The sequence below is a fragment of the Desulfobacter sp. genome (assembly GCA_028768525.1).
Taxonomy (GTDB): domain Bacteria; phylum Desulfobacterota; class Desulfobacteria; order Desulfobacterales; family Desulfobacteraceae; genus Desulfobacter.
This window is the reverse complement of sequence record CP054837.1, coordinates 2,265,001-2,380,343: the sequence shown is the minus strand read 5'-3', so window position 1 is coordinate 2,380,343 and position 115,343 is coordinate 2,265,001. Positions and strand designations below refer to the sequence as shown.

100 protein-coding genes, 1 rRNA gene and 3 pseudogenes (1 of these 104 running past the window's edge) are annotated in these 115,343 nt (G+C 54.8%); 63 read left to right on the top strand and 41 right to left on the bottom strand.

The genetic code is table 11. From position 1 onward, the window contains the following. The first annotated feature begins 13 nt into the window (after positions 1–13). From sbcD to HUN04_10880, 3 genes are read left to right on the top strand one after another with little or no spacing between them, the layout of a single operon-like run. Complete coding sequence (gene sbcD, locus HUN04_10890) at positions 14–1,252, top strand: exonuclease subunit SbcD (GenBank protein WDP90180.1); 1,239 nt, start codon at positions 14–16, stop codon at positions 1,250–1,252. Further along, the gene (locus tag HUN04_10885; GenBank protein WDP90179.1) at positions 1,249–4,917 is read left to right on the top strand and encodes an AAA family ATPase; all 3,669 of its coding nucleotides are present in this window, start codon (positions 1,249–1,251) and stop codon (positions 4,915–4,917) included. The genes sbcD and HUN04_10885 overlap by 4 nt, the downstream gene beginning before the upstream one ends. Positions 4,918–4,931: 14 nt before the next feature. Continuing rightward, positions 4,932–6,431 (top strand): MFS transporter, encoded by a 1,500-nt coding sequence (locus tag HUN04_10880; protein ID WDP93250.1) that lies wholly within the window; start codon positions 4,932–4,934, stop codon positions 6,429–6,431. 4 nt (positions 6,432–6,435) lie between these two features. Here the strand turns inward: HUN04_10880 and HUN04_10875 are convergent, their stop codons facing one another. Both HUN04_10875 and HUN04_10870 read right to left on the bottom strand, forming a co-directional pair. Then, positions 6,436–7,023: a hypothetical protein gene (locus tag HUN04_10875; GenBank protein ID WDP90178.1), complete on the bottom strand. Its 588-nt coding sequence runs from the start codon at positions 7,021–7,023 to the stop codon at positions 6,436–6,438. Positions 7,024–7,158: 135 nt separating this feature from the next. Then, positions 7,159–8,655 carry a methylenetetrahydrofolate reductase C-terminal domain-containing protein gene (locus tag HUN04_10870; GenBank protein WDP90177.1) on the bottom strand — a complete coding sequence of 499 codons (1,497 nt, stop codon included), beginning with the start codon at positions 8,653–8,655 and terminating at the stop codon, positions 7,159–7,161. A gap of 381 nt (positions 8,656–9,036) precedes the next feature. Here HUN04_10870 and HUN04_10865 point away from each other — a divergent pair, with 381 nt between their 5' ends. The 4 genes from HUN04_10865 to HUN04_10850 all read left to right on the top strand — a co-directional run bounded on the left by HUN04_10865 (position 9,037) and on the right by HUN04_10850 (position 13,478). Beyond that, positions 9,037–9,660: an arylesterase gene (locus tag HUN04_10865; protein WDP90176.1), complete on the top strand. Its 624-nt coding sequence runs from the start codon at positions 9,037–9,039 to the stop codon at positions 9,658–9,660. Continuing rightward, entirely contained in the window at positions 9,657–10,322 is a 666-nt protein-coding gene (locus HUN04_10860; GenBank protein ID WDP90175.1) for an ABC transporter ATP-binding protein, read from the top strand. The genes HUN04_10865 and HUN04_10860 overlap by 4 nt, the downstream gene beginning before the upstream one ends. Further along, entirely contained in the window at positions 10,319–12,913 is a 2,595-nt protein-coding gene (locus HUN04_10855) for an ABC transporter permease (GenBank protein WDP90174.1), read from the top strand. Before HUN04_10860 ends, HUN04_10855 begins: the two co-directional genes overlap by 4 nt. Before the next feature lie 82 nt (positions 12,914–12,995). After that, the gene (locus tag HUN04_10850) at positions 12,996–13,478 is read left to right on the top strand and encodes an adenosine-specific kinase (GenBank protein ID WDP90173.1); all 483 of its coding nucleotides are present in this window, start codon (positions 12,996–12,998) and stop codon (positions 13,476–13,478) included. 9 nt (positions 13,479–13,487) lie between these two features. Here HUN04_10850 and HUN04_10845 read toward each other — a convergent pair whose 3' ends face one another. Then, on the bottom strand, positions 13,488–14,846 hold the full coding sequence (locus tag HUN04_10845; protein ID WDP90172.1) for an MATE family efflux transporter: 1,359 nt from the start codon (positions 14,844–14,846) through the stop codon (positions 13,488–13,490). Between HUN04_10845 and HUN04_10840 the strand changes: the two genes are divergently transcribed. Further along, on the top strand, positions 14,845–15,024 hold the full coding sequence (locus HUN04_10840) for a hypothetical protein (GenBank protein ID WDP90171.1): 180 nt from the start codon (positions 14,845–14,847) through the stop codon (positions 15,022–15,024). The two genes, HUN04_10845 and HUN04_10840, sit on opposite strands and share 2 nt — an antisense overlap. 38 nt (positions 15,025–15,062) lie before the next feature. On the opposite strand, the gene HUN04_10835 is transcribed toward HUN04_10840, so the two are convergent. Continuing rightward, a complete protein-coding gene (locus tag HUN04_10835; GenBank protein WDP90170.1) occupies positions 15,063–15,899 on the bottom strand; it encodes a PEP-CTERM sorting domain-containing protein in 837 nt (278 codons plus the stop codon). A 204-nt stretch (positions 15,900–16,103) separates the two neighbouring features. Then, a complete protein-coding gene (locus HUN04_10830; GenBank protein ID WDP90169.1) occupies positions 16,104–18,446 on the bottom strand; it encodes a tetratricopeptide repeat protein in 2,343 nt (780 codons plus the stop codon). Positions 18,447–18,592: 146 nt separating this feature from the next. Here HUN04_10830 and HUN04_10825 point away from each other — a divergent pair, with 146 nt between their 5' ends. After that, positions 18,593–19,003 (top strand): hypothetical protein, encoded by a 411-nt coding sequence (locus tag HUN04_10825; protein ID WDP90168.1) that lies wholly within the window; start codon positions 18,593–18,595, stop codon positions 19,001–19,003. Between the two features lie 9 nt (positions 19,004–19,012). On the opposite strand, the gene HUN04_10820 is transcribed toward HUN04_10825, so the two are convergent. Both HUN04_10820 and HUN04_10815 read right to left on the bottom strand, forming a co-directional pair. After that, positions 19,013–21,301 carry a tetratricopeptide repeat protein gene (locus HUN04_10820; GenBank protein WDP90167.1) on the bottom strand — a complete coding sequence of 763 codons (2,289 nt, stop codon included), beginning with the start codon at positions 21,299–21,301 and terminating at the stop codon, positions 19,013–19,015. 140 nt (positions 21,302–21,441) lie between these two features. Then, positions 21,442–22,524, bottom strand: a complete 1,083-nt coding sequence (locus tag HUN04_10815) for a hypothetical protein (GenBank protein WDP90166.1) — start codon at positions 22,522–22,524, stop codon at positions 21,442–21,444. Between the two features lie 404 nt (positions 22,525–22,928). On the opposite strand from HUN04_10815, the gene HUN04_10810 reads away from it, so the two are divergent. The 6 genes from HUN04_10810 (at position 22,929) to HUN04_10785 (ending at position 28,948) form a co-directional block, all read left to right on the top strand. Then, positions 22,929–24,614 carry an AMP-binding protein gene (locus HUN04_10810; protein WDP90165.1) on the top strand — a complete coding sequence of 562 codons (1,686 nt, stop codon included), beginning with the start codon at positions 22,929–22,931 and terminating at the stop codon, positions 24,612–24,614. Between the two features lie 178 nt (positions 24,615–24,792). Next, positions 24,793–25,293: a rubrerythrin family protein gene (locus tag HUN04_10805; protein ID WDP90164.1), complete on the top strand. Its 501-nt coding sequence runs from the start codon at positions 24,793–24,795 to the stop codon at positions 25,291–25,293. Between the two features lie 96 nt (positions 25,294–25,389). Then, entirely contained in the window at positions 25,390–26,385 is a 996-nt protein-coding gene (locus HUN04_10800) for a radical SAM protein (protein WDP90163.1), read from the top strand. 48 nt (positions 26,386–26,433) lie between these two features. After that, positions 26,434–27,381, top strand: coding sequence for an ABC transporter substrate-binding protein (locus HUN04_10795; GenBank protein ID WDP90162.1), 948 nt, complete (start codon positions 26,434–26,436; stop codon positions 27,379–27,381). Positions 27,382–27,389: 8 nt separating this feature from the next. Next, positions 27,390–28,163, top strand: a complete 774-nt coding sequence (locus tag HUN04_10790; GenBank protein ID WDP90161.1) for an ABC transporter permease — start codon at positions 27,390–27,392, stop codon at positions 28,161–28,163. 11 nt (positions 28,164–28,174) lie between these two features. Then, positions 28,175–28,948 (top strand): ABC transporter ATP-binding protein, encoded by a 774-nt coding sequence (locus tag HUN04_10785; protein ID WDP90160.1) that lies wholly within the window; start codon positions 28,175–28,177, stop codon positions 28,946–28,948. Positions 28,949–28,961: 13 nt separating this feature from the next. On the opposite strand, the gene HUN04_10780 is transcribed toward HUN04_10785, so the two are convergent. Then, complete coding sequence (locus HUN04_10780) at positions 28,962–29,735, bottom strand: transporter substrate-binding domain-containing protein (protein WDP90159.1); 774 nt, start codon at positions 29,733–29,735, stop codon at positions 28,962–28,964. A 224-nt stretch (positions 29,736–29,959) separates the two neighbouring features. Here HUN04_10780 and HUN04_10775 point away from each other — a divergent pair, with 224 nt between their 5' ends. Continuing rightward, positions 29,960–31,168 (top strand): ornithine--oxo-acid transaminase, encoded by a 1,209-nt coding sequence (locus HUN04_10775; GenBank protein ID WDP90158.1) that lies wholly within the window; start codon positions 29,960–29,962, stop codon positions 31,166–31,168. Between the two features lie 52 nt (positions 31,169–31,220). Here HUN04_10775 and HUN04_10770 read toward each other — a convergent pair whose 3' ends face one another. The 4 genes and pseudogenes from HUN04_10770 to HUN04_10755 form a co-directional block, all read right to left on the bottom strand. Beyond that, a complete protein-coding gene (locus HUN04_10770; GenBank protein WDP90157.1) occupies positions 31,221–32,258 on the bottom strand; it encodes a GGDEF domain-containing protein in 1,038 nt (345 codons plus the stop codon). A gap of 776 nt (positions 32,259–33,034) precedes the next feature. Further along, positions 33,035–33,520: pseudogene (locus HUN04_10765) on the bottom strand (hypothetical protein). Between the two features lie 93 nt (positions 33,521–33,613). Further along, positions 33,614–33,865: pseudogene (locus HUN04_10760) on the bottom strand (hypothetical protein). Between the two features lie 27 nt (positions 33,866–33,892). Continuing rightward, positions 33,893–34,138, bottom strand: a pseudogene (locus HUN04_10755) (hypothetical protein). 312 nt (positions 34,139–34,450) lie between these two features. Here HUN04_10755 and HUN04_10750 point away from each other — a divergent pair. From HUN04_10750 to HUN04_10720, 7 genes are all read left to right on the top strand, one after another. Then, positions 34,451–35,443 (top strand): iron ABC transporter permease, encoded by a 993-nt coding sequence (locus tag HUN04_10750; GenBank protein ID WDP93249.1) that lies wholly within the window; start codon positions 34,451–34,453, stop codon positions 35,441–35,443. 11 nt (positions 35,444–35,454) lie between these two features. Beyond that, on the top strand, positions 35,455–36,246 hold the full coding sequence (locus HUN04_10745) for an ABC transporter ATP-binding protein (GenBank protein WDP90156.1): 792 nt from the start codon (positions 35,455–35,457) through the stop codon (positions 36,244–36,246). A gap of 11 nt (positions 36,247–36,257) precedes the next feature. Next, complete coding sequence (locus HUN04_10740; protein WDP90155.1) at positions 36,258–37,130, top strand: class I SAM-dependent methyltransferase; 873 nt, start codon at positions 36,258–36,260, stop codon at positions 37,128–37,130. Positions 37,131–37,143: 13 nt separating this feature from the next. Next, positions 37,144–38,316 carry an ABC transporter substrate-binding protein gene (locus HUN04_10735; GenBank protein ID WDP93248.1) on the top strand — a complete coding sequence of 391 codons (1,173 nt, stop codon included), beginning with the start codon at positions 37,144–37,146 and terminating at the stop codon, positions 38,314–38,316. Next, positions 38,317–39,015, top strand: coding sequence for a methyltransferase domain-containing protein (locus tag HUN04_10730; GenBank protein ID WDP90154.1), 699 nt, complete (start codon positions 38,317–38,319; stop codon positions 39,013–39,015). It begins immediately after the preceding gene. Positions 39,016–39,188: 173 nt separating this feature from the next. Beyond that, positions 39,189–40,640, top strand: coding sequence for a TonB-dependent receptor (locus HUN04_10725; protein ID WDP90153.1), 1,452 nt, complete (start codon positions 39,189–39,191; stop codon positions 40,638–40,640). Between the two features lie 63 nt (positions 40,641–40,703). After that, positions 40,704–41,282: a TonB-dependent receptor gene (locus HUN04_10720; GenBank protein WDP90152.1), complete on the top strand. Its 579-nt coding sequence runs from the start codon at positions 40,704–40,706 to the stop codon at positions 41,280–41,282. 79 nt (positions 41,283–41,361) lie between these two features. On the opposite strand, the gene HUN04_10715 is transcribed toward HUN04_10720, so the two are convergent. Both HUN04_10715 and HUN04_10710 read right to left on the bottom strand, forming a co-directional pair. Continuing rightward, on the bottom strand, positions 41,362–41,931 hold the full coding sequence (locus HUN04_10715; protein ID WDP90151.1) for a hypothetical protein: 570 nt from the start codon (positions 41,929–41,931) through the stop codon (positions 41,362–41,364). Between the two features lie 198 nt (positions 41,932–42,129). After that, entirely contained in the window at positions 42,130–42,519 is a 390-nt protein-coding gene (locus HUN04_10710) for a hypothetical protein (GenBank protein ID WDP90150.1), read from the bottom strand. Between the two features lie 449 nt (positions 42,520–42,968). Between HUN04_10710 and HUN04_10705 the strand changes: the two genes are divergently transcribed. Then, positions 42,969–45,713 (top strand): hypothetical protein, encoded by a 2,745-nt coding sequence (locus HUN04_10705; protein ID WDP90149.1) that lies wholly within the window; start codon positions 42,969–42,971, stop codon positions 45,711–45,713. A gap of 208 nt (positions 45,714–45,921) precedes the next feature. Here the strand turns inward: HUN04_10705 and HUN04_10700 are convergent, their stop codons facing one another. The 6 genes from HUN04_10700 to HUN04_10675 form a co-directional block, all read right to left on the bottom strand. Further along, entirely contained in the window at positions 45,922–46,635 is a 714-nt protein-coding gene (locus HUN04_10700) for an ABC transporter ATP-binding protein (protein WDP90148.1), read from the bottom strand. Between the two features lies 1 nt (position 46,636). Further along, complete coding sequence (locus HUN04_10695; protein ID WDP90147.1) at positions 46,637–48,280, bottom strand: iron ABC transporter permease; 1,644 nt, start codon at positions 48,278–48,280, stop codon at positions 46,637–46,639. 12 nt (positions 48,281–48,292) lie between these two features. Continuing rightward, on the bottom strand, positions 48,293–49,327 hold the full coding sequence (locus HUN04_10690; protein WDP90146.1) for a thiamine ABC transporter substrate-binding protein: 1,035 nt from the start codon (positions 49,325–49,327) through the stop codon (positions 48,293–48,295). Between the two features lie 17 nt (positions 49,328–49,344). Beyond that, on the bottom strand, positions 49,345–50,652 hold the full coding sequence (locus HUN04_10685) for an aminotransferase class I/II-fold pyridoxal phosphate-dependent enzyme (GenBank protein WDP90145.1): 1,308 nt from the start codon (positions 50,650–50,652) through the stop codon (positions 49,345–49,347). A 65-nt stretch (positions 50,653–50,717) separates the two neighbouring features. Further along, positions 50,718–52,385, bottom strand: coding sequence for an AMP-binding protein (locus HUN04_10680; protein ID WDP90144.1), 1,668 nt, complete (start codon positions 52,383–52,385; stop codon positions 50,718–50,720). Between the two features lie 19 nt (positions 52,386–52,404). After that, entirely contained in the window at positions 52,405–52,974 is a 570-nt protein-coding gene (locus HUN04_10675) for a cupin domain-containing protein (protein ID WDP90143.1), read from the bottom strand. Positions 52,975–53,111: 137 nt separating this feature from the next. Here HUN04_10675 and HUN04_10670 point away from each other — a divergent pair, with 137 nt between their 5' ends. The 4 genes from HUN04_10670 to HUN04_10655 all read left to right on the top strand — a co-directional run bounded on the left by HUN04_10670 (position 53,112) and on the right by HUN04_10655 (position 57,368). Further along, the gene (locus HUN04_10670) at positions 53,112–53,375 is read left to right on the top strand and encodes a hypothetical protein (GenBank protein ID WDP90142.1); all 264 of its coding nucleotides are present in this window, start codon (positions 53,112–53,114) and stop codon (positions 53,373–53,375) included. Positions 53,376–53,579: 204 nt separating this feature from the next. Continuing rightward, positions 53,580–53,762, top strand: coding sequence for a hypothetical protein (locus HUN04_10665; protein ID WDP90141.1), 183 nt, complete (start codon positions 53,580–53,582; stop codon positions 53,760–53,762). Positions 53,763–53,923: 161 nt separating this feature from the next. Then, positions 53,924–56,476: an AAA family ATPase gene (locus tag HUN04_10660; protein WDP90140.1), complete on the top strand. Its 2,553-nt coding sequence runs from the start codon at positions 53,924–53,926 to the stop codon at positions 56,474–56,476. Between the two features lie 181 nt (positions 56,477–56,657). Further along, on the top strand, positions 56,658–57,368 hold the full coding sequence (locus HUN04_10655) for a transporter substrate-binding domain-containing protein (GenBank protein WDP90139.1): 711 nt from the start codon (positions 56,658–56,660) through the stop codon (positions 57,366–57,368). A gap of 47 nt (positions 57,369–57,415) precedes the next feature. Here HUN04_10655 and HUN04_10650 read toward each other — a convergent pair whose 3' ends face one another. After that, positions 57,416–59,044 (bottom strand): diguanylate cyclase, encoded by a 1,629-nt coding sequence (locus HUN04_10650; GenBank protein WDP90138.1) that lies wholly within the window; start codon positions 59,042–59,044, stop codon positions 57,416–57,418. A 233-nt stretch (positions 59,045–59,277) separates the two neighbouring features. Between HUN04_10650 and HUN04_10645 the strand changes: the two genes are divergently transcribed. Further along, complete coding sequence (locus HUN04_10645) at positions 59,278–60,234, top strand: amidinotransferase (GenBank protein ID WDP93247.1); 957 nt, start codon at positions 59,278–59,280, stop codon at positions 60,232–60,234. Here the strand turns inward: HUN04_10645 and HUN04_10640 are convergent. Genes HUN04_10640 through HUN04_10630 form a run of 3 tightly spaced genes read right to left on the bottom strand, consistent with a single transcriptional unit; the run spans position 60,229 to position 62,425 of the window. Next, complete coding sequence (locus HUN04_10640; protein WDP90137.1) at positions 60,229–60,717, bottom strand: prolyl-tRNA synthetase associated domain-containing protein; 489 nt, start codon at positions 60,715–60,717, stop codon at positions 60,229–60,231. The two genes, HUN04_10645 and HUN04_10640, sit on opposite strands and share 6 nt — an antisense overlap. Positions 60,718–60,738: 21 nt before the next feature. Beyond that, positions 60,739–61,497 carry a TSUP family transporter gene (locus tag HUN04_10635; GenBank protein ID WDP90136.1) on the bottom strand — a complete coding sequence of 253 codons (759 nt, stop codon included), beginning with the start codon at positions 61,495–61,497 and terminating at the stop codon, positions 60,739–60,741. Positions 61,498–61,549: 52 nt separating this feature from the next. Then, positions 61,550–62,425 carry a MurR/RpiR family transcriptional regulator gene (locus HUN04_10630; protein ID WDP90135.1) on the bottom strand — a complete coding sequence of 292 codons (876 nt, stop codon included), beginning with the start codon at positions 62,423–62,425 and terminating at the stop codon, positions 61,550–61,552. A gap of 280 nt (positions 62,426–62,705) precedes the next feature. On the opposite strand from HUN04_10630, the gene HUN04_10625 reads away from it, so the two are divergent. The 10 genes from HUN04_10625 to disA all read left to right on the top strand — a co-directional run bounded on the left by HUN04_10625 (position 62,706) and on the right by disA (position 75,557). Beyond that, entirely contained in the window at positions 62,706–64,748 is a 2,043-nt protein-coding gene (locus tag HUN04_10625) for a methyl-accepting chemotaxis protein (protein ID WDP90134.1), read from the top strand. A gap of 304 nt (positions 64,749–65,052) precedes the next feature. Next, positions 65,053–66,276, top strand: coding sequence for an FAD-dependent oxidoreductase (locus HUN04_10620; protein ID WDP90133.1), 1,224 nt, complete (start codon positions 65,053–65,055; stop codon positions 66,274–66,276). 26 nt (positions 66,277–66,302) lie between these two features. Next, on the top strand, positions 66,303–66,563 hold the full coding sequence (locus tag HUN04_10615) for a sarcosine oxidase subunit delta (GenBank protein WDP90132.1): 261 nt from the start codon (positions 66,303–66,305) through the stop codon (positions 66,561–66,563). Between the two features lie 3 nt (positions 66,564–66,566). Then, a complete protein-coding gene (locus tag HUN04_10610) occupies positions 66,567–69,473 on the top strand; it encodes a (2Fe-2S)-binding protein (protein WDP90131.1) in 2,907 nt (968 codons plus the stop codon). 10 nt (positions 69,474–69,483) lie between these two features. Beyond that, the gene (locus HUN04_10605; protein ID WDP90130.1) at positions 69,484–70,119 is read left to right on the top strand and encodes a sarcosine oxidase subunit gamma SoxG; all 636 of its coding nucleotides are present in this window, start codon (positions 69,484–69,486) and stop codon (positions 70,117–70,119) included. A gap of 88 nt (positions 70,120–70,207) precedes the next feature. Then, complete coding sequence (locus tag HUN04_10600; GenBank protein ID WDP90129.1) at positions 70,208–71,545, top strand: FAD-binding oxidoreductase; 1,338 nt, start codon at positions 70,208–70,210, stop codon at positions 71,543–71,545. Positions 71,546–71,711: 166 nt separating this feature from the next. After that, positions 71,712–72,479, top strand: a complete 768-nt coding sequence (locus tag HUN04_10595) for an electron transfer flavoprotein subunit beta/FixA family protein (protein ID WDP90128.1) — start codon at positions 71,712–71,714, stop codon at positions 72,477–72,479. Further along, positions 72,476–73,435 (top strand): electron transfer flavoprotein subunit alpha/FixB family protein, encoded by a 960-nt coding sequence (locus HUN04_10590; GenBank protein ID WDP90127.1) that lies wholly within the window; start codon positions 72,476–72,478, stop codon positions 73,433–73,435. Before HUN04_10595 ends, HUN04_10590 begins: the two co-directional genes overlap by 4 nt. A 68-nt stretch (positions 73,436–73,503) precedes the next feature. After that, a complete protein-coding gene (locus HUN04_10585) occupies positions 73,504–74,319 on the top strand; it encodes a peptidylprolyl isomerase (GenBank protein WDP90126.1) in 816 nt (271 codons plus the stop codon). 179 nt (positions 74,320–74,498) lie between these two features. After that, entirely contained in the window at positions 74,499–75,557 is a 1,059-nt protein-coding gene (gene disA / locus HUN04_10580; protein ID WDP90125.1) for a DNA integrity scanning protein DisA, read from the top strand. 73 nt (positions 75,558–75,630) lie between these two features. Here disA and HUN04_10575 read toward each other — a convergent pair whose 3' ends face one another. Beyond that, on the bottom strand, positions 75,631–76,746 hold the full coding sequence (locus HUN04_10575) for a DUF1624 domain-containing protein (protein WDP90124.1): 1,116 nt from the start codon (positions 76,744–76,746) through the stop codon (positions 75,631–75,633). Beyond that, positions 76,718–77,086, bottom strand: coding sequence for a hypothetical protein (locus HUN04_10570; protein WDP90123.1), 369 nt, complete (start codon positions 77,084–77,086; stop codon positions 76,718–76,720). The genes HUN04_10575 and HUN04_10570 overlap by 29 nt, the downstream gene beginning before the upstream one ends. Between HUN04_10570 and HUN04_10565 the strand changes: the two genes are divergently transcribed. Together HUN04_10565 and HUN04_10560 are read left to right on the top strand one after the other, a co-directional pair. Then, complete coding sequence (locus HUN04_10565; GenBank protein ID WDP90122.1) at positions 77,071–77,409, top strand: YkgJ family cysteine cluster protein; 339 nt, start codon at positions 77,071–77,073, stop codon at positions 77,407–77,409. The genes HUN04_10570 and HUN04_10565 overlap by 16 nt on opposite strands. Positions 77,410–77,592: 183 nt before the next feature. After that, positions 77,593–78,378, top strand: coding sequence for an ATP-grasp domain-containing protein (locus tag HUN04_10560; protein WDP93246.1), 786 nt, complete (start codon positions 77,593–77,595; stop codon positions 78,376–78,378). 32 nt (positions 78,379–78,410) lie between these two features. Here HUN04_10560 and HUN04_10555 read toward each other — a convergent pair whose 3' ends face one another. From HUN04_10555 to HUN04_10545, 3 genes are all read right to left on the bottom strand, one after another. Next, a complete protein-coding gene (locus HUN04_10555; GenBank protein WDP90121.1) occupies positions 78,411–78,899 on the bottom strand; it encodes an acyl-CoA thioesterase in 489 nt (162 codons plus the stop codon). A gap of 99 nt (positions 78,900–78,998) precedes the next feature. Further along, positions 78,999–80,405: a sigma-54-dependent Fis family transcriptional regulator gene (locus HUN04_10550; protein WDP90120.1), complete on the bottom strand. Its 1,407-nt coding sequence runs from the start codon at positions 80,403–80,405 to the stop codon at positions 78,999–79,001. A gap of 118 nt (positions 80,406–80,523) precedes the next feature. Then, a complete protein-coding gene (locus HUN04_10545) occupies positions 80,524–80,880 on the bottom strand; it encodes a TraR/DksA C4-type zinc finger protein (GenBank protein ID WDP90119.1) in 357 nt (118 codons plus the stop codon). A 222-nt stretch (positions 80,881–81,102) separates the two neighbouring features. Between HUN04_10545 and HUN04_10540 the strand changes: the two genes are divergently transcribed. The 3 genes from HUN04_10540 to HUN04_10530 all read left to right on the top strand — a co-directional run bounded on the left by HUN04_10540 (position 81,103) and on the right by HUN04_10530 (position 84,129). Beyond that, positions 81,103–81,291 (top strand): hypothetical protein, encoded by a 189-nt coding sequence (locus tag HUN04_10540; protein ID WDP90118.1) that lies wholly within the window; start codon positions 81,103–81,105, stop codon positions 81,289–81,291. A 198-nt stretch (positions 81,292–81,489) separates the two neighbouring features. Continuing rightward, positions 81,490–82,518: a hypothetical protein gene (locus HUN04_10535; GenBank protein ID WDP90117.1), complete on the top strand. Its 1,029-nt coding sequence runs from the start codon at positions 81,490–81,492 to the stop codon at positions 82,516–82,518. A gap of 207 nt (positions 82,519–82,725) precedes the next feature. Next, the gene (locus tag HUN04_10530) at positions 82,726–84,129 is read left to right on the top strand and encodes a radical SAM protein (GenBank protein WDP93245.1); all 1,404 of its coding nucleotides are present in this window, start codon (positions 82,726–82,728) and stop codon (positions 84,127–84,129) included. 6 nt (positions 84,130–84,135) lie between these two features. Here the strand turns inward: HUN04_10530 and nadE are convergent, their stop codons facing one another. Together nadE and HUN04_10520 are read right to left on the bottom strand one after the other, a co-directional pair. Then, positions 84,136–84,915: an NAD(+) synthase gene (gene nadE / locus HUN04_10525; GenBank protein WDP90116.1), complete on the bottom strand. Its 780-nt coding sequence runs from the start codon at positions 84,913–84,915 to the stop codon at positions 84,136–84,138. 65 nt (positions 84,916–84,980) lie between these two features. Next, complete coding sequence (locus HUN04_10520; GenBank protein ID WDP90115.1) at positions 84,981–85,538, bottom strand: TrmH family RNA methyltransferase; 558 nt, start codon at positions 85,536–85,538, stop codon at positions 84,981–84,983. A gap of 148 nt (positions 85,539–85,686) precedes the next feature. Here HUN04_10520 and HUN04_10515 point away from each other — a divergent pair, with 148 nt between their 5' ends. After that, positions 85,687–86,955, top strand: coding sequence for a DUF2088 domain-containing protein (locus tag HUN04_10515; protein WDP90114.1), 1,269 nt, complete (start codon positions 85,687–85,689; stop codon positions 86,953–86,955). A gap of 6 nt (positions 86,956–86,961) precedes the next feature. Here HUN04_10515 and HUN04_10510 read toward each other — a convergent pair whose 3' ends face one another. The 4 genes from HUN04_10510 to HUN04_10495 all read right to left on the bottom strand — a co-directional run bounded on the left by HUN04_10510 (position 86,962) and on the right by HUN04_10495 (position 89,742). Further along, a complete protein-coding gene (locus HUN04_10510; GenBank protein ID WDP90113.1) occupies positions 86,962–87,381 on the bottom strand; it encodes a hotdog fold thioesterase in 420 nt (139 codons plus the stop codon). A gap of 3 nt (positions 87,382–87,384) precedes the next feature. After that, the gene (locus HUN04_10505; protein ID WDP90112.1) at positions 87,385–87,690 is read right to left on the bottom strand and encodes an MTH1187 family thiamine-binding protein; all 306 of its coding nucleotides are present in this window, start codon (positions 87,688–87,690) and stop codon (positions 87,385–87,387) included. Positions 87,691–87,721: 31 nt separating this feature from the next. Next, entirely contained in the window at positions 87,722–88,609 is an 888-nt protein-coding gene (locus HUN04_10500) for an exopolyphosphatase (protein WDP90111.1), read from the bottom strand. Between the two features lie 83 nt (positions 88,610–88,692). Continuing rightward, positions 88,693–89,742, bottom strand: a complete 1,050-nt coding sequence (locus HUN04_10495; protein ID WDP90110.1) for a hypothetical protein — start codon at positions 89,740–89,742, stop codon at positions 88,693–88,695. 156 nt (positions 89,743–89,898) lie between these two features. Between HUN04_10495 and HUN04_10490 the strand changes: the two genes are divergently transcribed. The 3 genes from HUN04_10490 to HUN04_10480 all read left to right on the top strand — a co-directional run bounded on the left by HUN04_10490 (position 89,899) and on the right by HUN04_10480 (position 91,840). Then, a complete protein-coding gene (locus HUN04_10490) occupies positions 89,899–90,591 on the top strand; it encodes a Crp/Fnr family transcriptional regulator (protein WDP90109.1) in 693 nt (230 codons plus the stop codon). A 100-nt stretch (positions 90,592–90,691) separates the two neighbouring features. Continuing rightward, on the top strand, positions 90,692–91,009 hold the full coding sequence (locus HUN04_10485; GenBank protein ID WDP90108.1) for a DUF190 domain-containing protein: 318 nt from the start codon (positions 90,692–90,694) through the stop codon (positions 91,007–91,009). A 117-nt stretch (positions 91,010–91,126) separates the two neighbouring features. Continuing rightward, positions 91,127–91,840 carry a DUF554 domain-containing protein gene (locus HUN04_10480; GenBank protein WDP90107.1) on the top strand — a complete coding sequence of 238 codons (714 nt, stop codon included), beginning with the start codon at positions 91,127–91,129 and terminating at the stop codon, positions 91,838–91,840. A gap of 55 nt (positions 91,841–91,895) precedes the next feature. Here HUN04_10480 and HUN04_10475 read toward each other — a convergent pair whose 3' ends face one another. Then, a complete protein-coding gene (locus HUN04_10475) occupies positions 91,896–92,738 on the bottom strand; it encodes a purine-nucleoside phosphorylase (GenBank protein ID WDP90106.1) in 843 nt (280 codons plus the stop codon). A 233-nt stretch (positions 92,739–92,971) separates the two neighbouring features. Between HUN04_10475 and HUN04_10470 the strand changes: the two genes are divergently transcribed. From HUN04_10470 to HUN04_10445, 6 genes are all read left to right on the top strand, one after another. Then, a complete protein-coding gene (locus HUN04_10470) occupies positions 92,972–95,011 on the top strand; it encodes a transporter substrate-binding domain-containing protein (GenBank protein WDP90105.1) in 2,040 nt (679 codons plus the stop codon). 41 nt (positions 95,012–95,052) lie between these two features. Continuing rightward, complete coding sequence (locus HUN04_10465; protein WDP90104.1) at positions 95,053–95,685, top strand: YigZ family protein; 633 nt, start codon at positions 95,053–95,055, stop codon at positions 95,683–95,685. Between the two features lie 64 nt (positions 95,686–95,749). Next, positions 95,750–96,343 (top strand): helix-turn-helix transcriptional regulator, encoded by a 594-nt coding sequence (locus HUN04_10460; protein ID WDP90103.1) that lies wholly within the window; start codon positions 95,750–95,752, stop codon positions 96,341–96,343. 24 nt (positions 96,344–96,367) lie between these two features. Continuing rightward, positions 96,368–97,654 (top strand): 3-isopropylmalate dehydratase large subunit, encoded by a 1,287-nt coding sequence (locus HUN04_10455; protein WDP90102.1) that lies wholly within the window; start codon positions 96,368–96,370, stop codon positions 97,652–97,654. A 21-nt stretch (positions 97,655–97,675) separates the two neighbouring features. Continuing rightward, entirely contained in the window at positions 97,676–98,200 is a 525-nt protein-coding gene (leuD, locus tag HUN04_10450) for a 3-isopropylmalate dehydratase small subunit (protein WDP90101.1), read from the top strand. A gap of 175 nt (positions 98,201–98,375) precedes the next feature. Further along, positions 98,376–99,899 carry a hypothetical protein gene (locus tag HUN04_10445; protein WDP90100.1) on the top strand — a complete coding sequence of 508 codons (1,524 nt, stop codon included), beginning with the start codon at positions 98,376–98,378 and terminating at the stop codon, positions 99,897–99,899. On the opposite strand, the gene HUN04_10440 is transcribed toward HUN04_10445, so the two are convergent. Together HUN04_10440 and polA are read right to left on the bottom strand one after the other, a co-directional pair. Next, positions 99,896–100,723, bottom strand: coding sequence for an NAD(+)/NADH kinase (locus tag HUN04_10440; GenBank protein ID WDP90099.1), 828 nt, complete (start codon positions 100,721–100,723; stop codon positions 99,896–99,898). The genes HUN04_10445 and HUN04_10440 overlap by 4 nt on opposite strands. A 50-nt stretch (positions 100,724–100,773) precedes the next feature. Beyond that, positions 100,774–103,458, bottom strand: coding sequence for a DNA polymerase I (gene polA / locus HUN04_10435; GenBank protein WDP90098.1), 2,685 nt, complete (start codon positions 103,456–103,458; stop codon positions 100,774–100,776). Between the two features lie 104 nt (positions 103,459–103,562). On the opposite strand from polA, the gene HUN04_10430 reads away from it, so the two are divergent. Next, on the top strand, positions 103,563–103,808 hold the full coding sequence (locus tag HUN04_10430; GenBank protein WDP93244.1) for a hypothetical protein: 246 nt from the start codon (positions 103,563–103,565) through the stop codon (positions 103,806–103,808). Between the two features lie 31 nt (positions 103,809–103,839). Next, on the top strand, positions 103,840–104,559 hold the full coding sequence (purN, locus tag HUN04_10425; GenBank protein ID WDP90097.1) for a phosphoribosylglycinamide formyltransferase: 720 nt from the start codon (positions 103,840–103,842) through the stop codon (positions 104,557–104,559). A 142-nt stretch (positions 104,560–104,701) separates the two neighbouring features. Here the strand turns inward: purN and HUN04_10420 are convergent, their stop codons facing one another. Further along, positions 104,702–105,919 carry an HDOD domain-containing protein gene (locus HUN04_10420; GenBank protein WDP90096.1) on the bottom strand — a complete coding sequence of 406 codons (1,218 nt, stop codon included), beginning with the start codon at positions 105,917–105,919 and terminating at the stop codon, positions 104,702–104,704. A 186-nt stretch (positions 105,920–106,105) separates the two neighbouring features. After that, positions 106,106–107,287, bottom strand: a complete 1,182-nt coding sequence (locus HUN04_10415; protein ID WDP90095.1) for a TraB/GumN family protein — start codon at positions 107,285–107,287, stop codon at positions 106,106–106,108. Positions 107,288–107,406: 119 nt separating this feature from the next. Here HUN04_10415 and HUN04_10410 point away from each other — a divergent pair, with 119 nt between their 5' ends. From HUN04_10410 to HUN04_10385, 6 genes are all read left to right on the top strand, one after another. Continuing rightward, on the top strand, positions 107,407–107,601 hold the full coding sequence (locus HUN04_10410) for a conjugal transfer protein TraB (GenBank protein ID WDP90094.1): 195 nt from the start codon (positions 107,407–107,409) through the stop codon (positions 107,599–107,601). After that, entirely contained in the window at positions 107,567–108,571 is a 1,005-nt protein-coding gene (locus HUN04_10405; GenBank protein ID WDP90093.1) for an iron transporter, read from the top strand. The genes HUN04_10410 and HUN04_10405 overlap by 35 nt, the downstream gene beginning before the upstream one ends. Then, a complete protein-coding gene (recN, locus tag HUN04_10400; GenBank protein WDP90092.1) occupies positions 108,531–110,237 on the top strand; it encodes a DNA repair protein RecN in 1,707 nt (568 codons plus the stop codon). Before HUN04_10405 ends, recN begins: the two co-directional genes overlap by 41 nt. Before the next feature lie 97 nt (positions 110,238–110,334). Beyond that, the gene (locus HUN04_10395) at positions 110,335–110,586 is read left to right on the top strand and encodes a zinc ribbon domain-containing protein (protein ID WDP90091.1); all 252 of its coding nucleotides are present in this window, start codon (positions 110,335–110,337) and stop codon (positions 110,584–110,586) included. Between the two features lie 108 nt (positions 110,587–110,694). After that, positions 110,695–112,008 carry a citrate synthase gene (locus HUN04_10390; GenBank protein WDP90090.1) on the top strand — a complete coding sequence of 438 codons (1,314 nt, stop codon included), beginning with the start codon at positions 110,695–110,697 and terminating at the stop codon, positions 112,006–112,008. Between the two features lie 27 nt (positions 112,009–112,035). Next, positions 112,036–112,875 (top strand): hypothetical protein, encoded by an 840-nt coding sequence (locus HUN04_10385; GenBank protein WDP90089.1) that lies wholly within the window; start codon positions 112,036–112,038, stop codon positions 112,873–112,875. On the opposite strand, the gene ltaE is transcribed toward HUN04_10385, so the two are convergent. Beyond that, the gene (gene ltaE, locus HUN04_10380; GenBank protein WDP90088.1) at positions 112,865–113,875 is read right to left on the bottom strand and encodes a low-specificity L-threonine aldolase; all 1,011 of its coding nucleotides are present in this window, start codon (positions 113,873–113,875) and stop codon (positions 112,865–112,867) included. The two genes, HUN04_10385 and ltaE, sit on opposite strands and share 11 nt — an antisense overlap. A 598-nt stretch (positions 113,876–114,473) precedes the next feature. Between ltaE and HUN04_10375 the strand changes: the two genes are divergently transcribed. Then, positions 114,474–115,343 (top strand): 16S ribosomal RNA (locus tag HUN04_10375) (it continues 690 nt past the right edge of the window).

The window sequence follows — 115,343 nt, the reverse complement described above, 5'->3', positions numbered from 1 at the left end:
GGAAAGATATTGAATGCGGATTCTTCATACCTCTGACTGGCATCTGGGCCAGCATTTCATGGGCAGAACCCGGGAAACCGAGCACCGGGCGTTCCTGAACTGGCTCATTGAGCAGATCAGGGAGCGCCGGGCCGACGGCCTGGTGGTGGCCGGTGATATTTTCGATACCGGAGCACCCCCTTCCTATGCGCGAACCCTTTACAATGAATTTATTGTTTCCCTTCAGAATACGGGATGCCGGCAGGCCCTGATCCTGGGAGGGAACCACGATGCCGCCGCCACCCTGAACGAGGGCCGCTCCATCCTGTCCTGCCTGAATACCCGGGTGGTGGCAGGGATTTCTGATGATCCGCAGGACCATGCGATGCTGTTCACAGACCGCAACGGGGAGCCCGGACTTGTGGTCTGTGCCCTGCCCTTTATGCGGCCCCGTGACCTGGTCAAAAGCCTGGGGGGGCAGTCGGGGCAGGACAAGCAGCAGGCTGTGGGCCGGGCCATCCGGGAGGTGTACGGACAGGTGGCTGCGGCGGCTGAAAGATTGTGTCCGGAAAAGGGCCTGCCAATGATGGCAACGGGACATCTCACCGTTGTGGGGGGCAAGTCGTCGGAATCGGTGCGGGATATTTATATCGGATCCCTGGATGCCTTTCCGGCGGACGGATTCCCTGAAGCCGATTATATTGCCCTTGGCCATCTCCACCGGGGACAGCGGATCAAGGGGAGGGCGCATATCCGGTACTCCGGCTCTCCCATTCCGTTGAGTTTCGATGAGGGGGCCGGGGAAAAGCAGATTCTCCAGGTGGATTTTGAAAGTACCGGGCTTAAATCGGTGGAACCGGTTGCCGTGCCCTGCTTCCGGACGCTGGCCACCCTGAAGGGGAGCCTAGAGGATATAGAGGCCGGCATCCGGGCACTGAAGGCCGGAGGGGGGAAGGGAACCCTCTCCCCTGCCTGGCTGGAAGCCGAGGTTTCCGCCGACCATTATCTGACGGATCTCCAGGACCGGATCCAGGCGGTGATTGGAGAGGTTTTCGGGGAAGAAGGGGGGCTGGAACTGCTGCGGATACGGCGAAAACGAAAAAACGGCGGGCCGGGCCGGGTAACCGAGGTGAAGGAGCGGCTGGAGGAGCTGAATCCCAAGGAGGTCTTTGACAGGCGCCTGGAAGACGAGGACTTAACCCATGAGCAGAGGGCAGCCATGAAGACCTTGTTTGACGAGATCCTGGAAACGGTCAGGGGGGCGGAGAAATGAAAATTCTGAAACTCAGGTTTAAGAATATCAACTCCCTGAAGGGGGAATGGTCCATTGATTTCCGGGACCCGGCATTCGCCGGCCACGGCCTCTTTGCCATCACCGGGCCGACGGGGGCGGGAAAGACCTCCATTCTGGACGCCCTCTGCCTGGGCCTTTACCACCAGACGCCCCGGCTCCAGGTTTCTTCCGGCGCCAATGAGCTGATGACCCGGCACACCGGGGACTGCCTGGCCGAGGTGGAGTTTGAGGTGCAGGGCCAGACTTACCGGGCTTTCTGGGCCCAGCGCCGGGCAAATCTCAAGCCCGACGGCAGGCTCCAGCCCCCCCAGGTGGAACTGGCAAAGGGGGACGGCACCATTATCGCTTCACAGACCAAGGAAAAAATGCGTCAGGTAAAGGCGATCACCGGGCTGGATTTCGGCCGGTTTACCAAATCCATTCTTCTGGCCCAGGGGGGATTCGCCGCTTTTTTAAATGCCAATGCCAATGAACGGGCTGAGTTGCTGGAGGAACTCACAGGCACGGAAATTTACGGCGAGCTTTCCCGGGCAGTGTTTGAACGGACCAAGTCGGAAAAGATCCCGTTGGATATGCTCCAGGCCAAGGCCGGGGTGGTGGAACTGCTCACGGGGGATGACCTGGAGCGACTGGCTGAGGAGGTTGAGGCATTCAGGGTGCGGGAGGAGGACCTGAAAAAGGAACAGGACCTGGTTCTTAGCCATCGGGCCTGGCTGGACCGGAAGGCGGAGCTGGAAAAAGAGGTGCTGGATGTCGCCCGGCGGGTCGAGGCGGCGGAGCATGCCCTTGAAGCGGGCCAGACCGAACTGCAGCGCCTGGACAATGCCCTGCCTGCCCTTGAAATCAAACCCTTGTTCGACCGGTTGGCGGATGCCCTGGGGGACCGGCAGGAAAATGCTAAGGATCTGGCTGACGCCGCCCAGACCCTGGAAACCCTGCAGAGCCGGTTGATACGGCTGGACAGGGAATGGGAAGCCGCCGGGAAAGCCCTGGATGCGGCAAGGGAGGAAAGGGAAAAAAACGAAACCCTGATCACGGAAGAGGTGCTTCCCCTGGACCAGCAGATTGAAGGCGCACGGCAGGAGGCCGGCAGGCTGGAAGATCTGTATAACGAGTTGAAGAACCAGGCGACCGGCCTGGAAAAAACCTGCAAGGAGATTGAGGGAAGGGGCCATGCCGCAAGGGCGGCATTGGACCGGTATGGCACTTACCTGGCGGCCAACAGCACCCATAAACATCTGGGGGAAATTCTGCCCCTGGCGAAAACGCTTTTTGAAAGGCGGGCCCGGCTGGCCGTGGTTTTAAAAAAGGCCGATGAAGCCCAAGCCGCGAATGCCGAGTCCCAACAGGCGGTTGAAAATACCCTGGAGAAAAACGGGAAAGACCGGGCGGCCTGTGACGCAGGGCTGCAGAAATTGGCCGATGCTGCCGCCGGCCTGGCCCGGGAGACGGAGGCGCTTCTGGACGGCCGCGACCCCGGGGAACTGGACCGGGCATACAGGGCGCTTGCCGGCGCCGCTCCCCTGCGGGCGGATCTCAAATCCCTGGCCCGGCAGTACGAAAAGGAGAGGGCAACGCTGGACCGGGTGAGAAATGAAGAGGCCCTTTTAAAGGTCCGCCTGGAAAAAGAAATGGCTGAGGTGGAAAAACTGACAGGCATACGTAAAGAGATCCGGACCCACCTGGAAGAATTGGACCGGACCCTGGTGCTTGAAGAGCGCATCGCAAGCCTTTCCCAGCACAGGGAGCGGCTGCAAAAAGGTGCGGCCTGTCCCCTTTGCGGAGCCACGGAGCATCCGGCCATTGAGGCCTACGGACGGATTGACCCCTCCGGAACCCAGGCGCGGAAGAAGAAACGGGCAGAAGAACTGGAACAGACCCAAAGAGACCTGGACAAGGCCTCCCGGGTACTGGCCGACACCCGGGCCGGCCTGGAAAGCAGGGGACGGGACACGGCGGATATGGAAAAAAGCCTGGCCGCTGTTGTCAGCGACTGGAACCGCCTAGGTGAAAAACTGGGGACCGGCCTGAACATAGGCCACGGGGAAGCGGTAAGGGAATGGATCAATGGCCGGGAAGAGGCCTTTATCAACCTGGAAAAAGCCCTGAAGGAACTCAACCGCCTGGAGCGGGAGCGGCAGGCCGGCCAGGAGCGGATGGACAGGGGCAGGGAGATGCGGCAAGTGCTGATCCATGACCGGGCCATGGCGGAAAAGGAGAAAGAGCAGCTGGGCCTGGCGGCAGATGAGATCCGCCGGCAGAAAGAGGCGGCAGCCGGGGAAATCCAAGATGCCGAGGCGCAGCTGGCCCAGAGCCTTCGGGGAATGGCCTTGCCGGAGATCGGCGGCCAGGACGAGTGGCTCCGGGCCCACGGGGAATTATGGGACGCCTATCAAAGGGCAGTGGCGGACCGGGACAAGGCAAAGGAAACCCTGGCGGCTGTCCGGGAGGAAGAGGGGCCGGCTGCAAAGGAATTGGATCTGGTCCGGGGGCAGGCTGAGGCGGTAAAAGAAAAAAAAGCGGCCGGCCGGGCTGTTCTGGACAGGCTGACCCGGGAGCGTTTGGCACGTTTCGGTGATCGGGTGGTGGCCCGGGAGCGGGAAAAATTCGCCAATGCGGTGAAGGCGGCTGAAAAGGCTCTCAACCATGCCATTGGGGCCCGGAACCGGGCAGGGGATGAGGTGAACCGTCTGGCTGGGAAAAAAGACTCACTGGAAAAGGCCGGCAAGGCCCTTGGGGAACGGGAAAAAGAGGCGGCCCGGGCCTGGCGCGACGGACTGGCCGGATCCAGCTTTGACACTGAGACGGATTTCAAGGCTGCACTTTTGGATAAAACCGAGCGGGAGCGGCTTGAGGGCCTGAAGCAGGGGCTGACCAAGGAGATGGATGCCGCCCTGGCCACCCAGGCCCGTGCGGCATCGGATCTTGAAAAACACAGGGCCCTGGCCCTGACACTAAAATCCAGGGAAGAACTGGCGGCCGAGGCAAAGGCATTGGATGCCGCCATCAAGGAACTGGTGCGCAGCCAGGGTGAAATCGGGGAAAAGATCCGCCAGGATAAGGCCAGGCGGAAAGCCCAGGCCGAATTGTTCGAACAGGTCGACCGGCAGAAGGACATTTACGATAACTGGATGCGGCTTTCCGGCCTCATCGGGTCCAGGGACGGGGACAAATTCAGGAAATTCGCCCAGGGGCTGACCCTGGATCATCTGTTATATCTTGCCAATAAACGGCTGGAACGCCTGCAGGGGCGGTATCTGCTGTGCCAGAAAAAGGACGAGGTTCTGGGCCTGGAGGTGGTGGACACCTGGCAGGCCGATACGGTGCGGGATACCAAAACCCTTTCCGGCGGAGAGAGCTTCCTGGTGAGTCTTTCCCTGGCTTTGGCATTGTCAGACCTGGTCTCCAGCCGGACCTCCATTGATTCCCTGTTTCTGGATGAGGGCTTCGGAACCCTGGATCCTGAAACCCTGGATGTGGCATTGGATGCCCTGGACAGCCTCAATGCCGGGGGCAAGATGATCGGGGTGATCTCCCATGTGGAAGCCATGAAGGAGCGGATTGCCGTGCGCATTGAAGTCAGCCCCCGGACCGGTATGGGGGTGAGCCGGCTGGATGAACGATTTGAAAGGAAGGCCTCGTGACCGGACCTGAGAATATGAGTCCAAGGGAACGCGGGCTGATTATCGGGTCGGCCCTCCTGGCTCTCTTTCTCGGAGCGCTGGATGCCCTGGTCATGTCTGCGGCCATGCCCACCATCATTGCAGAATTAGGGGGGCTCTCCCTCTATGCCTGGGTCTATTCTGCGTATTTTCTGGCCCGGGCGGTCTCCCTGCCGGTATTCGGCAAACTCTCCGACCTTTTTTCGGCCAAATCCCTGATGATGACGGCCATTGTAATCTTTTCCGGTGCCTCATTTGCCGCCGGGCTGTCGCCTTCCATGGGATTCCTGGTGGGGGCCCGGGTATTCCAGGGCATCGGAGCCGGGGGGATTTTCGCCCTGGTTTATGTGGTGCTTTCCGATGTGGCCCTGCCCGGACAGCGGGGCAAGACCCTCTCTCTGGCAAGTTCCGTCTGGGGCATATCCTCGGTGATCGGCCCCACCCTGGGGGGATTCATCGTGACCTATTTTTCCTGGCCCTGGATATTTTATATCAATCTGCCCATGGGGGTGCTTTCCATGGCCGGCATCGGTTTTTTCTTCAGGGAATTCCGGGAAAAACCGGGTCGGGCCGACCTGGACTGGGCTGGAATTACCTGTTTTTCCGGGGCGGTGCTGGCCGGGCTTACCCTGATCATGACAGGGGGGAGGGAAGTGCCCTGGGGATCGCCCCTGGGTATCTTTCTGGCGGCGGCTGCCGTGACGCTTGGGGGCGGATTCATCCTGGCCGAAGGCCGGGCAAAGGATCCTTTCCTGGATTTCCGTTTCTTCAGGTATCCGGGATTTGCCCTGGGCAACGCCGTGACGCTTGGGGCCAGTTTTTCCATGTTTTCCCTGTTTGCCTATGCCCCGTTATTTCTCCAGGGCGCCATGGCCCGCACCCCCATGGTGGTGGGCTATGCCATGCTTTCCTTGAGCCTGGGATGGTCCCTGGGCGGCCTGATCCTGGGGCGGATGGTGGAATCCGTGGGCCTGAAAAAGGCCAATATCACCGGCTGTCTTCTCATGGCCGCGGGCACGGGGCTCTGTCTGACCTTCCACCGTGACACCCACCTGCTTTACTGCTTTTTCGTGTTTATGGTTGTCGGCCTGGGCATGGGCTATATCACCCTTTCCTCCCTGCTTATCTCCCAGAACAGCGTGCCGCCAAAGGATCTGGGCGTGGCCACTTCCCTGCACCAGTTCGCCCGGACCCTGGGGGGGACCATCGGTGTCGGGATTTGCGGAGGGGTTGTTACCTTCCGGTTGTTCCGCGGCATTGAGAATGGCGGCGCCGGCCTTTCCGCTGAAATGGCCGGCCGGCTAAAGGAGAGCATGACCCATCTTTTCCAGCCGGAATTTCGGGCCCTGTTGCCGGAATCCACCCTTGAACTGCTTCAGAATGCAGTGCTGGACGGGGTATGGGCCGCCTTTGCCGTGACCGCGGCCGTCTCTGTCCTGGGGCTTTGCCTGAGTCTGTTGCTGCCCTCTGAAAAGGCTGGTTCCGGGGGGCGGTGATGCGTCAGAATGGCCATGCAAGGCAAATTCTGATTCCCCCGGCATTCCACCCTTCATCCCCGTCTTCTCCCCCCTTGGTGGGGGCGGACATGTGTTCCACCCCGTAGCCCAGGCGCAATTCAACGGGCGGGTTTCCCCGGCGGCGAAATTGAAACCTGAACCCGGCCGACCCGGAGATGATGGTGTGGAGGGTTGACGGGGCCAGGCCGGGCAGATTCTGGTCTTCAAAAAGGTGGGCTGCGCCCCATCCCAGCTTCAGGAAAAGGCATCCGTAGTGCGCATCGGCCATGATCCTGGCTTCAATCGTGGGGGTGTTGCCGTGGTGGTCTGAATTCAGGAATCCCGCTCCCAGCCAGGTTTCCAGGGCCAGCCAGCCGGTCAGATCCTTGCCCAGGAGATAATTGACCGAGGTCCATTCATAATTCTCGGCGGGCTCCGGACCCACATTGGTCCATTGGCTCTGGCCGTAGAACATCGAGGTGCCGTGGTAGTCAAAGAAACTGCCTCGGGCGGTTGCGGCAGGTGCCGTGGCCCCCAGGGCTGCAAGCAGAAAACCGAAAATGACCATTTGCTTTGACACATTGAACAGCATCGTCAACCCTCCCTGTGATCTTATGGATACGGGGCGATACACCAGCCGTTACGAATTGTTTACCGTAAATTTAAAATACCACCTCCTTTCCCGGTATTCAAGCCGTCGGCCGGAAAAGGAGGTGAAAGAGGGGGGTCAGGATTTCTGGTGGTCCCGGTTGAGGTGGAAATTCACCCAGGAAGAGGTCTTGTTTAATTCCCAGTTACGGGGCGGCACCCGGTCTTCCAGAAAGGTTTCCAGTTTGCCGGCATGGTTCAGGCGGGCGTAGGCCCTCACCCAGATACATTTCTTTTTATCGGGGTATACCTCGCAGAATCCGTCCTTGGAGCCGCCGCAGGGCCCGTTCCTGGTGTGTTTGGGACAGCCGGATTCCGGACAGATAAAGGCGGCGTGCTGGATACCGCAGTCCCCGCAGCTCTGGCAGGAGAGCATGCTCATTTTCATGGGGTCTTCCAGGCAGCGTTTCAATACCCAGGTTTTGTCTGTGTTGTCCAGGAACTGGGCAAATTTTCTGTACACCGGTGCCAGAATGTTTTCTTTTTCAAAAAAGAGGCCGTGGGCGGCACTGAGCATACGGTATGGTATATGTTCCGTCACCTGTTTTTTGATCCCGGGAGAGGTGCCGCCGCCATTGGGGGTCTCCTTTATCTGGTCGTACCAGTAATAGGCGTTTTTATCCTTGTCGGAAAAATCGGAGACATACCGATGCCATTCCCCTTCGATTTCCTCCATCCGGTTAAGGATGGCGCCCACGGCATCAAAGCTTTTATGGATACCGCCGATGTGGATGCCCCGGTAGCCGAAACCCTTGAGGACGACTCCCAAACGGGCGGCCCGTTCGATGGCGGCCTTCATCCCCTCTTTTTTGTCCTTCCATTCCTCCTGGATCTGGGCCAGGAGCGTGTCGGAAACATAGGCGCCGGGGACCTTGCCCATGTTCATGGCCTTGGCCGCACCCGGGCTGAGCAGGTAAACCGAAGCCATCACCGGCACATGGCTGTTTTTTTCCTTGTGGTATCGGATCAGTTCACTGAATTTGTTGATGTCGTAACCCAGCTGGGTGATGACGAAACCGGCGCCGGCCGCGATTTTTTTGTCCAGTTTTTTATACTGGGCCATGCATTCGGACCGGCGGGTTTTAAAGGGCGAAACCCCGCAGCCCTGGAAAAAGGGTTCCGGGTCTCCCGAGGCCAGAAGCCGGTGGGTCAGCCCCTTGATCATACGGCTGAGCAGCACGGAGTCCAGGTCGAATACAGGTGCCCCCCGGCCTTCAAAGCCCTTGCCGCTGTAGTCGCCGGTAAGACAAAGCAGGTTTTTCATGCCCATGCGGGCCAGCTGCAGGGCCCGGCTCTCCATGCCCACCCGGTTCATGTCCCGGCAGGTAAAGTGGACAATGACGTCCAGTCCGTATTTGAATATTTCATATCCCAGCACGTCCGGGGAGAGGGAGGGGTTCCCGCCGGGGTTGTCTGTGATGGAAACGGCTGATATCCTGCCGTCTGCAAAGGCATCTCTTGCAATGCCCACAAGGCTGTCCGTGCTGCGGCCGAAGGATTCTCGGCCCGGCACAAGTTCAAGGGTGACCACAAAGTTTTTGGGGTCCATTAACTCTTCACTGAATATTCGGAGCACGCTATTTCTCCTGGCAAGGGGTTAGGGTATTGTTAAATTAACAATAGAACGCTTATTTAAAGAAATCATTGATCCAAGTCAAGTATAATTTCAGGTATTTTTAAGATCTCATTGATATCCGGTTTACTCCATATCCCGTATTTTTTTCCCCTGGCTCCGGCGCTGGGCGTTAATTTTTCTTCCGGGTTTTCCACCGCCCTCGCCAGGGCGTCGCGGATGGAACGCGGATGGAAATGGACTGGCGCATTTTTCAGGGTGTTGTTTTGATCCGGTTCATTTTTTTGGGATACGGTATTTTTCCGGTGCTGGGCTGACCCCTTGAAAAATGTATTTAAAACCCCCATATTTAAAAATGCTTATTCACCCTTAAGGATATTGCAAATGACCCGGGTAAAGTTTCTCATTATTGGCTGTATTTTTGCCGGCCTGTCCCTGATTACCGGTTTTTCAACGGCCGGCCAGGTTCAGGTCTTGTTCATTGGCGATTCATTGACTGCCGGGCTGGGCGTGATGCCGGAACAGGCGTATCCCGCCCTGATTCAGGAACGGTTTAATCGGTGGATGCCGGGGAGGGTCAAGGTGGTCAACGGAGGGGCCAGCGGCGCCACCAGCGCCGGGGCACATGCCCGGCTCAAATGGTATCTGAGGGCGGATCCGGATATTCTGGTGCTGGCCCTGGGGGCCAACGACGGGTTGCGGGGGCTGCCGGTGGGGGAGATGAAAAAGAACCTGGCAAAGGCCATTGATCTGGCAAAGGAAAATCATATCAGGGTGGTGCTTTGCGGTATGGAGGTGCCCCCCAATTACGGGCCCGGCTACGCGGCGGATTTCCGGCGGGTTTTTCCGGAACTGGCCCGGGAATATGATGTGGCCCTGGTTCCCTTTCTTCTGGAAGGCGTGGGCGGGCAGCGCCGGCTGAACCAGGCGGACGGCATCCACCCCACGCCAAAGGGCCATAGAATAATTGCGGAAACGGTATTTCCCTATATTAAGGCGCTATTATGACGCTTGAACTGAAGGGCGTAGACAAAAGTTTTGAGCAGCCGGGAGGCGGGCGGCTGAGGGTCCTGGACAGGATTGATCTCCGGGTGGACCGTGGGGAAACCCTGGCCATTGTGGGGCAGTCGGGATCAGGCAAAAGCACCCTGCTGTCACTCATTGCGGGACTGGACCGGCCTGATACGGGGAAAATTCTGCTGGACGGAGAGAATCTGGCAGAGATGGGCCAGGACCGGCTGGCCCGGTTCAGGGCAGAGAAGATCGGCATGGTTTTCCAGCAGTTTCATCTCATGCCCCATCTCACGGCCCGGGAAAACATCAGCCTGCCTCTGGAAATTTCAAAGGAGAGTAAAATTGCCGAAAAAACGGACCGCCTCCTGGCGGCTGTGGGGCTGGAAGCCCGACAGCACCACCTGCCCGGGCAGCTTTCCGGGGGAGAATGCCAGCGGGTGGCCATTGCCCGGGCCCTGGTGGGCCGGCCGTCCCTGCTTCTGGCAGACGAACCCACCGGCAATCTGGATACCCAGACCGGGGAGGTGGTGGCGGCTCTCTTGTTTGACTTGGTGAAACAGGAAGGGAAAAGTTTGGTTATGGTGACCCACAACCCGGAACTGGCAGCACGGTGCACACGGATCTGTCCCATTATAAAGGGACGGCTGGCCCCATGACGCTCTGGCTGCGCATGGCCCTGGATGCGGTCCGGGTTAATCGTGGATTTTCCTTCTTTTTTGTGTTCAACCTCGCCATCGGTCTGGCCGGGTTTGTGGCCGTGCTTTCATTTGGCCGGTCCCTGGACCGGCACATGGACAATAATCTTAAGGAGATCCTTACGGCCGACATGGTGCTTTCCGCCTCATCCCCCATGACCGGTCAGGAATTGGCCCTGGCGGACAGGGTGCTGGGGAGGGACAAGGCTGTTGCCCGGCTGGTGGCTTTCTATTCCATGGTACAGGCAGGGACACTCCCCCAGGCCCGGCTGGTGAGGATCATGGCCGTGGGAAAGGCCTATCCCCTGTACGGGAAATTCGTTCTTGAAAAGGGCGGGGACGTCAGTGCGCTTCAGCAGGGGCCCGGTCTGCTGATGACCCGGGACACGGCACATACCCTGGGAATTGAAGCGGAGTCTGCCCTGCCCCTGCGCATCGGAGACAAGGATTTTTGCATCCAGGATTTTTTTCTGAATGATCCGGACAAATCCCTTACGGCCGTGGACCTTGCACCCAAGGTTTATATGGGGCTGGACCAGTTGGCTGATACCGGTCTGGTAAGGTTTGGCAGCCGTATCCGGTATTTTTATTTTTACAGGTTTCCCCCTGGGACCGATGTGGCGGCCCTGGCCAGGGCCCTGGATGCACGGTTTTTTGAAACCAGCGGGGGGCAGCCCAGGATCAATGTTTTCGATACCCGGGATGTAAACCGGCAGCTGGGGCGGCTGACCCGCTATTTTACGGGCTATATGGGTCTGGTGGCCATTGTGGCGCTTTTCCTGGCCGGTATTTCCGGGGCCTACCTTTTCAGGGGGATGGTGGCTGCCCGGCAGAAGGAAATGGCCATTCTCATGAGCCTGGGCGGCCAGCGGCGGGAAATATACGGGTTTGTCAGTTTCCAGCTGGTGCTGCTGGGGACGGCGGCCGCCGTACTGGCCGTTGGCGCATCCTTTTTGCTATTGCCCGTCTTTCCCGTGATTTTCAAGGGGATGGTGCCCCAGGGGCTTGTCATCCGCATGGATGGGACCGCTGCAGCTGTGGCGCTGGGCATGGGCATCGGCGGCAGCCTGGTTTTCTGCCTGCCCGCCTTTGTGCGGCTCTTCGGAATCCGACCCCTGGATCTTTTGCGGGGCGCGGGGACGGCTGAAAAAAACAGATTCCGGATATGGGGGGGGCTTTCTTTTGTTCCGGTGCTGGCCGCCTTTTTGGGGGTGTCCATGGCTGTGGCCGGAGCCGCCCGGGACGGAATGGTGTTCAGTGCCGGATGCCTTTTGGCCATGGTGTTGCTGTCCCTGGCCGGCACCCTGGTGTTCCGGTTCTGCGGCCGGCTCTCCCTGGGCCGGGCCATGGCCGGGTTCTTGCCCGGGAAAATCGCTTTGAGGAATCTGTTCCGAAACCGGTGGTCATCCCTGTCATGTTTTGTGACCATTGCCATGGGGGTGTTTTTAATCACCCTGATTCCCCAGATCCGTAAAGGGCTTGAAGGGGAGATCATGCGCCCCGAGGGGCTGAAGCTGCCCGTGTTTTTCCTGGTGGATATCCAGGACGAGCAAAAGGCGGATCTGGAAGCATTCATGGGAGGGTCGCAAGGGGATCTCTCCCATATCTCGCCTGTGGTTAACGGCCGGATTCTAACCGTGAACGGGCAGCCATTTTTCGGCCGTCCCCAAAGCACCAGCAGGCAGGGCGCCCCGGGGCCGGGGAACCGGAGGGGGCGGCGGGGGATCCGGCGCCTGGAATTTATCTTTTCCTACAGGGATACCCTGGCCGATTCCGAGACCCTGGTCCGGGGACATCCCATGACCACCAGCCCATGGGATTTTACAGGAAAAGCCCCCTTTGAAATTTCCATGGCCGTGAGCTTTGCCAACCGTTTCGGATTCAAGATCGGGGACCTCATCGGATTCGATGTCCAGGGCATCTCAATGGAAGGGCGGGTGGTGAACCTGAGAAAGGTGAGGTGGAATTCCTTCCAGCCCAATTTCTTCCTTCTTTTCCAGAACGGGGTGCTCAACGATGCGCCTAAAACCCATCTTGGGGCCATTTCCAATGTTCCTCCGGAACTGCGGAAGGCGTTGAAAAACAGGCTGGTTTCACGGTTTCCCAATATTTCGGTGATCGACGTGACCCAGACGGCTGCCACCATTTTAGGGGTAACGGACCGCCTCCTGCTTTCGGTCCGGTTCATGGCCTGGCTGGCCATGGGAGCCGGCCTGGTTTCCATTTTTTCCATTGCCCGGCACGAGGCGCGGAGAAACCGGAATCAGATCAATCTGCTGAAGGTGCTTGGGTGTGATTTCAAAATGCTCCGCCAGGTGATTCTCCTGGAGTTCGGCGTCATGGGATTTACGGCGAGCCTTTTTGCCGTCGTCCTGAGCATGGGATTCTCCTGGGCCGTGTCCTGGTATTTTTTTGACCGGCTTTGGGCCTTTGATCCCCTCTGGCTTGGGGGGATACTTGCCGGTGCCACAGGTGTCTGCATGGCAACAGGGCTCTGGGCCGCCCTCAAGGTGATGAGGGGCACCCCCCTTTCTCTGCTTTCCGGCAAATAGGACATCTTGTTTTTCAGACCCGGATATGGTTAATTATGCCCATTCCGGCTTTTTAAATCACCCTTAATCTTTGGAGGTCTGTATGGAATTGATCACATATAAAATCGAAAATCCAGATGAACTGAACTTTATTCTGGGCCACGCCCATTTTATCAAAACGGTTGAGGACATCCATGAAGCCATTGTCTGCACCGTGCCCAACGCCAAGTTCGGCGTGGCCTTCTGCGAGGCGTCCATGGAATGCCTGGTCCGGTACAGCGGCACCGATGAAAAGCTCATCGAACTGGCCAAAAAGAATGCCTATGCCCTGTCCGCCGGCCATTCATTTATCATTTTTATGGAGGATATGTTCCCCATCAATATTTTGAACACCATTAAGAATGTGCCTGAAGTGGCCCGGATCCACTGCGCCACGGCCAACCCGGTTGAGGTGATCCTTGCCCAGACAGACCAGGGGCGGGGCATTCTGGGGGTTGTGGACGGCTTTTCCTCCAAGGGAATTGAAACCGAGGAGGACATTGAAAAGCGAAAAGGCTTTCTCCGGATGATCGGTTACAAAGGATAGAATATTTTTTCAGGCGCCCACCAGGTTTCTGATCCATTTTTTTGACAGAAACCTGGGGATGCCGATGCCAAGCTTGAACACTTCTTCCACGGCAATCAATGCCATGACCCCGTATACGGGAAGCTCCAGGTAAAAGGCAGCCAAAAAAGCCATGGGCACACCGATGCACCAGACCCCGGCAAGGTCCAGCAGGAAACCGAAGCGGGTGTCCCCTCCACCCCTGAGTACGGCCACGATGGTGGTAAAATTGGTGGTTTTGCCCCAGAATACCAATCCTGCCACCAGCATGAGATAATATGCGTTTTCGTAGGTGGCCGGAGAGATATTGTAGAAGGAGAGGACAAGGTCCCTGGAAAGGATCATCATGGCCCCGGCAGCCAGGGCCATAATGAGCTGGGCAACCATCAGGAAGCGGCCGTAGGCATAGGCCCTCTTCTCCCTGCCGGCGCCGATGCTGTTGCCGATCATAATGGATCCCCCGTGAAAGATGCCGAAAAAGGGAATGAACATGAATTCCTCCAGGGTGGCCACAATATTGACGGCGGCAATGGCCTGGGTGCCGATCCTGGCATAGACCACCTTGTACATACTCACCCCTGTCACCCAGAATAATTCATTGAGAAATACCGGCCAGCAGGTGGCCAGTACCCGCATAAAAAAGGGCCTGTCAAAGCCCAGCATTTCCTTTATGGAGGCGGCCAGGGGATAGCGTTTCCCGTAAATAATTCCGGCCATGACCAGACATTCCACAATTTTTGAGGTACAGGTGGCGATGGCGGCCCCTGTGACGCCCAGGGCCGGACAGCCGAGATGACCGAAAATAAGCACATAGTTGAGAAAAATGTTCAAAGAGACCGCCACCATGGAGCAGACCATGGGGACCCGAACGAATCCCAGGGCCCTGAGATTGGACATAAATGAAAAGATTACGGCGGAAAAGGCAAAGGTAATCCCCACAATTTTGAGATAGCCCGATCCCAGGACCACCACGGCCGGATCTTTGGAAAACAGGGACATGAGCTGGTCCGGCAGGATAAGGGCAATGAAGCTGAACAGAGCCGCCACGGCCAGACCGGCCAGGATCCCCAGTCCCGATAGCTGCTTAATCCGGCTTAAATCTTTTTTTCCCCAGTACTGAGCGGTGAAAATGGATATTCCGGAGTGGATCCCGTACTGGATAACGATAAAAATAAAGACAAACTGGGTGGCAATGCCCACGGCGGCGATGGCTGTTTCATTGAGTTGCCCCACCATGAGAATATCAATGACCGTCATGGAGCAGGTCAGAAGATTCTGCAGGGAAATGGGCAGGGCCAGGGTCAGCAGATGGCCCAGAAAGCTTTGTTGTGCAGTGTCGGATTGGGACATGAAATCGGCTCCGGATAACAAAGCCCCGCATGTTGAGTCTGCAGGGCTGCATTTGTTAATAAAAATAACGGGTGACGTTATTTTTTTGCATTATCGGAGCTATATCAAACCTGAAAAATTTTTGCCATCGGATAAAAAGACGGTTGATGAAAAAAGAAAAGGCAGGAAACCCGGATAGGGGAAACCTGCCTTGAATCTGATTGTATCCTTAGGCTGCTAAACGTATCTTTTCCGTCCTATACCTGCAAGACCGATCAGTCCAAATCCCAATAAAGCCATGGTCGTGGGTTCAGGTATGATCCAGGATTCTGCATCGTGGGAGAAAGGGGCGACTTTGTCGACAACCGGTTTGGGAATGCCGTCTTTGGTTAAACTTGTTGTGAGGGTATATAAATCAAAATGAATGCCGTACCCGTTTGTCATCCCTGATACATCAATATCAAAATCGGCAAAAAGCATGGCCGTGTCTGAGTTCGTGTCATCCGCAACATTATACCCGTTTGCCAACACCCCAGCATTAAAGCTGTTAGAAGGGAGAAAGCTGTTATTAATGACCGATGAAGTGCCGGGTTCGAATTGTATACCTGTATTGTTTAATTCATCAGTGAATTGAAATGAAAATTCATAATAATAGGTGTCAAATATACCGTGGGCCTGCAGATCGTCAGGGGTGTTTTTATCGGTGGACTCTATGGCAATAGGCGGTGTGCCATAGGTTGAATCACCGACAAAATCAAATGAATTCCCGCCAAAAGTAAATGAGCCATAGTCAATACTGTCATTTTTTTCTACCCCTACAGTTGCTCCGCTTTCATTCTTTTGGACAAGGGCGATTGAGACATAATATGTTTCTCCGGGGGAATAGTTTTGATTTTGGTCCATGTTTACCAGAACCCTTAAGTCAAAATCATTAGACGTTGATACGGTGCTTTCAATATAAGAAGTGGCGTCATACTGCCCGTCCGGCGTTATGTCCAGCTGCAGATACGGTACGGCCAATGCCGTTCCGGTTAGCAGCAATATACTTAAAAAGGCTAAAAATAATTTTTTCATCTGCCTAGTCCTTCACTACTTAACGTAAATTGAAAATAGGTTTAACAATACCGCTGCATAAACTGTGCCGGTTTCGGTGTGCTTTCGCTGGGAGGATTAACCCTTTAGGCTCCCGGCGCTGAAAAAAATTTATAGGCCATGGAAAAAGGAAAGTTTGTACATGGAATATTACAAAAAGTTCATAATATGTAGAAAACTTTGAAACTATTGGTTGAGTATTCTTTTTGCAGTTTCTGCGCCTGGAAATGCCGTATCGATTTTAAGTGCCTGCTTGAGATGTTTTCTGGCGGCTTCGTATTCCTTTAGTTTGTAATGGGACATGCCTAAATGATACTGTGTAGAAGCGCTTTTGGGATCAAGTCTGAGGCTCTCTTTAAATTCTGATACAGCGGTTTTATAGTTTCCTTTTTTGTAATAGATCCAACCCATTGTATCCAGAATATTCGGGTCCCCTGGGTGGACTTTTCTTGCCTTTTTTGCAAGCTCGAAGGCTTCGTCCAGGCGCTGTTCATTCTGGGCCAGGAGGAATGCCAGGTTATTTGCCGCATTGGCATGGTCGGGCGCGGCAGAGAGTACCATTTTATACTTTGCTTCTGCTTTGCCCTTTTCTCCCATGGTATCGTGGAGGTAGCCCATGCCCATTAACGCGGGGATATGATCTGGCTTCTCCGATAAGATTTCCTGGTAATGACGGGCGGCTTTTTGATGCTGCCCCTCTTTCATGAGCATATTCGCCATGGAAAGGTGGGCCGGCAGGAATACCGGGTCGATGTTGACAGCGGTTTTAAACGCATTGAAAGCTTGTTCTAGTTTTTGGCCGGCAAGAAACGCTTTGCCTTTCAGGTAATGGAGCATGGCCTGCTGGGTCGGGGGGACCGAGGTGTTCTGCTGTTCGATGAGAACTAAAGCATCTTCCGGCTTATTTTCCTTAAGGTAGAGGGTGACCAGGGTGCTGAGCATACCGATGTTGCCAGGGGACAGGGCAAGCCTTTTTTTCAGGGTGCTGATGGCGGCATCCACCCTTCCCCATTCCAGGTAGACCTTCACCAAAAGGTGATGTGCAAGGCTGCTGCCAGGTGTTTGTTTCAGCATCATTTTACAGATATTTTCGGCTTCCTGGAATTTTTTTTCCTGAAGCTTGAATTGCGTCACAAGGGGCATGATCCGCGGGCTTCTGGGGTTGGATTTCAGAATCCATTCAATTTCCTTTTCTGCTGCTTCCATATTCTTTTCGGCCAGATGAATTTCGGCGAGCATGTACCGGGCGTTGATGAGGTGTGGATTCAGTGCCAGGGCGATATTCAGGTGGTCTTTTACCTGCTGGGCTTCAAAAAGTTCAGGGGTGTTCAGAAATCCGGCTGCTGCCCGGTAGACATCCTGACCGGGAATGTTCCGGCTGCCTTTGCTGCGAATGCATACGGCCTTATAGTAGTAGGCGTCTGCATTGTACCGGTCCTGATCAAGGATTTTATCGAAATCTGAGAAGGCCTCTTGGGTTTTTCCCCTGATAATGAGGAGCCGCCCTTTTATCATCAGGGCGTCAATATCATCCGGTGATGCGGCAAGGGCCTTGTCTGCATAGGTTTCTGCCCTGTCAATATCATTGAAGTGAAAATACATCTGTGAAAATCCTGTGAGCACTTTTACAGGGGCCTTGTTTAATCCAAGTGCCTTTTCCAAGATGCCGGTTGCATTTTGCCGGCGGTTTGTCCTGACATAAAATTCAGCCAGTTTCAGGTAGGGATAGACCTCTTCCGGTGCAAGGGATAGTGCCTTTTTGTATTCCTGCTCGGCTTGTTCGAGATCCATTCTGCTTTCGCAGAATGCCGCAAAATCAATTTGTTTTAAGGCGTTTTCCCCGGGAGTTTCAAGCATTTTCCTCAGGGTCTTTTCTGCGTCTTGGGCATTTCCCGTTTTAAGGTAAAGCTTGGCCAGCTCGATATAGGGCGGCCGTTTGGACGGGGCGATGGAGAGGGTTTTAAGGTATGCCGCCTCTGCATTTTCCCATTGCCCGGCATTATCGTAAATGCTGGCAAGGAACATGTTGGGCGCATAGGCCTGGGGGGCCAGGGACACCGCTGTTTCCATTGTTTTGACCGCCGCTTTAAGATTGCGTTCCCTGATCTGTACCCCGGCCAGCAAATGGTATGCCTCAATGCTGTCCGGACGCTGTGCCAGCACCCTCTCCGCAATGTTTCTGGCCTCAATCAATTTATTTTCCCGGATATGTATCTGCCCGAGTTTTAACTGGGCATCAAGATTGGCCGGATTCAGCCGGGCAGCCCGGCGGAAAAAGTATATGCCCCTTTCTTGATCGTTCTGCTTAATATGGGCCTCGCCCAGGAGATAGTTGGCATGGTCGCTTTCAGGATCGATGGCCAATGCGTTGCGAAGTTCAATTGTTGCGCTGGCATAGTCCTTTTCCCCAATGAATTTTTCAGCTTTTTGCACATGGCTGTCGAATTTTTTCCGGTCTGAATCGGCGCATGAACTGATGACGGCTGAGAATAAGACCACACAGATTATAAAGATCCGATACGCTTTCATTTCGCCCCTGAAGTGTTGGAAGGTTACGATCTCATTATCATTGTCTACTATATCTTTGGGATTGAGTAAACCTCGGCCGGAAAATATTGGTAATTTGGTTCAAAATGACGTAAGGAAAAGGAAACCGTAAAAAATGGGGGGAAATTGTGAAAAGACTGATCTGGATCCTTTTATTTTTGATGCTGGCCGTCTGGCCCGGCTGCAGAACCTTTCCCGAGGCAGGACACGGACCTGTGGCCGGCTCTCCGGTGGTCAAACACAAGGGCCACGGGCCGCCGCCCCATGCCCCGGCCCATGGGTACCGCCATAAACACCAGGGACATACCCTGGAATATCATCAGAGGGAAGGCGCCTATGTGGTGGTGAATATCCCTGGCACCTATTTTCTGGACGGCCTTTACATGCGCCTCGCCGAAAGCGGAAGATGGTATGTATCGGCAACTCTCCAGGGGGGATGGCGGCTGGCTGCCGGCAATGAGGTGCCCCAAAAGCTCAAAGCCTATAAGAAAAAGTCCAAAAAGCAGAAAAAGCCGAAAAAGAAAAAGTATAAATATTGATGCCCCGGCTCAGAGCTGCTCCAGGATTTTTCTGGCTTCGCCGCTGCCCTTGAAATCCGGTTTCAGTGCCAGGGCCTTTTCCAGTGCGGCCCTGGCCTGTTCGTATTTCCACATTTTGTTGTAAGTCATCCCGAGATGGTAGTGGAAGACCGGGTTCTGCGGTTCCTTGTCCACGCAGGCTTTAAATTCCTGTGCGGCGCTGGGATAGAGTTGCTTTTTATAATAGACCCATCCAAGGGTGTCGATGACCGCTGGGATGCCGCCTGTTTTTACCCTGGCCTGCCGGGCCAGGGCCAGTGCTTCGTCCAGATTCCTGTTCTGCTGGGCATATAAAAAGGCCAGGTTGTTCAGGGCGGGAATGAAATTCGGATTGACGGACAGGGATTTTTTATAATGGGTTTCTGCCAGATCCCATTTATTCTTTTTTTCGTAAAGGGTGCCAAGGAGCGTATGCGGGGCGGCCTGGTCCGGCCGGTGCCGGATCAGTTCCGTATACAATGCCATTGCCTGGTCCGTATTCCCCCCGGCCTTATGGAGTCCGGCCAGGGTCAGATAGGGGGGAATATAAGCGGGGTTTTTACGGATGGACAGTTCAAGGGACTGTTTGGCCGGCTCGGTCTGGCCCAGGGCGATGAGTAGCCCTGCCTTGAGGTTCAGGATAACGGAGGCTGCGATTGGGGTGCCCGCCACCTTTTCCAGATGGCTGTCGCAGACGGTTATCGCCTGTTGGTGGGCGTTGTTTCCGGCATGGACATCAATGAGCTGGGTAAAGACATCCATGAGCATGGGGTTGCGCGCCAGGGCCTTATTGAAATTTTCCAATGCCGCCTCGGTCTTTTTTTCCGCCCGGCAGACCAGGCCCAGCCTGAAATAGGCCGCCGGGTTGTCCGGTGCAATGACAATCATTCTTTCATAGACGGCCCTGGCTTGATCCAGTTCGTTCCGGGCCAGATGGATATTGCCGAGAAGAATGTTGGCGCTGTAGTTGTCCGGGGTGCTGGCCAGCACATGATTCACTTCGGTCTCGGCCAGAAAATAATCCTTATTTTTAAGATGGCTGCCGGCCATGACCATCCGGGCCGGAAGGTGGTTCGGGGCCAGTTCCAGGGTTTTGGAAATATAGGGCAGTCCTTCTTTGGAACGGCCGCGTTTGATCAGGGTGCTTCCCAGCATAAAATTGGTGGGCGCAGAGTTGGGCTCTTCTTGTACCAGTTCCCGGAAGATGGCAATGGCCTTATCCAACTGTTTTTTTTGCGCCAGGATTTTGCCCTTTATCGCCCTTGACGGTGCATGGGCGGGGCGCGCTTTGAGAATTTCGTCCACCAGTGCTTCGGCCTGTTCAAGGTTTTTATGGCTGAGGAGGAACTCGGCATGAAGCAGTTTGAGTTCATGGTTGTCCGGGGCGATGGCCACGGCCTTCTGGATATAGTTTTCGGCTTTTTCGGGGGCGCCGGCGGCGTTGAAGTGGCGGGCCAGGACCAGATGGGGTTTGATGTTTTGGGGATCCGAGACAATTGCCTTTTCCAGTACCGCCACAGCCTCATCCTGTTTTCCCACGGACAGGTAATGGCTGCCCAGCATGACCTGGGCATCACCCTTGCCGGGCATGCTTGCGGCCAGTTGTTTGAGCAGGTCTTCCGCCTTGTCTCTTTCCTGTTGTGAAAGATAAAGGCCGTACAGGGCACGGTATATGCCCAGGTTTTCAGGGTCCAGGTCCCGGGCGGCCTTCAGGTGGGTCTCCGCTCGCTGTGTCTCTTTTCCGGCGGTGTAGATGCCGGCCAGGGCAATATGGGCCCTGACCTGTTTGGGATCCAACTCAAGAATGCGGCGGTAAATTCCGGCCATGGATTCCGGTAACGCCTTTTCCCGTGCAATGAGGCCGGCGTTCAGGTAAAGGGCCTTTATATGGTCCGGATTTTTTTCCAGGATAAAATCCACCCTTTTCCGGGCCTGGGTGAGATCCTTGGCTAAAATGGCAAATCCTGCCAGTTCAAGTTTGGTGTCCAGGTCCTCCGGGGCAAGCTGTTCCAGCCGGAGAAGGGTTTTGTAGGCATTGGGGGCGTCTTTAAGCTTGAGGTGGGTTTTGGCCATCAGGGTATGGGCCTTGATGGATTCCGGTGCCAGCTTGATGGCGTTTTTAAGCTGTATCAGGGCCTTTTCATATTCCCCGGTCTGGAAGTAGGCCTCTGCCTCGCTGATATAGGAGTCGGTTTTTTTCTGTTCGGATGCGCAACCCCAGATCAGGGTGGATAAGATTAAAAATACCGGAATGATTCTTTTGAGATTGTTGGGGAACATAGAACTCTCCTGAACGTAACGTTGAATGAATAATACCCCTTTTATCCCAATTTCCCTGCAATTGGCAACGGCAAAAAACAGGTTTTAGTATTATCGATGGAAAAACCCGGGCCGTGTTGGCGGATCTGTTGCCGGCCGGGTCAGGCGGCGCAGATGCCGTACCGGGGGAGAATCTCGTGGACAAGGGTGAACCTGTGGTCCAGCAGGGCATCGTGAAAGTATTTCCAGTTGCTTTCCAGAAAGTCCGGATGCCAGGGGTAGGCTTCGGCCGCCTTAGCCGTTCCCAGTGCCCGGTGCTTCCACGAGTGTTTCCCACAAGGATCATAGGACAGGGACCTGGCCCCGAATGGGAAATAGCCCTCTTCTATGGCCCTTAACCAGGCGCTGTGGCGGTCTTTGCCTTCTTCATAGGTAAATGTCGTGAACAGGGAATGGATTTTGGTTTTGTAGAATTCATCCAGGCCCGGCACCTGGGCGTCTGCATCACCTGCCCTGAACCGCTGCATGGCCCGGCAGAGACCGTTGGCTGCAGCCATGAAATCATCGGTGTTGGACCGGTACTGCCGTTCCCCCCTGTGATTTTTATAACTCCAGTTCAGGTAGGGCAGGTCCGGAAAGCTCAGGGCGGCACTATGGCCCAGGGGCAGGATATCCCCCGTAAGTTTACCGGCGGTTTTGTCAAAAAGCCTGCCAAAGAACCGGTGGAGCATGTTTTCCGGATCAAGGCCGGTGCCGGATTCGTCTTTCAGCCGGCTGATGTCGTTGATGTCATGGTTGATGCCGGCAAAACCGCGGTGGGCCCAGGTATCGGCGTAGACATGCATGGTGATGCCCAGACGGTGGAGGCCGAAGGGCTTGTCCCTGTCCCGGATGCAGGCGGCAATCATATCCCGGGCCACGGGGCTCTCTTTTCTGCAGACGACTTTTTCGGTAAAGTGCTGATGGGGCTTTTCCCCGGCCCCATGTCCGTCGTTTCCCGGGAGAAAGTGGAAGGGCAGCCAGACCCGGTGGTTGGCCAATGCCTTAAAATTTCTGTAATCCGCCATTTTATGTGCGGAGCAGGTCCGGGCGTAAAGGGCCCGGTTCTGGAACCGGATGGTGCCTGTCTGTACAGCGTCGTCTACATATTGGGCGCAATAGGCGATTTTTTCAGCCCCGGGGTGATCAAACCCCGCTGCCCGGGCCGTCACGTAGGTTACAGTGTGGTGAAAATCGATCTGCATGGCATCCTCCCTTATGGTTACAGGTGTTTGGGTGGCATGGGGAAGGCGGCATCCGGCCTGAAAACGTGCTCAATAGAGGACAGAAAGGAAAAGGCACTTGGAAATCTATAGTAAAATTAATAAAAAAAATCAATATTCTTCATAGGGTTTAAACCTATGGGGGATAGGGAAATTGCCCTACATCCAATTTGCGCTTCTCTCCTATTGTTATCGTGGATTTCATTTACTACATCCTAATTGGTGACCGGACGAAAATCATAAATTTTCGTCCGGTCACCAATTAACTATCAACCCACGAAAAAGCGGGTAGTCGCTTTTTTGATCTGATCTGGCGTTATTCGGTACGGTGCGGTTTACAGCTATGGTTTCTTTCCCGCTTTTCCACATCCAGAACGGAGGTATGTATGGCAGTTCCCCAGTTCCGTGTCGGCGAAACAACACTTGGGCAATTGGTGGATCTTGTGGCGGACCAATTCGGAGAGAATGAAGCGGTTAATTATTATGAATACGGGATCCGCCATACCTGGTCAGGATTCAGGGATGAGTGCAATGAAACGGCCAAGGGATTCATGGCTCTGGGAATTCAACCGGGAGACAAGGTGGCGATCTGGGCAAATAATGTCCCCCAGTGGCTCTATTCCCAGTACGGCACCGGGAAGATGGGCGGCGTGCTGGTTACGGTGAACACCAATTATAAAAGTTTTGAACTGGAATACCTTATGTCCCAATCCGATGCCTCAACCCTGATTCTCATCGGCGGTGTCAGAAGTGCGGATGAATATATCAATGTGGTCAGGGAGGTCGCCCCCGAGATCATGGACTGTGAGCCGGGGCAGTTGAAAAGTGCGAAGCTGCCTGAACTGAAAAATGTGGTCTATGTGGGGGATCCCAGGGAGTGCCTTCCCGGAATGCTGGCCTGGGATGATATGATTGAGATGGGGAAATCCGTCTCAGATGAGGCACTTGCGGCCCGCCAGGCATCCCTGGACCCCGATGAGGTGATCAATATGCAGTATACTTCGGGCACCACCGGTTTTCCCAAGGGCGTGATGCTTTCCCATACCAATATTATCGGGAATGCCAAGAGTTTGGGGGCCTGCATGAACCTGTCCCCGGAAGACAACCTCTGTATTCCGGTGCCTTTTTTCCACTGCTTCGGTTGTGTGCTGGGCACCCTGACCTGCGTGGTTTCCGGGGCCGCCATGTCTCCGGTGACCCAGTTTAAGCCCGGGACGGTGCTTGAGGCGGTGGAGGCCAATAAATGCACCGCCCTCCACGGGGTCCCCACCATGTTCATTGCCGAACTGGAAGAGATGGAGAATAAATCCTATGACACCAGTTCCCTGCGGACCGGAATCATGGCCGGTTCCCCCTGCCCCATTGAAGTGATGAAAAAGGTGGTGAATCTCATGGGGGCCGACGAAATGACCATAGTCTACGGCCAGACCGAGGCCTCCCCCGGGATTACCCAGACCCGGCCAGAGGATTCCCTGGACCTGAGGGTCTCCACGGTGGGCCGTTCCCTGCCCGGGGTGGAGGTGAAAATTGTGGACACGGTCACGGGTGACCCGGTGGATATCTGCGTCCAGGGGGAACTCTGCACCCGGGGCTACCATGTAATGAAGGGGTATTATAAAAATCCTGAGGCCACGGCTAATGCCGTCACCAAAGACGGCTGGCTCCATACCGGCGATTTGGCCGTGATGGATGAACAGGGATATTGTAAGATCACCGGCCGGATCAAGGATATGATCATACGGGGCGGGGAAAATATTTACCCCAGGGAGATCGAGGAATTCCTCTATACCCACCCCAAGGTTCTGGATGTCCAGGTGGTGGGGGTGCCCAGCGAAAGGTACGGGGAGGAAGTGGCCGCCTATATCCAGTTGAGAAACGGCGAAGATGCCGAATCCGATGAGTTCCGAATGTTCTGTGCCGACAGAATCGCCTTTCATAAGATTCCGGCTTTTTTCTTTTTCGTGGACGAGTATCCCACCACAGCCTCGGGCAAAATCCAGAAGTATAAACTGCGGGAGCTTGCCGTTGATCTCCTTGACCGCCAGGCCGCCGCAGCCGTGAAAACCGCCTGATCCTTACCCTTTTTCCTGTTTTTACCGGGCCGGGGCTCTCTCCCCGGCCCTGAACATCCCACCGCCATCTTTATTCAGCCCGAACTTGCAAATCCCGGGGGCCTGATATACTCTTCTACATTGTGAATAAAATCTCAGGATCCATTATCATTAATAGAAATATAAGGAGAGTATACTCATGGGAACCATGGAAAATTTAGCAGCAGCATTTGCAGGAGAGAGCCAGGCCAACCGCAGATACCTTGCCTTTGCCGCCAAAGCGGATAAAGATGGCTTTCCCCAGGTGGCCAAGTTGTTCAGGGCTGCGGCGGAAGCCGAAACCATCCACGCCCATGCCCACCTTAGGGCAATGGGGGGGATCAACGCCACCCTGGAAAACCTTGAAGCTGCCATTGCCGGCGAAGCCCATGAATTCAAGGAAATGTACCCTCAATTCATTGAAGAAGCCCAAAAAGAGGGCAATAAAAAGGCGCTGACCACATTTAAAAACGCCATGCCCGTGGAGGAAGTCCACCACGACCTCTACACCAAGGCCCTTGAGGCGGTGAAAGGGGGCGGTGACCTGCCTGAAGCCAGCATCCACATCTGTCCGGTATGCGGCCATACCATTGAGGGCGGTGTCCCGGAAAAATGCCCGGTATGCAATGTGCCCGGTAAAAAGTATATTGAAATTTCCTAGCAGATCATCCGGCCGGGGGAAGTCCTTTTCCCGGCCCTTTTTATTATGTACGGCGATAGAGCGCCTGGCGATAAAACGCCTAGAAAAAGGAAGACCATGGGCTGGCGAATCCAACCGAAAATTGAGTACATTCTTGATAAATCCCTTGATGACGGCATCAGCCGGGAAGAGGCCGATGCCCTGATCCGGCTGGACCTGCGGTCCAAAGAAACCTATGCTCTGATGGAAACGGCTGACCGGCTGTCCCGTCAGACCTTCGGCCTGAAGGGGGAGAACCATCTCCACATCGGGGTGAACCTTGAACCCTGTCCCCTGAACTGCCGCTTCTGCTCCCTGACCAAGGAAGCGGGGATATTTACCGAAAAAATCGAATTTGAATATGAACAGATTCTGGCATGGGCCCGGGAGGCCGAGTCCAACGGGGGCGATGCCCTGAACATCATGACCACGGGCACCTATTCTTTTAACCGGCTTCTCGAGTTGGGGGAGCGGCTGAAAAAAGCCGTTGCCGTGCCCCTGGTGGCCAATACCCGGGATATCTCCCACGCCGAGGGGGAACAACTCCTTGAGGCCGGATTTGTGGGGGCCTACCATGCAGTGCGCCTGGGTGAGGGCCGGGATACCCCCCTGAAAAAGGAAAAACGGATCCATACCATCCAGGTATTCAGGGATGTGGGGCTGAAATGGATGAACTGCGTGGAACCGGTGGGGCCGGAGCACAGGCCGGAAGAACTGGTGGAGCTCATGTTTCTGGCCCGGGAGTACGGGGCCGCCTATTCCGGGGTGATGCGCCGGGTGAACTTCCCGGGCAGCCCCATGGAAAAATACGGAATGATTACGGAATTTGAGATGGCCCGCCTGGTGGCGGTTTCCCGTCTGGTCATGGGCCGGGTGCCCCGTGCCCACTGCACCCACGAGCCCCATACCGCCTCCATGACCGCCGGTGCCAACCTCTTTTTCCCGGAAAAGGGCTCCAGTCCCAGGGATGACCAGGCAGATACCGGAAAGGGCAGGGCAATGGATATTGCCGCATGCCGCAGGATGCACTGGGAGACCGGATGGAATCCTGATCTGCCGTCTAATTGCTTTTAGAAGAATGTTGATATGAAGTTGTATGCTGATATGATGGAGAATATTGATATGAAAAAGATGAAATGGATCTCATTGGCCCTCCTCTTTTTCTGGGCGGTCTGCTGCCCGGGAACGGCCCTGGCATTTAACGCGGGTACCTGGAAAACGGCCCAGACCATCCAGCCTTTTTTCTATGAAAAGTTCACCGGGACGGGGAATTCCGTCAAGGTTTTTTCATTTACCAATCCCGCCGACCAGAAAACCGCATTGCTGGCCGGCAATCTGGATATCTGCGGCACCACCATTGCCCACGCCCTGCACTCGGCCTCCCTGGGTCAGCCCGTGGTCGTGGTGGCGGCACTATGCAATAAATGTTCGGCCTTTGTGGTGGGGGCGGACAGCACGGTTCAGTCCCCGGCTGACCTCAAGGGGAAAAAAATCGGATATGTGCCCGGCACCATGCACGAGATCCTGCTCAGGGAATCCCTGGTCCGGTCAGGCCTTTCCCCGGACCGGGACGTGCAGCTGACCCGGGTGGATTTTTTCGACATGGGCCTGGCCCTGGCCCGGGGCGGCATTGACGCCTTTGTCTCGGGGGAGCCTTTCCCCACCATGGCCAAGCTCAAGGGCTACGGCAGGATTCTTTCCTATCCCTATTACGGGGAATCCATCGGCACCATCAATGCGGGCATGCTGGTGACCCGGAAAACCATTGAGAAAAATCCCGGCCTGGTTCTGGATATGGTCAGGGCCCATGCCCGGGCCACCCGCCACCTGCAGAAGGATAAAGAAAAGTGGCTGAAAAAGGCCTCAGAGTTCGGCACCCCCATGGAGGTGCTGGAAGGGGCTGCCCCCAACATGGAACTGGCCTGGGATATGGACGCGTCCTTTGTAAAACGGGCCCGGGCCCTGGGGGAGCGGATGCAGGATCTGGGAGTGATCAAACGCCAGCCCGATTATGACCGGCTGTTTGATTTAAGCTTTGTGAACCAGGTCAGGGCAGAGGCCGGGGAGTAGGACGCCGGATGCACCGTATCCTGCCATGGATTCTGCCGGCTGCGGCGCTCATGGGATGGGGTATGGCCTCACGCCTGGGCTGGGTGCCGGCGTATCTGCTGCCTTCGCCCGGAGACACCCTGGACATGGCCCGGTTGTATATACTGGGGACCCCGGGGCAGGGGCCCTATGCCGGCCGTTTTGCCGGAGATGCCCTGGCCAGCCTGGGCCGGGTGGGCCTGGGGTTCGGCCTGGCAACGGTCCTGGGCCTGACCCTGGGCATCTGGTCCGGCCGGGTGCCGGCGGCGGCCCGCCTGCTGAACACCCCGGTGAACGGATTGCGGGCGGTGCCCGGCATCACCTGGCTGCCCCTGGCCATGGTCTGGTTCGGCATCGGCCTGAAAACAACGGTATTCCTGGTGGCCCTGGCCGCCTTTTTTCCCATTTATCTCAATGCCGCTTCCGGCGCCGCCCAGGTCAACCCTCTGCTGCTCCAGGCCGGGGCCATGATGGGGGTGGACCGGGTCCGGGGCACCTTTGCCATTCTTCTGCCTGCGGCCATGCCCGCCATTACCACTGGGCTGCGCCTGGGCTTGGGCATCTCATGGGCCTATTTGGTGCTGGGGGAACTCTCCGGGGTGCCCGACGGGCTGGGAGCGGTGATCATGGATGCCCGGATGCTGGGCCGTATCGACATGATCGTTGTGGGCATTATTATTATCGCCTTAATGGGCCAGGCCAGCGACTGGCTGTTGAAAAACGGGTTGAAATTCTGTTTTAAAAGTGCGGCCCGCCAGATATGATATGAATCCATATGAAGGATGAAGTGAAAGAATCAGAACAGATCACGATGCTGGATGTTCAGGGCCTGGCAATGGAATTTCCGGTGAACGGCAGCCGGATCCGGGTGATTTCCGGCCTGAGCTTTGCAGCGGCGGCCGGGGAGTTTATCTGCGTCCTGGGGCAGAGCGGCTGCGGCAAGTCCACCCTGCTTAAGCTGCTGGCCGGCTTCATCCAGCCCACGGCAGGGCGGATATTATTCAAGGGGACACCCGTGTCCGCCCCCGGCCCGGACCGCTGTGTGGTCTTCCAGGAAGATGCCCTCTTTCCCTGGCTCACCGTGGAGGAGAATATCGGGTTCGGGCTTAAGGGGAAGGGGCTGGCAGCAGGAGAAAAGGCGGACCGGGTGAACCGGTTCCTGGAACTCACCGGCCTTGGGCGGTTTCGCCATTACCTGCCAAAGGAGATTTCAGGGGGGATGAAGCAGCGGGTGGCCCTGGCCCGGGTCCTGGTGCTCAGCCCCGAGGTCCTGCTCATGGACGAGCCCTTTGCCGCCCTGGACGCCCAGACCCGGGAGCGGATGCAGGACCTGCTCTTGGAACTCTGGGCGGAACTGAAGCAGACCATTGTCTTCGTCACCCACGATGTACGTGAGGCCGTGACCCTTTCGGACCGGACCATGGTGATGGGTGAAGGGGGGGCTGCCGATGCCTATGTCCCCATCGGCCTTCCCCGTCCCCGGATTCAGGAAGATGAAACCTTCACCGCCCTGGCGGCACGGCTGAAGTCCCTTGTTGCCCCGGTATGATTGTCAAGATTGATTATTCATCATAATCCGGAAAGGGGTGGCCCCATTTTTTGAAAATTTTCTCCAGAGCCCCGGTGGTGATGAGCCTTTCCATGCCTGCGTCATAGAGTGCCATTATGGTCCTTCCCCTTTTGGAATCCTGGAAAACCGGATAATAGCTTCTTGCGCCTACCGGTTCAATGCGCAGGTCAGATGAGGGGACCTTAAAGGGGCTGGCAGCAATGGTCTCCTGTATAAGATTTAAATCATCAATGTAAACGTCGCAACGGCCGATGAGGATCTGTCCCAGGGCCGCGTTCCCCGAGTCGGTTTCAATGGGGATGATGCCGGCCGGGAATTCCGAATTCTTGTAATATCCCCGCCGCCAGACTATTTTCCGGCCGATCAGGGAAGAAGGCCCCTGCCAGGAATTGATATTATTTTTTTTGAATACAGCGTAAAATCTGCCTTCATACATTTTGTGCCTGCCCAGCAAAAGACCGGGGAGAATGCCGTCCTTGTTTTTGCAGGTATACATATCTGCCTGCCCGTTCCTGACCAGGTACAGGCCCCGCTTGGCATTGGTGTATTTATGGCTTACCTGGACGCCCAGGTCTGAGAATATCCGGTTCAAAATTTCGTGGTAAAGTCCTGTGCCGTCTTTGTTGGTGAACCGCTCCCAGGAGGGGCTGGCGGAAAGGACTTTTTTTATGGGCAGTGAAGACGCCGCCTCTTTTGGCAATGGGCCGGCGGCTGCCGGTGCAAGGAATAGGTAGAACAAAGCTGTTAAGAGGCAGATCCTTTTCATAGGGGGAAGATTATAGGCCTTTTATTTATAAATGTCCACTTTGGGGCGGGAGATATTGGCCCTGTGCAAAAGGGGAGGCCATTTGATTTTGAATGAGCTTTTGTCATGCATTTCATGTATTAAAATCGGTTGACGCCTGAAACCGGTTTCATGTTTAATGATAGATCAGCCATGGAATGTCCAGCACAGGGGTTCCATTAATAGAAATCATAGACTCAGGAAGGATGGATAATATGAAAGCCAAAGAACTCATCGCACTTGAAGACCAGTTCGGGGCAAAAAATTATAAACCCCTGGATGTGGTGCTTTCAAAAGGGGAAGGCATCTGGGTATACGATGTGGACGGTAACAAATATATGGACTGCCTCTCGGCCTATTCAGCCGTCAACCAGGGGCATTGCCACCCCAAGATCCGCCAGGCCATGCTGGACCAGGCCGAGAAACTGACCCTGACCTCCCGGGCCTTCAGGAACGACCAGCTTCCCCTGTTATACGAAGAGTTGTGCAGCCTCACCGATTCCCATCGGATGCTGCCCATGAATTCCGGTGCCGAAGCCGTTGAAACCGTGATCAAATGCGCCAGGAAATGGGGGTATGAATCCAAGGGCGTCATCGAAGGCCAGGCCGAGATCATCGTATGCAAGGATAATTTCCATGGCCGGACCCTCTCCATCATCGGGTTTTCCACCGACGACAACGCCCGCAGGAACTTCGGCCCCTTTACTCCCGGTTTTAAAACCATCCCCTTTGGGGATGCCAAGGCACTGGAAGATGCCGTCACTCCCAACACCGTGGCCTTTATGGTGGAGCCGGTTCAGGGTGAGGCCGGGGTCATCATTCCGCCCAAAGGCTACCTCAAGGACGTCCGCCGTATCTGCACGGAAAAAAATATCCTCATGATTCTGGACGAAATCCAGACCGGCCTGGGCCGGACCGGCAAACTGCTTGCCGAGGAACACGAAGGGGTTCAGGCTGACCTCACCCTCATCGGCAAGGCATTGTCCGGGGGATTCTATCCGGTATCCGCCGTCCTCTCCAACGACGAGGTCCTGGGGCTGCTTCAGCCGGGCCAGCACGGCTCCACCTTCGGCGGCAACCCATTGGCCTGCGCTGTGGCCCGGGCCGCCCTGAAGGTATTGGTGGAAGAGAAGATGGTGGAAAATGCCGCAACCGTCGGCGCCTATTTCCTGGAACAGCTCAAAACCATCCAGAGCCCGGCCATTAAGGAAGTCCGGGGCATCGGCCTGATGATCGCCATAGAGCTTGAGGAGGGCACCGATGGCGGCGCCAGGGCCATATGCGAGAAGCTGATGACCATGGGTATTCTCTGCAAGGAAACCCATACCTATACCATCCGGTTTGCCCCGCCCCTGATCATCACCAAAGCGGAAATTGACTGGGCTGTGGAGAAAATTAAAAAAGCCTTTGCCTAGTATGTGGGACGGGCATGTTCCGGACACAGGGGGCACACCGTCCCGCTGTTGTTCACATCAGGGTTTCTACCCTGTTTTTTCCGGATGTTTTGCCCCTGTACAGGGCCTTGTCTGCATTGGCAACGGCTTCATCCAGGGATTGGCCGTGTAACAGCGGCGCCAGCCCGAAGGTCATGGAAGGCCTGACCGGTTCATCCTTCCAGATAAATTTTTCCCGGGCCAGGTTCCGGCGGATCCGTTCGGCAAGAACGGTTCCGCCCCGGGCATCGGTTTCCGGAAGCAGAAAGATAAACTCCTCGCCCCCCCAGCGCCCCAGAATATCCTGTTCCCTGACCTGGCGGCCCAGAAATTGCGCCAGGGTTTCCAGTACATAATCTCCTGCATCGTGGCCCAGGGTGTCGTTGATTTTTTTAAAATCGTCGATATCCGCCAGGATAACGGTCATGGTCTCCTTATGCCGCCGCTGACGTACGGTTTCATGGGAGAATCGCTTTAAAAATCCCCTCCGGTTGTACAGGCCGGTGAGAGGGTCCCTGCGGGAGAGCGCGTCAAGCTTCCTGGCCTGGTCTTCAAGTTCCCTGGTCCTTTCTTTTACCAATTGTTCCAGCTTTTTATTCCGACGCAGGACATGGCTGGTTTTCAGCCTGACCAGGCCATATAAAATGAGGCCGGCCGTAATGACAGCCAGAATTCTAAAGGCCGTGGTCTGCCACCAGGCCGGGGCGATGTCCAGGGCCAGGGAGACGGGCTGGGCGCCCTTAATCCCCATGGCATTGGTGCCCTCGGCCTGGAAAAAATATCGTCCGGGCCGGAGGCCGGCATAGTGAACGGTTGTTCCCTTGCCGCGGACATGGTGCCAGGTGTTGTCATGGCCCTGGAGCCGGTATCTGTAGGTGTTGTTTTCAGGGTCATGGAAGTCCAGGAGGGCGAAGGATATGGATAAATTGTTTTCCCCATGGGAGAGGGATATCTCCTTTTTACCCGAAAATGGGCGGCCGCTCCCGGGTTGAAGACCAGGGGAAGGCTGAAGTTGAGGGAAAGCCCGGTTGCAGGGTCCAGGCGGGAGATGCCCCGGTCTGTGGACATCCATATGCCGCCGGAGGCGCCGGTTTGAATGGCCTGGATCCTTTCCCCGGCCAGGCCGTTGCCTTTGTTGTATTCCCGGATTTTATTCTGGTTACTATCCAATTGAACCAGGCCCTGGTCTGTGCCGGCCCATATGTCCCCCAGGCGGCCCAGGGCCAGGGCCGTAATGGAATGGTCCGGCAGCAGGGCCTCGGTATTTTTATTGCCCGGGGCGGCTCCCGCCGTTCCATCCACTGAAAACAGCCCCGAGGCGGTCCCCGCCCAGACCCTGTTCCGGTTATCGGCCAGAAGGGCGGTGATGGTCCGGTCCCTGCCCCCCCAGCCCACCCGTGTTTCCTCCCAGGTTCCGGGGGCGTACCAAAAGAGCCCCTTTGCCCTGGACCCGGCCCAGATTTTTCCCTGCCCGTCCCGGGTCAGGGCGGTGATCACCCTGCCAGCGGAGCTGCCCGGTCCGGGGGGGAAGGGGCTGAGCATTCCTGTGTTGTCGTCATGGGCCAGAATTCCATTTCCCCAGGTGCCGGCCAGGAGGGTGGTGCCCATGGGCAGTAGTGTGTGGATATCCATGGCGCCGGTGCCCCGGAGAGGGGGGCTGGTGTATCTGCGGCAGTTGCCGTTCGGGTCTAACCGGCTCAGGCCGTGGTACCAGGCACCCACCCAGAGGCCGCCCCGGGCGTCGCCGGACAGGGCATGTATGGATTGGATGCCCCGGCAGGTATTTTTCTCTGTGCTTTCATAAATTTCAAAGGCGGTATAGGGCAGGCTCAGCCGGTCCACCCCGCCGCCCCGGGTGCCCACCCATAGAACCCCGGACCGGTCTTCCATGAGGCAGCGGATATCGTTATGGGAGATACTGTCCCGACGTCCGGGCCGCCTGATGAATTGTTGCCATCTGCCCCTGTTTTCATCCAGAAGATAGAGTCCCCGGTTCAGTGTCCCTACCCAGAGCCGGCTCCGGGAACCCCGGTGGAGAATATTCACCGGGGTGTGGTTTAATTCCGGCGGGGTCCAGCCGCTGGGGACGGGGCGGCTGAACGCTTCGGTGGCCGGGTCAAAGAGAAGCACTCCCTTTTCGGTCCCCACCCATAAGCGGCCCGAGGGGGCCGCCAGTAGCGCTCTGATCCTTGATGAATTTCCATGATCACCCGGGGCGTCATCCGCCTTTAAACCGGTTGGGAAAAAGGCCTGGATGGTGTCATTCTCCACATCCAGGCGGTTGAGCCCCCGGTCGGTGCCGATCCATAGGATGCCGTCGAAGGTTTCGGCCATGGCCCAGATCCGGTTGTTGGAAAGGCTGTTTTTCCCGCCGGTTAGGTACCGGATGAAATCCCCGCTCTCCGGCCTGAACCGGTTCAGCCCCCGGTTGAAGGTACCGGCCCATAATCTTCCCCTGCTGTCTTCAAACAGGGTCTGCACCCGGTCGCCTGACAGGCTTGAGGGCATGTCTTCATTATGGCGGTACCTGGTAATTGCCCCGGAGTCCGGGTGGATACGGTTCAGGCCGCCCCCCCAGGTACGGACCCATATATTCCCCTGCCGGTCCTCCAGTACACCGCCGGCGTCGTTATGGGATAGGGAGTTGGGATTTTTGGGGTCATGGCGGAAAATTTCCATGGCGGTGCCGTCGTATTTTACCACCCCGTTTCGTGTGCCGATCCAGATAAAACCGGTCCTGTCCTGGATAATTGAAAATACGGTGGTATGGGGCAGGCCGTGTTGCTGGTTGAGGCGGTGAAAATGGTAGTAGGGGTGCGGGGTGATGCCTGCACTGGCACCAGACCAGGCCCCGGTGACCAGGAAAGCAAGGATAAGAAAATGGATAAGGAGCCGGATTGAATGGCCGGGAAAAGCGACTTTTGTTTCCATTTTTATCGCCCTGGTTCGCATGGAGAATTTTATACCATGGTTCGTCCTGCAATGGCAAAAAAATCCCCATTTAATGGCGGGGGTAACATAAAATGCCGGATAGTGAATCTGTGCGGATAAAAGAGTATTTTTTGGGGTTGACACCTTTGTTAGGCTGTATTAAGACTGACCCCGAAATCAGGCCCAGAAGGGTTTGAAATAAAAAAGAGCAAAAAAATATAGATAATGACAAGGCCATGAAGGTCGGCGGAAGCAATTGTCCGCCTGCATTCATGGCCTTTTTTTATTGGAGAAAGCGCCGTTGTGATAGAAAAAGTCAGGCAGAACAGGGGGATGGGACTGGCCGTTCTTGGGGTAATGGTTGCGGCCATGGCCTGTTTATGCATGGGAATGGGGGCCAAGCCCATTGCACCGGCCCTGGTGGGAAAGACCCTGAGCGCACATATTTTCGGGGTGCCGGATATGGGGGCGATCCCCCCGGTCTACCATACCATCATTTGGAATATCCGCATGCCCAGGGCCCTGCTGGCCATCATGACGGGCATCTGTCTTGCGGCATCCGGGGCCGTTTTCCAGGGATGTTTTAAAAATCCCCTGGTGGAACCCTATATCCTGGGCATCTCTTCCGGGGCGGCCTTCGGGGCGGCTCTGGGGATTATTTTTCCTTCTTTTTTCATGTCCGTTCAGGTCCTGGCCTTCGGGTTCGGGTTCCTGGCCGTGGGCATGGCCTATACCATGGCCCGGTCCCGGGGGGAGACCCCCCTGGTGAGTTTGGTGCTGTCGGGGATTATCACCGGATCTGTATTTGCCGCCCTGGTGGGGATCATCAAATACCTGGCCCGGGATGAGGCCCTCAGGGAGATTGTATTCTGGCTCATGGGGGGATTCTACTATGCCGGGTGGCATGATGTCCGTCTGATCTGCCCCATAGCCCTGGGGGGATTTTTCATTCTCTGGGCCGCGGGATGGAAACTGAACATCCTTTCCATGGGGGATAGGGAGGCCAGGGCCCTTGGGGTTGACCCTGAAAAAAACAAATTGCTGCTCATCGGCCTGGCCACCCTGATGACCGCGGCGGCGGTCTCTTCGGTGGGGATCATTGCCTGGGTGGGGCTGATGATTCCCCATGCCGCAAGGATCATTTTCGGCCCGGACCACAGGGTGGTCCTGCCGGCCTCGGCACTGCTGGGGGCCCTTTACCTGTTGATCTGCGATACCATTGCCAGGAACCTGGCCCAGGCCGAGATTCCCATCGGCATCATTACCTCCCTGATCGGGGCCCCCTATCTTTTTTTCCTGGTGCGGACAGGGGGGCGGAATGTGTAGAGGAGAGAACCATGCTCAGTGTTGACCATCTTGAATATTCCTTTGGCAGGCGGCGGGTGCTGGAAGATATCAGTTTTACCGTGGACAAGGGGGAACTATGCGGCCTCTTCGGCCCCAACGGCTCCGGCAAGACCACCCTGTTCCAGTGCTGCCTGGGTTTTTTACGGCCGGACAGGGGACGGGTCCGGCTGGGGGGCAGGGACCTTAAGGAGATGAAGATCCGGGAGACCGCCCGCCAGGCCGCCTATGTGCCCCAGCACCATACCCCGCCCTTTCCCTACCGGGTGGATGAAATGGTGCTCATGGGACGCACCCCCCATATGAGCCGTTTCTACCGCCCCTCGGGCAGGGACAGGGCCGCAGCCCGGGCGGCCATGGAACGGGTGGGAATTTCGGATCTGGCCGGGGAATCCTATGACATTCTTTCCGGCGGGCAGCGGCAATTGGTGCTCATCGCCCGGGCCATTGCCCAGGAAACCGATTTTATCTTTCTGGACGAGCCCACCTCGGCCCTGGATTTCAGGAACCAGACAATGGTCTGGAACTGCCTCCGCCAGATCGCCGACCAGGGGACGGGCATTCTGGCCTGCAGCCATGACCCCAACCATGTGTCGTGGTTCTGTGATACCGCGGTGGTGCTCGGCCCTTCAGGGGTTGCGGCCAGGGGCGTTCCGGAAAAGGTGTTTTCCCAGGACCTTATGGATGAGATTTACGGCGGGGCCTGCGAGGTCTCCCGGGCAATGGATGTGAAAATTATACTTCCCAGCGGATTAACCCGGGGCCGGCGGGTCCCGGCAGGCTGAAAAGGAGAATTATGGAGCAAGTGATTGAACTGAACGCAGATACGGACTGGAACCGGGTCTGGGCCTCCCAGACCGAAATGTGGCGGCAATCCGCCGGAAAAAGCTGCAGGGAATTCTGGGCGGACGAGTCGTCTGCCCGGGTCTATGCGGAAAAGTCCAATACCAGCCATGAAAAACGGATCCTCAAGACGGTGGCGGGGCTGAACCTGAGTCCCCATGACCGGGTGCTGGATATCGGCGCAGGACCCGGAAACCTGGCACTGCCCATGGCGGAGATCTGCCGGTCCGTGACCACGGTGGAGCCCTCCCCGGGCATGAACCGGGTGATGGCCAAGAGCCTGGCCCAAAAGGGGATGGAGAATATCATCCGGGTGGAAAAGACCTGGGAGGAGGTGGATTTGGGCAGGGACCTTGATCCGCCCTATGACCTGGTCCTGGCCTCCATGTCCCTGGGCATGGCCGATATCCGGGGGGCGGTTGAAAAGATGAACCGGGTCTGCCGGGGCAGGGTGGTCCTTTTCTGGCATGCCGGCATCCCCGCCTGGGAGATCATGCCTAAGGCCTTGTGGCCCAAACTGTTCAACACCCAATACCATGGCGGACCCAAGAGTGATGTGCTCTTCCAGGTCCTTTACCAGGCCGGCATCTACCCTGAGGTTCAAACCTTTTCCAGCCGGTTCACGGAAGTCTTCCATGATATGGAGGCGGCCAAAAATTTTTATTTCAAGCGGTTTTCCTGCCTGATGCCCGAGCACGGCCCTGAACTGGAGTCCTTTCTTCAGGCCCATTGCGAGGCGACCACCGAGGGCCTTTCCCACGGGTTTGACCATACGGTGATGCGGTTTGAATGGCGGGTGAAGGAGGGTGAATATGAAGCGGTTTAAAATGGTGGGGCAGATGGGCCGGGCGCTTGCTGTACTGGCCCTGGCGGCGGTGTGTCTTTCAGGAATTGCCTTTGCTGACAGCCGGATCCCGGTGGTTGACTTTAGAGGAAAGACTGTCATGGTGCCCCAACGCATCCAGCGGGTGGTGACCATCAGCGACGGGATGGTGGAAGGGGTGATGACCCGGCTGGGGGTGGCCGACCGGATCGTGGGCCTTGGGTCGGCCTGTGTGCCCCGGACCTGGTCCTACGAGATACCCGGCCGGGACGGGGCCAGTTTTGTCTATAAGGAGGGCATGACCACCGTCACCCATCTCAACCCCCGGTTTAAGGAACTGCCCCTGGTGGCCCGGTCCGGAACCGGGATTAATTTTGAAACCGTGGCCGCGCTGGATCCCGATCTCATCATTGTGCGCACCGGTTCCTGTTCCCTCTGCCAGAGCAGGGATATCCTCGACAAGACCATCGGGCTTCTGGACGCCCTGGGGGTGCCCCTGGTGGTGCTCCACGGCCCCAATACCATGCCCGATCCCGGCATTGCATCCATTACAAGGGAAATCAATATTTTGGGGAAGGTGTTTCAAAAAGAGGATGAGGCCGGGGCGCTGGCTGCTTATCTGGAATCCTGGGTGGCCCTGGTCCGGGAGCGGACCGAGGGGATCCGGCCGGAAGACCGGAAAAAGCTGCTGCTCCTGGGGCTCTCCCCCAAGGCCAGGAGCCAGGGCGGGGCAGGGCATGTCAAGGGGGAGGATACCCTTCAGTCCTATTTTCTGGGCCAGGTGGTCCGGGCGGACAATGCCTACACCGGCCCCGGGGCCTGGAATATCCTGAATACCGAGCAGCTGCTGACCCTGGATCCCGACCTCATCGTCCTGGTGACGGCCTGGGGCTACCACCCCCCTGAAGAACTCTACCAGGCCCCCTATTACCAGGGGCTCCAGGAGATGCGGGCGGTGAAGAACAGGGCTGTGACCGTGCTGCCCTGGACCCCCTGCAATTGCGAAAAACGGCTGGAATACCCCATCGACATCATGGTTATGGCCAAGGCGGCCTACCCGGAACGGTTCCGGGATATCCGCCTGGATCAATGGCTGCTGGATTTTTATCAAAAGGTATACAAGGTCGATGCCGAAACCGCCGGGCAGCTTTTGTCACGGCAGTGGATGGACTGGACCCGGGAGGAATAAATGCAGGTGGAAAAAGAAAGAACAAGAGAAGAATACCAGGACCCGGCCCATACCGATCCGGCTCAGCAGGACCGGGCCAGGCAGGAATTTTTCAACCGGCGGGCCGCGGGCTGGCTGGACAACTTCTATAAAAATCCGGAAACAGGGAACCATGACCTGCACCGGGAAAAGATATGGGCAATTGTGGGCCGGCTGGCCCCTGAACCCGGTCACCGTATTCTGGACCTGGGATGCGGCAGCGGGGTGATGGTGCCCTATCTTCTGGAACGGCTGGGGCCGGAGGGCCGTCTGGCGGAGATGGACTACGCCCGGGAGATGATTGATGCCAACCGGGCCCTCCACCGGGACGGGCGGATTTCCTTTGAATGCACCCATGTGATGGATATGCCCTTTGGGGCGGCTGCCTTTGACCGGGTGATCTGTTTTGCCTGTTTCCCTCATTTCCAGGACCAGGCCGGTGCGGTTGAACGGATTGCAAAGGTACTCAAACCCGGGGGACGACTGGTAATCGCCCACCTCATGTCCTCCCAGGAGATTGCCGGCCACCACCGCGGCCACACCCCGGTTTCCCGGGACCAGTTGCCGCCCCTCCATTGCCTGGCCGGCTGGCTGGCGGACCAGGGGCTGAAGATAAGTGATTTTACGGACAGGCCCGGCTTTTATTGCCTGGCCGCCGTGAAGGGGCCGGACGGCCCCTAGTGGCAAGGGGGAAAACAGGCCAGGATCCTGGCAGATGCGCGGCCTGTTTTCCCCGGCCCTCCAGGGGAGGAAATTGAAGCATACCAGTTAATTTCCTTTCCTGTCAATTCCGCCCGCCGCCAGTGCCGGGGCGGGTTTGCAGTGAACCTATTATAAAAAAGGAAAGGAAATTCATGTTCAAGTCGATTTTCAGGGCGTCACGCCCGATTCTATGTATTGTTCTATTGCTCATCCTTGCCCCTCCGGCCTTTGCCGGGGAACCGGAGAGCCCGGCCGTCGACCTGGGAGAGGTGACGGTGATCGGCACCCAGCCGGGGGTGGATATTACGGCGGACAAGACCGTGATCCACATGGACCAGTTTGAAAAGCCGGGTTCCATTACCACCCTCACCGATGTGCTCACCGAAATCGGCGGGGTGGATGTCCAGCGCGCCAACGCCCTCATGGCCAGCCCCGGGGACGAAGTCTCCATCCGGGGGCTTAACGAGGGCCGGATGGTCATTGAGGTGGACGGCCGGCGGATCAACCATACCGGCCATATGGGCCGGTATATCGTGGACTGGTCCACCCTGACCCTGGACGATGTGGAAAAGATCGAGATCATCCGGGGCGGCCATTCCGTGCTCCACCCCTTTGCCATCGGCGGGGTGATCAATATCATTACCAAAAAGGGCGGGGCCGGGGATAAAAAAGTGGCCGGCCAGGTCAATCTGGGATACGGCCGGTACAATACCCGCAATGCATCCGCCTCTCTCAACGGCAGTGCCGGTTCCCATGTGGATTACCATTTTTCAGGGGGGCAGCAGGAGAGTGACGGATACCTGAAAAACAATTTTCAGAAAACCAAATCATTCAACGGCCATTTAAATTTCCACCTGCCTGAAGGGGCGGGATTGTCTTTGAATCTTAAACACTCCCAGGTGAATTACGGCATGCCCGTGGTCAATGATCCCAATGATCCGAATCCTGCCGTGGCCGCCCTTTACGACCCTGATTATCCGGTGTTTTCCAGGGGCTCGGACCAGCTGCGCCACCTGAATTGGCCCCAGCTTCCCGGCGGAGAGACCCCGGAATGGGACAAGGAAACCAACTACCTGGACGGCATCTTTACCCTGCCGGCAGGGCCGGGGGAATTGAAGGTCCACGGGTTCATCACCGACGGCCGGCGGGTGACCAGCCTTTACAGCAAGGCCGGTGCCTTTCAGGCGGACCAGTTTTCCGACGACAGGACCCGGGGCATCATCACCGAATACCGGGATGTGGATCTGTTTGACAACCATTCCTTCACCCTGGGCCTTGAATACCAGGAGCTGGGACAGCCCTCGGGCACCCGGACCATTTACCGGGTGAAGTCCGCCTATCTCCAGGATGTGGTCTCCCTGGGGGACAAATGGACCCTGACCCCTGGGGTGCGCTACTACCATGTGGACAAGGTCACATATAAATCCTGGATGGAAATGGGGTATGCCTCCATGCCGCCGGGCTGGCCCTTTTCCGTGGACAACAGCGGCAAAACCGAAACGGATTCGGATTTTTTCCCCAGCCTCAAGGTGGATTACAGGCTCACCCAGGACACCACCCTCTATGCGGCAGCCTCGCGTTCATACCGGCTGCCCTGCCCCTGAGATTACTATTGGTGGGCGCGGTGCGCCTCCGAAACCAACGCTTCACTTTCGCCTGAAACCGCTGTGGAATATGAAGTGGGCATGATCCAGAGCTGGGACCGTCTTCATTTCAGGGCGGCGGCCTGGTATTACGATATCCGTGATTTTATCAACGACAACGGCATTACCGCCCCCATGGCCGGGGCCGGATCCAACTGCCTCTACAATATTGATTCCGTGGAACTCTACGGCCTGGAAGTCGAAGCCTCCCTCCAGGTGAGCGAAAAATTCCGCATCACCGCTTCCTATGTCTTCCAGGAGCATGATATCAGCCAGACCGGGTTTGAACAGGACTGGACCTATTACCTGCCGGCCACCCTGCCCAAACACAAGGTGAAGGTGCTGGCGGCCTACGAAATCATTCCTGAGGGATGGATCCAGCTCAGCTCCCGGTTCGTGGGTTCCCGGGGCTCCCAGAAGGGGGCGGAACTCAACGATTATGCCGTCTGTGACCTGGGATTCAGGAAAGCATTCAGGCTGGGCGGGCTGGACTACGACCTCAACCTCTTTGCCGATAATATTACCGGCACCCGGTACGAGGAGATTGCCGGCTATCCCATGCCCAGGTATGTCTGGGGGATAACAATGGGGGTTTCATTTTAAAACCCAAAGCGGATGAATTCTGCTTCGGTCCATCGGGGGAACTGTTCCCCCGATGGTTTTTTTCAGCACCATCCGCGGATTACAGGGTGGTATGCCCCCTTAATGCAAATTTTTTTTTATCGACCCGATACAGGGCATAAGCCTTTTTTTTATCCTTTCCCAGAACGTAGTGATCCTGTTTAAACCCTCTTCCGCCGGATAAGAATTTTCCCAGTCGTATTTCCTCAAGGGCCTCATTCACTGAAATGATTTTATCATGAAGATGTTTCTCCGCCACGGGAAGGGACAATAGTTTTTTTTGGATAACATCAGATTCGGAATATCCCATGGTACCAAGAAGGGTTTTGGCCGATTGGAAATTTTTCATTGATAAATCCATTAAAAAGTCCATGACCCTGGCATGGCATTCTGTTTTTGGGCTGTATTTGTTTTTTGTAAAGAAGATAGAGATGGCAAGGATGACGGCTCTGAGGCACTTTCTTTTCGTGGGCGTGTCTATTGGCTTTTTTTCTGTCGCCAGGCCGATTTCAAGCAGGGTATCGAGGGCTTCCGGTCCCAGTTTGTATATCGAAATCGCTTTTGATTCGGCGTCTTCCCTGTTTTGCTTCACGTCCATCGCGTTCAGAATCTGGGTGATTTCTTTTTCCATACGCCACCATGTTATTTTTATTGGGTCCCCAGGATTATTTCCCGGCGAAGCGCTGTGTTATCTATAATAGCAAAATAGAGAATAGCAAAATAGAGGCCGCAAGACTATTTTTTTCATTAGCCGTGGTCAGATACATGGCCGGCGAAAAAGAGCCGTATATTAACCAGCACTTAAAGAGCCGCCCGGGATCCGTAATGTTCAGGCCCTGCCCATGGGAGGCAGATTCATGAGTAAACTCTCCTGTTTCAAGCTGACCTGGTTTTTGGTGACCTGGATCATATAGGAAACGGTATATATCAGGGTCCGGTTGACCAGATACCGCAGGGCAAAGCGCTGGGAACTGGAAAGGTGATTGAAGCCAAAGGCCGATATGGCCTTATCCACAAGCCGGGATGCCATGATGTGGATTTCCCTCTGGGTATCATCCAGGTCTCCGTCCCTGACGGTCCCCCATACCCCGGGGATGATATATGTATTGTCTTCCAACAGAAGCTTCGCCCTGTAAATCTTGAATATTTCGTTGGCGGTTTTGTCAATCATCTGTTCCAGAGGTTTGCTGATACTCAGCAGTTGCCTGGTATTATCCATGGCGCTTTTCCCTTTTTAAGATCAATTCGTTGCCTGGGGTCCGGAGCGGTGCGGCAAACGGCAAGAGAAAAATGAAGCCCGGCTTACACCCTGGCCCTGAATGTATAAATAAAAAGTAACACAATTCCACCACCCGGTCCAATGGGAATATCGGAACAGATCCTCTTCCGCAGCCTCGGGCACCCCAGCGGCCCGGCCACTTTGGGTTTGATTCAATCGGCGAATTGATGTAGACTTTGCTTTAATATAATATCGTAATCCAGATATCCAAATTCGGCGATCATAAGATTCATTTTCATATTAAGGCTTCTGGGCGGAACCACCACCGCAGCATTTTTTTTCATAGGGTTTTAATCATGCCGAAGGGCTTTGCCCTCTTTTCGTCGGGCAATGGATTGAATGTGTATCAAGAATCCTAAATACGATCATTCTTTTATTGGGAGGTTAGCATGGTAAGAAAGATGAGCCTCGGGGCGAAGCTGATGACAGCCTTTTTACTGGTGGGCCTGATTCCGTTTGCGGTCATCGGAACCGCAAGCTATTTAAAGTCGGCCAGGGCCCTGTCCGAACAGGCCTACGGCCAGCTCAGGGGAATGAGGGAGGTTAAAAAGGCTGAGATTTCCCGTTTTTTTGAGGAGCGCAAAGGGGATATGGGGGTGCTGGTTGAGACGGTTGATATCCTGAGGGAGGAGGCCATGGCCAAGCTCGCGGCGGTCCGGGAAATCAAAAAATCCCAGATTCAGTCCTTTTTCAAGGAGCGGATGGTGGATGCCCGGGTACTGTCCCGGGACCCTTATATACTGGAGGCCTACCAGGCGCTCCATGATTCCTTTGACCGGCTCGGCGGGGTCAAGGGCGGGCGGTTCAAGGGGCATACCAATGGAAAATATGATGCGCCCGGGGATTATCAGGCGGTCCATGACCGTTATTATCCCCATCTGGCCTATTATATGTCGCAATACGGGTATTACGATTTTTTCCTTCTGGACGCCGACCATGGGGCCGTCCTCTTTACCGTTACAAAGGAGGCGGACTTCGGCATTGATGCCGGTGCCCAGGCCTCTTCTCTCAAGGATGTCTGGTCCGCTGCCCTGAAAGGGGAGGTGGCCGTTTCCGATACCCGTCCCTATGCACCTTCCGCAGGGGCGCCGGCCCAGTTTGTGGCGGCGCCCATCCGGGACGGGGAAAGGATCATCGGTGTGGTGGCGCTCCAGATTTCCATTGATGCCATAAACCGGATCATGGCAGAGAGGGCCGGCCTGGGAGAGACGGGGGAGACCTATCTGGTCGGCCCGGACCGGCTCATGCGCAGCGACTCCTTCCTTGACCCAAAATTCCATTCGGTTGAGGCCTCCTTTGCCGATCCTGAAAAGGGAAAAGTTGAAACCGAGGCATCAATGGCGGCGCTGGCCGGAGATACCGGTTTTAAGGTCGTCCTTGACTACAACGGCAATCCCGTGCTCTCTTCTTATACCCCTTTGAGCATCGGAACCACCACCTGGGGGCTTTTAGCCGAGGTGGATGTGGCCGAGGCCTTCTGCCCAAAGGATGCATCCGGTGCCTATTTTTTTGAAAAATATACCCGGATGTACGGCTACTATGATCTCTTCCTTTTCAATCCGGACGGGTATGCCTTTTATACCGTGGCCCGGGAGGCAGATTACAGGACCAATTTCCTCAGGGGCAAATATGCGGATTCCGGCCTCGGCCGACTGGTCCGGAAGGTGCTGGAAACCGGTGAATTCGGGATGGCGGATTTTGCACCCTACGCCCCGAGCAACGGGCAGCCGGCCGCCTTTATCGCCCAGGCCGTGGTCCATGATAATCAGGTTGAGATGGTGGTGGGGCTCCAGCTCTCCCTTGGGGCCATCAACCGGATTATGCAGGAGAGGGAGGGAATGGGGGAAACCGGTGAGACCTATCTTGTGGGCAGCGACCTGCTCATGCGGTCGGACAGCTTCCTGGACCCCAAGGGCCATTCGGTTATGGCCTCCTTTGCCCATCCGGCTGCGGGCAGGGTGGATACCGAGGCCTCCCGGGAGGCCCTGTCAGGGAAAACAGGGGAGAAAATTCTCCTTGATTATAACGGGAATCCGGTGCTCTCCGCCTTTACCCCCCTTCAGGTCGGGGGGACCACCTGGGCCCTGATCGCAGAGATCGATAAGGCCGAGGCCTTTGCCCCGGCCGATTCCATCAGGCGGCTGACCCTGATTATTTCCTGCATCAGCCTTGCGGCCATTGCCGGTTTGGCTTTTCTCATCTCCAGGTCCATCAGCCGGCCCATTAACATGATCACCCTGGGCATGACCGAAGGGGCCGACCAGGTGGCTGCTGCCGCCGGCCAGGTCTCAGATTCCAGCCAGTCCATGGCTGAAGGCTCCTCCCAGCAGGCGGCCGCCATTGAAGAAACCTCTTCCTCCATGGAAGAGATGGCCTCCATGACCCGTCAGAATGCCCAGAATGCAGACCAGGCCGACAGAATCATGAAAGAGGCCAACCAGATGGTGGAAACCGCCAACCGGTCCATGTCGACCCTGACCCTTTCCATGGATGAGATATCCAGGGCCAGCCAGGAAACCTCAAAGATAATCAAAACCATTGATGAAATCGCTTTCCAGACCAACCTGCTCGCCCTGAACGCTGCCGTGGAGGCGGCCAGGGCAGGAGAGGCCGGTGCAGGGTTCGCCGTTGTGGCCGACGAGGTCAGAAATCTGGCCATGCGGGCGGCAGATGCGGCAAAGAATACCGCCGGCCTTATCCAGGGGACGGTAAAAAAAGTCGATGAAGGTTCCAGCCTCATGGCCGAGACCAATGATGCCTTCGGCAGGGTGGCCGACAGCACCTCAAAGGTCAATGCCTTTGTGGCTGAAATCGCCGTGGCCTCCCAGGAACAGGCCATGGGCATTGATAATGTCAATAATGCGGTATCTGAAATGGACCGGGTGGTTCAGCAAAATGCTGCCAATGCAGAAGAGTCCGCCGCTGCAGCCGAGGAGATGAATGCCCAGGCCGAGCAGCTCAGGGACTATGTCGGAGACCTTGCACTGCTGATTTCAGGGCAGAAAACAAGGGGGGCAAAGGGGGCTGCCCAGGGCATCCCCGCCTTGACCCGGGGGCAGAGACAGGCCCGCCTCCCCGGAAAAAAAACTGAGGCCTTGCCCCAGAAGGCAGATTCCATGGACGGGGAGTTTTAAGTGTTTTAAGAGGGGGCCGGCGGCCTTACCGCAGATGGTAACATATAAAGGGTATCTCTAATGATTAAGGATTTTGGTTTGAGTTCAAGGCATAGTAAAATTTTAACCGGAGGAATATCTTGAATATTTCGAGGATTAAAATTTTCCTGCAACGAAGAAATCGAAACAAAAGACGATTATTAGAGGTGGCCTAAAATATTGGCTGCTGTCAGGCCATGAATTGCTTTACCCAGGGGGTGGCAGGGCTGTGCAATAGGTCTTCAGAGCTGCCCTGCTGAACGATTCTGCCTTCGTTGAGCAGGAGTATTTGGGTGCCTGCGGCAAAGGCCTCTTCATGGTCGTGGGTGACGAAGATGGTGGTGATGTTCAGGGCCGACAGAATATCGGTGAGCTGGGAGAGCAGCCGCTTTCTCAGGACCCGGTCCAGGGCGCTCAAGGGTTCGTCAAGCATGAGCAGTTCAGGCCCCGGGGCCAGGGTGCGGGCCAGGGCCACCCGCTGGCGTTCCCCGCCGGAAAGTTCGTCCACCCTGCGGGTCTCCAGGCCTTTGAGGCCGGTGAGGTCCAGCATTTGGTTTACCCGTTTGTCCTGGGCGGACCTGGATTCCTTTTTCATTTTAAGGCCGAAGGCGATGTTTTCAAACACGTTGAGGTGGGGGAAAAGGGCGTATTCCTGGAACATGAGGCCGAAATTCCGCTTATGGGGCGGCAGGCCGATGATGGATCTGCCGTTGAACCGGATGCGGCCCCGGTCCGGGGATACCAGGCCGGCGATGAGCCTCAGCAAAGTGGTTTTCCCGCTGCCCGAGGGGCCCAGCACGGATAGTTTGCTTCCCCGGGGCAGGCTGAGGTCCAGGGGGCCCATCACCGGTGTGCCGTCTTCTTCGGTAACCAGAATATCTTCAATGACGAGTTGGTCTTCCATATTAAATCCCTTCGGCGTTGCCGGGTCTCAGGTTTTCTATGATGATAAAGCCCAGGGCCGTGGCGGCCATGAGAATGGTGGACACCGCCATGGCCTGGCCGTAGTTCATGGCGCCGGGCTGGCCCAGGAACCGGTAGATGGCAATGGGGATGGTGGGGGTGGTGGGCGGCGCCGCAAAAATGGTGGCCCCGAATTCCCCCAGGCTGATGGTAAAGGCAAATACCGCCCCGGCCACCAGTGACCTGGACATCAGGGGCAGGTCGATGTGCCGCAATACCTTCAGGGGAGATGCCCCCAGCATGGCCGCGGCCTCTCCCATTTGGGCCGGGATGGTCCTCAGGGCCGGCAGCAGGGCGCGGAGTACAAAGGGGAATCCCACCAGGGCGTGGACCAGGGGGATGAGAAAGGGGGAGGTCCTCAGGTTCAGGGGCGGATGGTCCAGGGTGATGATGATGCCGAATCCCAGGGTCACGGCGGATGTGGACAGGGGCAGCATGAACAGGGGATCGAAAAAGGCCGCCAGCCGGCTCTTGATATGCCGGTCGGCATGGGTGATGAACAGGGCGGCGCATACCCCGGCCACCAGGGCAATGGCCAGGGCCCCGGCCGCAAAGATAAAAGAGTATTGAACCGCCTGGAAGGGCGGCACGTAAAATACCGAGTCCGTGGTGTTTTCAAATATGGCCCGGTAATAGGCCAGGGAAAAATCTCCGTTGTGGACCAGGGAGCTTGCCGCCAGGGAAACCATGGGCATCACGCAGACAATGATAATGAAGAGGGCGGTGCCGGCCACCAGGGATTTTTCCCAGGGCCGTTCCGGCGGTTTCAGCCGGATCTCCCCGGCCTTGGGGATGAATTGGGCCGCCCTTTTGCTGAATCTTGTGTACAGGCTCATGAGCCCGAAGGTGAAAACGATCTGCACCAAAGAGAGAAAGGAGGCCAGGGGCAGGTTGAACAGATGGGCGGCCTGGCGGTAAATTTCGGCTTCAATGGTGGCGTAACCCGGCCCTCCCAGGATGAGGATGATGCCGAAGGAGGAAAAACAAAAGATGAAGACCAGCAGGGCCCCGGCCCAAATTGCCGGCCTGAGCAGGGGCAGGGTTACATGGAAAAAGGCCTGGGCCGGGGAGGCCCCCAGCATGGCCGCCGCTTCCCGGATCTCCCCCTGGAGACTTGTCCAATAGCCGGTGATGATCCGGAGCATGACTGAAAAATTGTAAAAAACATGGGCCAGGAGGATCAGGGCCAGGGGATGGCGGATCTCGCCGATCCATCCGGTCCGGCCGAAACAGGACTCCAGGGCCGCTGCCACCACCACCGCCGGCAGCACAAAGGGGATGGAGGCCAGCAGGCGCAATGTCTTTTTAAACCTGAATTCGTAATTGGCCATGGCAAAGGCGGCGGGCAGGGCACAGGCCAGGGTCAGAAGGGTGGAGAGGGCCGCCTGCCAGAAGGTGAACCAGATGATTTTCATCATCCGGGCCGACCCCAGTACCTGGTCCAGGAAGAGAAGGTTCACCTCCCCTTTGGGGAAAAAGCTTTTAAGGAAAATTCCCGACAGGGGATAAAAATAAAAGACCAGGAAAAACAGGGCCGGCACAAGGCCGGCCAGAAAATAGGGATGGGTGTAAATCTGTTTTTTCACAAGCTTGCTTCGCTATAATAAAGCTTCTGTCCATTCCCGGATCCACCGGTCCCGGTGTTTATCCATGAGTTCCGGGTCCAGCCGGGCCGGGTCGCCGGTGATCCGGGCATGGTCGGTGAATACTTTGGGCAGAGCCGCTTTGGTGTTGGACGGAAAGACGAACATCTGCAGGGGGATGTCTTCCTGGAACCGGGGGGAGAGGATGAAATCCATGGCCTTTTTGGCCAGATCCTGGCTGGCACTGTTTTTAAGGATACCGGCAAATTCCACCTGCCTGAAGGCGGAACCATTATCGATCACCACCCCGGTGGGGGCCTGATCCGGTTTGGTCTCCGCATAAAAAACTTCGGCCGCCGGGCTGGAGGCATAGGAGACCACGATGGGCCGGTCCCCCTTGGAGGCAGCGGTGAAATGGCCCCAATAGGCTTCCTTCCACCCGTTGACGATGAGAAGATCATTGGTCTTTAATTGTTTCCAATAGTCGATGTAACCTTTTTCGCCGAAGCGGCTGACGGTGGCCAGCAGGAAGGCCAGGCCCGGTGAGGAGGTGGCCGGGTTCTGGACCACGGTGAGTCCTTTGTAAACCGGGTTGACCAGGTCTTCAAGGCCTTTGGGCGGTTCAATCTTGCGGGTCTTGAACCATTGGATGTCGTAGTTGAGGCAGACATCCCCGAAATCCACGGGCACCAGCCGGTGCTTCGGATCCATCAGGAGTTCCGGTGCCAGGTTCGCCAGCACTTTTGGGGCGTAGGGAATGAATATATCTTCGTCCAGGGCCCGGCTGAAAAAGGTGTTGTCCACCCCGTAGAATATGTCGGCCAGGGGATTGTTTTTTGAAAGGATGGCCTTGTTCAACGCCTCGCCTGCGTCCCCGGACCGAAGGATCACCACCCTGGCGCCCAGGGCTTTTTGAAAGTCCGCCAGCACCGGCTTGCTGATGCTGAAACTGTCGTGGGTCATGATGGTGATTTGCTTTTCAGCGGCCTGGACCGGGGATATTATCCAGACCAGGGAAATGAGAATCAGGCAGAAGTATTTTAATTTCATGTATGCTCCTTAATTAATTATAGGATTTCGGAGAGGGCCTGGGTATCGGTGGCAAACCGGGCAAATCCGTCCCGGTCCGCACCGGCCGAAGCCAGGCCCGCCAGGCCTTTTTCAAGTTCCTCCCGGCCCGAAGCCAGGGAGAGGCGGATAAAATGTCTGTTTTCGGCGCCGATGCTGCCGAAGGATGATCGGTCCAGCACCGCCACCCCGTGGGCATAAAGGGTGAACATCTGGAAAAGGCCGGAGACCGAGGTGCGCTGTTTCAGTTCTTCGGGGAGGCGGTCAAAGGCGTCGATCACCCCCAGGGATTCACAGAGTTCCGAGATATTAGGGAAGGCGTAAAAGGCACCTTTTGGAAGCTGGCAGCGGATGCCGGGGATCTGGTTCAATGTGCTTACCACCAGGTCCCGGCGGCGTTGAAAGGCCGAGGTCATATGTTCCATCCAGGCACGGCTCTCCGGGTGTTCCATAGCGGCCCTGGCCCCCTCCTGATTGTAGGGGGGGATGCAGGAAAAATAGTTGATGTTCAGCTGTTTAAACCCCTGGGCCTCCGCTGCCGTGGGTGTGACGATATAGCCGATGCGGCCGCCGGTCCATGCAAAGGATTTGGAAAAACCCGAGGCAATGAGGGTGCGTTTCTCCATGCCCGGCACCGAGGCGATGGATGCATGGACGGCCCCGTCAAAGATGATGTTTTCGTAGATTTCATCGGAGTATACCCGCACATCCCTGCCGCAATTGGAGAGGATCACTTCTGCGATTTCTTCAAGCAGTTTTCTGTCCGCCACCCCTCCGGTGGGGTTGGAGGGGAAGTTGAGGATTATAAGTTTGGTCCTGGGGGTGATCAGGTCCCGCAGCTGATCCGCACCAAAGGTGAAGTTTTCCGATTCCTCCAGGTGGAGGGGGACGGGCACGGCCCCGAAATAGGCCACCATGGATTCGTAAATGGGGAAGCCCGGGCTGGGGTAAATGATTTCATCGCCTGGGTTGCAGTAGAGCTGCTGGGTAAAGGCGATGGCGGGTTTCCCCCCTGGGAAGACACAGACCTGGTCCGCTGAAATATCCAGTCCCCGGGTCTCGCCGACCTGGGTTGCGATGGCTTGACGAAGGGAGGCCAGCCCCATGGGGTCGCAGTATTTGGTATTGCCGGCCCGCAGATGAAAAATCACCTCGTCCAGTACCCAGTCCGGCGGGGTAAAGTCGGGTTCGCCCAGGTTCAGTCGGACCACTGGGGTGCCTGAGGCTTCCACCCGGGAAATATGGGGGCCGATTTTAAATGCGTTTTCCGTGCCTATAATGCGGGTTCTATCAGAGTACAATGCCATGATACCGTCCTTATTTAAAGGGAGAGTGCCCGGCCGGCGGGCATTGCTGCCGGCCGGGGCCTATTCTACCTTCTGTCCGGCCAGATATCAACGGACATTTCAGAGAGTTTGTACTTCTGGATCTTGCCCGAGGCGGTCATGGGATATTCATTGAGGAAATGGACGTACCTGGGAATTTTATACCGGCTGATCTTGCCCCGGCAGAAATCGCTGACATCGCTGGGCTCAAGGTCGGCCCCCTCCTTGAGGATGACAAAGGCGCCGACTTCCTCCCCGTATTTTTTACTGGGGACCGCGGCCACCTGTACATCCAGGATTTCGTCCATGCGGTAGAGAAATTCCTCGATTTCCTTGGGATAGATGTTTTCCCCGCCCCGGATGATCATATCCTTGTGGCGGCCGGTGATGGAGAGGTTGCCCGCCCCGTCCATGACGCCCAGGTCGCCGGAGTGGAGCCAGCCGTCCTTGTCAATGGCTTCGGCCGTGGCCTCGGGGTTGTTATAATAGCCCTTCATCACATTGTAGCCCCGGCAGCAGACCTCGCCCTGGCTGCCGGCGGGCAGCACTTCGCCGGTTTCAGGGTTCACCACCTTGACCTCGATATGGGGCAGGGGCCGGCCCACGGTTTCCACCCGCACCCGTATATCGTCGTCGATGCGGGTGTAGGTCATCACCGGAGAGGCCTCGGTGAGGCCGTAGCAGATGGTGATGTCGGTCATGTTCATCTTGTCGATGACCTGCTCCATGACGTGGACCGGGCAGTTGGACCCGGCCATGATCCCGGTGCGCAGGGAGGAAAAGTCGAATTTATTGAACATGGGGTGGTCCAGCACGGCGATGAACATGGTGGGTACCCCGTAGAGGGCGGTGCACTTTTCCTGTTCCACCGAGGCCATGATCAGAAGGGGGTCGAAGCCTTCCAGGACCACCATGCAGGTACCGTGGTTCACGGCGGCCAGCACCCCGAGCACGCAGCCGAAGCAGTGGAACAGGGGCACGGGCAGGCAGACCCGGTCGTTTTCCGTGAAATTCTGGTTGGCCCCGATCCAGTACCCGTTGTTGCCGATGTTATAATGGGTGAGCATGACGCCCTTGGGAAAGCCCGTGGTGCCCGAGGTGTACTGCATGTTGACCACCTCGTGGGGATCCAGGGATGCCTGGCGGGCCTCATAGTCCTCATCGCTGACCATCACGGACAGCGACCGGATCTCGGGAATGGTGTACATGCCCCGGTGTTTTTCAGGGCCCAGGAAGGCCACCCGTTTGAGGTGGGGAAATTTTTCGGATTTAAGGTGGCCCCGCTGACAGGTTTTCAGTTCCGGCACCAGTTCGTAGACGGTATTGATGTAATCGGTGTCCTGGAATCCGTCGATTAAAAAGAGGTTTTCGGTTTCCGAATGGGTGAGCAGGTATTCCAGTTCCGCTGTTTTATAGTTGGTGTTCACCGTGAGCAGCACCGCCCCGATTTTTGCCGTGGCAAACTGCAGGGTGACCCAGAAGGGGATGTTGGTGGCCCAAACCGCCACTTTTTCACCCTTTTTCACGCCCAGTGCCATGAGGCCCTTGGCGGTTTCGTCCACCACCCGGGCAAATTCTTTGTAAGTCAGCCTGAAATCCCGGTCCACGTATACAATGGCCGGGTTGTCGGGGAATCGTTCAACGGTGCGGTCCAGGATCTGTCCCAGGGTCAGGTCCTGCAATGCCTGGATCTTGTCTGATGTTTTTTCGTCCATCTTGGTTGTTTTCGCCCCCTTATTCCGGAATATAGATCACGGCATGGATTTCTGCTTTTTCCTCACCGGCACAGGATACATAGTGGGGAACGATGGAGTTGTAATAGACGGAATCCCCGGCGTTGAGGATGTGGATTTTGTTGCCGTAGATTACCTCTATTGAACCGGAGATGACGGCGATAAACTCTTCCCCTTCATGGGAGGAAAGGGTTTTGTCCTTGGCCGATTCCGGCAGGATTTCCACGAAAAAGGGCTCCATGTGCCGGTCTGTCTTGCCCTTGCCCAGGGCATAGAAATTCAGGGCCGTGGCCTTGTTTTTGCCGGCCAGTACTGAAAATTCGGCCTCCCGCTCTGCCTGGCGGACAATATAGGGATCGCTGGATTCCTGGTCATCCAGAAAGGTGCCCAGGCGGACGCCCAAAGCCCTGGCGATTTTCATCAATGGACCCAGCGGGGGATATACATCCTCATCCAGCATGGTTTTGATAAATTCTGCATCCAGGCCGGTGGTGTCGGCCAGGCCCTGGATATCCATTCCCCGTTTTTCCATGAACGATAAAATCCGCTGGTTTACTTTTCCGGTCTGCATAACTCCTCCCCATTGGTTATAAAAAAATTTATCCTATAATATATGGACACTTCTTTGTCAAAATTTATCATTGTGGTATTATGGATATCTTTTGTAGAGTCGGGAAATAAATAAAAATCAAGTCAGGCAGGCAAGTCATGAAAAAAATTAAGGTGGAAATAAAGGCCGAGTTCATTGTGCCGGATGACTGGGAGGTGATTGAACATGTCCCGGATCCGGAATTCCCCGAGGATATCCGGCGGGTGTTGAAAATCGACGATAATTTTTATGATTTTTTCCCGGAGTGCCTGGTGAAGATAGAGGATCCGGAACTGGTGATCTGGTCGGCGGATGAGGGGCGCACAGAAGATATCATTGACTGCATGAACAGCTTTCAGGTGGATATCAAAGAAGAGGGCTGATCCGTGGCGGGGCCGGTTAAAAATGACATTTTTGTATGGCCGGCCGGCAGATTTGGGGTGTTGCAGCAAGGCGAAAATACGAAAAAATAATCTTTCAAAATTGTCTTAACCATTTGAATTTAATTAAAATATAAAATTTCTCTTGATGTTTGAAAAGGGGCGGGATATGGTTATTCATCTGCCAATTTCAATCAAGGAGGAGTGATGGAGAAAATAATCTGCCCCGACTGCGGGAAAGAATTCAGTTCCATTACCGCTGCCGCCGCTGCCTGTCCGTTCTGCAATCCCGAACAGAAAAAGGAGTTGAAACCGGAACTGTCTGACACCGATTATCAGTACCTGAACCAAAGGGATTTTTCCGTCCCTGAAAATTATCCCGGATACTGATTTCAGCCGGAATCCCGGCCATTCCCTTATTATCATAAAAATGCCCTGAAATTTCCATTTTCCTTTCAGGGCATTTTTTGTGTCTGCCTGTCTTTGACCGTCACTTCTTTAATCAAGAAATTCCCCTTGACCTTTGGCGCTGGTCTGGTAAAGGTGCGGGTATGAATGAGATAAAGAAAACCATACCCGATTTTGAGGGCAATCCCGAGATGGCCATGGCCGACGCCTTTATCCGGCAGACCGGCAGCCATGTCTTTCTGACGGGCAAGGCCGGCACGGGAAAGACCACTTTCCTGAAGCGTCTCAGAGAAACCTGCCCCAAGCAGATGGTGGTGGCAGCCCCTACCGGTGTGGCGGCGGTTAATGCCGGCGGCGTCACCCTCCATTCATTTTTTCAGCTTGCCTTCGGTCCCTATATCCCGGGCCGGACGGACCAGGACAACCGGCGGTTTTTTCGGGTTTCCAAGGAAAAAAAACGGATCATCAAGGGGCTGGATCTTCTGGTCATTGATGAAATTTCAATGGTCCGGGCCGACGTACTGGATGCCGTGGATGAGGTGCTCAGGCGGCTGCGCAGGAGCGACGCCCCCTTTGGCGGGGTACAGCTTCTGCTCATCGGCGACCTTTACCAGCTGCCGCCGGTGGCCAAGCCTGACGAGTGGCAGCTCCTTGAGCCCATGTATGACTCCGTTTATTTTTTTTCCAGTCGGGCGTTGGCCCAGAGTGAACTGGTCACCATTGAGCTGGAGAAGATTTACCGCCAGTCAGATGAAAATTTTATCAATGTACTCAATGCCGTGCGGGAGAACCGGGTGGACGGCCATGCCGCAGAAATGCTCGGCCAATGCGCCAGGAAACCCCTGCCTGACCGCGGGTATATCACCCTGACCACCCATAACCGAAAGGCCGACGCCATTAACCGGGAGCGGCTGGCCCGCCTCCCCGAGGCGGACCGGGAGCTTCTGGCCGAGGTGACCGGGGAATTCCCGGACCATGCCTTTCCCACCCCGGACCGGCTGGTGCTTAAAAAAGGGGCCCAGGTCATGTTCCTGAGAAACGACCCCACCCCGGACAAGGCCTACTACAACGGCAAGATCGGCCGGGTGGCCAATATCATCGGGGAGCGGGTGTTTGTCTCCTGTGATCCCGAGGAGGGGGACGGGGGGCAGCCGGTCCACGTGGAAGTGGAGCCGGTGGAATGGGAGAACATCGCCTATACGGTGAATGAAGAGGACCAGACCATCCGGGAGGATGTCATCGGCCGGTTCCGCCAGGTGCCTCTGAAACTGGCCTGGGCCGTGACCATCCACAAGAGCCAGGGCCTGACCTTTGACCGGGCCATTGTGGACGCAACCGATGCCTTTGCCCACGGCCAGACCTATGTGGCCCTGAGCCGGTGCCGGACCCTGGACGGGCTGGTGCTCTCCTCCCCCATGCCTGCCCGGGGGCTGGGGGCTGACCCGGCCGTGGCCGCCTTCATGGCAGGGGCCGTTCGGGGCCGGGATCTGGAGGACCGGTTCCGGGCGTCCCGTATTGCCTGGCAGCAGAACCTGTTGATCCAATGCTTTGACTGCGGATCATTCCGGGGGCTTTTTCATTATGTGGTCCGGCTGCTGGAAAACAACCGCAGTGTGGTCAGGGTATTTGGCATACCGGATATGGCCGCTTTCAAGTCCGCGGCCCTGGATCAAATTTTTACGGTCAGCGAAAAATTTCTGAACCAGTTGCGCGGGCTGATGGCATCCGGGGAGGTGCCATCCGAGTCGCCGGCCGTTGCCGAGCGGACCCAAAAGGCGTCAGCCTGGTTCGGTGAAAAATTCGCTTTTGTATTCGGCGAATTTCTGGAAAAGGGCGGCGTGGAAACCGACAACAAGGCACTGGCCAAGCAGATCAACAACGGCCTGGATAATTTGAAACAGGAAATTGCCGTTCGCCGGGCCGGAATCCTTTCCTGCGCCCGGGGATTTTCGCCGGACGCCTATCTTTCTGCCGTTTCCCGGGCCGGGGTGGCGGCCATGCCGGGAAAAGGGGCCCGGAAACAGAAAAAAGGGCCGGATTATACGGAGCTGGATATCCAGCATCCCGAAATGTTTAAAACCCTTAAGGCGTGGCGGTCGGAAAAGGCCAAAACCTTTGGGGTGCCCCATTTTCACATCCTTCATCAGAAGGTGCTGGTCCAGATCTGCGTTGTCCTGCCCGCCACCGAATCCGAACTGATGGCCTTAAAGGGGGTGGGACCCGGCACCATGGAAAAATACGGGGAGGATTTGCTTGCCATGGTCAATGCCTATCGGGAGGAAAATAAGATCACAGAAGTGGCCCCCCCGGAACCCAAATCAATTGAACCCTCTGCAGGCGGGGAGGACACCCCCCCAAGGCAAAGGGAGGACAAGCCCAAAAAGGAAAAAGGGCCGGGCACCAAAGCGGTTACCCTGGCTTTTTTTTCCCAGGGCATGTCTGCTGAAGAGATTGCAGAGGAGCGCGGTCTTGCCTTTAGCACCATCCATGGCCACCTCTGCCATTACGTTGAAACCGGTGAACTCGACATCGACCGCCTGGTGGCCCCTGAAACCCAGGCCGCCGTTGAAGCGGTGGTTTCGGACGGGCTCTCCCTGACCCAGATCAAGACCCGGCTGGCGGATGATGTCTCCTACGGGGAGATCAAGGCGGTGCTGGCATACCGCAGGTTCATGGCGTCCCCCGGGCAGGATTAATGAATGGCCTCTGGTGCCTGCTGGACGCCAAGGGATATTGTCTGTGGAATCATTTGCCTGGAACAGTCATTAATGGTAAAGCATTTTGAGTGCGGCTATATGTCCAATCCATTAATTTAGCGGGGCGAAAATGAAGACTTGCCTGAAGGTGGCAATCCTTTTGGGAATCCTAAATTGTATTTTGTCTCTGTATTCACCGGTGTCTGCCCGGGAAACGGTCCGGTTTGTTTATTTTGATCAGTTTGAACCCTTCAGCTGGTGTGAAAACGGGCAGATGAAAGGGTTGTTCGTTGATGTCGTCAATATGGTGTTCAAGGAACTGGACATGGATGTTGACCACCAGGGGTTTCCATGGAAAAGAGCCCAGCTCATGGTGGAACACGGCATGGCCGACGGGATGTGCACCATCAGTACCGCCAAGCGGCTGAATTATACCCTCCCCACGGCGTACCCCGTGGTCCAGATGGACTTCAAAATATTTACGGGGGCAGGAAATCCCAGACTGGATGCACTTAAACGGGTTGAAACCCCTAAAGACCTTGAAGGGTTCCGCCTCATCGACATTCTTGGCAGCGGCTGGGCCGAAACCAATCTAAAGGGGATGGATCTGAGTTTCGAATTGACCTATCCGGCGATTTTCAGGTTATTAAGGGACGGGATATACGATGCCGCCGTCCGGAACAATGTGCAGACCCGGTATCTGATAAAAAAGCACGGATATGCAGATGTCTTGCTGGAACTGCCCCGGCCCATGAACAGGACGCCTGTATCCTACCGGATGCTCATTAGCAAGATATCTTTGTATTCAACCTTAATTGACCGGATTAACGGCGTACTAAAAAAATTAAAGGATGACGGCACCCTGGTCAGGATTTACGACCGCTACCGGTGATGACAATAAAGCCCCCTGATCCGGCATGGACGGCCAATGGCCGCCGGTTATATCTGAAGGTCCGCAGGCGTTACCTGGTTCCGGCCCTGTTCTTTGGCTGAATATAAGGCCTTGTCCACATATTCGACGAATAGGTCCGGGGTTATTCCATCAAAAGGAATAATTGATCCTGCACCCAGGCTTAGGGTGACATGGTTGGCCGCCCTGGAGGTTTTATGGGCAATCTTTGATGCCACAACCGCCTGACGGATGTTTTCAGCCACGGTGAGGGTGCCCGCCAGGTCCGTGTTGGGCAGAATGACCACAAACTCTTCTCCGCCGTACCGGGCCGCAACGTCTCCTGAGCGTTTCAATCCCCTGCTGATGGTTTCCGCCACCTGCTTGAGGCAGGTGTCTCCCATCTGGTGACCATAGGTATCATTAAAGGATTTGAAAAAATCAATGTCCATTAAGATCAGGCCCAGGGGCTTTTTTTCCCTCAGGTGCATGCCCCAATCCCTGTGATATGTTTCGTCGAATTGACGCCGGTTGTATATTCCGGTCAGTCCGTCCGTTGAAGAGGCGTGCTGGAGTTTCAGGTTTGACTCGATCAAAAGATCGGTCTGCTCCACAATGGTGTCCATCATACCATTAAGGCCCCGGGCCAGAACCCCTATTTCGTCGGACCGGTCTACCTCGGCTCTGGATCCGAAATCCTGATTCTCTTTGATCTTTTGTGTAAGTTCCGTCAGGAGTGAAATGGGGGTTAAAATAAAAATTTTCAGCAGCACCATGACGATGGACAATACGATGAGGCTGCTGATGGTCATCAATATCATGCTGGACCGGACCGCAACGAATCCTTTTTCAGTTATTTTCCTGGCAAAGTCCGTTTTAACAATGAAGGCCGGTTTGCCATCAATCCCCGTGTATTTTGCGTACATGGTGACAATATCCTCTGCCATTCGTATATATGTTCCGTTTTCTGCATCAATGGACAGAGAAAGCGGGGTAAATTCGCCGTCCCCATCCCGGGAGGCCGGCAGGATGATCTGGAAATCAACCCGGATCTGGGATTTGATCGATTCAATCACTTTATTTGACAGAAACCGTCCCATATACATGGTTCCCTTTGCGGGGCCCTGGTTGGCACTGGTTAAAATGGGCCTGGACGATATTATCAGCGGTCCGTACTCTGAATTATAAACACCCTTAACTCCCTGCCGGGAGAGGGGTTTTTCTGTGTCAAAGGGAAAGAGCCCATGGCCCGGGTGAAATATCTTGCCTTTGAAGTAATCCAGTTCAATTTCTTTGTGGGTTTCAGGGGCCAGGATTTTGTTCCAGACCACCCGGTTTTTATCATCAATGATGATGATCAGATCCAGTTTGTTTAAGGTGTAGGTGTCGATTAGCAGATTGCTTTTTTCGTAGAGGGGATTGTGGTCCTGTGCGTATTGGTAGGTATCGGTCCAGGCCGCCCAGTCAAAGCAGACCTGGTCGATGTAAAGGATTTCACTGTCAATGGCCTCTTTACACCGTTCAAGGTCATTTCTGGCTTCGTTCATTTCAAGTTCGATGAAACTGGGATAAATAATATAGTGCTTGATCATCAGATCCAGGGCGCCGAATGAAATGAAAATACCCAGAATGATCAGAAGTGCTTTCGCCTGCAGTGACGATTTGATGAATTGCATCATAACCTTACGGGTGAGTCTTTTTTTTGGGGTTATCGTCAATTCCATGCCCGGGAAAGGGGTGTCGCCGGGTTAGGATTTCATAGTCGCATTGAAAGATGTGCGGGTCAAGTGATTAGCCGATTATTCTCGTATATCCATTATATTTTATTTTCTAATTATACCGGATGGATTATAAGGGAAGAATTTTATTGGTAGATAAAGGAGAAGGAGTCATGAGTGAAACGAGCCGCCCAATGGCGGATTCATTCGGCACGGCGGCATACGGCGGCGATGGGTGGTCTCCCAGAACCGCCTCCCATGTACAGGAACTTGGATCGCTTTGGGCCGACTGCGGCATTGACAGTGAGTGGCGGCCCCTGAAATCCGTGTTGGTTCACCGGCCGGGCGGGGAAATGGATATTCCTGAGGAAAAAGTCAATGAGCTTCAGTTTGCGGAGCATCTGGACCTGGGAAAAGCAAGGGCAGAACATGATGAAATGGTGGCGGTATACCGGAGCCACGGCGTCGCTGTCCACTACCTGGATGCCGGGCCCGGGGTGACGCCCAACCAGCTTTACTGTGCCGATCTTTTTGTCATGACGCCCCAGGGGGCCATTCTTGCCCGGCCGGCCTCCACGGTAAGGGCCGGGGAAGAGGTCCGGGTGGCCCGGACCCTGGCGGAACTGAATGTGCCGGTGATAAAGATTCTGACGGGCCGGGCTGTTTTTGAGGGGGCGGATCTCATGTGGGTGGACGGGAAGACCGCAGTGATCGGGCGGGGGCTCCGGACCAGCCCGGCGGCCATTGACCAGATCGGCACCCTTCTGGGGGAGATGGGAATTTCCCTCCATGCCTTTGATATCCCTTACGGGTGTATGCATTTCATGGGCATGATGCGCATGGTGGACCGGGATCTGGCCTATGTCTGGCCCAGGAGAACCCCTAACGGACTGGTTGAACTGCTCCGGGAAAGGGGGATTGAGGTGCGTGCCCTGGCGGATCTGGATGAGGCCGTGGGCAATATGGCCTTTAATTTTACGGTGCTGGGGCCCAGGAAGATCATGCTGCCGGCGGGCAATCCCAGGACCCTGGCCGTTTATGAAGGCCAGGGCCTGGAATGTATTCCGGTGTCCGTGAACGAACTGCGGAAGGCCAATGGGGCCATGGGATGCATGACCGGCATCCTGGGCCGGGAAAAGGCCGGGTTATAACCGGATAATCTCCGGGGCCTGGCCGCAGTGTTCCAGGAATTTAACCAGGTCCTTGGGGGTAATTGTGGTGGTGGCGGTGTTGGTGAGGGGGTGGAAGTTGACAAGATCGTTTTCCATGAGTTCCTCATCCAGAACGACTTTCACCTCCCGGTCGCCGATGTTTACGGCGGCAAAGGGGGTGACGGCGCCGGGGATCATGCCCAGGACCTCCATGAGCAGGTCGGGCTTGGCAAAGGACATATTGTTGCCGCCGATGAGCTTGCCCACATCCTTGATTCGGATGGGTTTCTCCGCCAGGGTGACCACCAGGAAGAGTTTCTTTTTTTTATCCTTGAAAAAGAGGTTTTTTGAGTGGGCCCCTTCTATGCCTTCGCTGTGCTGTGCCGCTTCTTCCACGGTAAACACGGCGGGGTGTTCGTGGTTGGTGTAGGCGATGCCGAGGTCGTCGAGTATTTTCAGCAGTTCTTCCTGGGTCTGTAACATGATGATCCTTTCATATTCGGGTTAAACATAATTGACGTAAATCAGCCTGGCAATGGTGAGAAAAACCATGGTCAGGAAAATGGGACGAATAAAGGGGGTGCCCCGCTGGATGGCCATGCCCGAGCCGATGCGGGCGCCGATGACCTGCCCGCCGGCCATGACCAGCCCCACGGTATAGAGCACGTTGCCGCCCATGATGAACAGGCTCAGGGCCACGATGTTGGAGGTGAAATTCATGATTCTTGTGGTGCCGGTGGCCCGGGTCATGTCCATGCCCAGCAGGATGAGCAGGGCGCCGGTCCAGAAAGAGCCGGTTCCCGGACCGAAAAATCCGTCGTAAAACCCCAGGCCCAGGCCGAAGATCATGAAAAATAAATGTTTTCCCATCCTGGCCCGGCCCGCTTCTTTGCCCAGGTCCTTTGCCGCCAGGGTGTAAATAAAGACAAAGAGCAGCATAAAGGGGATGATGTGGCGGATAAAATCCGCCTGGATCTGCTGGATGGCCCAGGCCCCGGCAACGGCCCCGGCAAAGGTGAAACCGATGCCGGACAGGTTTTCTTTCAGGCCGACCTTGCCCCTGCGGATGAAGTTGAGGGTGGCGGACAAGGTGCCGAAGCTGCCCTGGAGCTTGTTGGTGCCCAGGGCCAGCTGGGGGGGCATGCCCGTGGCCAGAAGCGCCGGCAGGGCGATGAGGCCGCCCCCTCCGGCGATGGAATCCACAAAACCGGCGGCAAGGCCGGTGAGAAAGAGCAGCACATATGCAAACAGGGAAAGTTCCATGGGAGCCTTTTTTATTTAAGTTCGACCAGCAAGGATCTTATTATGCCTTTCTCTATTTGGGGTCAAGGTTAAAGAGGATATCGTTTTCCAGGTAGACCTGCTCCAGCTGTTCCTGGTAGGCCCGAAGGTCTTTTCCCTTACGGTTGGCCAATTCCTGCACCAGATACTGGATGACGGCCAGCATGCCGGACACATTTCCGATGAAGGGGATGGATTTGGCCGGCACCACCAGGGAAAGATGGGCGAATTGAATCACAGGGCTGAGGTTGGCATCGGTGAGGGCCAGAAGGGTATGTCCGGCCCGGCGGATCATCTTGCTCAGCTTGATCAGTTCGTTGGGGTAGCGGGTGGTGGCCGTGAGCACCACCAGGCTGTTTTCCGGGGCGTTGGTGAGCATGTCCATGGCCGTGGAGTCGGAACCCTTGATGATGTGTACCCCCCGGCGCACCTTGGTCATGGACCAGCCGAAATAATAGGCAAAGGTATAGGACAACCTGGAGCCTGTGAAATATATGGTCTCTGCCTTTTCAAGATGGTCCACGAATTGGTTCATCCGGTCCACATCTATGTTTTCGTATAAGTATTTCAGGTTGTTCAATTCTTCCAGAATGCCCCGGTGGAGGCGGGTGACTCCCGGTTCTTCCACATCCTTTATGTCCAGCCGGTCGGGCAGGGACATGCCGGTGTTGACAAAATCCTTCAGTGCGTCCTGGAAATCTGAGTATTTTTTATACCCCAGGGTGGCCACAAAGCGGACCACGGTGGCTTCGCTGGTATGACAGGATTCGGCAAGCTCCTTGGTGGTCATGAAAACCACCTTGGTGGGGTTGTGGATGATAAAGGTGCCCAGGGCCTTGGCCTTGGGGGTGAGGGTGTCCAGCTTCGCTGAGATTTCAGTAATTACAGGATGGGATGCTGATTCATTCATATATAATTGCCTTTGCTGCAAAATAATTATCCAATTTCATTGGAAAAATACATCCCGGAGACCAGGGTGTCAAGACCAAATGAAAGAAAATCTTTCATTTGGTCCCTGGGTGATTTGAATGTTTTTCTTTCTTGGATATTCGTGTCATATGCGGCGAATCCTGGGAGAAAAATATCTTTAATTTTTAGGCAATTTGATTTATAGAGCATTTGCAGATTGCGAACCGTGTGGAACGGTCCGGGAACCAGGGGCATAATGACTAACATGTAAGGAGAGCGGAATGTTGAAAAAAGTAAAAATCAAAACCAAACTCATAACGGCTTTCATCCTTGTCAGCCTTGTTCCCCTGGCCCTTGTCAGTGTCGTCGCCGTGAACCGGGCGGCCCGGGGACTGGAGGATGAAGTGGTTGCCAAATTTGCCGCCATCCAGGAGACCAAGCGCAACCATATAAAGGATTATTTTTCCAGCCTCCGTACTTCCATGTCCGTCATCAAGGACGATCCCTACCTCAAGAATACAATGATAACCCTGAGTGATGCCTACGGGGAAAATAATGATCTTGCACAAAATGATACCTGGCAGACCCTGGTCAAGTTCAAGGAGGAACCCATCAAGGCCATGGTGGACAAAAACGGGTTCTATGACCTTTTGCTGATATCCGCCGAGGGCAATATCATATACACGGCGGCCAAGGGGGCGGATCTGGGCATGAACGTAGCCGGGGCAGGTCTGGGGGACGCCTTTGAAAGGGCGGTTCAGGCCGATGACAATGCCGTGGTGCTGGCGGATTTTTCAGCCTATTCCCCGTCCAACGGAGAGCAGGCGGCTTTCATGATGGCCAGAATGAAGGACCGGTTTAAGGGCGTCATCGGATACGCGGTTGTGCGGATTCCGGTTGACCGGTTCAACGCCATCATCCAGCAGCGGACCGGCATGGGAGAGACCGGGGAAAGCTTCCTGGTGGGGAAGGTACGGGGCGAGGCCAGTCTGCGGTCTGACCTGGTGCTGAAAGACGAAAAGGTGGGCATGGCCAAGGCCGCTCCCTATATCGACCGTGCACTGAAGGGGGAATCCGGCTCACTTATCGTAACCGATGAATCCGGTAAAGACGCCTTTGTACGATTCGACCATGTGGATATTCCCGAGGTCAACTGGGCCATGATTACCACCGGGGCGGCCGATGAAATTTTTGCGCCGGTCCGCACCCTGAGAAACACCATGATCGGTATTCTCCTGGGGGTGACGGCGGTGGTGGTCTGCATCGCCCTGTTTGTGACCTCAAGGATCATCAGCCCCATCAGAAACACCGTGGCCATGCTCAAGGATATTGCCCAGGGGGAAGGGGATCTGACCCGGCGCCTGGACCAGTCCAGCGGCGATGAAACCGGTGAAATGGCGTCCTGGTTTAACCTGTTCATGGATAATATTCAGGAAATCATCACCCGGGTGCTCGGGGATGCCACCACCCTCAATCAGGTCTCAACGGGGCTGTCCGCCGTTGCAGGGGACATGACCGATGGGGTGGCCAATATGTCGGGAAGAACCGGGCAGGTATCGGGGCAATGCGCTGACATGAGCCAGAATATGAACAGCGTTGCCGCAGCCACTGAGCAGGCTGCCGGAAATGCAAATATGATTGCTTCGGCCATTGAGGAAATGACCGCCACGGTGGGGGAAATCGCCAGGAATTCCGAACAGGCGCGGCAGATAACGGGGACAGCCGTTACCCGGGCGGGAGAGGCCTCGGCAAAGGTGGATGCCCTTGGGGCTGCGGCCGGGAAAATAAGCAATATGACCGAAACCATCAACGATATTTCGGGTCAGACCAATCTGCTGGCGTTGAACGCCACCATTGAGGCGGCCCGGGCCGGGGAGGCCGGTAAAGGATTTGCCGTGGTGGCCGCTGAAATCAAGGGGCTGGCATCCCAGACCGCTGAGGCCACCCTGGAGATCAAGCAGCTGGTGGAAAGCATCCAGTCCGCCACCTCGGATACGGTTGTCCAGATCCAGGATATCACCAAGGTCATTGACGAGGTTAATGAGATTGTTGAAACCATTGCGGCGGCCGTGGAAGAGCAGTCTGTCACCGGCAGGGAGATCTCTGGCAACGTTTCCGGCGTTTCCGAGGGGATCCAGGAGATCAATGACAATATCAACCACAGCTCCGTATCTGCCGATGCCATCGCCGGAGATGTCAAAGAGGTGAGCAAATCCGTGGATGAAATCTCCGATTCCAGCCGCCAGGTCCGCGCCAGTGCCGACGAACTCTCCGGACTGGCGGACAAGCTCCAGGAGATGGTGGGCCGGTTTAAGGTGGAATAAACATATCGCCAGCCGGCATATCGCCGGCCTTTGAGTCGTATGAAACGGGAGTACCATGGTACTCCCGTTTTTTTGTGATTTCTGTTCAATGATTTTTTGATTGATGAGCGTTCCGGGTGCAATGGTGTTGGCTCTTGTATCCCATTAATTTTTCAGGAGGTTGGCCCCGTTGGCGGCGGTGGCTGAAATGTAATGAAAGTTTTTCTTTCATCATGAAAGAAAAATCTTGACAGAGTTTCTTTCATCAAGTATTGGCTATTCTTGGAGGCATAAGACAACAATCACCTAAAAGAAGAGAAGGCCAATGTTTGGAAAAAGCAAACCCATGTGGGGAGAAAGGAAAAAGCTGAAGTCCAGCTACGATGTCGTCCTCATCGGCGGCGGGCTTCACAGCCTGGCAACTGCGTACTACCTGGCGAAAGAACAGGGCATTACCGACGTTGCCATCATTGAGAAAAATTACATCGGCTACGGCGGCGCCGGTCGGAATACGGCCATCGTCCGGGCCAACCAGAGGACACAGTACAATGTGCCCCTGTACAAGGAAGCCCTTGATCTCTGGCCGGTTCTGACCAAAGAGCTGGATTACAACCTCATGTTCAACAACTGCGGCAATCTGAACCTCATGCACTCCGAGGCCGCCATGAAAGCCGCCAGAATGACCATCGCCACGGCCCAGTTCCACGGCGTTGAATCCCATCTCATCGACGCCAAGGAGGCCAAGGAACTGGTGCCGGCGCTGAATATTTCCGAAGACATTACCTATCCCATCCATGGGGCCATGTTCCATCCCCCCGGCGGTGTGGTCCGCCACGATGCCGTTGTCTGGGGGCTGGCCAAGGGCGCGGCCAAGCTGGGGGTCCATATCCACCAGCAGACCGAGGCCACAGGGATCAACACCCGGAACGGCAAGGTCACCGGGGTGGTCACGGACAAAGGGACCATCAACTGCAAGCAGGTCCTGGTATCGGCCGGCGGGTATTCCGCATCACTCATCCACGGGTTCCTGGGCATTAAACTGCCCATCTCGGTGCTCACCATCCAGGCCATGGTCACCCAGCCCCTCAAACCCCTTCTCAACCATGTGGTCTCATCCGGCGCCTACCACTGCTACGCCAACCAGACCCTTAAGGGCGAAATCGCCACCGGTGCCCACATGGACCAATGGCCCAATTACACCACCCTGAACACGGCCCATTACATAAAACATCAGGCTGAGGCCCTGTCGGAATTTCTGCCTGCCCTGCGCGGCCTGAGGTTCATGCGGATCTGGGGAGGGCTTGCCGACATGACGCCTGACATGGCCCCCATCATGGACGGCAACGAACAGATCGAAGGCTTTTTCATGGACTGCGGCTGGGGCTACTTCGGCTTTAAATCCTGTTCCGCCGTGGGCAAATACATGGCCCAGTTCATGGCCACCAACGAGTGCCCGGACATGCTGCGCCCCTTTAACCTGAAACGGTACCAGGAGCACAAGCTCATGGGCGAAACCGCAGCCCTGGTCAATTACACCCCGGACAATTAATCGGACAAGAAAGAAGGAGATATAAAATGGCTTTAACACTCACATGTCCGATCTGCGGAAAACGAAACGGATATGAATTCAGATACGGCGGGGAAGAAAAAGGCCCCAGACCCGAAGAAGAAGGGATGACCCCTGAAAGCTGGTGCGAATATGTGCACCTGAACGAATGCAAGGCAGGGGTTCAGGAAGAGTGGTGGTTTCACCGGGACGGATGCGGATCCTGGTTCAAAACCTTTCGGGACACCACCACCAATCTGGAACAACCAACACCTGCCCGGGAGGAATAAGAGATGACCAGCAGATTCAATCAGCTTCCCACGCTGAAGATTAAATCCGGGGAACAGATTCCCTTTACCTATAAGGGTAAGAAGTACTACGGCGTTGAGGGGGATACCATTGCCACGGCATTGTATGCCAACGGGGTCCGTATCTATGCCCGAAGTCTGAAATACCACCGTCCCAGAGGCTTTTACTCCATGGACGGCGAATGCTCCAACACCATGATGGAAGTGGACGGCATCCCCAATGTCCGCACCGAGACCACCCTTCTCAAACCCAATATGGACGTCAAGGAACAGAACGTCAAAGGGTCTGCGGACAAGGACATGATGGGCTTCATGGATAAGATGGACTGGGCCATGCCTGCCGGGTTCTACTATGATGTCATGCACAAGCCCGCCGCCATCTGGCCCGTTGCCATGAAACAGATCCGTAAAGCCGCCGGTATCGGCACCCTGGCGCCGGATTATGTGATGCCCGGCAAATACGACGAAATTTTCCCCTCCTGTGAAACCTGTGTCATCGGCGGCGGCCCCGCCGGTATGACAGCGGCCCTGGCGGCGGCGGAAAAGGGGGGCCGGGTAATCCTCATGGAAGTGCGGCCCTGGCTGGGCGGCAACTTTGATTACCGGTCCGCCGAGTATAAGGAGGGAAAGACCTATAATGAACGGGCGGCCCAGCTGGCTGCAGAAGTGGCGGCTTCAGACAATATCCGGGTCTTCACCCACACGGCCAATGTGGGCGTATACAATAATAACCTGGTCACCGGATTTCAGGTGGGCAAAGACGGCGATGCCTTTGACGAACGGTATATTGAAATCCGCGCCACCGCCGTTGTCGTAGCCACGGGCTGCATTGAAAGGGCGCTGCTCTTTGATAACAACGAGCGCCCGGGCGTGATGCAGGCCGGCACGGCCCTGAGAATGGCCAACACCTACGGGCTTCTTCCCGGCAAGACCGGGGTTTTTTCCATCGGCCACGATTTCGGCCTTGAAGCGGCCATTGCCCTCTTTGATCTGGGGCTGGCCGTTCCGGTGATCGCCGATGTCCGGGAGGACGGCCAGAACTCTGAACTGATGCAAAAGATAGCCGACCGGAATATCACTCTGCTCAAGGGCTGGGTCGCCACTGAAGCGGTGGGCAAAAAACAGGTTAAATCGGTGAAGCTTTCCAGTGTGGACGGCACCGTGGAAAAGGAATTTGAGTGCGACCTGCTGGTGGCATCCGCCGGATTCACCCCGTTGACAGGCCCCCTGGTGGTGAACCAGGCCAAGCTCAAATACGATGCCCATACCAATTTCTTCCTGCCCATGGACATCCCAGAAAAAATGTATGCCGCCGGCCGGCTGCTGGGGTATGAAGACGGCATGTCCATTGAAGTCTCCGGTAAAGTGGCGGGATATGAAGCCGTCGGCGATACGGCCAAGGCCCAGGAGGCAAAAGCGGTACTGGCTGAACTGCCCGGACCTGCCCGGGGGGCGAAATTCATAAACGCTCCGGTAAAGGGCCGCAAGAGTTTCATCTGCTTTGATGAAGACACCACCATCAAAAACGTCAAGCAGTCCATTGACAAGGGCTTTGACGTTCCCGAGCTGATCAAGCGGTTCTCCGGCGCCGGCCTTGGGCCGGGCCAGGGCGGCATCCCCGGCCACAACCTGCCCCTGTTTACTGCCAAATACCAGGCCCTGCCGGATATTAAAATCCGGCCCACAACGGTGCGGCCGCCCCTGGTACCCACCCAGATCGCCACCTATGCCGGCACCAACCACAATATGTTCAAGATTACCCCCATGGACGAGATGCAGCGCAGGGACGGCGGCGTTTTCAGAAACATCGGGGTGTGGCAGCGGGCCAGGTATTTTTCCGATGATTTTACCTGCAAAAAGGAAATTGAAAATGTCCGGAACAATGTGGGCATGCTGGACGGGTCCACCCTGGGCAAGTTCCGCATCCACGGTCCCGATGCGCTGAAAGCCCTGCAGCGGGTTTATGTCTCGGACATGAGCAAGTGCAAACAGGGCCGGGTGAAATACACGGCCATGTGCAACGACGACGGCTGCGTCATTGACGACGGCGTTGTGATCAAGCTGGGTGAAAACGATTATTATTTCACCACCTCCACGGGGCGGGCCGGCCAGACCGTTGAATGGATCCGCTACCACACCCGGTACGACAACTGGGATTTCGCACTGGTCAACCTCACCGATTCCATGGGCGTCATCAACCTTTCCGGCCCCAATGCCCGGAAGGTCCTTGAAAAGGTCGTGGATATCGATGTGTCCAACCAGGGTTTCGGCTTTTCCGAATACAAGGAATTTATGATCGCCGACACCATTCCGGTGAAGGCCATGCGCCTGGGATTTGTGGGGGAACTCTCCTACGAGTTCCACGTGCCCTCATCCTATATGAAATCCCTCTGGCTCATGCTGAAAGAGGCGGGCAAGGCGCTGAACATCATGAATTTTGGTGTGGAAGCCCAGAACGTGCTGCGAATGGAAAAATGCCACATCATCCTGGGCCAGGAATCCGAACAGCGGACCAACCTACTGGACATCGGCCTGGGCTTTCTGTGGGCCAGGAATCTTACCGAGTGGAAGAAGGTCGGTGCCGTGGCTCTGCGCCAGGCAGAAGGGGATGAGTCCCGTCTTACCCTGGTGGGCATTAAAATGGAAAACAACGGCCGGGCCGCCAGGGACGGCGCCCTCATCGTTGACGACCGTGTGCGCGGCTATGTGGCCACGGCCAGGGATTCCTTTTCTCTGAAACAAGGGGTGGGGATGGCCCTGGTGGAAAAACACATGTCCAAAATAGGCACCAGGCTGTCCATATATGAAGATGAGTGCAACGGGGAGCTGATCCATGCAAAGGTGGTTTCCATGCCGTTCTATGACCCTGAAGGCAAACGGATGAAAATGTAAGGGAAATACAATGAAAGATATAAAACGATATTCACCGGTTCAGTTTAAGGCAAGTCCCAAGGAGACGGAAAGCCGGGACAATTGGGATGTGGTGCTCAAATATGCTGGGGAAGCGGAGGGCGCAACCCATATCACGGACTTAAGCCATCGTCTGCGCCTGGATCTCCAGAGTGCGGACCTTGGGGCCAAACAGCCCTTCGGTATCGGAGTGCCTGAGGTCCCCGGCCAGTCCGTGCTGGCCAACGGCCTGCTCGTCAACCGCATGAACGGCACCCAGACCTCCATCTACCATCTGGAGGGGGTGGGGCCTAAAATGCCGGAAGAAACAGAATATACGGATGTGACCGAGAATACCCTCTTTGTGGCCATCTACGGAAAGGATGTATTCAGGATCTGTGAAAAGCTGTCCAACCTGGATTTCATGGATCCGGAAAAGACGGCGCCCTTTCTTTACCAGGGCCCCTTTTCCCACGTGCCCTGCCAGATCGTCACGGTATGCAGGGACGGGGAAAAATCCGGCGTCGTGCTCACCTGTTCAAGGGGGTACGGCCGGGATATGATCCATGCCATCCTCCATGCCGGGGAAGAGTTCGGTCTGAAACCGGCCGGCGAAACCCGGTTCACAGAGTGGATTTCAAGCATGTAAGGAGTGTGCAACAAGTGGGGAGGGCCGCTGAACCGGCGGTTTTCCCTGCGACCCATATAATAAAATCGGACCAACAAGGAGATTAACCATGACCGAGAAGTACGATGCAATTATCATCGGTGCCGGTGTGATCGGTGCCCCCATTGCCTATGAGTTGTCCAAAATGGGATACAAAACCCTGACCGTGGACAAGCTTCCCGATGCCGGAGAAGGCTCAACAGCCGGCTCCTGTGCCATTGTCCGTGCCCATTATTCCACCGAAGACGGGGTGGCCATGGCCTATGAAGGCTTTAAATACTGGCTGGACTGGGAAAATTACCTGGACAATGTCGAGGACGAAAAGGGCCTGGCCAAGTATATGAATACAGGGTCCCTTCTCATCAAGTCCAAGGGCCACAAGTGGCAGAATGTTCAAAAACATTACGATGCCGTGGGGGTGAAGTACGAAGAGTGGGACAATGACAAGATAAAAGAAATGGTTCCCGTGGTTGATCTCCATGAGTTCTGGCCGGTGCGCCGACCCGAAGACCCCAAATTTTTTGACGAAGCCACTGAGATGCTGGAAGGCGGCATTTTCTGCCCTGAAGGCGGCTATGTGAACGATCCGGCGCTGTCCGCCCACAACATCATGCGGGCCGCCGAAGCCAAGGGCGCCACCTTTAAATTCAACGCTGAAGTGGTTGATGTGAGAAGCGAGAACGGCAAAGTTAAAGGGATTACATTAAAAGACGGCACCCAGTACGACGCAGAGATCGTGGTCAACGTGGGCGGCCCCCATTCGTTTAAGATTACCCAGATGGCCGAAGGGGTATGGGACGGCTGCAACATCAAGACCAAGTCCCTGCGCCACGAAGTCATGTACTGCCCCTCACCGGAGGATTACGATTATCTCAACGACGGCTACCATATGTCCGACGGCGATATCGGATGCTATGTGCGGCCCGAGACCGGCAATCTTTTCCTCATCGGTTCCGAGGATCCGGACTGTGACCCCCAGGAATGGGTGGATCCCGATGACTTTTACGCCGGGCGCGGCGGCCACGGAAAGGACAACGTCCTCACAGAAGAGCAGTGGAAGGCCCAGTGCTACCGCCTGGCCAAACGGATTCCTTCCCTGGCGGTGCCCAACCAGCCCAAGGGCGTGGTCGACCTCTACGACTGCTCCGACGACTGGATCCCCATCTATGACAAAACCGACATGCAGGGATTTTATCTGGCCATCGGCACCTCGGGCAACCAGTATAAGAACGCCCCGGTGGTGGGCCGGATGATGGCGGAACTCATCGATGCCTGTGAAAAGGGCCTGGACCATGACAAGGAACCTTATCAGTTTACCTACAAGTACACCGGACGGACCATGGACGTGGGCTTTTTCTCCAGAAAGCGGGAGATTAACTATAACTCCAGTTTTTCGGTAAACGGCTAAATTCCCGGCTGCCGCTTTGGCGGCCGGACCGATTCAGGGGCAGTCCGGGATGATCCGTGGACTGCCCCTTTTTTTGTTTTGCCCGGAGTGGCAAAACCAATGAAGATCGTGTAACGTACCGATGCAGCCGTATCTGATAATAAAATAAAATAATGGTGTAGCAAAAATGCAGATTTATGTGTGTGTGAAACATGTACCCGATTCCGCCGCAAACATCCATATCCTGGACGATACCAGCATAGACGAGGATGTGGCGTTTCTGCTCAACCCCTATGACGAACATGCTGTGACAGAGGCGGTGAAGATCAAAGCGCAGTTCGCCGGTTCAGAGATTGTTGCCGTCACCGTGGGAAAACCCGATGCCGAGAATACCCTGCGTTCGGCCATGGCCATGGGGGCGGACCGGGGAATCCTGATAACCGCGGACCCGCCCTGGGATGCCATGGCGACAGCCCGGGCCCTGGCTGCCGCCATCCGGGAGGACGGGGAGCCGATGATTGTTCTCACGGGCAAAGAATCCATTGACGCTGAAGGCATGCAGACCCAGTTCCGCCTGGGTGCACTTCTGGGCATGCCCGTGGTGACCAATGCCGCGGAATTGATTGTGGCGGAAAAAAGCGCCCGCATCACCTGTGAGCTTTCCGGGGGGATGACAAGGACCTTTGAGGCCGGCCTGCCCTGTGTGGTGGGGGCCGGCCGGGGGCTTAACACACCGGGCTATCCCACGCTTCCCGCCATCATGAAATCGCGGAAGAAACCGGTGAAGGAAATCGCTCTGGGCAGCCTGGACACTGGCGCCGGAACCCGGTCGGCAGAGATTGTCAGGTTCCTGCCCCTGACCCAAACCCGGTCTCCCAAAGAGATTACAGGCACCCCGGCTGAAATGGCGGAACAAATCATTAAGGTTATCAAAAAAGAGGGAGGCCTGGCATGAACATCGGCATCATCATTGAGATGGAAACGGGCAGGGTCAAGGATGCCAATTTCGGCATGATCACCCTGGCCCGGAAAAGCAAAGATGTGCAGCTCACCGCACTGATGCTGGACGGTTGGGACCAGGACGCTGTGTCCGCCCTTGAAAAATATGGCATTGACAGGATTGCGGATATCGCTCTTCCCGGGGCACCCGGGGAACGCCAGAACCCGGATATACGGGCCCGGGCCCTGTCCGAGGCTGCAGAAGAACTGGGCCTTGATACGATTTTCGGCCTGTCCACGGCCGGGGGCAAGGATTTGATTCCAAGGGTGGCGGCCCTGGCCGAGGCGCCCCTGATTATGGACTGCATGGATGTGGATCTGGAAACACGGACGGCCCGGACCTCCCAATACTCCGGCAAGGTCCTGGCCGATATCCAACTGGCCGGAGCGCTGACGATGTTCGGCATCCGGCCCAATGCGGTGCCCCCTTCTTTGGCACCGGGCAGGGCCGAGCTCCTCACCATTGACAAGACCGGCCTTGCCCCCGGCGGCCTGACCCTGGTCTCCTGGGATCAGGCGGGGAAAGACGGAGACCAGCCCAGCCTTTCCGAAGCCGATATCATTGTGGCCGGCGGCCGGGGAGTCCAGGGAAAGGAAAATTTCAAACTGTTGTTTGACTGCGCTAAAAAGCTCAATGCGGCGGTGGGCGCGTCAAGGGCCGCCGTGGATGAACACTGGATCCCCTACGCCCATCAGGTGGGGCAGACCGGTGAGAAAGTCAGCCCCTCGGTCTATCTGGCCCTGGGCATCTCAGGATCGGTCCAGCATTTTGCGGGCATGAAAACCAGCGGAACCATTATTGCCGTGAACATAGACGAGAATGCCGCCATGATGGCCAATGCGGATTATTATGTCAATGCGGATTTGTTCGAGGTCCTCCCCGAACTGATCCGGCAGCTGGGCCGGGAATGATATTTCCCGGGACTTTCCGGCCGGGGATGTATATACTGCTTCTTTTTAAACCAATAAGGAGCATGAGTATGAAAGATCTGGTAATGGGGATATTGTTCTGTCTGCTGGCGGTTCAGGCGGCCGGTGCCGCCGGGGCGGAAACGTCTGACAAGGTTGTGGCTAAAGTCGAAGGGTTCGAAATTACGGAGCAGGATGTGGCTGCGAGGCTGGAACAGATGCCCCCGCAATATAAAACCGCATTTGCCTCGGAGGAAGGGAAAAAAAAGTTTATCGACCAATTGGTCCAGGAGCGTCTGGTTTATCTCCAGGCTGAAAAAGAAAAGTATGACACCGACGCCCAGGTCATTAAACAACTGGCCCGGGTAAAGCAGAACCTCATGATCAGCCGGTTCATCACCGAGACCTTTTCAAAAATCAAGGCCACCGAAGCCGAAATGAAAGCCTATTACGAGGATCACACGGCCGAGTTTGTGGATGGGCCGGAGGTCTGGGCAAAGCATATCCTCTGCAAGACCGAAGAAGAGGCCAATGCGGCCCGGGACCGGGTCCTCAAAGGGGAGGCCTTTGAAGATGTGGCCAAGGAAGTGTCCACCGGACCCAGCGGGGAAAAGGGCGGAGACCTGGGATGGTTTACCCAGGGACAGATGGTGCCGGCTTTCGGCAGCAAGGCCTTCAGCATGGAAAAAGATGCGGTGAGCGAGCCCGTAAAAACAAGGTTCGGCTACCATATCATCAAGGTCTACGGCAAAAAAGAGGGGGAAACAAAATCCTATGAAGACGCCAGATCCGACCTTGAGCGCAAGCTGACGGCCAAGAAACAGCAGCAACATATGGACGAACTGATCCGTAAACTGAAAACCGAACATCCTGTGACCATCTATTGAGTTTTTGTGCCTGCACTGATCCGTTTCCCATCCCAGGGAACGGGTCGGTGCAGGATGTCAGGGACGAATCCCATCCGTAACCCACTTATATCTTTTTATTTTTCCCTCGGGGATGTATCATGATCCAGAACCTCATTTTTTGTTTTCGGATTCAAATGTGACAACCGGAGGGAATTCAAATGATTGCCCCGTCCCTTCTCACCAAAATAAAAATGGTTGCCCCGGGGACCTCTTTAAGGCGCACCCTGGATGAAATCGTAAAAGCCGATTTCGGGACATTGCTTGTGTTCCTGGATGATATTGCCTTGTACGGTGCTGTTTTACAGGGGGGATTTGACGTAAATTGCGAGTTCTCCGGCCCCAGACTCTATGAATTGGCCAAGATGGACGGGGCGGTCATCGTTAATGAGAATATCACCCGAATATACAAAGCCAATGTCCACCTGATTCCTGATCCGTCCATTCCCACTGAAGAAACCGGCATGAGGCACCGTGCGGCAGAGCGGATTGCCAAACAGACATCCATGCTGGCCATGGCCATCTCCAGGCGGCGGAAAACCATGACGATCTATCTTAAAAATTTCAGACACCGGTTAAACGACCTGAACTATCTGCTGACACGGATAAATCTGGCATTGGAAGCGCTTGAAAAAAATCTCGGCATCTTTCACCAGCTTATTGATGATATCACAATCGAGGAGATCGAATCCCAGGTAAGGCTCAGTAATGTCATCCGGGTCATTTTAAAAGCATGTGAAATGATGTCGATTTACAGAGAAATAGAGCCTTATGTTATTGAAACCGGCTCTGAAGGACACCTGTATTCCAAACAGCTGAATGCCATCGCTGCAGATACCCGCAATCTGCTTCGCGTCGTAATCATGGATTATTCTGCCGGAGAGCTTAAAGACTACGAGATATCATCCATGATGAAAGTCCTTAACAATTTAAATCAAAACGACAAGATTGCCGCGGCGCGGATGCTTGGATGGAATCTGATGTCCGAGGCAGAGATCGAAGACATTTTTGTTTCATCCCGCTGCTATCGGTTTTTGACCCAGAGGGTGAATCTGCCAATGGGGATCGCAAGAAATGTGGTGAAATTGCTCCCGGCCATGGAAGATTTAAAGATGACCGATATTCAAACCCTTCAGAAGATAGAAGGTATCGGTGAAAAACGGGCACGGGCCATCCTGATGAATATTAAAAATCTGGATAAGCGGTTTGGGTACAGATAATTCACAGAACGGGGCGGATATCTGCTGCGGCTCAATTGGATGTATTCAAGGGCGGTTATAGAACAAGACCCAGTTACGCGTACATTTTTTTATGGGGGTGGTCTGCGGCAACTGATGCCTTTGGGGACCCGGCTGTTGGATCAAATTTTCGCATCAGGGTTTCTAAAGGGCCCTTGGGGTGTGAGTTGAGCCAAAGCCGGATGAAAATTACGTATAGAATCAGAAAAAGGGTAATGGCCGGCATCATGGATAATCGGAAACCAAGCATCTTTGAGACCATAATCACGAGGCAGAAAAAAAGAATGTGAAGCACATACAGGGTGAGTGAGGTTTTGCCCAGTAATGTCAGAAGGGTATTTTTCCGGAATAGGGTCAGATTGGAAAGAAGGCTCCCGGTCAGGATGGCCAGGACACCTGTGCCAATGCCTGATAAAACCGAGAAGGGTATGGAATCGGAAACGCCGGATAAAACAATTGTATACTCCAATGGCCCAGACAAATTGGCGAACAGCGCCTCAGAGGTCATCAGCAGGAGGCCGGATATCAGCATTGCGGTCTGAGTTGTCAGGCCTTGCAGGGGCACCCTGCCCATCAACATCCCCACAAGGAAAAATACCATCCATGGAAAAACGGGAAAATAACCTGTAAAAAGTATGTCCTTCACCGGATTGACAAGAATTAAGTCTGATTCTTCAAGGAAAACCTGTATTAAATCAATGTGCTGAATGGCGTTTATGAACCAGCAAAGCAATATGGCATACAGGAGGGTTTTACTTTTTTTGCTGAGAAGAAACATCCCCGTAAATAGAAAGATGCCATAAAAATGAAGAATGTCTCCGGACCAGACCATGGACAGCAGGTAACCTAGGACCACAAGAAACAGAGAACGGCTGACAATCTGTTTCTTTAAACGGACCGGCAGGGAACCGGCGGCCGTATCCGGATTGGAAGCGCGTGACATAAGGCTTAATCCCACCCCTGACACCATCACCAGTATTACTGCAGCGCGCCGCTCCAAAAGGTCTATTATTCCTGAAAACGATACGGTGATGAGGTCTGCGCCAGGTAAAATGGCATTGAAATTGATAAAAATCATCATGACAACGGCAAGTCCCCTGGCCAGATCATGGCCCAGGATACGGGGCGGCCCGGTGACGGTTTCACACAATACCTGATCTGCGGATTTCATTATTTCCCTCCTGTGGGCTTTCAGCAACACGACATTCAATGGTTTTAAAACCATTAATCATTTTATTTCCCATAAAGCGGACCAAAGCCGATGCAGGATGAATACCAATGTGGAATAGTACTGCCCGGCTTGATTTTCCCGGTGCTTTAATGGCTGGAGGACTGTTATGGACACCTGGAATGAGACATGCGCCATCCTGATTTTTGATTAAATAAGAATTATTGATTCCTTTTTGGATCTGGCGGCCCGTCCTGGCCCGGTTATTTTGGCTCCGGCACGTTTCCTGCTGAACCATCTGGCATAACAGCAACCATATGGTGACCCATGAAAAAAAGTCCATGTTTGACCTGCGGTGCATGCTGCGCCGCGTTCACGGTATCCTTTTCTGAAACTGAAACCGATAATTGCCCCGGCGGTTGGGTGCCGCACATGATGACCATGGCAGGAGGCGGGTCGGAACGCGCCATGAAAGGTACCCTTGGCGCCTACCCCCGGTGCGAGGCCCTGCAAGGATGTGTCGGTGTCAGGGTCAGCTGCCGTATCTATGAAAACCGGCCCTCTATTTGCCGGAATTTTGCTATTTCATGGGAGAATAACCGGGGGAATGATTTATGCGACAGGTCAAGAGCGCTGTTCGGGCTTCAGCCCTTTTCCCCCTATTGAATGGTCTGAAATGCCTTGGGGAAAGCATCCGGAGCATGAACCCAAGCGAATGGAAATGGCAGTATCTATAGCGGAACTTGTTGTTCTTTTTTTCAGGAGAAATACGTGGGGTACAGATACATATCATTCAATCCTATAAGATCCATCGGCATACCTTTGACAACCCACCGAAAACCCGCCAACATGTTTGATTGTCTTCATGAGATAAAACAGGCTGAGGTTGTCTTATTCCCCGAATACTGGCAGGTGAATTCGCTGGTCTATGCATTAAAAAAAAAGATTTTCCCAAGCATTGCCGCATACCATCTCGGCCATGATAAAGTAGAAATGACAAGAAGCTTTCAAGCCTTGTGTCCGGAACATGTCCTAAAAACCGGCATACACCGTCTTGAGAATACAGGTTTTGACGAACTGGCTGACCGGTTCGGCATGCCCTTTGTCTGCAAGGAAATTCATAGCTCCTCCGGTTTAGGGGTTTTCCTGATTAAGTCACGGGAAGATTTCAACTATTATGCCAAGACCAATCCAACCATTTATGTTCAAGAGTATATCCCATTGGAACGTGATCTCAGGATCGTTGTCATCGGGGACAGGGTTGTAAGTGCCTATTGGCGGGTGGGAGGTATGGATTCGTTTCACAATAATATATCCCGTGGTGGAAAAATATGTCGGGAAAGTGTGCCTAAGGATATTGTCGATAAGGTATTGACCATCGCCCAGGGGTTGGGAATAAACTATGCGGGTTTTGATGTTGCGCTGACAGACTGGGGGATGTTTTTGCTTGAATTCAATTTATACTTCGGCACTCAGGGGATTCCCATGAATTCTTTTGAAATCGGCCAAATCATCCAGCACTACCTGGCCTCCGAAAGCGTGGAGGCAAATCTTGAAACCACGCTCATACCTGATGGGTGCCAAATTTTGAGTTTCGGCTGCAGACAACTCAAAGAACGTATGGGGGCACAATAAAGGTAAAAAGCAGATTGTTTTTTACCATGGGGTCAGGCGATTTCAGCCCTGATCTGTTTCAGTCTCCCGGAGATGCTGAATGTGGAAAAATCTTCCCCAGGAAACAGGGCGATTTCATTGAACAGTCCCAGGGTTTCATCGTCCAGGGCAACGGGTTTTGCGCGCTTGGCTGAAAAATATGCAAATTCACTGTGCAGGACAGATTTGAGTTGTTTTTTGTCCGGGCAGACCATGACAAATTCCACCAGGTTCCTGAACCGGTCATAGGTGAGCATCCGGCTCCATATTTCCAGCTCCTCCCCCAGCAGGGAGGGTTTGAAATACCGGATATTGTGTGAAATCACGGCCCAGCCGTTTCCTGTGGCCTGCACATGCTCAAAAATATTGAGTACCTTGTTGATCCGGAGCTGTTCTTCCCGGGCCGTCATAAAATAGTTCAGGTAGTTGGCGTTGTTGAGGTGTGAGAACGGGTCGCAGTCCTCAAAATTAACCCGCTTGGTGGATTTCATGGTTTTGATCATTTGTCCGCTCCCGGAATGGTTTAAAGCAAAATCAGTACAAATTAGTGTGCCGGGCCGGATCTGTCAATATGTCCAGGCGGCGGTTGGGTATCTCCCGGACTAGTTCTTTATTTTGTAGTCTTCTTTTCTGAGGCCGTGCCGGGTCATGAGTTTGTGAAGCTGGCGGGTGGTGATGCCGGCGGCCTTTGCCGTGAGGTTGATTTTCCCCCTCTGCTGTTTGAGTACCAGGGCCAGGTAGGTCTTTTCCACCCGGTCCATTTCCTGCCGCCGGACCTGGGCCAGGGTCAGGCCGGGGTGTATACTTGCCGGCTGGACTTCTGCCACGGGGGTAAACAATTCCGCAGGAAAGTTCTCCGGCCGGAGCACAGATGCCTTTTCAAGGATATAGGCGCGTTCCATGATGTTTTCCAGCTCCCTGATATTTCCCGGCCAGGAGTAGGACAAAAATGCTTCAAGAACCTGGGGATGAACATCTCCGATTCCTTTGAGGTGAAAGGTATTGAGTTTGGCCAGAAAAATTTCCACCAGCCTGGGGATATCTTCCTTGCGATCCTTTAGGGGGGGCAGTTCAATGGGAAAAACATTGAGGCGGTAATACAGGTCGCTGCGAAAGCTGTTCTCTTCGCAGAGCTGCAGCAGGTCGATATTGGTGGCGGCAATGATCCGGACATCGGCATGGATGTCTTCTTCCCCCCCCACCCGGTTGAAGCTCCCGTCCTGGAGCACTTTGAGAAGCTTGATCTGGGCCGAGGGGGTGATGGTTCCGATTTCATCCAGAAATATGGTGCCGTTTCGGGCGATCTCGAATTTGCCCAGCTTTCTTTTGATGGCGCCGGTAAAGGCCCCTTTTTCATGCCCGAACATCTCGCTTTCAACCAGGGTGTCGGGGATCGCCCCGCAGTGGGCCTCAATGAACCGTTCGTTTTTTCTGGAAGACAGCTTATGGATAAACCGGGCGGTGAATCCCTTGCCCGTTCCTGTCTCTCCCTGGAGAAGCACCGTGCTTTTTGTGGCCGCCACTGCCCTGATTTTTTCAAATACAGATTTCATGGCCGGGCTTTTGGTCTGGAGCAGGTCGAATTCATCCTCCTGCCAGACTTGCTCCCTGAGATAATTGAGTTCCGATTCAGCCCGGCTCTGTTCCGTGATGCTGGTGACCACCAATTGAACCTCATCGGGGATAATGGGGTAGGTCAGGTAGGAATCCGCCCCTTCATTGACGATCCTGACGGCATCCTTGAGCCGTTTGGGCGGCACCATGACAATGATGCCCGCATTGGGGCAGACCAGGGCCAGGGTTTGAAACACTGCTTTGAAACTGCTGTCCGATGCGGCCTGTTCAAGGAGTTCGATGTCCACAAAGATGAATTCGCTCCGGTTTTGCCCCAGTGCCTGGAGGGCATGGGTCACGGTCTGGGATATACCGATGTCAAATACGGCATGCAACGCCTTTTTCAAAGCGGTGATGAGGTGGGTGTTTTCCAGAATAAAATGTATTTTTTTCATGCAGATACCCCTGTTGTCAGACGCCGCGGGCCTGGGGTGCGGGTAAAACAGAACTCAAGATTCCGTTTTTGATATATGATAATGTACGGGAAAGCGGGAAAAATGACAAGACTATTTGTTAATGGCTCTGGGCTTCCAACAATTCTTCCCGCTCCTTGCAGTCAATGCATTTGGTGGTCACGGGGCGGGCTTCAAGACGCCTCAGGGATATGGGCTCTTCACAGGCTTCGCATATACCGTAAGTGCCGTTTTCAATCCGGTCCAGGGCAAGCCTGATTTTTTTTATCAGCCGGCTCTCCCGGGATTTAATTCTCAGTTTCATGTCCTGGTCCCTGTGGGTGGCGGCGCGGTCCACATACTCAATTTCCACCCCTCCCTGGGCCAGTTCAATGGCAGTAATAAATGCCTGTTCTTCCAGGTGGGCCAATTGTTCCGCTAATATTTTCTTGAAGTGTGCCAGCTGTTCCCTGTCCATTTCTGTCTCCGTTGTATGTTGGTCTTTGCCATGTTCAGAACCGCCGTCGGATCATTCGGTGAAAATGAAATGAGCAAGTATCATGCCTGTAGCCGCCGGCGGCAACCCATTGGGGTTGAATAAATATGCAAGCCCCGGGTTCTGGCATGGAATCTGCTAATCAAACTGCCCGGCTGAAATAAGGAACACCGGGGCCAGGGCCCTGAATATAGGAAAACGACCATGGTAAAATATGATTTGGAGCATAATACCAGAGAGAACCGGCGCAGAAAATCACGGCCCACAAAATTCAGGGACCGGTATGATGAAGCATTCACCGACGAGGATCTGGAAGAGATGGTCAGCAGGAAAAAGAGAAAAAAGAAAACAAGACGCGAGAAGCATTCCCACCCGGACTGGCCCGAATTGTAATTAAGTATGTACCGCCATGATTTCATCGGGAAAACCATCCCCGGTTTTCCACAGGTATTTTGTGCGCCCATAACCCCCCACATACGTCCCGAGCCTGATCCCGGCCACCGGAGCTGACCGGGCCGGACTGGGACCACTATTTCCTCAGCCACACCCTTATTCGATTCACCCAATATTGTTAAAAAAGGAGTTCTATTGATGCAGTCAATCAATCACAAATGTATTATTCCCAGTGCGGCTTTCACCATCACCCCGTCGCAGGTTAAATATTTTTGCAATGCCCCCCGGCAACCGGAAAACGGGGATCTCATTTACGGAGAGGTGTTGAGTATGGGCCAGCACCGGACCCTTGAGAGCAAATCCGCCAGGATACATACCATCCAGGAGGGGATCCGGGCCGTGTTTGTCATGGGTAACCGCTATGCGCCTGATTATTATGAATCCTTTGTTCCCAGATCCCTTGGCAGCACTGTGGATCTTGTGGCCAGGAGCGGACTGGTGGGCGAGGTCACCACCTTGAATTCCAAAATTGCGGCGCCCACCCGGATAAAGGTCCTGGGCTATGTCTGTGACAGCCGGGGCAATGTGGTCAATACCCGGGATTATGTCAGCCTGGTGCCCCGGAAAAAAGAGGTCACCTCAAAACGCCGTTCAAAATTAATACTTTGCGTGGGCACGGCCATGAACAGCGGAAAAAGCCATGCGGCTGCCGCCTGCTGCTATGCATTGTCCTCGGCCCGGAAAAAGGTGCGGGCGGCCAAGGTGACGGGAACGGCAAGCCTCAAGGACCTGCTGCTCATGGAGGACTGCGGCGCAGAACGGGTGGCGGATTTTACCTGCCTTGGATATCCCACCACATACATGCTTGAACATGGGGAACTGACCGGTATTTTCAATGCCATTGACCTTAAATACGGCAACAACCCGGCCAACTATCTGGTGGTGGAGTTCGCCGACGGCATCCTCCAGCGGGAAACCCGGATGCTGCTTAATTCCGAGGCGATTCAGTCACGGATTCACAGGCTGGTGTTCTGCGGCAATGACGCCTTTGGCGTACTGGGCGGCATCCGGATTCTGAAAGAAGAATTCGGACTGGTACCGGACGCCCTGTCCGGCGTGTGTACCAGTTCTCCTCTGCACCTGAGGGAGTGCGCCGAGTTTGTGGCGCTTCCTGTATTAAGAAGCGCGGAAACCGATTATCAGTCCATTTATGAGATAATCAGGTAACCAGGAAGAATAAAACAGGAATTAAAAGTTCTTTTATGCGAAATAATCGGCCTTTCAGATTCCTGTTTTTTGTTTTGGCCGAGTGGCTGTCTTTCAAAAAAGGCTGGGACCAAGGTGTTTCGGCCTTTTTATTCCTGGCACCCATCATGCATTTTTTGTCATCCCAATTTGAATACACGAACAGGAGTACAAGTGGAAAACTCTGAAATGGACACACAGATCCGCAGGATCAAGAAGGAATATGCAGATGCCTACGGCACAATGAAGTGGATTGATCCCGAAACGGCTGCCCGGGCAGGGAAAAATCGTGAACAGCTGATCGCCCGGATATTTGAAAATCAAGGGGCCGGGTGGATGTTCGCCCAGACCAAATTATTTTCCCACGGGGTTTCACCGGGGTGTGCCCTCTGCGGGCAGGGGGACTGGTCCTGCCTCTTCATCAACGGCATCTGCAATGCCAGGTGTTTTTACTGCCCGTCAGCCCAGAGTGAAGAAGGCGACCCCGTATCCAGCACCGTGGAATTCACCGATCCTGTCGATTATGCCGATTATGTAAAAGGGTTCGGCATCAAAGGGGTGAGCTTCAGCGGCGGGGAACCCTTGATGAGCTTTGACCGGGTAATGGATTACCTGAGGGTACTCAGGAAAAGGATTTCTTCTCCTCTGTATATCTGGATGTATACCAACGGCATTCTGGCCACGGAAGATAAGATGAAGGCTCTCAGGGACGCCGGCCTGGATGAGATCCGGTTTGACCTCTCCGCAAATGACTATCGCCTTGACGGGCTTGAAAAGGCGGTGGGGGTCATTCCCAGGGTGACCGTTGAAATCCCGGCCATCCCAGGGGACCTGGACCGGGTAAAGGCACTGATGCCGGACCTGGCTTCGGCCGGGGTCGATTTTCTAAATCTTCACCAGATCCGGTGCACCGGGTTCAACCGCCCCAAACTGGTCCGCCGGGGGTATACCTTTTGCCACGGCCCCGCAGTGACGGTGCTGGAGACGGAGTTGACCGCCCTGGAGCTGATCTGCCACGGTTTGGAAAATACGATTCCCCTTCCGGTGAACTATTGCGCCTTTACCTATCGGCACCAGTTCCAGAAGGCCGGTGCAAGAAAAAGAAATGCCGCCCATATCAAGGCGCCCTACGAAGGCATCACCCCCACCGGGATGATACGCACCCTTTCATTTATCGGAGCGCCCGAAAGGATTGCCAGGATCCGTGACCATCTCATTGCCGGTGACAGGGATCCGCCCCTGTGGACAATGACGGGAAAAGGGGACCGGCTTTTTGTGGACGCCGGTCTGATTCCACTTGTGAATCCTGACGGGGTGTCCCTCAGGATCGATTACAGCACCACCCGCCTGAGGCCCGGGATCAGCTTTCGCTGCCGGTTCAAGGAAGTGGCTTTGAATCCGGGAAAAAAGGTGGTGGTGGAGCGCTATATATCCACACCCGGGGTGGTGCTCAAGGGAGAGGAAATCCGTTCATACGCTGCCCTGTACCTGGGGGACGGAAGTGCCGTTCCAGGCCCGGCGCTGCCCGGGGAACTGCGCGCTCAGCTGGAGCGGTTTGAGTCCTTTGCCCCGGGCCTTTCCCCGTATTTTTAATTGGCCCTATCTTAATTCATCGGGAATGATGCAGACCGGGATGGGGTCCATCTTATGGCGGTTGGCCCGGTTGAATTTCCGGTAGATGTCCAGAACCGTTTTCTGACGGTCGGACAGTGCTCCTGAGGCCCCGCTGTCTGCTTCGTGGGACATGGCCCATTCCAATTCCGCGTAGGTGGCGCCGATCTGGCTTTCATCGGTGCGGTCGTCCTCCCAGAGGCCGTCGGTGGGCGGGGCCGAGAGAATGTCTTTGCTGACCCCAAGGTGGGCGGCCAGCGCGTAGACTTCGGTTTTTACCAGGTCGGCAATGGGGGAGACATCCACGCCCCCGTCCCCGTATTTGGTGTAGAAGCCCACGCCGAAATCCTCCACCTTGTTGCCGGTTCCGGCCACCAGCATCCTGTGGTGGCCGGCAAAGGCGTAGAGGGTGAGCATCCGGAGCCGGGACCGGGTGTTGGCCATGGTCAGGCCGTCCTGGATCTCGTCGGGAAGGGCGGTTTGGATCTGCTGGAATACAGGGGTCAGTTCCATGTCAATGCCCCTGACGTTGTCAAAGGTTTTTTCCAGCCAGGCAATATGCTCGGCGGAACGGGAAACCTGGTCCTTTGCCTGGAAGATGGGCATGTTCAGGGCGAGGACGGGGTGGCCGGTTTTGGCGCAGAGGGTGGAGGTGACGGCGGAGTCAATGCCGCCGGAAACGCCCACGGCAAATCCCTTTAATCCTGATGTTTCAACATAGGCTGCCAGCCAGTCGGTGATATGGGTGGCCACTTTTGGTAAATCCATTATTTTTTCCTCATGAGAAATTTAGTTAAAAAGGCGGTGCGCTCTGCCGTTTCCTTTTGCCCCCCTCAGCCCCGGGGCGTGGCGTGCTGCCGGGTGTATTCATAAAGGATGATTGAGGCGGCCACGCTGACGTTGAGACTCTGGGACCTTCCGTACTGGGGGATGGTCAATCGTTTGACCTTCGGGTACAGGTCCGGTTCGAAGCTGATGCCGTACTCTTCGTGGCCGAACACAAAGGCGCTTTTTTCCGGCAGGTCCGTGTCCATGACCGCTTTTCCCAGGCCCGGTTCCAAGATGAATGGGGTGTATCCCCGTTCCAGAAGCTGGGCGTAGCAGGTGACAAACCGCTGGTGGAATCTGGCGGGTACCCACTTGAAGGCGCCCATGGCAGGCGCCGGATCGAAAAAATCCGTGCCGATGAGGTGGACCTCATGGCAGCCGAAGCTTTCTGCGCTTCTGAAAATTTTGCCGATATTGAAGGTGGGCTTGAGGCCGTCAAGCACCACAATGCATTTGTGGATGCCGGGAATGGCCAGTTTGTTTTTATTTTTATGACGCCGGAAATTCCGTCTGGCCTCTTCCTTTTGCGCTTTGATCTGTTTTCTTAGTTTATGGGAGCCCATTCACGCCTCATCAATAAGTTATAGGGGGTGATATACACCGTCGGGCCGCAAAATGCAAAATTCAAAACCGGCAATACGGTTTGCAAATACCTGGAACAGGGTATACAAGATGGGCATTGAATAACTTTTTATATATGAAAGCACAATCATGGCAGCGGATAGGAATTTTCCCCATATGTACCTGGTGCGCCAGGTGTTTGACAACCACCCCCTGAAGGATGTGCCCGGGGAATTGAAGCGGCAGCTGGCCGGGATGGGACTGGACAGCCGGATCCGGCCCGGGCAGACGGTGGCAGTGACTGCCGGCAGCAGGGGGATTACAGACATCCTTCCTGTCATCCGGACATTGGTAACAGTATTAAAAGGGGCGGGGGCCCAGCCCTTTGTCATCCCTGCCATGGGGTCCCACGGCGGGGCTACGGCCGGTGGACAGGCGGCGGTGCTCCGGGAACTGGGGATTACGGCCGAGGCTGTGGGCGCCCCTGTCCGTTCGGGCATGGCGGTGGAAAAAATCGGCACCACTGCTTGCGGGGTGCCGGTGTATGTGGACCGCATGGCAATGGACGCGGATCACATTGTATTGGTGAACCGGGTCAAGCCCCATACGGATTTTGAGGCAGAAATCGAAAGCGGGCTGACCAAGATGGCGGCCATCGGGCTGGGGAACCGCATGGGCGCAGAAACATGCCACAATGCCATTCTGGACCGGGGATATGCTGAAACCTTTGCGGCGGTGGCCGGGGTGATTCTGGATAAGGCCCCGGTCACTCTGGGGGTGGGGATCGTGGAAAATCAGCAGGATCTCACCGAGGCCGTGGGCACGGCGTGGGCCGAGGCAATCCCTGATTTGGACCGAGACCTGCTGGTCCGGGCCAAATCCGTATTTCCCGGCCTTCCCTTTGACCGGATTGACCTGCTCATTGTGGACGAGATGGGCAAGGATATTTCAGGAACGGGCATGGACCAGAATATCATCGCCCGCACCGTGATCCGATGCGGTACGGTGCCGGACCGGCCTGAAATCAAGCGGATTTTTGTCCGGGACCTGACCCCTGCCAGCCGGGGGACGGCAACGGGCATCGGCAATGCCGATTTTACCACGGCAAAACTCATCGAGAAAATGGACCGCAAGGCCACCTATACCAATTGCATCTCTTCCTGCGAACCGGCCATGGCATCGCTGCCGCCCTGGTTTGACACGGACCGGGAGGCGGTGGACGCGGCCCTGGGCACCATCGGCCTGGTCCCGCCGGAAGCGGCCCGCATCGTCCACATCAAAAACACCCTTGATATTGAAACCCTGTCTGTGTCCGCCGCCCTGGCCCGGGAAGCCCGGATGAATACGGGCCTGGCTGTCGGGGACACGGCGGCGCCCCTGGCATTTGACAGCAGCGGGGCATTGATTTCCCCCTGGTAGGGCCGCCTATTTGTTTTTCAGGACAGCCATGGTCAGCCGGGAGGTGCAGACCAGGTCGCCGGATTCGCTTTTGATGTCAATGTTCCATACCTGGGTGGTCCGGCCCAGGTGGACAGGGGTGGCCCTGCCGATCACCCGGCCCGAGGTCACGCTTTTGATGTGGTTGGCATTGATTTCCAGCCCCACGCTGTAAAAACCGTCATCCAGTGTCATGCAGGAGGCGGAGCTGCCCAGGGTCTCGGCCAGGGTCACCGAGGCCCCGCCGTGGAGGAGACCGAAGGGCTGGCGGGTCCTGTGGTCCACGGGCATGGCGGCCGTAAGGTAGTCATCCCCCTTTTCCAGGTATTCAATGCCCAGGTGGCCCACCATGGTGTTCTGGGCAAAGGGCGCCATATCTTCAATGGTGAATTCTCTTTTCCAGATCATGGTTCAGGCACCCTTAAGCTTGGTTTCAACACTTTTTATCTTGTCTTCCATGGCCTGTTCCCTGTCCACCCGGGTACCCAGTTTAATGATGGTATGGATCCTGGGGGCCCCCATTTCATGAACCTTCCGGTGGCATTCCTTGGCCACCCGGAATACCTCGTCCCAGTCGCCCTCAATATTGGTCCCGTTGGCGTGTAGGGTGTTTTTCAGGCCGGCCGCTTCAATGATCTCATGGCAGGCGGCAACATATCTTGACAGGGAGAGGTCGGCGCCGATGGGCACCACGCACAGATCTACAATGACTTTCATTTTCCGGTCCTTTCTCAGATGATCTTTAAATTTAGTTTGCCTTGAGCACGGCGAGGATTTCGTCAATTTTTTCCTGGGCGCCGTCCGCATCCAGGGTGCAGCCCCCGGCCCCGGCATGCCCGCCGCCGCCGTATCTTGACAGCAATTTCCCCACATTGACCTTGCAGTGGGGATTGAAAATGCTGTGCCCCACACTGATCAGCACCTGTGCCTTATCCGGGGCCTTGTACCGGATTTTGACACTGGCAACGGTGTCCGGAAACAGGGAATAGGTCAGGAAGCGGTTGCCCGACGGCACCGGGTCCAGGGATCTGAAGTCCGTGACAGAGATATTGCCCGCCAGTGTGGTGTGGGCTTTGAGATGGCCGCCGAATTCATTGTTTTCGTTGACCACCTCCCGGCAGCGTTTGGCCACTTCCGGGTCTGACATGATTGTTTCGATCCCCGGTTTCCGGAGCATGTCAACCAGCCGGTTCCAATATGGGATATCCTGGAAATCCCGGTTCTGGATGGTCATGGACAGTATGATATAGGGGAAATTTTCCGGAGCCAGGACCTGCTCCTTTGTCAGGGCGGCGGAATCTATGATATCGGTCTGTTCGGCCAGTTCGTCGAACCGGTTGTCCAGTTTACCCAGTTCTTTGTAATACTGATAGATCACCCCGGCGGCCGAGGGGGCAATGTCAAAGGCGCCGGGAACCGGATGATCGGGTTTGTTTGACACATGGTGGTCGAACCAGAGGGCGGCCTTGGGATGCCAGGGAAGGTTGGCGATGATATCCCCTTCCCGGATGTCTGCGCTGCCGGATTGAATCTGGTTGGGTTCTATCCAGAAAATTTCCATATCTGGATCCAGTGCTTCAAGCAGGAATACGGCGCATACAATACCGTCAAAATCCGGGCGGGTGACTATTCTCATTTTTTTATCCTTAAATATTAATATTCCGGTGAATGATGATGTTAATATTGATAAAGCATCTATACCTGTTTTTCAAGGCCGGCTTACTGCGACGGTGCATCGTCTCTGGACATATGATACTCCGGATAATGCTCTTTCATGCACTCCGGGCAGATACCATGGCTTAGTTTGGCATCTGAGTGTTCAGTGATATACTTTTCAAGCTGATTCCAGAATCCCTTGTCATCACGAATCTTTTTGCAGTGAGAACAGATGGGAATCAGGCCGTTCAGGGTTTTGACTTCCATCAGGGCATTTTGCAGTTTTACAATGATCAGTTCCCTGTCCTGCTCTATTTTTTTTCTTCTATCAATTTCATCGTTCAAGCTGCAGATTGTTGTATCCAATTCTTTGAATATCAATTCATAGGGCCGCTTAATGCCGGTTTCAAGAATTGATTTGTAAATTAGATAGAATGAAAACAGCTTAAAATAATGTCCGACTAAATTTGAAAACCCATAATTTGAAATGTAAAATGTAAATGACAGTTCCGAGATAATCGTACAGGATATGGATAATAGTAATAATTTGTAAATGTGGGGCTCGAACCGAGAGCGATTCTTGTATAAAAGCCCTGCCCCCAATAGCAGTATTGCGCATATCAGGTATTCACTTATTTTTTTGAAAGGGGTCAGGCCTGACCCCTCCACAAAGCAGACGGGAAAAATTTTCCAGGTGAAGATGCACAATATCATCAATGCCGTAAGGGTGGAGTAAATGAGTATGAGTATCTCCGGCCGGACCGGCCTCTCCCGTGTCAGGAAATAAAACGCTGCAGCCAGCGTTATGCTTTCCATATATCTTGCACCAATCCATAGCTGGTTGGCATAATAATCGTAATCCGTAAATATCGGCATCCCCTTGTAGGAAAGCGTATGCAATAGGTCTAAAAACGCAATGAAAAGATAGGCGATACCGATAAACAATAAATACTGGTTTTTAATGTAGTTCTTGGAATTCCAGGTAATCATGAAAAATGAAACCGCCACAACAATGCTGAAAATTTCGGCGAGGCTGTGAAATAATAGATAATTGACGTATGTTGAAAGATACAATCCGACAAGGATAGATATCATTATTACGATACGCAGCATTGAAGCCCCCTTTTAAATTTTGACAGATAAACTATGCTGTATATAAATTGCGAAACAAGCCAAAACTTTAAAACTGCTGAACTGCCTTTCTATGCCGGCCGGCAGGAATGTAGCACATAGAGAACCAGAAACAATCCTATTACAGGCGCAAAATAAATGGAAGCACAAGATTTTCAACGTATACTGAAAACCCTGAAACTGGAGGTCAATCTCGGCCGTGCACCAGAGGCCTCATTGATGGAACTGGCCCAAAGCGCCCGGCTCCAGAACTATAAAAAAGACGAATATGTGTTCCACGCCGGCGATGAATCAGAATATGTCCATCTGCTGGAAAAGGGCCGGATTATTCTTTCCAAGGCATCGCCGTCGGGCAGATCATTCACCTTTCTGATCGCGGTAAAAGGAACCACCTTGAATGCCGTCACCTGTTTCATGGCAAGGCGCCGGTTTTTCTGCGCCCGGGTCGCTGAAACGGCCACTGTGGTGGCTATTCCCTCCCCCATTTTTAAACAATGGGTGCTTTCACATCCTAAGGTGGCCGCAGGTATCCTGAACACCATGGGCGATCTGCTGGACGGTGCCTATACCCGAATTCTGGACCTCATTGATGAAAGTGCGGAGAACCGGATCCTGAATGCCTTGAACATGCTCTGCTCCCGGATCGGCCCCGACCTTCCCCTGCGGAACCGTGATGTGGCTGAAATGACCGGGGTGTCCAGGGAGACTGCCGCCAGGGTGATTTCCAATTTGCAGAAACTCAGCCTGATTTCGAAATCCAGAGGGACCATACGGATTCTGGACCCGTCCCAGTTGCAGGACCTATCCACCAGCCCTTTTTTTATTCTATAGGGCGGGAAAATCCCCTTTAAGTGATCCAGGTCATTGTCTGGGCCCCGGGTGCCGGTGTAAGGTGCCGGCTGATGTTGCAGCAAAATTAAGGATACAGAAAATGGAAGGCTACCTGGTTACATTTTTTACCCAGCAGAACCGTGAGCACCAGGGCGTCCCCCTGGCCAGATGGATTGTGGCGGAGGCTAAGAAACTCGGGGTCCGCGGAGCCACCCTCATGTCCGCCAAAGAGGGATTCGGACACGACGGGCGTTCCCATTCCGGAAACTATTTTGACCATGAAGACCCGCCTTTGCTGGTCATCATGGCCCTTACACCTGAGGAGAGCAGCAGACTGCTCTCCTGCCTTAAGAAAAACAAGGTCCGTGTCTTTTATACCCTGTCAAAGATCGAATTCGGTTTCACCTCTGAAGACTGATACTCTTTCCCAGACAATGTTGTTTTAAATGAATAAAATAGGGGCGTCCCTGTGGAAGACCGTCCATTTTTTGAATGGCGGTATCCAAACCGGATGGATGCCCATAAAGGAAATACAATGATTGGTCCATATGTCAATGGCGCCGCCCTGCTTGCCGGCAGTGCCGCAGGTGCGCTTGCCGGTCCTAAACTCAATTCGAACCTGCGCCGGCAGATGCCCATGGTTTTCGGCTGCGCATCCATGGGGCTTGGGGTGACCATGATTATCAAGGTCAAATTTTTTGCCCCCGTTGCCCTGGCCCTGGTGGTGGGCTCTATCCTGGGAGAACTGGTCCAGCTTGAGGCCCGGATCCAGAAGGCCGCCAATCATGCCAAAAAATGGGTGGAGAAAATCTCCAGGCCGTCCGGCGATCTGAGCCAGGAGGAATTTCTGGATAAATTCGTCGCCCTTCTGGTGCTTTTCAGTATGAGCGGAACAGGCATATACGGCGCCATGAGTGAAGGCATGACCGGGGATCCCACCCTGCTTATCGTCAAATCCATCCTGGATTTATTCACCGCTCCCATCTTTGCCTCAACCATGGGCTTTACAGTGGGGGTGCTGGTGGTTCCCCAATTCTTTGTTCAGGTCATCCTTTACTGCGGGGCCTCCCTGCTGCTTCCCGTGATCCAGCCGGATATGCTGGCGGATTTTTCTGCCTGCGGCGGGTTGATCATGGTGGCCACAGGGTTCCGCATCTGCGGCATTAAGCAGTTCCCCGTTGCCAGCATGATTCCGTCCCTGTTTTTGGTCATGCCGCTGTCCCGGCTCTGGGCGGCCTGGCTGGGCTGATTAAGGTCAAAACACTGGGTGGGTATGAATTCCTGAATATTAAGATTTTAAACAGTTACCCCTTATTGGCCCCTGTGGGCAATTGTTCGATGATGCGGGAGAGCAGCCGGTCCATTTTGGGGACGGCCCGGGCAGCGGTGTCCACCACGGCTTCCAGGGTGGTGGGGACCGGGGCATCGGGATCGTTGATATTGGTGATCAGGGAGAGACCCAGAATCCGCATGCCGGCATGGACGCCGGCAATGGCTTCCATGATGGTGGAAAAGCCCACGGCATCTGCGCCGATGGTCTTCAGGTATCTTGTTTCCGCAGGGGTTTCCAGGCTGGGGCCGGTGAGCCCTGCATATATGCCCTGCTGCAGGGGGATCTCCAGGTCGGCCGCCGATGTTTCGGCCAGCCGGACAAGTTCCGGGTCATACACCTGGGTCATATCCGGGAACCGGATACCCCAGGCCGTTTCCTCCGCTCCCATCAGCGGATTTCGGCCGGTCAGGTTCATATGGTCCCGGATGAGCATGATATCCCCGGCACTGAAATTCAGGTTGATACCGCCGGCGGCATTGGAAATGATCAATACCGGCACCCCCAGTTCCTGGAGCAGCCGGACGGGGAAGGTGACTTCTTCTGCGCTGTATCCTTCGTAGAGGTGGCATCGGCCCTGGAACACAAGGATTTCCCTGCCCGCCAGCCTGCCGTGAACCAGGCATCCCCTGTGGCTTTCCACGGTGGACCTGGGAAAATGGGGCAGGGAACCATAGTCGAACCGGTTAAGGACTTCCAGGCCGTTGAGGGTGTCGGAGAGGCCCGTTCCGGTGATGAAACCGGCTGACAGCCGTGGGGAGATCAGTGATTTTAAATGGGTGGTGCATTGGATGACCTTTTGTCTGAATGATATCATGTACAGCTCCTTGAGTTATAGAATCGGCCGTGAATCTATCAAGTTTTGGAAATAAATGGAAGGGCCTGCCGCGCCGATCCGCCGTCCCTGCAGGCCTTCCTATGAACCGGAACCGGGATTGGCGGATAATCTATTGTCAGAAATTCGATTCGATAGTAGAATTAAATTTCCCAATATGTATACCATGTATCGTACCCAATTGACCGGGAATATGCCGTCCAGGAGAAGACCGGATGTTAGGAATTAAGTCAATTCGAGTTGCGGAATCTGCAATTATCATTCTGTTATGCTGTTTCCCGTTCCTTTTCCATGTCCATGCCGCTGGCCTCCTGGTGAAAGGGGATTATAAATATCCGCCGTATGAATTCCTGGATGAAAACGGGCAGCCGAGCGGTTTTAATGTGGATATTACCAGGGCCGTGGCCAGGGAAATGGGGATGGACATCCGGATTGTCCTTGGCCCCTGGAATCAAGTGAGGCAGGAGCTTGAATCCGGAAAAATAGATGCGCTCATGGGGATGTTCAATACCCCGGAGCGGGATAAAAAGGTAGATTTCTCGATTCCCCATTTTATCGCTTCCTATGCGGTGTTCGTGAGGGCGGGAAGCCCCATCAAGTCCCTTGACCAGGCCCGGGGGAAAACCATCCTTGTCCAGGAGGGGGATCTGGGACATGATTACATCCGTGAAAAACAACTGACCCCTGATATCGTTTCAAAGATAAATATCGGCGATGTGCTGTCGCTGCTGGCCGATGGCAAAGGGGATTGTGCCGTTGTCTCCAGGCTTCAGGGATTGATTCTGATCAAGGAAAAGCACATTAAAAACGTTGTGGCGGTGGGGGAGCCCATCATTCAGCGCAAATACTGCCTTGCCGTGAAAGAGGGCAATTCAAGCCTGCTGGCCAAGTTGAACGAGGGGTTGAGCCTCCTTAAAACATCGGGGGAATACGATCGGATTTACGAAAAGTGGTTCGGGGTCTACGAACAGCAGAATACAATAATAAGGGTTGCCCGGTACATTGCCTTTGTGGCCGGCCCCCTTCTTGTCCTGGCCGTTGGCTTTTTTATCTGGTCCAGGATGCTTAAAAAACAGGTGGCCCTGAAAACCGGTGAATTACGTCAGGCGCTGCAGCAGATCGACGATATCCTTATTTCCATGCCCACCGTGGTCATCAGCCTTGAACGAAACGGCCGGGTCCGCCATTGGAATCCGAAAGCCGAAGCCCGTACCGGAATCTCAAAGTCAGAGGCCGTGGGCCGCCGCATTGACGGGTTGACCACCCATCCGGTCATTACTAAGGACTGCGTCCGGGAGGTACTGGAAACAGGGACTCCTTTCAGGCAGTCCCGGGTATCATACAATACCGGTACGGAACTGCGTTTTGAAGATATCACCGTTTATGCCCTCTCCGAAAGGCAAGGCGTGGTCATCCATGCAGAGGATGTCACCGAGCAGGTCCGGATGGAAGAGATGATGATCCAGTCGGAGAAAATGATGTCCCTTGGGGGCATGGCCGCCGGCATTGCCCATGAAATTAATAATCCGCTGGCCGGCATGATCCAGACAGCGGAACTTCTCAATTCGATCCTGGTCAAAGATCTGGAAAAAGAGAGCCGTGACGGCTGGGAGGTCTCACAGATCCGGCAGTTTATGGCGGCCCAAAAAATTCCCAAGCTTTTGTCCAATATCAGAAGTGCCGGCCAGAAAGCCGCCACGATCGTCAGCAATATGCTCGCCTTTGCCGGTCAGGACAATGACCGGACGGTCCGGTGCCGGATCCCAGGCATTCTGGATGAGGCCATGAACCTGGCCAGGAGTACCCACCTTCCCCAGGCGGACGATAAAAAATGGGATATTGAATGTATTACATTCTATCGGGATGAAGGTATCCGGGTCTCCTGCGACCCCACCAAGATGCAGCAGGTGTTTTTGAACATCATTCAGAACAGCCTTTATGCCATGACGGCCTTTCGGGAGGAAAAGGGGGCGGGTTACCTCCCTTGCCTGAAATTGTCCGTGGCCCCGGGAACGTCTGGCCGATTCCTTGAAATTACCATCGAAGACAACGGCCCGGGAATGGACAAAGATATTGAGAAAAAGATTTTTGACCCCTTTTTCACCACAAAGCCCCCCGGGGTGGGAACGGGGCTGGGCCTGAGCATATCCTATTATATTGTGACGCGGGTCCACAAGGGGGAACTGAAGGTGGCCACCGCTCCCGGGCAGGGGGCCTGCTTTACAATCTGCCTGCCCATTGCGGCAGAATCCTGACACCCCTTTCCTTTGGCGGGTAATTGTAATATACCCTTGGCATGAGCCAGTTAAAATATTTTTATTCAGTGGGGCGGTCCGCCTCGGATCCGGTTCGGATTACAGAAATCAAGATTAAACGGTCCCGGTTTATATGTTCCTTGGCCTATGCCGAATCCATGGAAGCGGCAAAGGCTTTTATCACCTCTGTGGCCAAGGACAACCATACGGCCACCCATAACTGCTGGGCATATGTGGTGGGGGACAAAGGGCAGTTCTGCCATTCCTCCGATGCCGGAGAACCGGCGGGTACGGCGGGCAAACCCATGCTCAATACCCTGCAAAGCCATGGGATGACCTGCACGGCCGCCGTTGTCACCCGTTATTTCGGCGGGGTGAAACTGGGGGTGCGGGGGCTGATCGAGGCCTATGCCCAGTCCGTGGCCGCTGCCATAGACTCCGCGCCCCTGGTGAAGCTTGTTAAAACCGAGACCATCATGGTGGCGCTGCCCTACGGGATGAACGATACCTTTTTAAGCCGGATCAAAACATTTAAAGTCGAAGTCGCTCACACCGATTACGGCGAACAGGTTGACCACACCCTCTCCGTGGAGGCACAGGACCTGTCCGCGTTCAAAACCTTTTTAAATGAATACAAAAATCAGGGGCTGCTGAATTATATTCAGGAAAAATAGGTTGACAAGATGTTGCAATTCAGTATGATTAAAGCAAAATTAACTATACTGAATCGGCGGACATATGAAAACCAAACTGGGCCCTTTGCTCAGGGCAATTCGAAATTCCCGAAACCTGACCATCAAGGAAGTGGCAACCAAGGCAGGGGTCAGCTCAAGTCTCCTGTCCCAGATTGAACGGAACCGGATTTCCCCCTCCCTTGATACCCTGCTCCAGCTTCTTGAGGTCTACGGGGTGCCCCCCAATAAGTTCTTTAAAGATTACGAGACCATGACCCGGGTGGAGATTGTCAAAAAAGATCAGCGCAAAACCTATGAACGCAAGGGGTTCAAGTACGAAACCCTGTGCGGGGAAAGCCAGTCCAAGGGCAATTATTCTTTCAATGCCTTTTTTCTGGAACTGGCCCCGGGGCAGAAACGGGGAGATGCGGACGACGGGCACCTGGGCCGTGAACTGGGCATCGTCATCGCCGGTCAGGGCCAGTTGATTTACGGGGACGAAGCCTATGAGATCTGCGCCGGGGACACCCTCTCCTTTTTTTCCCAGATTCCCCATGTGATCAAGAACACCGGGGAGGAAAAATTCCAGGCCTATTGGATCGTCACCCCGGCGGACGGGGAGGATTATTTTGGAGAAAAGCCCGTCAAAAATGAATAACGGCCCTTTTTTATAGGAGTTACCATGGGAAAAACAATCGCAGAAAAAATTTTTGAGACCCACCTGGTTGACGAGCCCTTCGGGAATGTCAGCGTCCTGCGCCTGGACCGGGTGTTCTGCCACGAAATCACCACGCCCACGGCCATCCAGGACCTGGTGGCCCGGGGAAAGGACCGGGTCTTTGACCCGGATAAGATCAAGGCCGTCATCGACCATGTAACCCCGGCCAAGGATTCCAAGACCGCCATGCAGGGCAAGATCCTCAGGGACTGGGCCCGGCGGCATAATATCAGGGATTTCTTTGACATCGGCAACAACGGGGTCTGCCATGCCATTTTTCCGGAAAAGGGATTTGTCCGGCCCGGGTTCACCGTTATTATGGGCGATTCCCACACCTGCACCCACGGGGCCTTCGGCGCCTTTGCCGCCGGTGTGGGCACCACCGATCTGGAGGTGGGCATCCTCAAGGGGGTCTGTACATTTAAGAAACCGGACACCTTTAAAATTGAGGTAACCGGCCAGCTCCGGGACGGGGTCTATGCCAAGGACATCATCCTGGAGGTGATACGCAGGGTTACCGTGAACGGGGCCACCAATATGGTCATTGAGTTCACCGGTCCCGTGGTGGATGCCATGAACATGGATCAGCGCATGACCCTCTCCAACATGGCCGTTGAGGCCGGGGCGACTTCCGGGATCTGCCAGCCGGACATGACCACCGTGGAATACCTCTGGCCCTTTATAAAGGATGAGTTCGATTCCAAAGAAGCGGCCCTGGCCGAATACGCTGAATTCCGTTCCGACGGGGATGCCGTTTACGCTAAAGCCCTTACCGTGGATGTGAGCGACCTTGCCCCCCAGGTGACCTTCGGGTACAAGCCGGACAATGTGCGGCCGGTATCCGAAATGGCCGGCACCCCTGTGGATCAGGTTTATATCGGATCCTGCACCAATGGCCGCCTGGAGGACCTGAGGGTGGCGGCCGCCGTACTCAAGGGCAAAAAAATTTCCAGCAGGATCCGGGGGATTGTCTCTCCGGCCACTCCGGATATTTTTTCCGCAGCCCTGGAAGAGGGGATTATTAAAATTTTCATGGATGCCGGATTCTGCGTGACCAACCCCACCTGCGGGGCCTGTCTGGGCATGAGCAACGGGGTCCTGGCCGAGGGCGAGGTGGCCGCGGCCACCACCAACCGGAATTTCAACGGCCGTATGGGCAAGGGCGGTATGGTCCATCTCATGAGCCCCGCCACGGCGGCGGCAACAGCCATCGCCGGTGAAATTGCCAATTCCCGTCTGTTCGCGGATTGATTCACGGATTTAGGAGGAAATATGAAACGCTTTGAAGGAAAGATCCTCTGCCTGGACCGGGCAGATATCAACACCGATGAAATCATTCCGGCCAAATACCTGACGGAAATTGAGAAAACCGCAATGAAACCCCATCTCCTGGAAGATCTGAAGATGGAAGGATTTGACCCGGCCCTGGACCTGGACGGGGTGTCCGTTATTGTCACCCGGGAAAATTTCGGCTGCGGTTCGTCAAGGGAACACGCGCCCTGGGCACTGGAGGTCAACGGGATTTATGTGGTTATCGCACCCAGCTTTGCCCGGATTTTCCGGCAGAACATGTTCAACTGCGGAATGATGGCCATTGAACTGCCTGAAAAGGATATCAATGACCTCTTTTCCCTGTGCAAAAACGGGGAGGGGCAGTTGAAAGTGGATGTGGAAAAGGGCAAAATTTCGGCCGTTGCAGGGCCAGAAACCCTTGAATTCGGGTTCCGGATTTCGGAATTTGACAAAACCCTGGTGCAGACCGGGGGGTGGGTGGAATTCGCCGATAAAAATTATTGATCGTCTTTCCGCTGCCGGAGGCGGGGAAGGTAATGATTCTTTTCGGATCCTTTCCCCGCTTTTTATTCGTCTCTTTCCTATTTCTTTTTTCTTGACTTTCCCCGGGGTTTTGTGAAATTTTGTAAACAGTGTTCCTTTGATAAGTTGTCGTTTTTTTTATTGAAAGGAGGTCTTCGTGGGAAAATCAGTTGATCCGGCCCTGGTGTCTCGGTTTAAGAAAGAACAGATACTGGACCTGGCCGGCCGGTCCTTAACTTCGGTGGTGGCACACTTTGTTCTCTATCTTTTTATTGCCGTGATGACGCCCATGAAAAGCGATCATTTCCCGGTACTGGCGGGGTTTGGCGCGGCGATTTTTTTTCTGTCCGGTTTGCGCCTGGCGCTGGCTCGTAAGATCCCCCTTCTCTATGACAGGGCCCCGGAAAAATGGGGGGCGGTGCTTATTGCCATGAATGTCGGGTCGGGTCTGCTCTGGGGCGGGCTGAGCCTGGTCATGGCATTGTATTACCCCCTGGAGTGGCCTTGCTTTGTGACACTGGTCATCTGCTGCGGCCTGGCCGCCGGAGCCACCTCTTCCCTGGGGCCCCACCAGGCCTTGTCCAGGGCATTCACCATTACGGTTCTTTTGCCCATTACGGTCTGGGCCTTTTACATGGGGTCCTCTTTGGGGATGGGCATCGGCGCATTATTGGTCTTTTCCATGTTCATGTACATCCGCATGGCCGTTGACAACTATCTCTGGTACTGGCAGTCCCTGGCGGACAGCGAAAAAATTTCAAAGCATACCCGGACCATGGAGCGGGTGATTGAGGGGGTGAACGCCAATGCCGAGGAATTGAACCGGACATCCAAAAGCCTGAGCGACTCTTCCGGGGAGATGACCCGGAATGCCGGCATGATGGCCGACGGGCTCGGCCAGGCCGTCGAAATTGCTGAGCAGGTGAAGGGCAATTCCCATGAAATGGTGGCCCTGATGACCCAGGCCTCCAGCAATTTTTCAAATATTGCTTCCGCCAGTGAAGAGATGACCGCCACCATATCCGATATCTCAAGCAGCGCCGAAACCACCCGGGAGATCACGGCCAATGCCGTGGCCAGCACCGAGACGGCCATGGCCCGGATGGCCGGGCTGGAAGAATCCGCAACCGCCATCAATCAGATCACTGAATCCATCGGCGATATCTCAGAACAGATCAATCTTCTGGCCCTGAACGCCACCATTGAAGCGGCACGGGCAGGGGAGGCCGGTAAGGGGTTTGCCGTGGTGGCAACGGAAATCAAGGAACTTGCCGTTCAGACCTCGGGATCGGCCGGGGAGATCAGCAGCCAGGTTCGGGCCATCCAGGAGGCCACCCAAAAAGCCGCCGGGGTGATGGAAAAGGTTTCATCCATTGTGCGGGAGGCCGATGCAAAGGTGGAGGGGATTGCCAATGCCGTTGAGGAACAGTCCGCCGCCACCACGGAAGTTTCCCGGAATATCCAGGAAGCCTCCCAGGGATTTTCAGAGGCAGACCGGATGACCGGAGAAAATGACGAGGGCATGGTCCGGGTATCCAAGGAAATGGCCGACCTCGGGGAGCAGGCAGCGGCGGTAAAAACCGGCGCCGGCGAAGTGGACCGGAACGCCGATGCGCTCCGGCGTCTGGCAAAGGAGATGGTCTCGCTGGTGGACGGTGACGTGGGAATTCAGACCGCTTAGCGCCCACCGCTCCAGTGCAGCCGTGTCTTGAGCACCTTAAAATATGAGTCGTCCTCAAATGAGATCATCCGGACATTGTTCCGGCTCTTCTTTACGAAGATTTTATCCCGGGGGTCCATTGCAAATCCCTCCTGGCCGTCCAGGGTGAGGATCATGTCCTCGGGGCCGCCTTCCAGCCGGATCTCCACCCGGGTGAGGTCCGGAATGAGGAGCGGCCGGTTGGTCAGGGTAAAGGGGCAGATGGGGGTAAGGATGATGGAGGGGACGGCCGGATGGACAACCGGTCCCCCGGCTGCCAGGGAATAGGCCGTGGAACCGGTAGGGGTGGCCAGGATGAGGCCGTCGGCCCGGTAGGTGGTCAGATAGGTGTCGTCCAGGTAGACGGCGCAGGCCGTAAGCCTGGACAGGGCTGCTTTGTTGATTACCGCATCGTTGAGCACATCTTCGTCAATGATGATGTTACCCTCCCGGAACACCTTGATGTCCAGCCGGCTTCTTTCCCGGATAATATAATCTCCCCTGAAAATGGCCTCAATGGCTTCGTAGAGCCGGTCTTCAGTGATTTCGGCCAAAAATCCCACTTCTCCGAATTTAACACCCATCAGCGGGATGCCGCAGTTTTCAATGTACCGGGCAACACTTAAAAAGGTGCCGTCTCCCCCCAGAACGACAATGCAGATGAGGTCCCGGGGAATGGGGCGCTTTTCCGTTTCCTGGGTGTCGATGACCACACAATTGTCCCCCAGTTTACGGATCAGTTCTTTGGCCTTTTCCTGGGCATAGGCTTCATTTTTGATGACAATCCCGATACGCTTTTGAGTCACAAGTCCATCCTTATTGTTATTCCGTGGCCGCTCCAATGGCGCCTGTAATTTTAATGGTCTGCCGCCGCCCAGTTCTCCCCGGAGCCGAAGTTGACCTTCAGGGGAACTTTCAGCGGAGTGACATTCTCCATGACGTCCTTTGCCAGGGCGATGAGGGCGTCGGTTTCTTCCTGCGCGGCTTCAAAGATGATTTCGTCGTGGACGGAAAGCAGCATTTTTGATTTCATCCCTTCGTCGGCCAGGGCCTTTTCCATTTTTATCATGGCCAATTTGATAAGGTCGGCGGCACTGCCCTGGATGGGGGTGTTGACCGCGGCCCGCTCCGCAAAATTCCTCAGGTTGGCGTTGGAAGAGCGGATGTCATCCAGCCGCCGCTTCCGGCCGAAAAGGGTGGAGACCTCGCAGGTATCCTTTGCCGCCTTGACGGTGTCCTCGATGAAGGCCTTTACCCCGGAATAACGGCTGAAATAGTTGTCGATATAGGCGCCTGCCATTTTCCGTGTGATGCCCAGTTCGTTGGAAAGGCGGAAGGCGCTCATCCCGTATACAATGCCGAAGTTGATGGCCTTGGCCTGGCTGCGCAAATCGTCGGTGACCAGGCCGGGCAGGACCTGGAAGACCTCCAGGGCCGTACGGGTGTGGATGTCTTCGTCGTTATTAAAGGCCTCAATGAGGATGGTGTCGTCTGCACAGTGGGCCAGAAGGCGAAGCTCAATCTGGGAATAGTCCGCAGAGATCAGGGTGCAGCCCTGGGCCGGAATAAAGGCTTTCCGTATTTTTTTGCCTTCGGGCTTTCGGATGGGGATGTTCTGGAGGTTGGGGTTGGAACTGGAGAGCCTGCCCGTTACCGTGACGGTCTGGTTGAAAGAGGTGTGGATCCGGCCGGTCTCCGGGTGGATGAGCTGGGCCAGGGCATCCACATAGGTGGATTTGAGTTTGCCCAGTGTCCGGTATCTCAATATGCGTTCTGGCAGTTCATGGGTTTCGGCCAGCTTGGTCAGCACCTGGACATCGGTGGAATACCCGGTTTTTTTCTTGGTTTTCTTGACGGCCTTCAACTCCAATTTTTCAAAGAGGATGACGCCCAGCTGCTGGGATGAATTGATGTTGAATTCCTCGCCGGCCAGGCCGTAGATCTCCTTTTCCAGTTCTTTTAGTTCGGTCTCAAAGGTCTGGGACATCTGTGCCAGCTCCTGGGGATCCACCCCGATGCCTGACATCTCCATCCGGGCCAGCACTGAAATCAACGGCACCTCAATGGTTTCCATTAGGTCCATAAGGCCCTTGGCCGTGATTTCCTTTTTCAGTTCTTTGTATGCCATGAAGGTGATGTCCGCATCTTCTGCCGCATAATCGGCGGCCATATCCAGGGGCACCTCGTTGAACCCGATCTGGCTTTTCCCCTTTCCCGCCACCTCTTCATAGGAGATCATTTTATAGCCGAAAAGGTTCATGGCAATGCGGTCCAGGCTGTGGCCCCGGGTGCCGGGATTGAGCAGATGGGAGGCGATCATGGTGTCGAATACAATGCCCTTGAGTTCAATGCCGTACCGGGCCAGGACAATATAGTCGTACTTGATATTCTGTCCCACCTTTTTAATTTCCGGATTTTCCAGCAGGGGTTTAAAAATCCGTAAAATATCTTCTTTCTCCGGCATGGTGATATCCGAGGTCTGGGTATGGGCCACGGGAATATAGTATCCCGTATCATCCATATAAGAAAATGAGAGGCCCACCAGGTCCGCTTCCATGGCGGTTTTGGATGTGGTTTCCGTATCCACGGCGAAAAGCCCCTTGTTTTCAAGGACCGAGGCCAGTTTCTCCATCTCTGCCGTGGCGGTGATGAGCTTGTATACCTTTTTGGTTTTGTCGGCCTTGGCGGCAAATTCCGTGGCCAGATTCTTGAATTCAAAGGACTTGAAAAGTTCAAAGGCCCGCTGGGTGTCAAATTCCGTCAGTTTAAATTCGCTGATCTTTTTTTTCACCGCCACCTGCCGGTCAATGGCGGCCAGATCACGGCTTAGTTCCACAATCTCCCTGGATGCACTGAGGTTTTCATGGAGTTTTTTCTTTTTCTTCAGGCTGTCCAGGTTCTCATAGATCCCTTTGATGGAGCCGAACTGGGCCACCAGCTTGATGGCGGTTTTGGGCCCGACGCCCTTTACCCCGGGGATATTGTCCGCCGTGTCCCCGGCAAGGCCCAGGACATCAATGAACTGTTCGGGTTCAATGCCTTTCTCTTCCATGACGGCGGCCTTGTCCGTCACGGTGTCTTTCATGGGATCCCATAGGATGCAGTCATCAGAAATCAACTGGATGAAATCCTTGTCCCCGGTGACCATGACCACCCGGAATCCGTCTTCCTGGGCCAGCCGGGCGTATGTGCCCACAAGGTCGTCTGCCTCATATCCCTGTTTCTGGACAATGGGAATCTTCAGCGCCCGGGTGACCTCTTTTATATCCGGGATCTGCAGGGCCAGTTCTTCGGGCATGGGCGGGCGGTTGGCCTTGTATTCATCATACATTTTATGGCGGAAGGTGGGGCCTTTGACATCGAAAAATACAGCAGCGTACTTGGGCTGTTTCTCCTTAAGGAGTTTTAAAAGAATCCGGGTAAATCCAAAGGTGGCATTGGTGGGGTGGCCCTTGGATGTGGATAGGCTGCGAATGGCATGGAAGGCCCGGTAAAGAAAGGCGCTGCCGTCGATGAGGTAAATGGTTTTCTGGTCCGCCATGGAAATTCCTTAATTTTCAATATTGAATTATTCTTTAATTAGGGGCATATATACTATCTTTTTAAAGAAAGGAGAAGTATATTATGTCCGAAAATGCCGCCGGGATGGCTGCCAATGGGGCTGCTGATAAGGCCGCCGACAGAGCAAAGTCCAGAAAAGAAAGACGGAGACGTAAAAGGTCGCACACCTGCCACTGCTGCGGCGGGGAATTCATGTTTTGCTGGCAGTGCCGGTGCGGATTTTCCATCTGCCAGGCCTGCATGTATGAAAACCAGTGGGGGATGACCTGCAACGGCATTACCTGGGACTGCCCGGACTGCGGACAGCAGAACGGTTACGGCAACCAATAACCATTAGCCAATCATCTAAAAGGGGAAAAATATGGGCAAAAAGTTGAAAGTCGGTACGCTGATTTCGGGCGGAGGCACCAATCTCCAGGCCATCATCGACGCCTGCAGTGCAGGAAATATCGACGCCGAGATCCTTTTCACAGGCTCCGATGTCCCCGGTGTCCGGGGGCTGGAACGGGCGGAAAAGGCCGGTATTGATACCTTTGTGGTGGACTATGGCGAAATTATTTCTGCCTGCAGACAAAATGGGTGCGGCAATTGCCTGCCCGACGATTTCAGCCTGGATGAGATCACGGGCAAGCAGCGCCTTGTGGATCCCAAAAAAGATCCGGAAAAGGCTGCTTTCTTTTTAGAAAGCCGGGCCGTTGCAGAAAAGGCGCTGTTGGACAAGATCCTGGCCTATGATATGGATCTGCTTGTCCTGGCCGGATTTATGCGGGTGCTGACCCCTTATTTTATCGATCGGATCAATACAGAGTCCGGCAAACACCGGATCATGAATATCCATCCGGCACTGCTGCCTTCGTTTCCGGGGACGGACGGGTACGGGGATACGTTCAGGTACGGGTGCAAAATCGGCGGCTGTACCGTCCATTTTATCGATTACGGGGAAGACACCGGCCCCATCATCGGACAGAAGGCCTTTGAAATTCTGGATACCGATACCCTGGATGATGTGAAGAAAAAAGGCCTGGCCAGGGAATGGGAACTCTATCCCGCCTGTATTCAGAAATATGCAGAGTCGGTATAACCCAATCTTATGAACAGCGGGTGAAAACCGTCATTTTGTTTTAAATTCAAGGCGTGAAAAATTTTTAACCGGAGTCATACATCGAGTATGTCCAGGATTCAAAATTTTTTACAACGAAGAAGTTGGGACAAAAGGCCGGTTTTCAGATCATGGCAAAGAAGGAATCAGCCATTTTCAAAGCATCCAGATAAAAATCGGGAAGGGCCCGGACCAGTGAACTGTCTTTGGAGGACTGGAAGCGCTGGTGCTGCCAGTCGCCATGCTCAAAACTGATGATGAGCTCAAGGAGCTGACTGAATAGTTTATCCCTGCCCAAAAGGGCATCCTTGATCCGGTCGGAAAGGGAGATTCCGGAGAGAATATCCTCCATATGCATATCCATGATGGCATCCATGGCGGAGAAAAGTCCCAGGGTGAATAATTCATCCGGCGAGTACGGAGTGTTCAAAACGTTGGCGCACTGCTCGCACATCCTGGCCCGGATCACCGAGGATCTGACCAGTTCATTGGGTTTGCCCGGATTCAGGTCGGATACCACCACCACATTAATGAATTTTTTCAGTTCGTTCACCCCCATGAAGGTGATGGCGTCCCTGATGGTGTCAATGGGGGTGGGCCGGTTGAAATAGGCTGAGTTGATAAATTTCAGCAGCTTGAAAGAGACGGAGATGTCTTTTTTGATCAGGTTTTCGATGGCCTTCAGATCCGGATCACTCCGGACGGTTTCGCTGATGAGTTTGAGGTTGGTGATCTGGTTGGCTGAGAGTCCCTTTTTCGACAGGATTTCCGGCCTGGAGAAAAAATATCCCTGGAAGAGGCCGAACCCCATCTGTTTTGCCTGCTCAAATTCCTCATAGGTTTCCACTTTTTCAGCCAGAAGGTCAATGGGCCGCTTCCCGAGCACCGTCGAAAACACCGGCCCCAGGGTATCCAGTGGGGTTGCCATGATATCGAACTTGATCATATGGCAGAGATCAATCATTTCATCGAATCTTTGATCATAAACAAAATCATCCAGGGCAATGCGGAAGCCTTCCGCCCGGAATTTTTTCAGGGCCTGAATGACCTCGGGTTCCGGCTCAATATCTTCCAGCACCTCAATGATGATATGCTCTTTGGGAAATATCAGGGGGGTCTGCCTGACCAGCAGGTCCCGGGTGAAATTGATGAGTCCGGGCTTCCCGGCCAGGATGTTATCCAGCCCGAAGGAGAAAAAGGTGTTGGCCAGCACGCCGGAGGTTGCGGTGGTGCCGTCAATATCCGGGAATGCATTGTCCAGGCTGATTCTGAACAGAAGTTCATACCCGAAGATTTTTTTTTCGGCAGTAAAAACAGGCTGTCGGGCTACGAAAATCTCCATGGGGGTCAAGCTCCGGTGCTCGGTTAATGTTTATTTGATTCGGGATTAAATATTTCAGGATTTCAATACTATAATCCCATTAAATGGCGAAATCAAGAAAAACACGGAGACCGCTCCGGCAGGGACAGGCCCGGTGACCGGAGGGCAAGCCGCCGGCGGATGGGCTGCCGGCGGCTGCAGATAATGCTAGGAAATCAGTTTGAGCATCAGGGGCACCGCTGTCATGGTGCCGATGGTGGAGCCCAGGTTGGTGAAGATGACCACCAGAAGAATCCGGGTGACGTTGTTGCGCCAGAAGCCTTTCACCGTGGTGATGTCGGTGGGGATGGCCTCCAGGTCTTTGACCTTGGGTTTTCTGGAAAAGGCCTCCACCAGGCCCGAGACCCAGCCCGCCGCAATCATTGGATTCAGGGAGGTCAGGGGGGCGGCCACAATGGATGAGGCGATGGTATAGGGATGGGCCAGGGCGGCCAGGGCGCCGATGCCGGCAAATATGCCGTTGGCCATGATCCAGATCCAGATCATGTCCGTGCCGGCGTTTTTACCCTCCATCATGAAACCTGCGGCAAAGAGCAGGAGGATGAGGCCGGGGATTATCCATTTCAGGATTTTTCCCATGTTTCCCGGTGCAGGTATGGTGTTGAGTTCATCCACGTCGATGGGGGTCCGGTTTTCAATGTAGCGTTTGATCCCGGGCACATGGGCGGCGCCCACCACAGCCACAATCCTTTCCCCGGGTGCACTGCGGATATGGTCGGCCAGGAACTGGTCCCGTTCGTCGATGAGTGCCTTTTCAATGATGGGGTGTGCCTCCTTGACATCCGAGAGAAGGGACTGGAGAATGTCCTCCTGTTTCATCTTTTCAATGTCTTCTTCCTCTATTTCATCGGATTGGCCAAAGGAAAATACCATGGAAAAGATGAGCTTGAGTTTTTCCCAGAACCCCATGCCCCGCCATACCCGGGAGAGGGTGGTCTGAATTTCACGGTCGGCCGGGACAATGTCTGCGGACACCGCTTCTGCCGCAGCAATGGCATTGATCATTTCCTGGCCCGGCTTGATTCCGAATTTATCGGCTATTTTTTTCTGGAAAGAAGAGAGCAGCAGGTTCATGAAAAGCATCAGTGCTTTTTTTTCCTTGATGATTTTCACAATATCCATATTTCTCCACCGGTCCGCATCCCTTATGGTGGCCAGCCTGGTGTTGCACAGCTCGACGCAGACCGTATCCGGCGCCTGTTCTTCGATGGTCTCTTTGACCAGTTCTGCGCTGTGCCGGGAAACATGGGCCGTACCGATAAGGGTGATCTCCTTGCCGTCCCAGGTAAGGTTGTGGATATCGTTGCTGGGTGTCTTCTCTTCTGACATATGTAAACTGCCTCTACCGTTATTGGGTTAAGTTAAGATTGTGTATTATAATCACTTTATTATCCATGGCAATACCAAATTCTTGACCTGGCTGACCGGTTCTGGTATTCATCTTTTTTATGAAATCCATAGACGAACAGATACTGAGAACCACCAAGGAAATTGTTGTCAAATTCATTGAAATGGGCAGGCTGTCCCCCACCAATGTGCATGAGACGTTCAAGGACGTCCACGCCACCGTCAACGAAACCGTGAAAAAGAATGTCGACCCGCCGAACCATGACAAATCCATCCCTGCCGGCGCAAAACCCTGAGTCCGTTTTCGGAAAGGTAAAGGCCAGTGCCGGGAGGGGAGTGAAAAAAGGGTGGTTCGGCCTGATCTGGCTGCTGAAAATCCTGATCCCCATATCCTTTGCTACGACCCTGCTGGTTCATTTCAGGCTGCTTTACCATCTTGATTTTCTCCTGGAGCCTTTGATGTCGCTGATCCATCTGCCGGCATCGGCGGCCGTGGTGCTGGTCATCGGGTTGTTTACCGGGATTTACGGGACCGTTGCGGCATTGTCGGTGATGTCCTTTTCCATGGACCACATGATCCTGATAGCCGTATTTACCCTGATTTCACATAATATCATCCAGGAAAGCCTGGTACAGGCCAACTCAGGGCTGAATTTTTTTCTGGCGTCGGTATTCAGGATCGCCATGTCTTTTGGGGTGACCTTTATCTGCGGAAGGGTTCTGGGCGTTAATCCTGAAGTGGCGGGTGCGGCATCCCAGGCGGCAACCGCTGCTGCGGCCGGCCCTTTTATACCCATGCTGGCGGATTGGGCCCTGGGTACCGGCCGGCTGTGTATCCAGATTTTCTGTATTATTATGCCATTGATGGTGACAATGGAAATGGCCAAAACTTTCCAGGTGATCGAAGGGGTAACCCGGGTGGTGTCCCCGGTGGTCTCCCTCATGGGGCTGGACAGATCCTCGGGCATGCTTTGGATGACGGCGGCGGTGTTCGGGCTGGCCTATGGATCGGCAGTGATTGTTGAGGAGACCAAGACCGGTGCCTATGAAAAGTCCGCCCTGACAAGGCTCCATCTTTCCATCGGGGTCAACCATGCCATGATCGAAGATCCGGCACTTTTTTTGCCCCTGGGGCTCCCGGTGTTCTGGCTGTGGGTGCCCAGGCTCGCCGCCGCCTTTGCTGCGGCCTGGTTATATTGGGGGTTTTCCCTGCTCAGGAGGTATTATGCTCAGCGCACTGGCCATAAAAAATTTTGCAATCATTGAAGATCTCCGCATTGAGTTCAGCTCCGGCCTGTCTGTACTCACCGGGGAAACCGGGGCGGGAAAGTCCATTATTATTGAAGCCGTGAACCTGCTGCTGGGCTCCCGGGCCTCGGCGGACCTGGTCCGTACGGGGCGGGACAGTGCCGAACTTGAGGCCTGCTTTGACATTGCCGAGGATTCCCATGCGGCAAGGGTATTGGTCGAACAGGGAATGGATACAGAAGAGGGTCTCATCATCCGCCGGGTGATTTCAAGTACGGGAAAAAGCCGGGTGTATATCAACTCCCGCCAGTCCACATTGGATTTACTTCGCCAGGTGACCCTGAACCTTGCCGGGATTTCAAGCCAGCATGCCCACCAGGGCCTGCTCAAAGAGGAAAACCATCTGGATATCCTGGATGAATTTGCCGGTACCTGGGAGTTGCGCAGGGAGGTGGCCGGGCTGTTTCGCAAGATTGTTCCCCTGAAAAAAGAAATCCATCGGTTGAGAATACGCCAGGAGACTGCGGAAAAGGAACAGGCGCTTTTAAGATTCCAGGTGGAGGAAATAGAGGCGGCTAATATTCTGCCGGGTGAGGATGAGGAACTGGCCCAAAAAAGGGAGCAGCTTCAGAATGCCGGAAAAATTTTTGAGACCGTGAACGGAGCGGTTCACGAAATTTATGACAGGGAAGGGGCGCTGCTGGAACGGATCACCTCCCTTTCGGACAGATTCCGCCAATACAGCAGCGGCGATTCCCGTCTTCAGGAAATGGGAGAGCGGCTGAACGGGGTATCCTTTGAACTTCAGGATTTGATTTCCGATCTTCGCAGCTATACCGATACCATTGATCTGGATCCCGAATCGCTGGAAATGGTGGATCAGCGGCTGGACCTCATCGCAAGGCTCAAACGAAAATACGGGGGCAGCCTTGACGCCCTGTTCGATCAGTACAGGGAAATGGCGGGAGAGTTGCAGGAAAATCTGGGGCTGGGGAAAAAAATAAAAACCCTGGAAAAAGAATTAGAGGAAAATGAAACCTGGATCAGGCAAAAAGCCCGCGCCCTGTCCATGCGGCGGCAAAAAGAGGGCATTGTACTGGCCCGCCTGGCCCAGGCCGAACTGGGTGCCCTGGAGATGGGCCGGGCCCGGTTTGAGGTGGCATTTTCCACGGCAGAAACAACAAATCCGGGGGATATTGCCACCCGGGAAAATGAAAAAATTACGGCTGCGGGCATGGACCGGGTGGGCTTTCTGCTCAGTCCCAACCCGGGGGAGGCCGCCAAACCCCTGGCAAAGATTGCCTCGGGGGGAGAGCTGTCCCGTATCGTTCTCGCGCTGAAGGCGGTGCTTTCAAAGGGGCAGTCCCTGGAAACCCTGGTTTTTGACGAAGTGGATACCGGTATCGGTGGTGCCACCTCCGATAAAGTGGGGCTCAAGCTTAGAGAACTTGGCAATATTCATCAGGTGATCTGTATTACCCATCTGGCCCAGATCGCCAGGTACGGCGTACGCCAGTACAGGATTTTCAAGGAGGTGGTGGACGGACGTACCGCTACCTCCATCGTGCCTTTGGCCGCCGAGGAGGACCGGGTGGAGGAAATTGCCCGGATGATTGGCGGCGCCGATATCACTGATGCCACCCTGGCCCATGCCAGGGAGCTGCTTCACACGGCATCTGCTTGACAAAACAGCAAATGTGATTATATTAGTAAACTATTGTAAATTCGGCCCGGGTATGAAAATATACCTTTCCCGGGCCTGTATTATTTAAGGAGTTATAATGCCGATTTACGAGTTCAAGTGCACCAAGTGCGAAGAGTTTTTTGAAGTGATTGTAATGGGTTCCGACGATAAAGATGTCAATTGTCCCAAATGCAAGTCCACGGAATTTGAGCGGGTGGTCTCCGCCACCAATTATGCCATGGGCAGCTCCGGTTCCGCCGGTGGTGCCAAAGGGGTTCAGACCCAGGAACGGACCTGTTCTTCCGGATCGTGTAAAACCTACACCGTCCCGGGGGAAACACGGGGGTAATCATCCAGCACCTTTTCCGGTCCATGGGCCCCGCCCCATGGACTTTCTTTTCGGGATACTTTTTTCAAACAATCTGTTCGTAAAGGCGGCCGGCCTTGAGGAGGATATATGGAAGATACGGCAAAACTAATTATTGATGGGAAAGAAATCATTCTGCCTGTGTTTACGGGGTCAGAGGGCGAAAAGGCCATTGATATAAGGCGTCTCCGGCAGGAGACCGGCTGTATTACCTTTGATCCCGGATACGGAAACACCGGCGCATGCCGGTCCGCCATCACCTATATGAACGGGGAGCAGGGCATCCTCCGGTACCGGGGCATCCCCATTGAACAGCTGGCGGAGCATTCCACCTTTGTGGAAACGGCCTTTTTGCTCGTTACCGGAAAATTGCCCACCCGCAAGGAATTAACCCGGACCTCGGTTTACCTTAACGACTTTTCTCCCCTCCACGAGAACATGAAGTCATTTTACCGGAACTATCCGGCCCATTCCCATCCCATGGGGATTCTGGCGGCCATGGTCAATGCCATGAGAAGCTTTTATCCGGAACTGGTTGATCTGGATGAGGGAACGGAAATGGAGATGAACACCACATTTTTAAGGATCATTTCCAAAATCAGAACAATGGCGGCGATGGCCTACCGGATTTCAACGGGCCAGCGGGTAAATTACCCAAGGCCTGACCTCTGTTACTGCGCCAATTTTCTGAATATGATGTTCGACTCCCCGGTGGTGCCCTATCGGATTGACGATGATTTGGTCCGGGCCCTGAATGTGTTTTGGATTCTCCATGCCGACCATGAGCAAAATTGTTCCACCACGGCCGTTCGGGTGGTGGGCTCCAGCAAGGTCAACCTCTATGCGGCGATTTCCACCGGAATTTCAGCCTTGTGGGGACCGCTCCACGGCGGGGCCAACCAGGCCGTTATCCAGATGCTGCAGAGAATCGAGAAGGACGGGATGACCATTGAGGACTGTATTGCCAAAGCCAAGGACAAGAGCGACCCCTTCCGCCTCATGGGGTTCGGCCACAGGGTCTATAAAACCTATGATCCCAGGGCCAAAATCATGAAGAAAATGTGCGACATCGTCCTGTCCAAGATTCGTCGGAACGATCCTTTGCTGGACATTGCCCGGAAGCTGGAAGAAGTCGCCCTTGAAGATTCCTATTTTAAGGAAAAGAACCTCTACCCCAATGTGGATTTTTATTCCGGTATCGTGCTCAGGGCCATGGGCATCCCCACAGAAATGTTTCCGGTGATGTTTGCCATCGGCCGCCTTCCCGGATGGATTGCTCAGTGGAAAGAAGATACGGAGGATCCTGAGATGAAAATTTCCAGGCCCAGACAGATTTACACCGGCAAGACGGTAAAGGATTACATCCCCATTGGCCAAAGAAAAAACGGATCTGATATCTGTTGACACCCTAAGAGAATAGATAAAAATATTATGGTTGAAATTATCGCACACCGCGGGGCCAGAAGCCTGGCCCCGGAAAATACCCTGGCAGCAGCCAGGTTGGGGCATGAATTTGGGGCTCACCGATGGGAGACGGATGTCAACCTGACCAAAGACGGCCACCTTGTTCTTTTCCATGACGCCACCTTGACCCGATGCACCAACGCTGCGGAAAAACTGGGTTACGATCCTGAACATCCTGAAGAGACATTCTGGCCGGGAGGCCGCATCGATCGTCTGGATGCCCATACCCTGAATGACCTTGAACTATTGGAGGCCGGTTCTCATCTTGAGCGGACGGATCCCTTTGGCACCCGGGACCAGATCAGCCCTGAGGATCTGGCCGCTTTCAGGGATGAAAAAGTGCCGACCCTGTATGACGGTCTGATATTAACCAAAAACCTGGATTGGCAGATTAATATTGAACTTAAAGACCACGGCAATGAACCGGAGCCTTATTTTATCGCGTCCCGGACCCTGGCTGATCTTGCCAGGGCGGGTTTTGATCCGGGCCGGGTGGTCGTTTCTTCCTTTAACCACCAGTGGCTCAGGTGGGTGAGAGATCGGGCGCCCGAGATTGAGATTCAGGCGCTGGTGGGACGGGATCGTGATATGTTCCTGGATTTTTCAGATCCGGTGTTTACCAATGATGAATTTCAGGTTCTCAACATCAAGGGGAAACTGATCACCATCGACGAGCTAAAGCGGATCAGAGCGCGGGGAAAGCGGGTCAATCTTTTTACCGTCAATGATCCCCATGATTATATGCGGTTTGTCAATGCAGGTGCTGACGGCATTATCACTGATTTTCCCCAGCGGTTTATCCGTTAAAAAAAGATTGGAATTCCAGGATTACGGTTTCCATATCCTTTCTATCCACATCCAGATGGGTAACAAGGCGCAGATGTGGATCCCGGTCAATTAAAATGTCCCTGGCTGCCATGTGGTCGGCCAGGGCATTGAACACGGCCCCGGTCTCCACAAAGAGAATATTGGTCTGTACATCATCCGGCTGAATATTGAGGGCATCTATTTTTGATAGGCCCCGGGCCAGAAACCGTGCATTTTCATGGTCTTCGGCCAGGCGTCCCACATGGTGCTCCAGGGCATAGATGCCTGCAGCTGCCAGAATACCGGCCTGGCGCATGCCGCCGCCCAGCATTTTCCGCCACCGCCTGGCCTGGCTAATAAATTCATTGGAACCGCAGAGCACTGAACCTACAGGGGCCCCCAGTCCCTTGGACAGGCAGCAGGAGAGTGAATCAAAATGCTGGGCAATTTCCTTGACTTCAACATTTAATTGTACGGCGGCGTTAAAAACCCGGGCGCCGTCCAGGTGTAGCTCTAATTCCCTGTCATCGGTAAACTTTCGAGCTGCTTTGAGATAATGAAGGGGCAATACTTTTCCGCCCTGGGTATTTTCAAGGCAGAGCAGCCGGGTTTTTGCAAAGTGAAAGTCATCGGGCTTGATGAAGTTTTCCACCCGGTCAAGGTCCAGGGTGCCGTCGGCTTCAAACTCCAGGGGCTGCGGCTGGATACTGCCCAGGACAGCGGCGCCGCCCCCCTCGTACCGGTAAGTGTGGGCAGTCTGCCCCACAATGTATTCATCCCCCCTCCGGCAGTGGGTCATCAGGGCCAGGAGGTTGGACTGGGTGCCGGAACTGCAGAACAAGGCTGCCTCCTTGCCGGTGACTGCTGCAGCTTTTTTCTCCAGCAGGTTAATTGTTGGATCTTCTCCATATACATCATCCCCAACCGGGGCCTGGATCATGGCCTCCTTCATTTCCGGGGTGGGGCGGGTGACGGTATCGCTTCTCAGATCAATGGGCATTGCAGTTCCTCAAATTGTGTGATCTCCGGTTAATATTGGGGGCCTGTTCAAATGGGGCCGATAAAAAACATGGGCCGGTGTTCTTTTTGTCCCTTAAATGAAAATAGTGCCATGCAGGGCAAACCCTGTTTCATGTGTGACACATATCATGGTCATGCCTTTCCGGGCCAGTGCTTTTATGACCGTGAGTGTTCCGGGGAAACGGGCAAATTCTGTAAAAACCTTGTTCATGGTCCTGGGAACGGCATATGATTTTCCCTTTGGGTGTATCACCATTGTCTATGATTGTGTGGGTTGATATTTTTTTTGTTTCTGCCTAATTTCTTGTTTTTAATAGGGTTTTGTTCCTTTTTCTAAACGAGGAATGGGGGGCGGTTAAGAAAAAAAGAAAAAATATGAAAATAATCGTTGACATCAAAAACGGTTTAGTGCATTATTCGCAAGCCTTCACGGGGCAGCCCCTCATCGGCTGAACCGGGAAGGGTTTTTTTTGATCTTTGAAAATTGGTCAGTGAAGCAAGAATGAGCGGGTCACAAAACGACTCTGCCGGTAAAATTGAACGGCGGAGATGACCTTAAAGTTTTAGTAAAAGGATTATAACTGGAGAGTTTGATCCTGGCTCAGAATGAACGCTGGCGGCGTGCTTAACACATGCAAGTCGAACGAGAAAGGGATTGCTTGCAATCCTGAGTAGAGTGGCGCACGGGTGAGTAACACGTAGATAATCTGCCTTCAAGCCCGGGATAACTAATCGAAAGGTTAGCTAATACCGGATAAAGTCGGTTGGCATAAGTCAATTGATGAAAGATGGCCTATCCTTGGAAGCAATTGTTTGGAGATGAGTCTGCGTACCATTAGTTTGTTGGTGGGGTAACGGCCTACCAAGACCACGATGGTTAGCTGGTCTGAGAGGATGATCAGCCACACTGGAACTGGAACACGGTCCAGACTCCTACGGGAGGCAGCAGTGAGGAATTTTGCGCAATGGGGGAAACCCTGACGCAGCAACGCCGCGTGAGTGAAGAAGGCCTTTGGGTCGTAAAGCTCTGTCAACAAGGAAGAAATTAACTGTAATTAATAGTTACAGTTATTGACGGTACTTGTGGAGGAAGCGCCGGCTAACTCCGTGCCAGCAGCCGCGGTAACACGGGGGGCGCAAGCGTTATTCGGAATTATTGGGCGTAAAGGGCGCGCAGGCGGTCTTGTCAGTCAGGTGTGAAAGCCCGGGGCTCAACCCTGGAAGTGCACTTGAAACAGCAAGACTTGAATACGGGAGAGGAGAGAGGAATTCCTGGTGTAGAGGTGAAATTCGTAGATATCAGGAGGAACACCGATGGCGAAGGCATCTCTCTGGACCGATATTGACGCTGAGGCGCGAAGGCGTGGGTAGCGAACGGGATTAGATACCCCGGTAGTCCACGCAGTAAACGTTGTACACTCGGTGTACCGGGCATTAAAGCCTGGTGT

What these genes read in the sequence shown, in the direction of transcription:
- sbcD (WDP90180.1), top strand. Translation starts at nt 14, where the DNA reads ATGCGGATTCTTCATACCTCTGACTGGCATCTGGGCCAGCATTTCATG.
- HUN04_10885 (WDP90179.1), top strand. Translation starts at nt 1,249, where the DNA reads ATGAAAATTCTGAAACTCAGGTTTAAGAATATCAACTCCCTGAAGGGG.
- HUN04_10880 (WDP93250.1), top strand. Translation starts at nt 4,932, where the DNA reads ATGAGTCCAAGGGAACGCGGGCTGATTATCGGGTCGGCCCTCCTGGCT.
- HUN04_10875 (WDP90178.1), bottom strand. Translation starts at nt 7,023, where the DNA reads ATGCTGTTCAATGTGTCAAAGCAAATGGTCATTTTCGGTTTTCTGCTT.
- HUN04_10865 (WDP90176.1), top strand. Translation starts at nt 9,037, where the DNA reads ATGACCCGGGTAAAGTTTCTCATTATTGGCTGTATTTTTGCCGGCCTG.
- HUN04_10860 (WDP90175.1), top strand. Translation starts at nt 9,657, where the DNA reads ATGACGCTTGAACTGAAGGGCGTAGACAAAAGTTTTGAGCAGCCGGGA.
- HUN04_10855 (WDP90174.1), top strand. Translation starts at nt 10,319, where the DNA reads ATGACGCTCTGGCTGCGCATGGCCCTGGATGCGGTCCGGGTTAATCGT.
- HUN04_10850 (WDP90173.1), top strand. Translation starts at nt 12,996, where the DNA reads ATGGAATTGATCACATATAAAATCGAAAATCCAGATGAACTGAACTTT.
- HUN04_10840 (WDP90171.1), top strand. Translation starts at nt 14,845, where the DNA reads ATGAAATCGGCTCCGGATAACAAAGCCCCGCATGTTGAGTCTGCAGGG.
- HUN04_10845 (WDP90172.1), bottom strand. Translation starts at nt 14,846, where the DNA reads ATGTCCCAATCCGACACTGCACAACAAAGCTTTCTGGGCCATCTGCTG.
- HUN04_10835 (WDP90170.1), bottom strand. Translation starts at nt 15,899, where the DNA reads ATGAAAAAATTATTTTTAGCCTTTTTAAGTATATTGCTGCTAACCGGA.
- HUN04_10830 (WDP90169.1), bottom strand. Translation starts at nt 18,446, where the DNA reads ATGAAAGCGTATCGGATCTTTATAATCTGTGTGGTCTTATTCTCAGCC.
- HUN04_10820 (WDP90167.1), bottom strand. Translation starts at nt 21,301, where the DNA reads ATGTTCCCCAACAATCTCAAAAGAATCATTCCGGTATTTTTAATCTTA.
- HUN04_10815 (WDP90166.1), bottom strand. Translation starts at nt 22,524, where the DNA reads ATGCAGATCGATTTTCACCACACTGTAACCTACGTGACGGCCCGGGCA.
- HUN04_10810 (WDP90165.1), top strand. Translation starts at nt 22,929, where the DNA reads ATGGCAGTTCCCCAGTTCCGTGTCGGCGAAACAACACTTGGGCAATTG.
- HUN04_10805 (WDP90164.1), top strand. Translation starts at nt 24,793, where the DNA reads ATGGGAACCATGGAAAATTTAGCAGCAGCATTTGCAGGAGAGAGCCAG.
- HUN04_10800 (WDP90163.1), top strand. Translation starts at nt 25,390, where the DNA reads ATGGGCTGGCGAATCCAACCGAAAATTGAGTACATTCTTGATAAATCC.
- HUN04_10795 (WDP90162.1), top strand. Translation starts at nt 26,434, where the DNA reads ATGAAAAAGATGAAATGGATCTCATTGGCCCTCCTCTTTTTCTGGGCG.
- HUN04_10790 (WDP90161.1), top strand. Translation starts at nt 27,390, where the DNA reads ATGCACCGTATCCTGCCATGGATTCTGCCGGCTGCGGCGCTCATGGGA.
- HUN04_10785 (WDP90160.1), top strand. Translation starts at nt 28,175, where the DNA reads ATGAAGGATGAAGTGAAAGAATCAGAACAGATCACGATGCTGGATGTT.
- HUN04_10780 (WDP90159.1), bottom strand. Translation starts at nt 29,735, where the DNA reads ATGAAAAGGATCTGCCTCTTAACAGCTTTGTTCTACCTATTCCTTGCA.
- HUN04_10775 (WDP90158.1), top strand. Translation starts at nt 29,960, where the DNA reads ATGGATAATATGAAAGCCAAAGAACTCATCGCACTTGAAGACCAGTTC.
- HUN04_10770 (WDP90157.1), bottom strand. Translation starts at nt 32,258, where the DNA reads ATGGATGTCCACAGACCGGGGCATCTCCCGCCTGGACCCTGCAACCGG.
- HUN04_10750 (WDP93249.1), top strand. Translation starts at nt 34,451, where the DNA reads ATGGGACTGGCCGTTCTTGGGGTAATGGTTGCGGCCATGGCCTGTTTA.
- HUN04_10745 (WDP90156.1), top strand. Translation starts at nt 35,455, where the DNA reads ATGCTCAGTGTTGACCATCTTGAATATTCCTTTGGCAGGCGGCGGGTG.
- HUN04_10740 (WDP90155.1), top strand. Translation starts at nt 36,258, where the DNA reads ATGGAGCAAGTGATTGAACTGAACGCAGATACGGACTGGAACCGGGTC.
- HUN04_10735 (WDP93248.1), top strand. Translation starts at nt 37,144, where the DNA reads ATGGGCCGGGCGCTTGCTGTACTGGCCCTGGCGGCGGTGTGTCTTTCA.
- HUN04_10730 (WDP90154.1), top strand. Translation starts at nt 38,317, where the DNA reads ATGCAGGTGGAAAAAGAAAGAACAAGAGAAGAATACCAGGACCCGGCC.
- HUN04_10725 (WDP90153.1), top strand. Translation starts at nt 39,189, where the DNA reads ATGTTCAAGTCGATTTTCAGGGCGTCACGCCCGATTCTATGTATTGTT.
- HUN04_10715 (WDP90151.1), bottom strand. Translation starts at nt 41,931, where the DNA reads ATGGAAAAAGAAATCACCCAGATTCTGAACGCGATGGACGTGAAGCAA.
- HUN04_10710 (WDP90150.1), bottom strand. Translation starts at nt 42,519, where the DNA reads ATGGATAATACCAGGCAACTGCTGAGTATCAGCAAACCTCTGGAACAG.
- HUN04_10705 (WDP90149.1), top strand. Translation starts at nt 42,969, where the DNA reads ATGGTAAGAAAGATGAGCCTCGGGGCGAAGCTGATGACAGCCTTTTTA.
- HUN04_10700 (WDP90148.1), bottom strand. Translation starts at nt 46,635, where the DNA reads ATGGAAGACCAACTCGTCATTGAAGATATTCTGGTTACCGAAGAAGAC.
- HUN04_10690 (WDP90146.1), bottom strand. Translation starts at nt 49,327, where the DNA reads ATGAAATTAAAATACTTCTGCCTGATTCTCATTTCCCTGGTCTGGATA.
- HUN04_10685 (WDP90145.1), bottom strand. Translation starts at nt 50,652, where the DNA reads ATGGCATTGTACTCTGATAGAACCCGCATTATAGGCACGGAAAACGCA.
- HUN04_10680 (WDP90144.1), bottom strand. Translation starts at nt 52,385, where the DNA reads ATGGACGAAAAAACATCAGACAAGATCCAGGCATTGCAGGACCTGACC.
- HUN04_10675 (WDP90143.1), bottom strand. Translation starts at nt 52,974, where the DNA reads ATGCAGACCGGAAAAGTAAACCAGCGGATTTTATCGTTCATGGAAAAA.
- HUN04_10670 (WDP90142.1), top strand. Translation starts at nt 53,112, where the DNA reads ATGAAAAAAATTAAGGTGGAAATAAAGGCCGAGTTCATTGTGCCGGAT.
- HUN04_10665 (WDP90141.1), top strand. Translation starts at nt 53,580, where the DNA reads ATGGAGAAAATAATCTGCCCCGACTGCGGGAAAGAATTCAGTTCCATT.
- HUN04_10660 (WDP90140.1), top strand. Translation starts at nt 53,924, where the DNA reads ATGAATGAGATAAAGAAAACCATACCCGATTTTGAGGGCAATCCCGAG.
- HUN04_10650 (WDP90138.1), bottom strand. Translation starts at nt 59,044, where the DNA reads ATGATGCAATTCATCAAATCGTCACTGCAGGCGAAAGCACTTCTGATC.
- HUN04_10645 (WDP93247.1), top strand. Translation starts at nt 59,278, where the DNA reads ATGGCGGATTCATTCGGCACGGCGGCATACGGCGGCGATGGGTGGTCT.
- HUN04_10640 (WDP90137.1), bottom strand. Translation starts at nt 60,717, where the DNA reads ATGTTACAGACCCAGGAAGAACTGCTGAAAATACTCGACGACCTCGGC.
- HUN04_10635 (WDP90136.1), bottom strand. Translation starts at nt 61,497, where the DNA reads ATGGAACTTTCCCTGTTTGCATATGTGCTGCTCTTTCTCACCGGCCTT.
- HUN04_10630 (WDP90135.1), bottom strand. Translation starts at nt 62,425, where the DNA reads ATGAATGAATCAGCATCCCATCCTGTAATTACTGAAATCTCAGCGAAG.
- HUN04_10625 (WDP90134.1), top strand. Translation starts at nt 62,706, where the DNA reads ATGTTGAAAAAAGTAAAAATCAAAACCAAACTCATAACGGCTTTCATC.
- HUN04_10620 (WDP90133.1), top strand. Translation starts at nt 65,053, where the DNA reads ATGTTTGGAAAAAGCAAACCCATGTGGGGAGAAAGGAAAAAGCTGAAG.
- HUN04_10615 (WDP90132.1), top strand. Translation starts at nt 66,303, where the DNA reads ATGGCTTTAACACTCACATGTCCGATCTGCGGAAAACGAAACGGATAT.
- HUN04_10610 (WDP90131.1), top strand. Translation starts at nt 66,567, where the DNA reads ATGACCAGCAGATTCAATCAGCTTCCCACGCTGAAGATTAAATCCGGG.
- HUN04_10605 (WDP90130.1), top strand. Translation starts at nt 69,484, where the DNA reads ATGAAAGATATAAAACGATATTCACCGGTTCAGTTTAAGGCAAGTCCC.
- HUN04_10600 (WDP90129.1), top strand. Translation starts at nt 70,208, where the DNA reads ATGACCGAGAAGTACGATGCAATTATCATCGGTGCCGGTGTGATCGGT.
- HUN04_10595 (WDP90128.1), top strand. Translation starts at nt 71,712, where the DNA reads ATGCAGATTTATGTGTGTGTGAAACATGTACCCGATTCCGCCGCAAAC.
- HUN04_10590 (WDP90127.1), top strand. Translation starts at nt 72,476, where the DNA reads ATGAACATCGGCATCATCATTGAGATGGAAACGGGCAGGGTCAAGGAT.
- HUN04_10585 (WDP90126.1), top strand. Translation starts at nt 73,504, where the DNA reads ATGAAAGATCTGGTAATGGGGATATTGTTCTGTCTGCTGGCGGTTCAG.
- disA (WDP90125.1), top strand. Translation starts at nt 74,499, where the DNA reads ATGATTGCCCCGTCCCTTCTCACCAAAATAAAAATGGTTGCCCCGGGG.
- HUN04_10575 (WDP90124.1), bottom strand. Translation starts at nt 76,746, where the DNA reads ATGAAATCCGCAGATCAGGTATTGTGTGAAACCGTCACCGGGCCGCCC.
- HUN04_10565 (WDP90122.1), top strand. Translation starts at nt 77,071, where the DNA reads ATGAAAAAAAGTCCATGTTTGACCTGCGGTGCATGCTGCGCCGCGTTC.
- HUN04_10570 (WDP90123.1), bottom strand. Translation starts at nt 77,086, where the DNA reads ATGGACTTTTTTTCATGGGTCACCATATGGTTGCTGTTATGCCAGATG.
- HUN04_10560 (WDP93246.1), top strand. Translation starts at nt 77,593, where the DNA reads ATGTTTGATTGTCTTCATGAGATAAAACAGGCTGAGGTTGTCTTATTC.
- HUN04_10555 (WDP90121.1), bottom strand. Translation starts at nt 78,899, where the DNA reads ATGATCAAAACCATGAAATCCACCAAGCGGGTTAATTTTGAGGACTGC.
- HUN04_10550 (WDP90120.1), bottom strand. Translation starts at nt 80,405, where the DNA reads ATGAAAAAAATACATTTTATTCTGGAAAACACCCACCTCATCACCGCT.
- HUN04_10545 (WDP90119.1), bottom strand. Translation starts at nt 80,880, where the DNA reads ATGGACAGGGAACAGCTGGCACACTTCAAGAAAATATTAGCGGAACAA.
- HUN04_10540 (WDP90118.1), top strand. Translation starts at nt 81,103, where the DNA reads ATGGTAAAATATGATTTGGAGCATAATACCAGAGAGAACCGGCGCAGA.
- HUN04_10535 (WDP90117.1), top strand. Translation starts at nt 81,490, where the DNA reads ATGCAGTCAATCAATCACAAATGTATTATTCCCAGTGCGGCTTTCACC.
- HUN04_10530 (WDP93245.1), top strand. Translation starts at nt 82,726, where the DNA reads ATGGACACACAGATCCGCAGGATCAAGAAGGAATATGCAGATGCCTAC.
- nadE (WDP90116.1), bottom strand. Translation starts at nt 84,915, where the DNA reads ATGGATTTACCAAAAGTGGCCACCCATATCACCGACTGGCTGGCAGCC.
- HUN04_10520 (WDP90115.1), bottom strand. Translation starts at nt 85,538, where the DNA reads ATGGGCTCCCATAAACTAAGAAAACAGATCAAAGCGCAAAAGGAAGAG.
- HUN04_10515 (WDP90114.1), top strand. Translation starts at nt 85,687, where the DNA reads ATGGCAGCGGATAGGAATTTTCCCCATATGTACCTGGTGCGCCAGGTG.
- HUN04_10510 (WDP90113.1), bottom strand. Translation starts at nt 87,381, where the DNA reads ATGATCTGGAAAAGAGAATTCACCATTGAAGATATGGCGCCCTTTGCC.
- HUN04_10505 (WDP90112.1), bottom strand. Translation starts at nt 87,690, where the DNA reads ATGAAAGTCATTGTAGATCTGTGCGTGGTGCCCATCGGCGCCGACCTC.
- HUN04_10500 (WDP90111.1), bottom strand. Translation starts at nt 88,609, where the DNA reads ATGAGAATAGTCACCCGCCCGGATTTTGACGGTATTGTATGCGCCGTA.
- HUN04_10495 (WDP90110.1), bottom strand. Translation starts at nt 89,742, where the DNA reads ATGCTGCGTATCGTAATAATGATATCTATCCTTGTCGGATTGTATCTT.
- HUN04_10490 (WDP90109.1), top strand. Translation starts at nt 89,899, where the DNA reads ATGGAAGCACAAGATTTTCAACGTATACTGAAAACCCTGAAACTGGAG.
- HUN04_10485 (WDP90108.1), top strand. Translation starts at nt 90,692, where the DNA reads ATGGAAGGCTACCTGGTTACATTTTTTACCCAGCAGAACCGTGAGCAC.
- HUN04_10480 (WDP90107.1), top strand. Translation starts at nt 91,127, where the DNA reads ATGATTGGTCCATATGTCAATGGCGCCGCCCTGCTTGCCGGCAGTGCC.
- HUN04_10475 (WDP90106.1), bottom strand. Translation starts at nt 92,738, where the DNA reads ATGATATCATTCAGACAAAAGGTCATCCAATGCACCACCCATTTAAAA.
- HUN04_10470 (WDP90105.1), top strand. Translation starts at nt 92,972, where the DNA reads ATGTTAGGAATTAAGTCAATTCGAGTTGCGGAATCTGCAATTATCATT.
- HUN04_10465 (WDP90104.1), top strand. Translation starts at nt 95,053, where the DNA reads ATGAGCCAGTTAAAATATTTTTATTCAGTGGGGCGGTCCGCCTCGGAT.
- HUN04_10460 (WDP90103.1), top strand. Translation starts at nt 95,750, where the DNA reads ATGAAAACCAAACTGGGCCCTTTGCTCAGGGCAATTCGAAATTCCCGA.
- HUN04_10455 (WDP90102.1), top strand. Translation starts at nt 96,368, where the DNA reads ATGGGAAAAACAATCGCAGAAAAAATTTTTGAGACCCACCTGGTTGAC.
- leuD (WDP90101.1), top strand. Translation starts at nt 97,676, where the DNA reads ATGAAACGCTTTGAAGGAAAGATCCTCTGCCTGGACCGGGCAGATATC.
- polA (WDP90098.1), bottom strand. Translation starts at nt 103,458, where the DNA reads ATGGCGGACCAGAAAACCATTTACCTCATCGACGGCAGCGCCTTTCTT.
- HUN04_10430 (WDP93244.1), top strand. Translation starts at nt 103,563, where the DNA reads ATGGCTGCCAATGGGGCTGCTGATAAGGCCGCCGACAGAGCAAAGTCC.
- purN (WDP90097.1), top strand. Translation starts at nt 103,840, where the DNA reads ATGGGCAAAAAGTTGAAAGTCGGTACGCTGATTTCGGGCGGAGGCACC.
- HUN04_10420 (WDP90096.1), bottom strand. Translation starts at nt 105,919, where the DNA reads ATGGAGATTTTCGTAGCCCGACAGCCTGTTTTTACTGCCGAAAAAAAA.
- HUN04_10415 (WDP90095.1), bottom strand. Translation starts at nt 107,287, where the DNA reads ATGTCAGAAGAGAAGACACCCAGCAACGATATCCACAACCTTACCTGG.
- HUN04_10410 (WDP90094.1), top strand. Translation starts at nt 107,407, where the DNA reads ATGAAATCCATAGACGAACAGATACTGAGAACCACCAAGGAAATTGTT.
- HUN04_10405 (WDP90093.1), top strand. Translation starts at nt 107,567, where the DNA reads ATGACAAATCCATCCCTGCCGGCGCAAAACCCTGAGTCCGTTTTCGGA.
- recN (WDP90092.1), top strand. Translation starts at nt 108,531, where the DNA reads ATGCTCAGCGCACTGGCCATAAAAAATTTTGCAATCATTGAAGATCTC.
- HUN04_10395 (WDP90091.1), top strand. Translation starts at nt 110,335, where the DNA reads ATGCCGATTTACGAGTTCAAGTGCACCAAGTGCGAAGAGTTTTTTGAA.
- HUN04_10390 (WDP90090.1), top strand. Translation starts at nt 110,695, where the DNA reads ATGGAAGATACGGCAAAACTAATTATTGATGGGAAAGAAATCATTCTG.
- HUN04_10385 (WDP90089.1), top strand. Translation starts at nt 112,036, where the DNA reads ATGGTTGAAATTATCGCACACCGCGGGGCCAGAAGCCTGGCCCCGGAA.
- ltaE (WDP90088.1), bottom strand. Translation starts at nt 113,875, where the DNA reads ATGCCCATTGATCTGAGAAGCGATACCGTCACCCGCCCCACCCCGGAA.